At 65.9% G+C, this 114,958-nt stretch carries 96 protein-coding genes and 1 riboswitch (1 of these 97 cut by a window edge); of the genes, 33 read left to right on the forward strand and 63 right to left on the reverse strand.

Translation table 11 applies throughout. The features are described 5' to 3' along the window. Positions 1–66: 66 nt before the first annotated feature. The gene (locus tag ST3T6A_RS19445) at positions 67–2,229 is read right to left on the reverse strand and encodes a peptidase domain-containing ABC transporter (RefSeq protein WP_019832044.1); all 2,163 of its coding nucleotides are present in this window, start codon (positions 2,227–2,229) and stop codon (positions 67–69) included. An 835-nt stretch (positions 2,230–3,064) separates the two neighbouring features. Next, positions 3,065–4,096, reverse strand: coding sequence for a hypothetical protein (locus ST3T6A_RS21410; protein WP_162140511.1), 1,032 nt, complete (start codon positions 4,094–4,096; stop codon positions 3,065–3,067). A 189-nt stretch (positions 4,097–4,285) separates the two neighbouring features. Between ST3T6A_RS21410 and ST3T6A_RS0106235 the strand changes: the two genes are divergently transcribed. From ST3T6A_RS0106235 to ST3T6A_RS0106240, 4 genes are all read left to right on the forward strand, one after another. After that, a complete protein-coding gene (locus ST3T6A_RS0106235; RefSeq protein WP_019832045.1) occupies positions 4,286–4,471 on the forward strand; it encodes a hypothetical protein in 186 nt (61 codons plus the stop codon). A 201-nt stretch (positions 4,472–4,672) separates the two neighbouring features. Further along, positions 4,673–5,026 carry a hypothetical protein gene (locus tag ST3T6A_RS21415; protein WP_157602507.1) on the forward strand — a complete coding sequence of 118 codons (354 nt, stop codon included), beginning with the start codon at positions 4,673–4,675 and terminating at the stop codon, positions 5,024–5,026. Positions 5,027–5,145: 119 nt separating this feature from the next. Next, positions 5,146–5,850: a Fic family protein gene (locus ST3T6A_RS21070; protein WP_162140512.1), complete on the forward strand. Its 705-nt coding sequence runs from the start codon at positions 5,146–5,148 to the stop codon at positions 5,848–5,850. 111 nt (positions 5,851–5,961) lie between these two features. Next, on the forward strand, positions 5,962–8,637 hold the full coding sequence (locus tag ST3T6A_RS0106240) for a TonB-dependent receptor (RefSeq protein WP_026359478.1): 2,676 nt from the start codon (positions 5,962–5,964) through the stop codon (positions 8,635–8,637). Between the two features lie 7 nt (positions 8,638–8,644). On the opposite strand, the gene ST3T6A_RS21420 is transcribed toward ST3T6A_RS0106240, so the two are convergent. Continuing rightward, on the reverse strand, positions 8,645–9,457 hold the full coding sequence (locus tag ST3T6A_RS21420) for a hypothetical protein (RefSeq protein ID WP_157602510.1): 813 nt from the start codon (positions 9,455–9,457) through the stop codon (positions 8,645–8,647). Positions 9,458–10,498: 1,041 nt separating this feature from the next. Here ST3T6A_RS21420 and ST3T6A_RS21075 point away from each other — a divergent pair. Then, positions 10,499–10,882, forward strand: a complete 384-nt coding sequence (locus tag ST3T6A_RS21075; RefSeq protein WP_083937373.1) for a GFA family protein — start codon at positions 10,499–10,501, stop codon at positions 10,880–10,882. A 239-nt stretch (positions 10,883–11,121) separates the two neighbouring features. On the opposite strand, the gene ST3T6A_RS19455 is transcribed toward ST3T6A_RS21075, so the two are convergent. Then, entirely contained in the window at positions 11,122–11,508 is a 387-nt protein-coding gene (locus ST3T6A_RS19455) for a hypothetical protein (RefSeq protein WP_019832048.1), read from the reverse strand. Between the two features lie 246 nt (positions 11,509–11,754). Between ST3T6A_RS19455 and ST3T6A_RS0106255 the strand changes: the two genes are divergently transcribed. Genes ST3T6A_RS0106255 through ST3T6A_RS0106265 form a run of 3 tightly spaced genes read left to right on the forward strand, consistent with a single transcriptional unit; the run spans position 11,755 to position 12,970 of the window. Continuing rightward, positions 11,755–12,555 carry an SDR family NAD(P)-dependent oxidoreductase gene (locus tag ST3T6A_RS0106255; RefSeq protein WP_019832049.1) on the forward strand — a complete coding sequence of 267 codons (801 nt, stop codon included), beginning with the start codon at positions 11,755–11,757 and terminating at the stop codon, positions 12,553–12,555. A gap of 36 nt (positions 12,556–12,591) precedes the next feature. Continuing rightward, a complete protein-coding gene (locus ST3T6A_RS21425; RefSeq protein WP_019832050.1) occupies positions 12,592–12,765 on the forward strand; it encodes a hypothetical protein in 174 nt (57 codons plus the stop codon). Next, complete coding sequence (locus tag ST3T6A_RS0106265) at positions 12,749–12,970, forward strand: hypothetical protein (protein WP_019832051.1); 222 nt, start codon at positions 12,749–12,751, stop codon at positions 12,968–12,970. The genes ST3T6A_RS21425 and ST3T6A_RS0106265 overlap by 17 nt, the downstream gene beginning before the upstream one ends. Here ST3T6A_RS0106265 and ST3T6A_RS0106270 read toward each other — a convergent pair whose 3' ends face one another. Further along, positions 12,971–13,954 carry a LysR family transcriptional regulator gene (locus ST3T6A_RS0106270; RefSeq protein WP_235785740.1) on the reverse strand — a complete coding sequence of 328 codons (984 nt, stop codon included), beginning with the start codon at positions 13,952–13,954 and terminating at the stop codon, positions 12,971–12,973. A gap of 133 nt (positions 13,955–14,087) precedes the next feature. Beyond that, on the reverse strand, positions 14,088–15,413 hold the full coding sequence (locus ST3T6A_RS0106275; protein WP_019832053.1) for an epoxide hydrolase family protein: 1,326 nt from the start codon (positions 15,411–15,413) through the stop codon (positions 14,088–14,090). 255 nt (positions 15,414–15,668) lie between these two features. Between ST3T6A_RS0106275 and ST3T6A_RS0106280 the strand changes: the two genes are divergently transcribed. Beyond that, on the forward strand, positions 15,669–16,076 hold the full coding sequence (locus tag ST3T6A_RS0106280; protein WP_019832054.1) for a hypothetical protein: 408 nt from the start codon (positions 15,669–15,671) through the stop codon (positions 16,074–16,076). Positions 16,077–16,278: 202 nt separating this feature from the next. On the opposite strand, the gene ST3T6A_RS0106285 is transcribed toward ST3T6A_RS0106280, so the two are convergent. After that, on the reverse strand, positions 16,279–17,652 hold the full coding sequence (locus tag ST3T6A_RS0106285) for a carbohydrate porin (protein WP_235785741.1): 1,374 nt from the start codon (positions 17,650–17,652) through the stop codon (positions 16,279–16,281). Between the two features lie 248 nt (positions 17,653–17,900). After that, positions 17,901–18,254: a PAS domain-containing protein gene (locus ST3T6A_RS0106290; protein WP_037537883.1), complete on the reverse strand. Its 354-nt coding sequence runs from the start codon at positions 18,252–18,254 to the stop codon at positions 17,901–17,903. 284 nt (positions 18,255–18,538) lie between these two features. Here ST3T6A_RS0106290 and ST3T6A_RS0106295 point away from each other — a divergent pair, with 284 nt between their 5' ends. Next, on the forward strand, positions 18,539–19,228 hold the full coding sequence (locus tag ST3T6A_RS0106295) for a type 1 glutamine amidotransferase domain-containing protein (protein ID WP_026359480.1): 690 nt from the start codon (positions 18,539–18,541) through the stop codon (positions 19,226–19,228). A gap of 172 nt (positions 19,229–19,400) precedes the next feature. On the opposite strand, the gene ST3T6A_RS0106300 is transcribed toward ST3T6A_RS0106295, so the two are convergent. The 3 genes from ST3T6A_RS0106300 to ST3T6A_RS0106310 form a co-directional block, all read right to left on the reverse strand. Continuing rightward, positions 19,401–21,431 (reverse strand): amidohydrolase family protein, encoded by a 2,031-nt coding sequence (locus ST3T6A_RS0106300; RefSeq protein ID WP_235785742.1) that lies wholly within the window; start codon positions 21,429–21,431, stop codon positions 19,401–19,403. A gap of 230 nt (positions 21,432–21,661) precedes the next feature. Next, entirely contained in the window at positions 21,662–22,411 is a 750-nt protein-coding gene (locus tag ST3T6A_RS0106305; RefSeq protein ID WP_019832059.1) for an isocitrate lyase/PEP mutase family protein, read from the reverse strand. 2 nt (positions 22,412–22,413) lie between these two features. Beyond that, positions 22,414–22,752 (reverse strand): NIPSNAP family protein, encoded by a 339-nt coding sequence (locus ST3T6A_RS0106310; protein WP_019832060.1) that lies wholly within the window; start codon positions 22,750–22,752, stop codon positions 22,414–22,416. A 101-nt stretch (positions 22,753–22,853) separates the two neighbouring features. On the opposite strand from ST3T6A_RS0106310, the gene ST3T6A_RS0106315 reads away from it, so the two are divergent. Next, positions 22,854–23,600 carry an ArsR/SmtB family transcription factor gene (locus tag ST3T6A_RS0106315; protein WP_019832061.1) on the forward strand — a complete coding sequence of 249 codons (747 nt, stop codon included), beginning with the start codon at positions 22,854–22,856 and terminating at the stop codon, positions 23,598–23,600. Positions 23,601–23,636: 36 nt separating this feature from the next. Here the strand turns inward: ST3T6A_RS0106315 and ST3T6A_RS0106320 are convergent, their stop codons facing one another. Both ST3T6A_RS0106320 and ST3T6A_RS0106325 read right to left on the reverse strand, forming a co-directional pair. Further along, positions 23,637–26,036 (reverse strand): TonB-dependent receptor, encoded by a 2,400-nt coding sequence (locus tag ST3T6A_RS0106320; RefSeq protein WP_019832062.1) that lies wholly within the window; start codon positions 26,034–26,036, stop codon positions 23,637–23,639. Positions 26,037–26,157: 121 nt separating this feature from the next. Beyond that, complete coding sequence (locus ST3T6A_RS0106325) at positions 26,158–28,188, reverse strand: TonB-dependent receptor (protein WP_235785743.1); 2,031 nt, start codon at positions 28,186–28,188, stop codon at positions 26,158–26,160. A gap of 727 nt (positions 28,189–28,915) precedes the next feature. Here ST3T6A_RS0106325 and fucP point away from each other — a divergent pair. Continuing rightward, positions 28,916–30,202 (forward strand): L-fucose:H+ symporter permease, encoded by a 1,287-nt coding sequence (gene fucP / locus ST3T6A_RS0106330; protein WP_019832064.1) that lies wholly within the window; start codon positions 28,916–28,918, stop codon positions 30,200–30,202. A gap of 22 nt (positions 30,203–30,224) precedes the next feature. Continuing rightward, on the forward strand, positions 30,225–31,328 hold the full coding sequence (locus ST3T6A_RS0106335) for a mandelate racemase/muconate lactonizing enzyme family protein (protein WP_026359483.1): 1,104 nt from the start codon (positions 30,225–30,227) through the stop codon (positions 31,326–31,328). 105 nt (positions 31,329–31,433) lie between these two features. On the opposite strand, the gene ST3T6A_RS0106340 is transcribed toward ST3T6A_RS0106335, so the two are convergent. Further along, entirely contained in the window at positions 31,434–32,246 is an 813-nt protein-coding gene (locus ST3T6A_RS0106340) for an IclR family transcriptional regulator (protein WP_019832066.1), read from the reverse strand. 215 nt (positions 32,247–32,461) lie between these two features. Between ST3T6A_RS0106340 and ST3T6A_RS19465 the strand changes: the two genes are divergently transcribed. Continuing rightward, entirely contained in the window at positions 32,462–34,864 is a 2,403-nt protein-coding gene (locus tag ST3T6A_RS19465; protein WP_202804571.1) for a glycoside hydrolase family 95 protein, read from the forward strand. 21 nt (positions 34,865–34,885) lie between these two features. Here ST3T6A_RS19465 and ST3T6A_RS0106350 read toward each other — a convergent pair whose 3' ends face one another. From ST3T6A_RS0106350 to ST3T6A_RS0106370, 5 genes are all read right to left on the reverse strand, one after another. Then, positions 34,886–36,085, reverse strand: a complete 1,200-nt coding sequence (locus tag ST3T6A_RS0106350) for an SGNH/GDSL hydrolase family protein (RefSeq protein ID WP_235785744.1) — start codon at positions 36,083–36,085, stop codon at positions 34,886–34,888. Positions 36,086–36,218: 133 nt separating this feature from the next. Further along, a complete protein-coding gene (locus tag ST3T6A_RS0106355) occupies positions 36,219–39,044 on the reverse strand; it encodes a TonB-dependent receptor (protein ID WP_162140514.1) in 2,826 nt (941 codons plus the stop codon). Positions 39,045–39,598: 554 nt separating this feature from the next. Then, positions 39,599–40,423 (reverse strand): NTP transferase domain-containing protein, encoded by an 825-nt coding sequence (locus ST3T6A_RS0106360; protein WP_019832070.1) that lies wholly within the window; start codon positions 40,421–40,423, stop codon positions 39,599–39,601. Then, positions 40,413–41,438: a D-alanine--D-alanine ligase family protein gene (locus ST3T6A_RS0106365; RefSeq protein ID WP_019832071.1), complete on the reverse strand. Its 1,026-nt coding sequence runs from the start codon at positions 41,436–41,438 to the stop codon at positions 40,413–40,415. The genes ST3T6A_RS0106360 and ST3T6A_RS0106365 overlap by 11 nt, the downstream gene beginning before the upstream one ends. Before the next feature lie 96 nt (positions 41,439–41,534). After that, entirely contained in the window at positions 41,535–42,698 is a 1,164-nt protein-coding gene (locus tag ST3T6A_RS0106370; RefSeq protein WP_019832072.1) for a sugar-transfer associated ATP-grasp domain-containing protein, read from the reverse strand. 193 nt (positions 42,699–42,891) lie between these two features. On the opposite strand from ST3T6A_RS0106370, the gene ST3T6A_RS0106380 reads away from it, so the two are divergent. Beyond that, positions 42,892–44,184: a lipopolysaccharide biosynthesis protein gene (locus tag ST3T6A_RS0106380; RefSeq protein ID WP_019832074.1), complete on the forward strand. Its 1,293-nt coding sequence runs from the start codon at positions 42,892–42,894 to the stop codon at positions 44,182–44,184. 9 nt (positions 44,185–44,193) lie between these two features. On the opposite strand, the gene ST3T6A_RS0106385 is transcribed toward ST3T6A_RS0106380, so the two are convergent. The 13 genes from ST3T6A_RS0106385 to ST3T6A_RS0106440 all read right to left on the reverse strand — a co-directional run bounded on the left by ST3T6A_RS0106385 (position 44,194) and on the right by ST3T6A_RS0106440 (position 59,037). After that, entirely contained in the window at positions 44,194–47,208 is a 3,015-nt protein-coding gene (locus ST3T6A_RS0106385) for an efflux RND transporter permease subunit (protein WP_019832075.1), read from the reverse strand. Further along, the gene (locus tag ST3T6A_RS0106390) at positions 47,208–48,230 is read right to left on the reverse strand and encodes an efflux RND transporter periplasmic adaptor subunit (RefSeq protein ID WP_019832076.1); all 1,023 of its coding nucleotides are present in this window, start codon (positions 48,228–48,230) and stop codon (positions 47,208–47,210) included. The genes ST3T6A_RS0106385 and ST3T6A_RS0106390 overlap by 1 nt, the downstream gene beginning before the upstream one ends. After that, a complete protein-coding gene (locus ST3T6A_RS0106395; RefSeq protein WP_019832077.1) occupies positions 48,227–49,528 on the reverse strand; it encodes a TolC family protein in 1,302 nt (433 codons plus the stop codon). Before ST3T6A_RS0106395 ends, ST3T6A_RS0106390 begins: the two co-directional genes overlap by 4 nt. Beyond that, the gene (locus ST3T6A_RS0106400; protein ID WP_019832078.1) at positions 49,525–50,847 is read right to left on the reverse strand and encodes a sensor histidine kinase; all 1,323 of its coding nucleotides are present in this window, start codon (positions 50,845–50,847) and stop codon (positions 49,525–49,527) included. Before ST3T6A_RS0106400 ends, ST3T6A_RS0106395 begins: the two co-directional genes overlap by 4 nt. A gap of 2 nt (positions 50,848–50,849) precedes the next feature. Beyond that, positions 50,850–51,527, reverse strand: a complete 678-nt coding sequence (locus ST3T6A_RS0106405) for a response regulator transcription factor (RefSeq protein WP_019832079.1) — start codon at positions 51,525–51,527, stop codon at positions 50,850–50,852. 94 nt (positions 51,528–51,621) lie between these two features. Next, positions 51,622–52,134, reverse strand: a complete 513-nt coding sequence (locus tag ST3T6A_RS0106410; protein WP_019832080.1) for a DUF2141 domain-containing protein — start codon at positions 52,132–52,134, stop codon at positions 51,622–51,624. Continuing rightward, a complete protein-coding gene (locus ST3T6A_RS20770; protein WP_019832081.1) occupies positions 52,131–52,700 on the reverse strand; it encodes a hypothetical protein in 570 nt (189 codons plus the stop codon). Before ST3T6A_RS20770 ends, ST3T6A_RS0106410 begins: the two co-directional genes overlap by 4 nt. Beyond that, the gene (locus ST3T6A_RS20775) at positions 52,701–53,063 is read right to left on the reverse strand and encodes a hypothetical protein (RefSeq protein ID WP_019832082.1); all 363 of its coding nucleotides are present in this window, start codon (positions 53,061–53,063) and stop codon (positions 52,701–52,703) included. It abuts the gene before it with no gap. Between the two features lie 12 nt (positions 53,064–53,075). Beyond that, positions 53,076–54,239: a glycosyltransferase gene (locus tag ST3T6A_RS19475; protein WP_019832083.1), complete on the reverse strand. Its 1,164-nt coding sequence runs from the start codon at positions 54,237–54,239 to the stop codon at positions 53,076–53,078. A 104-nt stretch (positions 54,240–54,343) separates the two neighbouring features. Next, positions 54,344–56,674, reverse strand: a complete 2,331-nt coding sequence (locus ST3T6A_RS0106425) for a TonB-dependent receptor (protein WP_026359496.1) — start codon at positions 56,672–56,674, stop codon at positions 54,344–54,346. Further along, on the reverse strand, positions 56,671–57,633 hold the full coding sequence (locus ST3T6A_RS19480; RefSeq protein ID WP_019832085.1) for a FecR family protein: 963 nt from the start codon (positions 57,631–57,633) through the stop codon (positions 56,671–56,673). The genes ST3T6A_RS0106425 and ST3T6A_RS19480 overlap by 4 nt, the downstream gene beginning before the upstream one ends. Beyond that, positions 57,620–58,264 (reverse strand): RNA polymerase sigma factor, encoded by a 645-nt coding sequence (locus tag ST3T6A_RS19485; RefSeq protein ID WP_235785745.1) that lies wholly within the window; start codon positions 58,262–58,264, stop codon positions 57,620–57,622. Before ST3T6A_RS19485 ends, ST3T6A_RS19480 begins: the two co-directional genes overlap by 14 nt. Continuing rightward, the gene (locus tag ST3T6A_RS0106440; protein ID WP_019832087.1) at positions 58,264–59,037 is read right to left on the reverse strand and encodes a hypothetical protein; all 774 of its coding nucleotides are present in this window, start codon (positions 59,035–59,037) and stop codon (positions 58,264–58,266) included. Before ST3T6A_RS0106440 ends, ST3T6A_RS19485 begins: the two co-directional genes overlap by 1 nt. Before the next feature lie 261 nt (positions 59,038–59,298). Here ST3T6A_RS0106440 and ST3T6A_RS22125 point away from each other — a divergent pair, with 261 nt between their 5' ends. After that, entirely contained in the window at positions 59,299–59,430 is a 132-nt protein-coding gene (locus tag ST3T6A_RS22125) for a hypothetical protein (protein WP_019832089.1), read from the forward strand. Positions 59,431–59,443: 13 nt separating this feature from the next. On the opposite strand, the gene ST3T6A_RS0106455 is transcribed toward ST3T6A_RS22125, so the two are convergent. The 4 genes from ST3T6A_RS0106455 to ST3T6A_RS0106470 form a co-directional block, all read right to left on the reverse strand. Continuing rightward, the gene (locus ST3T6A_RS0106455; protein ID WP_019832090.1) at positions 59,444–60,754 is read right to left on the reverse strand and encodes a cation:proton antiporter; all 1,311 of its coding nucleotides are present in this window, start codon (positions 60,752–60,754) and stop codon (positions 59,444–59,446) included. 227 nt (positions 60,755–60,981) lie between these two features. Then, positions 60,982–61,938, reverse strand: coding sequence for an ornithine cyclodeaminase family protein (locus tag ST3T6A_RS0106460; protein WP_019832091.1), 957 nt, complete (start codon positions 61,936–61,938; stop codon positions 60,982–60,984). Positions 61,939–61,942: 4 nt separating this feature from the next. Further along, positions 61,943–63,076 carry a dipeptidase gene (locus ST3T6A_RS0106465; protein ID WP_026359485.1) on the reverse strand — a complete coding sequence of 378 codons (1,134 nt, stop codon included), beginning with the start codon at positions 63,074–63,076 and terminating at the stop codon, positions 61,943–61,945. Then, complete coding sequence (locus ST3T6A_RS0106470) at positions 63,066–64,394, reverse strand: amidohydrolase family protein (protein WP_019832093.1); 1,329 nt, start codon at positions 64,392–64,394, stop codon at positions 63,066–63,068. The genes ST3T6A_RS0106465 and ST3T6A_RS0106470 overlap by 11 nt, the downstream gene beginning before the upstream one ends. A 437-nt stretch (positions 64,395–64,831) precedes the next feature. Here ST3T6A_RS0106470 and ST3T6A_RS0106475 point away from each other — a divergent pair, with 437 nt between their 5' ends. Together ST3T6A_RS0106475 and ST3T6A_RS0106480 are read left to right on the forward strand one after the other, a co-directional pair. Next, a complete protein-coding gene (locus tag ST3T6A_RS0106475) occupies positions 64,832–65,644 on the forward strand; it encodes a phytanoyl-CoA dioxygenase family protein (RefSeq protein ID WP_019832094.1) in 813 nt (270 codons plus the stop codon). A gap of 369 nt (positions 65,645–66,013) precedes the next feature. Further along, on the forward strand, positions 66,014–67,063 hold the full coding sequence (locus ST3T6A_RS0106480; protein ID WP_051103402.1) for a class I SAM-dependent methyltransferase: 1,050 nt from the start codon (positions 66,014–66,016) through the stop codon (positions 67,061–67,063). 12 nt (positions 67,064–67,075) lie between these two features. Here ST3T6A_RS0106480 and ST3T6A_RS0106485 read toward each other — a convergent pair whose 3' ends face one another. The 4 genes from ST3T6A_RS0106485 to ST3T6A_RS0106500 all read right to left on the reverse strand — a co-directional run bounded on the left by ST3T6A_RS0106485 (position 67,076) and on the right by ST3T6A_RS0106500 (position 73,992). Then, positions 67,076–68,206 carry an FUSC family protein gene (locus ST3T6A_RS0106485; RefSeq protein WP_019832096.1) on the reverse strand — a complete coding sequence of 377 codons (1,131 nt, stop codon included), beginning with the start codon at positions 68,204–68,206 and terminating at the stop codon, positions 67,076–67,078. Positions 68,207–68,288: 82 nt separating this feature from the next. Then, positions 68,289–70,073 (reverse strand): glycosyl hydrolase, encoded by a 1,785-nt coding sequence (locus tag ST3T6A_RS20780; RefSeq protein WP_019832097.1) that lies wholly within the window; start codon positions 70,071–70,073, stop codon positions 68,289–68,291. 303 nt (positions 70,074–70,376) lie between these two features. Next, positions 70,377–71,795 carry a PepSY domain-containing protein gene (locus tag ST3T6A_RS0106495; protein WP_019832098.1) on the reverse strand — a complete coding sequence of 473 codons (1,419 nt, stop codon included), beginning with the start codon at positions 71,793–71,795 and terminating at the stop codon, positions 70,377–70,379. A 31-nt stretch (positions 71,796–71,826) separates the two neighbouring features. Beyond that, entirely contained in the window at positions 71,827–73,992 is a 2,166-nt protein-coding gene (locus tag ST3T6A_RS0106500) for a TonB-dependent receptor (protein WP_019832099.1), read from the reverse strand. A gap of 172 nt (positions 73,993–74,164) precedes the next feature. Further along, positions 74,165–74,404: riboswitch (cobalamin riboswitch) on the reverse strand. Positions 74,405–74,545: 141 nt separating this feature from the next. Here ST3T6A_RS0106500 and ST3T6A_RS0106505 point away from each other — a divergent pair. Beyond that, positions 74,546–75,607: a class I SAM-dependent methyltransferase gene (locus ST3T6A_RS0106505; protein ID WP_019832100.1), complete on the forward strand. Its 1,062-nt coding sequence runs from the start codon at positions 74,546–74,548 to the stop codon at positions 75,605–75,607. 7 nt (positions 75,608–75,614) lie between these two features. On the opposite strand, the gene ST3T6A_RS0106510 is transcribed toward ST3T6A_RS0106505, so the two are convergent. From ST3T6A_RS0106510 to ST3T6A_RS0106545, 8 genes are all read right to left on the reverse strand, one after another. Continuing rightward, the gene (locus tag ST3T6A_RS0106510; protein WP_019832101.1) at positions 75,615–76,004 is read right to left on the reverse strand and encodes a nuclear transport factor 2 family protein; all 390 of its coding nucleotides are present in this window, start codon (positions 76,002–76,004) and stop codon (positions 75,615–75,617) included. Between the two features lie 71 nt (positions 76,005–76,075). Further along, positions 76,076–76,648 carry a hypothetical protein gene (locus ST3T6A_RS0106515; protein ID WP_019832102.1) on the reverse strand — a complete coding sequence of 191 codons (573 nt, stop codon included), beginning with the start codon at positions 76,646–76,648 and terminating at the stop codon, positions 76,076–76,078. Between the two features lie 10 nt (positions 76,649–76,658). Then, positions 76,659–77,831 carry a M48 family metallopeptidase gene (locus tag ST3T6A_RS0106520; protein WP_026359486.1) on the reverse strand — a complete coding sequence of 391 codons (1,173 nt, stop codon included), beginning with the start codon at positions 77,829–77,831 and terminating at the stop codon, positions 76,659–76,661. Next, a complete protein-coding gene (locus tag ST3T6A_RS0106525) occupies positions 77,828–78,574 on the reverse strand; it encodes a hypothetical protein (RefSeq protein ID WP_019832104.1) in 747 nt (248 codons plus the stop codon). Before ST3T6A_RS0106525 ends, ST3T6A_RS0106520 begins: the two co-directional genes overlap by 4 nt. A 103-nt stretch (positions 78,575–78,677) precedes the next feature. Next, positions 78,678–79,169: a DUF421 domain-containing protein gene (locus tag ST3T6A_RS0106530; protein WP_019832105.1), complete on the reverse strand. Its 492-nt coding sequence runs from the start codon at positions 79,167–79,169 to the stop codon at positions 78,678–78,680. A 31-nt stretch (positions 79,170–79,200) separates the two neighbouring features. Further along, complete coding sequence (locus tag ST3T6A_RS0106535; RefSeq protein ID WP_019832106.1) at positions 79,201–80,733, reverse strand: tryptophan halogenase family protein; 1,533 nt, start codon at positions 80,731–80,733, stop codon at positions 79,201–79,203. Positions 80,734–80,736: 3 nt separating this feature from the next. Further along, positions 80,737–81,234, reverse strand: coding sequence for a PIN domain-containing protein (locus ST3T6A_RS0106540; RefSeq protein WP_019832107.1), 498 nt, complete (start codon positions 81,232–81,234; stop codon positions 80,737–80,739). Beyond that, on the reverse strand, positions 81,234–81,488 hold the full coding sequence (locus ST3T6A_RS0106545) for a type II toxin-antitoxin system Phd/YefM family antitoxin (protein WP_019832108.1): 255 nt from the start codon (positions 81,486–81,488) through the stop codon (positions 81,234–81,236). The genes ST3T6A_RS0106540 and ST3T6A_RS0106545 overlap by 1 nt, the downstream gene beginning before the upstream one ends. A 146-nt stretch (positions 81,489–81,634) precedes the next feature. On the opposite strand from ST3T6A_RS0106545, the gene ST3T6A_RS19500 reads away from it, so the two are divergent. Then, positions 81,635–82,321 (forward strand): cell wall hydrolase, encoded by a 687-nt coding sequence (locus ST3T6A_RS19500; RefSeq protein WP_019832109.1) that lies wholly within the window; start codon positions 81,635–81,637, stop codon positions 82,319–82,321. Here the strand turns inward: ST3T6A_RS19500 and ST3T6A_RS0106555 are convergent. Further along, complete coding sequence (locus tag ST3T6A_RS0106555; RefSeq protein WP_019832110.1) at positions 82,315–84,114, reverse strand: gamma-glutamyltransferase family protein; 1,800 nt, start codon at positions 84,112–84,114, stop codon at positions 82,315–82,317. The two genes, ST3T6A_RS19500 and ST3T6A_RS0106555, sit on opposite strands and share 7 nt — an antisense overlap. Positions 84,115–84,220: 106 nt before the next feature. Between ST3T6A_RS0106555 and ST3T6A_RS0106560 the strand changes: the two genes are divergently transcribed. After that, complete coding sequence (locus ST3T6A_RS0106560) at positions 84,221–85,606, forward strand: RNB domain-containing ribonuclease (RefSeq protein WP_019832111.1); 1,386 nt, start codon at positions 84,221–84,223, stop codon at positions 85,604–85,606. A gap of 6 nt (positions 85,607–85,612) precedes the next feature. Here ST3T6A_RS0106560 and ST3T6A_RS0106565 read toward each other — a convergent pair whose 3' ends face one another. The 5 genes from ST3T6A_RS0106565 to ST3T6A_RS0106585 all read right to left on the reverse strand — a co-directional run bounded on the left by ST3T6A_RS0106565 (position 85,613) and on the right by ST3T6A_RS0106585 (position 89,842). Continuing rightward, positions 85,613–87,196 carry an ABC-F family ATP-binding cassette domain-containing protein gene (locus tag ST3T6A_RS0106565; RefSeq protein WP_019832112.1) on the reverse strand — a complete coding sequence of 528 codons (1,584 nt, stop codon included), beginning with the start codon at positions 87,194–87,196 and terminating at the stop codon, positions 85,613–85,615. A 116-nt stretch (positions 87,197–87,312) separates the two neighbouring features. Further along, positions 87,313–88,350 carry an alpha/beta fold hydrolase gene (locus ST3T6A_RS0106570; RefSeq protein ID WP_019832113.1) on the reverse strand — a complete coding sequence of 346 codons (1,038 nt, stop codon included), beginning with the start codon at positions 88,348–88,350 and terminating at the stop codon, positions 87,313–87,315. Positions 88,351–88,371: 21 nt separating this feature from the next. After that, a complete protein-coding gene (locus ST3T6A_RS0106575) occupies positions 88,372–88,845 on the reverse strand; it encodes a DUF6130 family protein (RefSeq protein WP_019832114.1) in 474 nt (157 codons plus the stop codon). Between the two features lie 15 nt (positions 88,846–88,860). Continuing rightward, a complete protein-coding gene (locus tag ST3T6A_RS0106580) occupies positions 88,861–89,367 on the reverse strand; it encodes a DUF1097 domain-containing protein (RefSeq protein ID WP_019832115.1) in 507 nt (168 codons plus the stop codon). 64 nt (positions 89,368–89,431) lie between these two features. Further along, on the reverse strand, positions 89,432–89,842 hold the full coding sequence (locus tag ST3T6A_RS0106585) for an organic hydroperoxide resistance protein (protein ID WP_019832116.1): 411 nt from the start codon (positions 89,840–89,842) through the stop codon (positions 89,432–89,434). A gap of 207 nt (positions 89,843–90,049) precedes the next feature. On the opposite strand from ST3T6A_RS0106585, the gene ST3T6A_RS0106590 reads away from it, so the two are divergent. Further along, positions 90,050–91,066, forward strand: coding sequence for an alcohol dehydrogenase (locus tag ST3T6A_RS0106590; protein ID WP_019832117.1), 1,017 nt, complete (start codon positions 90,050–90,052; stop codon positions 91,064–91,066). Positions 91,067–91,070: 4 nt separating this feature from the next. Here ST3T6A_RS0106590 and ST3T6A_RS0106595 read toward each other — a convergent pair whose 3' ends face one another. The 5 genes from ST3T6A_RS0106595 to ST3T6A_RS0106615 are packed head-to-tail and all read right to left on the reverse strand — an operon-like array spanning position 91,071 to position 96,430. Beyond that, positions 91,071–91,811 (reverse strand): SDR family NAD(P)-dependent oxidoreductase, encoded by a 741-nt coding sequence (locus ST3T6A_RS0106595; RefSeq protein WP_019832118.1) that lies wholly within the window; start codon positions 91,809–91,811, stop codon positions 91,071–91,073. Then, complete coding sequence (dgoD, locus tag ST3T6A_RS0106600; RefSeq protein ID WP_019832119.1) at positions 91,805–92,950, reverse strand: galactonate dehydratase; 1,146 nt, start codon at positions 92,948–92,950, stop codon at positions 91,805–91,807. Before dgoD ends, ST3T6A_RS0106595 begins: the two co-directional genes overlap by 7 nt. Continuing rightward, the gene (araH, locus tag ST3T6A_RS0106605; protein ID WP_019832120.1) at positions 92,947–93,945 is read right to left on the reverse strand and encodes an L-arabinose ABC transporter permease AraH; all 999 of its coding nucleotides are present in this window, start codon (positions 93,943–93,945) and stop codon (positions 92,947–92,949) included. Before araH ends, dgoD begins: the two co-directional genes overlap by 4 nt. Further along, positions 93,942–95,441 (reverse strand): L-arabinose ABC transporter ATP-binding protein AraG, encoded by a 1,500-nt coding sequence (gene araG, locus ST3T6A_RS0106610; protein WP_019832121.1) that lies wholly within the window; start codon positions 95,439–95,441, stop codon positions 93,942–93,944. Before araG ends, araH begins: the two co-directional genes overlap by 4 nt. Continuing rightward, the gene (locus ST3T6A_RS0106615; protein WP_202804572.1) at positions 95,438–96,430 is read right to left on the reverse strand and encodes a substrate-binding domain-containing protein; all 993 of its coding nucleotides are present in this window, start codon (positions 96,428–96,430) and stop codon (positions 95,438–95,440) included. The genes araG and ST3T6A_RS0106615 overlap by 4 nt, the downstream gene beginning before the upstream one ends. Before the next feature lie 220 nt (positions 96,431–96,650). On the opposite strand from ST3T6A_RS0106615, the gene ST3T6A_RS0106620 reads away from it, so the two are divergent. Next, positions 96,651–97,388: a FadR/GntR family transcriptional regulator gene (locus tag ST3T6A_RS0106620; RefSeq protein WP_019832123.1), complete on the forward strand. Its 738-nt coding sequence runs from the start codon at positions 96,651–96,653 to the stop codon at positions 97,386–97,388. Here the strand turns inward: ST3T6A_RS0106620 and ST3T6A_RS0106625 are convergent, their stop codons facing one another. Together ST3T6A_RS0106625 and ST3T6A_RS0106630 are read right to left on the reverse strand one after the other, a co-directional pair. Continuing rightward, entirely contained in the window at positions 97,389–98,444 is a 1,056-nt protein-coding gene (locus tag ST3T6A_RS0106625; RefSeq protein ID WP_019832124.1) for an aldose epimerase family protein, read from the reverse strand. 64 nt (positions 98,445–98,508) lie between these two features. After that, entirely contained in the window at positions 98,509–101,259 is a 2,751-nt protein-coding gene (locus ST3T6A_RS0106630; RefSeq protein ID WP_019832125.1) for a TonB-dependent receptor, read from the reverse strand. 197 nt (positions 101,260–101,456) lie between these two features. Between ST3T6A_RS0106630 and ST3T6A_RS0106635 the strand changes: the two genes are divergently transcribed. The 7 genes from ST3T6A_RS0106635 (at position 101,457) to ST3T6A_RS0106665 (ending at position 110,445) form a co-directional block, all read left to right on the forward strand. After that, positions 101,457–103,673 (forward strand): alpha-galactosidase, encoded by a 2,217-nt coding sequence (locus ST3T6A_RS0106635; protein ID WP_019832126.1) that lies wholly within the window; start codon positions 101,457–101,459, stop codon positions 103,671–103,673. Between the two features lie 72 nt (positions 103,674–103,745). Continuing rightward, complete coding sequence (locus ST3T6A_RS19505) at positions 103,746–104,831, forward strand: MBL fold metallo-hydrolase (RefSeq protein WP_019832127.1); 1,086 nt, start codon at positions 103,746–103,748, stop codon at positions 104,829–104,831. Between the two features lie 260 nt (positions 104,832–105,091). Next, positions 105,092–106,009 carry a ubiquinol oxidase subunit II gene (cyoA, locus tag ST3T6A_RS19510; RefSeq protein ID WP_202804573.1) on the forward strand — a complete coding sequence of 306 codons (918 nt, stop codon included), beginning with the start codon at positions 105,092–105,094 and terminating at the stop codon, positions 106,007–106,009. A 7-nt stretch (positions 106,010–106,016) separates the two neighbouring features. After that, positions 106,017–107,993, forward strand: coding sequence for a cytochrome o ubiquinol oxidase subunit I (gene cyoB, locus ST3T6A_RS0106650; RefSeq protein ID WP_019832129.1), 1,977 nt, complete (start codon positions 106,017–106,019; stop codon positions 107,991–107,993). Position 107,994: 1 nt separating this feature from the next. Then, positions 107,995–108,609, forward strand: a complete 615-nt coding sequence (cyoC, locus tag ST3T6A_RS0106655; protein ID WP_019832130.1) for a cytochrome o ubiquinol oxidase subunit III — start codon at positions 107,995–107,997, stop codon at positions 108,607–108,609. Beyond that, positions 108,609–108,980, forward strand: a complete 372-nt coding sequence (gene cyoD / locus ST3T6A_RS0106660) for a cytochrome o ubiquinol oxidase subunit IV (protein ID WP_019832131.1) — start codon at positions 108,609–108,611, stop codon at positions 108,978–108,980. The genes cyoC and cyoD overlap by 1 nt, the downstream gene beginning before the upstream one ends. Before the next feature lie 76 nt (positions 108,981–109,056). Further along, positions 109,057–110,445 carry an aminotransferase-like domain-containing protein gene (locus tag ST3T6A_RS0106665; RefSeq protein WP_026359491.1) on the forward strand — a complete coding sequence of 463 codons (1,389 nt, stop codon included), beginning with the start codon at positions 109,057–109,059 and terminating at the stop codon, positions 110,443–110,445. On the opposite strand, the gene ST3T6A_RS0106670 is transcribed toward ST3T6A_RS0106665, so the two are convergent. After that, positions 110,442–111,431: an LLM class flavin-dependent oxidoreductase gene (locus tag ST3T6A_RS0106670; protein WP_019832133.1), complete on the reverse strand. Its 990-nt coding sequence runs from the start codon at positions 111,429–111,431 to the stop codon at positions 110,442–110,444. The two genes, ST3T6A_RS0106665 and ST3T6A_RS0106670, sit on opposite strands and share 4 nt — an antisense overlap. An 85-nt stretch (positions 111,432–111,516) precedes the next feature. Next, complete coding sequence (locus ST3T6A_RS0106675) at positions 111,517–112,404, reverse strand: metallophosphoesterase (protein ID WP_019832134.1); 888 nt, start codon at positions 112,402–112,404, stop codon at positions 111,517–111,519. Positions 112,405–112,600: 196 nt separating this feature from the next. Between ST3T6A_RS0106675 and ST3T6A_RS21680 the strand changes: the two genes are divergently transcribed. The 3 genes from ST3T6A_RS21680 to ST3T6A_RS0106690 form a co-directional block, all read left to right on the forward strand. Then, on the forward strand, positions 112,601–113,134 hold the full coding sequence (locus ST3T6A_RS21680) for an RNA polymerase sigma factor (RefSeq protein ID WP_026359493.1): 534 nt from the start codon (positions 112,601–112,603) through the stop codon (positions 113,132–113,134). Continuing rightward, positions 113,131–114,000 (forward strand): FecR family protein, encoded by an 870-nt coding sequence (locus ST3T6A_RS19515; protein ID WP_019832136.1) that lies wholly within the window; start codon positions 113,131–113,133, stop codon positions 113,998–114,000. The genes ST3T6A_RS21680 and ST3T6A_RS19515 overlap by 4 nt, the downstream gene beginning before the upstream one ends. Positions 114,001–114,146: 146 nt before the next feature. After that, a protein-coding gene (locus tag ST3T6A_RS0106690) for a TonB-dependent receptor (protein WP_157602519.1) crosses the window boundary here: on the forward strand, positions 114,147–114,958 show its beginning. The gene runs 2,170 nt beyond the window's last position; the window shows 812 of its 2,982 coding nt (coding positions 1–812); the start codon lies at positions 114,147–114,149; its stop codon lies beyond the right edge, outside the window.

A 114,958-nucleotide genomic window follows, 5' to 3' on the forward strand; every position in this document is an offset into this window, starting at 1 on the left:
GTAATAATGCTAATTATACCTAACTAACCAACGGTTTAGAACGCTCGTCAAAAAGGTATTGACGAGTCATATCTCGGTGTAACATATAGAATTCGATGAAACTTGACGAGACTCAAGAGAAAATCGTCTAGAACCGCGACTCTTATAATTTTCTGTTACATCATGAAGACGACCGGACTGTAGCAAATAGATAGTTTTGGCTGCCATCACCGTCTCTGTCCGGTGCGCAATGACAATTCTGGTGATGCCCATGGCGGAAATCGCTTCGTTGATCCGGCGCTCATTGTTCGTATCCAGGCTAGCAGTGCCTTCGTCGAGAATGAGGGCTTTCGGTCGCTGGTAAAGCGCCCTGGCAAGGAAAAGCCGCTGCTTCTGGCCGCCTGACAGGAAGGTTCCCATATCACCTGTGTGCGTCTCGTACCCCATAGGCATGCTCATAATCTCATTATGGATAAGAGCGATCTTCGCGACTTCTATCACACGGTCTGATGAGACGTTATCATCGAACATCGAGATATTATCGACTACCGATCCTGAGAAGAGTTGATCATCCTGCAATACCGCGCCGACTGCGCCGTAGAATTGAGACGCTGTAAGCGATGCCATGTCGGCACCCCCTAGTCGAAAAGTCCCGCCAGACAATGGTATCAGACCAAGCATAATTTTAACCAAAGTCGACTTGCCGCAGCCAGATGCGCCAGTGATAGCAATGTGGTCGCCATCACGGACTTCCAGATTCAGGTTATTAAGAACTGCCGGCAATCCATCGCCATATCGATAGACAACGTTGTTCATTGAAAATGACCCGTCCACTGGGCCCGCCCCACTCATGCCATTCTGTTGAAAATAGGAATTTGGCTTGGATAACACGATGTCAGAAATTCTTTCCAGATGGAAATCGGTCATGCGGTAAGACATCATCTGATCTAAGAATGAAGATGCTCTTTGAATGAATTGTGCACGATAGGCCGCATATGCAAAAACCATCCCAAGGGTAAAACTACCGGAGATAACTAACCTAGCCGACAGCCAGATCGATAGGATTGCCTCTAGGCTATATATGAGGGTTACTTGATTGCCCAAGATGGCTGTTCGACGATTATATCGTGCCAACGTATCGACTGATTCGGAAAGTAAGGTCTGCCAGATATTGTGGCGTGACATTTCTTTATTGAATATTTTTATAGTCGTCATTCCCCGGAGTGACTCAATCATATGCGATTGTTCTCGCGCCGATGCTCCTAGCGACGCATCCTGTGCGGAACGCACACGTCGTAGCGAGATTGCCCTCGTCACCCACGCAGCAAGAAAACCCGTGACGGTTATCGCACCGAGCTTAGGACTATATAGGAAAAGCAACGCGATTGTAACCAATGCTAGCGCACCATCAAATGCAGCGGTAATCGCGCCTTCCGTCAAAAGCTGCCGTATCGGCGCAATCGATTGGAAACGTGCTAGCACTTCGCCGATATGGCGCCTGAAAAACCAATCGCCGTCGAGTTTGAACATGTGCCGAACGATATTTGTAGACAGACCGAAGCCGAGCTGACTTCCCGAAGACGTCGCGAGACCGGTGCGAATTGAAGCAGCGAGGAAATTGATTATCGCAAGCCCGCCGAACCCCAGCGCGATGAGGGTTAGGGCGTCGAGGTCGGCGAGCGGGATCACGCGATCCGTGACGATCTGAAGATAATAGGGGGCAGCCAGTTGCGCCCCTTGGAGCACGATCGTCATCATGGCCATATGGCACAACGAGCCTAACAGCCCGCGGACGCCGGTCCAGAGTTGGTGTATCCGCAGGCGGCCTCGGAACCTACCTGTCTGGAAATTGATAGACCTGCTCATCTCCAGCGCGACGCCGGTGAAATGTGGCGAAATCGATGCGGCAGAAAGCCAGAGTGATTTGCCGGCAGGATCGTGTACCAGGTATCGTCCTAGCCGCTTGCGTTCCAGAACCACGAAATGGTTCATATTCCAATGCAGGATGGCGGGGAGCGCGAGCCGGTCCATGTCCGGAAGGTCGAGGGAGACCGGCCGGCAGCTCAGACCGACGCTATCGGCAATGGAGACGACATCTTTCAGCGTCGCGCCCGTTCTGGCGGATTGACCAGCCGATCTTAGGATCGAGAGGTCTATATGGAGGCCGAAATATCCGGCCACCATTGCAACGCAGGTCACCCCACACTCCGCCGTCTCCACCTGCTTAATTCTCTTGATACGCGATCGCATAGAAGGCCGGCTCCTGTTCGATTTCAATGGGACGTGAGTTTCGCTTCACGCAGCCAACTGAAGAACGTCTCGCGCTCACCCGAAATAACTATCCTCGAGCCAGTTACGAAGTGCGCGCGGTTACTCGACCGTGGAGCAAACAGATGGGGCAACATCTCGAGAGTGACGACGCGATCCGTCCCAGAGCGACGGTTGCCATTAGACGCGGCCGGTAGAATCGCTTCCAACGAAACGACCCGGAGGTCAGGGGTTTCGGTATCGATTCGATAGGTTCCTAGAGGCTTCGCTTGGACGATCTGCCCAAGATGCAGATTGGGGACGGTTTCATGCCGATTGGGAAGCCGTACCAGGATCAGCGTCGCGTCTCTTGGTGTCCTGTCTCGCAGACCTACAACGACACCAACGAGAGGCTCGCGGAAGCCCGAAGCGTGGACAGTCACGAAAATCCCGAGTACGGCGATGGAAGCGATGAGCAACCCCGAAAGTCGGTAAAGCGTCTGCGGAGCACCTCCGAAGACTTCCCCGTAAATCCTAACGGAGCGGCTCCGAATGGCCTCTTCTCGGAAGAGGCCGAGCGCCTTGGGTTCCATCGCATCTCTTCTATCGCAGTTGACAGGTCGGACGAAGATTCGGCCACCGCACGAGAGAGTTTTACGGAAGTCTCCGCGCCGTTCGGGCACGTGCGTGGTATGCCAGCCCAGCCGCTACGGAATGTCGCCCATAGGCGGAAAACCCTTCCGATCCCTGCTTTCAAAAGAGCAGGTTCGGGCATCTAAATTTTTCTGCAAAGGCCTGCACTGCTTGCGAGGTTGTGAATTCAAACGAACCGCTGACGTCATGCCCGCGACCCCCTATCCAACATGGAAGCCATGTTACGGGCGAACATCCTCGAGATTGCCCCCTCAGTCGGACCGTCAAGAATTGCCCACTGCCCCGACGGGTTGCATTCGAGGAACACGATCTTACCCTCTTTCGTTACAACAAAATCAAATACACCGGAATCCAACTTAAGATCAGCAAGATACTTCTTGATTGCAGAAGAAGTACACATGTCTAACTCAGTCTGAGTGATCGCAAGACGCGGATCTTTCTCCGCCCTGCGCCAATCCAGTCTTGCATTTTCGACGTTCTGTGACTGTATCTTGTATGCAATGATGTCATCGTGAAAGCAAACGACCCTTAATTCATGGATTTTATCTAAGCGCTCCTGAACAATCATAGGGGCTGATAAAAATTGGTCCGCTAGCGCAGCTTGAACTTCTGAACCTGTAATCTCATTCGTCATAATAAAAATTGACCGCTGTCCCTCATCACTCCCCTCGGCCGGAAATCCCGGCGCTCCGGCTATATCTAAAGGCTTCACGATGCAGGCCCCGTTATATCGAATAAATTCAGCGATGTCGTCCCGACTACTGCTGACGATTGTCGATGGGATATTGAAACCGCACGTCCGGGCCGCTGCAAGCTGATTTATCTTCCTGTTAAGGACCACCCTGTGCTGGCCACCGTTTATAACCCTCAACATGAATGATTCAACTAGACCACTTACATAGGCCTCTCTCGTCGCCACCTCAAAATGCTTCCGCTGGTCATCCTCGCAGGCAACCGTGCTCGAATGGAATTTATTTCGGAACCACCAGTTAAAATCTCTAATTGGGCCACTGACGAAACCGCCTCCATATTGTGGCAGGATGATCTGCTCTGAGATCGATGCATTACTCAATGTTAGGGAAACGGGATCGGGTGAGGATCGATAGTCAGAAATTGGCGTATATATACCGACCTTGACGCCCATGGCCGCCAAACATCCGCACACCCGGCGTACATGTGGATCAGACGGATTACCGAAAACTGCCCAGTGCTTCATGAGCCTCCGCATATCACCGAACGCCGATAAAACTGATGTCGAGGCTGAAATATAGTTACAAACGTGAAACTATAATCATTAAAACTTGGACATGTTCATTTTGGCGGTCAATATACATTGACTCCTATACTTCCATCACAATCCTTATCGACTCGCGCAATGTGCGCGAATAAGTGATGGAGGCGTTAAGTGGGGCATTTCCTTTTCTCGAAGAACGAGGCTTCTCAGAATCAACCGCTTGCCGAGCTGAGTGACGATCAGCTAATGTTGGTCGCGGGCGGCGCCGGTACCACCGACGACGGTGACGACTGGAATGATTGCGGCTGCATCACCGATTGCGGTGATGGATGCCGCGAGATCCAATACGACTGCTAAGTCGTTCTGCTAGCGGCCTTCGTCATCCGACCAAGTTGGGTGACGAAGTGCTAGCAAAGATCGTCATTCTCCCAAGGCCGCCGAGGAGTTCCTAAGCCACTTGCCACGGGTTGAAGACGGCCAACGGTCTAAATTGGAATCGTAAAGTCTTCGCGAATAGTTTGTTCACACCGTGACCGCCTAACCTAGAAGGTTCTGCAAATGCCTGTCGAGATTTTACCACAGTTCGATGGTATAGGATTGGCGTCAGGAGGAGATGGTCTATCTGTCATTCTATTTGCGAAAGCTCACTGCGAGCCATGCAAAGGAGCGTTCGACCTTATTGGTGAGCTTGAGAAAATCGACTCAGGGAGATGGAATTTTTATTATGCCTTCCTATCGAAGCAGAGCCATCGGGAACTCACTGCTTTGGGCGAGGCGATCGAATTTTTCCCATCCGTATCGGTGCGAAGAGCAGGAGCCGTGGTGGCTCACCGATACGGTTTCCCACGGCCGGCCGACACAAAGCTTATTGATGAATATAGCCAGTGGATTCAGGATGCTCTGAAGCATTGACCACACATCCCATAGATTCTCGCTAGCGAAGGCAAAATATGGCTAGACTTTTGGAGATACGTGTCCCTGGAGATCCATCGGTCGAATGCGGATTGTTACGCGATCTGGAACTCGAGGCGATGACCATAGCTGCGCAGGGTGCGTATGACTTCAATAACATACTTGATGATCTTGCATATAGCTTCGCGTCTGATCCGGCAATGTTCAGCGCACTTGAAGATCCCTTGTCGAGCTATCTTCCACGCAGCGAAACACACTGCGCTCTCCAAAACCGGACCTTGGGGGAAAGGGGCTCGTTAAGGGCCTTAGATGGCGTTGCGCTAAGCGATGTCTTGCGCTCTGATAAATCTTTTCTGGACGCCCTTCTAGCTGTCCAATCACTCTCGCTGAGCGAGTTGGCTCATGTTCGGCCTGGAAATATATTTTCGACCGCCGACGATATGGGAACAAGGAAGCTTTTTCCGCCATCCGATCAGATCCTCCCGTTGTTCGCAAAAGTCGTGAGAACGGCGCGCGAGCTGGGCGAAAGTTCGCAGCTCTTGGCAGCGATATATATCTACAACATGATCTTGGTCATTCACCCATTCCGTGACGGTAACGGCCGCGTAGGCCGGATAATGCTAAATTGGCAGTTTCGGATGATCGTCCCTGGCTTTGATTACCTGCCTCTTTATGAGACTCGTCAATATTCCATGGGCGGGTGGTTATTGGCTCTGCGTCGGGTGGAACGTCAGGACGATTGGCAAGCGCTAATCCGATACATTCAAAATGTGTCGGCTGTTTGGCGCATTGTTCTGGAAAGAAAGGCGCAACGACGGATTTGAGGCAGACCTCTGTCGTATAGTACGTTTGTCATCTTGGCGGCTTTGACGGATTCCAATGCGCCTGCGCAGACCAATTGAGCGTGGCTGTGCTGTTTATGACGGGGGTTGTGATTGCGTTTCGTTCTGATAGCGGGAAGTTACCTGATCGGCGTGGCAGAGGTGGCTGCTAGTCTTGCTGCGCCCTTGGCCGCGCAACCGGCGCCGGCGCCTCCATTCTCACGTGGTTCTATAGCCGCAGACCCTTCCGATCCGGACGGTGCTGACATCTTGGTTCGTGGCAAGCGTCCGGTTGGTGCCGTCGCGGGAGGCGTTCCCGCCGAATTGGAATATAGTTCGGCCGACATCCGAGCACTCGGTATCAGTTCGGTGTCCGACATCTTAGATGAGCTTGCACCCCAAATCCGAAGCGATCGGGGCCGTGGCGGCGAATCCCCAATCCTTCTGCTCAACGGCAAACGCATTTCGAGCTTCACCGAGATCAGGGATATCCCCGCCGAGGCTATATTGCGGGTTGATGTACTCCCCGAGGAAGTCGCTCTCAAGTACGGCTATGCCGCTGATCAGCGTGTAGTAAATTTCGTGCTTCGCCGGCGCTTCCGTGCCACGACAGGAGAAGGCAGCGGCACCCTTACTACGGAGGGCGGCGGTGGAAGCGGAACGGCCAGCCTCGATTTTCTACGCATTCGTGGTGACACGCGGCTCAATTTCGACGCGAAGCTTGCCGAGACAGGACACCTTACGGAGCACCAGCGTGGCATCGGATCTTTCGCCGGTGACCGCCCCTATGACTTTACGGGGAACATCATCGGCCTGCTACCCAGCGGTGAGATCGACCCTGCGTTGAGCTTGGAAGCAGGCAGAACCGTCACTGCGGCTGGTGTTCCCGCATCTGCGGCGAATGGGACGCCCGAATTGGACGATTTCGTGCCGCTTGCCAGTCGGCTGAATGCCAGCAACGTCTCATCGTATCGCACGCTGGTGCCGGCGAGCCGTACGCTTTCGCTCAACTCGATTTTCGCGACGCCCATTACTGACCGGATCAGCGGCACGATGAACGGCACGCTCGATCTGTCCGAGAGCGATTCGTTGCGTGGTCTGCCCGGTTCGCGGCTCGTGTTGCCATCGACCGATCCCTTTTCGCCTTTCACCGACGACGTCGAACTCGACCGCTATCTCGACCCGCAACCACTCAGGCAGACGGTGACGACGCTTAGTAGCCACCTCGGCGTCAGCCTTGATGGTGACATAGCGAGATGGCGCCTCTCCTTCACCGGCACCTACGACTATAGTAACACCCTCACTCTCGCCCAAACCGGGGTAGATAGCACCGCTCTACAAGGCGCATTTGAAGACGGTGATCCCACCCGAAATCCGTTCGGGAAAATCCCGGCGGCCTGGCTTGGGGATGTTGCGACGTCACGGGCGCGGGCGATCTCCAGTAGCGGCAATTTCCAGTTCGTCGGCAGCGGTCCGATCCTACAACTGCCGGCCGGCGCGCTTGCTGCTACGGCGAAGATCGGTGTAACGGCGAGCGACTTTGGCTCGAATTCGTTACGGGGCGGGGTAAAGCAGTATGCTTCGCTTTTCCGAAGCGACATCAGTAGCCAAATTAGTTTGGATATTCCGCTTACTAGCCGCGGCAACCATGTACTTGGTGCGATTGGAAGTCTTTCTACCAATGCGAACTTTGCCGTAGATCAGCTCTCGCATTTCGATACGTTGACTTCGACGGGCTACGGATTCAGCTGGGGGCCGATCGATGGGATCGAAATCATCGGTTCGACCACTTACGACGAGAGCGCGCCTAGCGTCCAGCAGCTTGGCAACCCCTTAGTAGTGACCCCAGACGTGCCCATTTTTGATTATTACACAGGCCGAACGCTCGATGTTACGGAATCGGCTGGCGGTAATCCGGACTTACGTTCAGATCATAGACATGTCGAAAAACTTGGATTGACGATCAAGCCGTTGAGAAAAACCGACTTCACTATCACTGTCAACTACATTCACAGCAGTATCCGTGACGCGATCGCCTCCTTCCCCTCAACAACTGCGGCGATCGAGGCGGCTTTCCCGAACCGCTTCACTCGTGATGCGGAAGGTGATCTCCTAGAAATCGACGAGCGTCCGGTCAATTTCGCTCGAGAAATGCGGCAGGAGTTGCGGTGGGGCTTCAACTTAACCGAGAGGCTCGCGTCGTCGACCAAGATCGTCAATGCCTATCGTGCCTTACAATCGGCGGCTGGGCCCCTCGTTCAACGCCCTGCGCAGGGTAGTGAGAAGCGTGTTCAGGACGGCAGACTTCAATTCGGCTTCTACCACACGTGGTTTTTCCGGGATGACATCCTGATCCGCCAAGGTGGGCCAAAACTGGATCTGCTTGACGGGGGCACAACCGGCTCGGGTGGAGGGCAGGCTCAGCACGAGTTGGAATGGCAACTCGGCTATTCAAACAACGGCATCGGCGCAAGACTGACCGGCCAGTGGAAAAGCGCTACTACTGTTAAAGACGGTGCTGATTCGCCGACTGGGAACATCCATTTCTCTTCGTTAGCTACAGCAAATTTTCGATTGTTCATCAACTTTGGTCAGCGGGCTTCGCTGGTAAGTCAGTATTGGGCGCGAGGTCTGCGACTTATTTTATCAGTAAACAACATTCTCGACAGTCGCCAGCATGTCCATGATGCGAACGGCGATACACCACTTGGCTATCAACCGGCCTATCTCGATCCGCTAGGACGCACGATCAAAATCAGCATACGTAAGTTATTCTTATCCAAGGGATGATCTGCATCTATTGCTTATAGGGAGCTGATGCTGTGACTTGTCCACCGATGAACAGTCGCCCATCAAAACCGTTTATAGTATTGGCATAAAGTGACCACAAGGTTTGACCTCCGCCAAACACCGGGACCTTATGAGGCCCACCAAGGCCCCAAGCCGTTCCGCCCTTTGATTCGAAGTGTATGGATATAACTTGATCTTTTGGAAGTCTATCCGCCGCAGGATCGATCATCTTCGGAGGAAGAGTATTTCGTGGATCAGGAACTTCTTGCTTCGTTGCATGCAGACTGCCCATCAAGGCGACGACTAATCGGCCCTTCGCTGAAATCGCTTCTAGTTGACCCGCTATTCCAGCCTCAAAATCGTTCTGGTCTCCAGGGACCGAGGGAATGAAAGCAGTAACCTCGATATCACGCCCGGCGAGCCGGAGGCGGCGCAATAATTGCAAGAGCCGTAATGTCGCCGCGCTCGACCGCCCATCGGTCGAGCCTTTATCCCAAACGGGGAGTGCCAGAAGAGCATCATCCGCGTTCGGCTGTGCATCTGAAATATAGTTTGAGAACGTCTGTGAATATTCAGTCGGCCAATCAAGGGCGATCGTCAAAGCTCTGGTGCGGCTCAGATCGCAAATAACATTGCCGAATTGCTGAGGAAACTCGGTTGTCCCATTGTATTGTCCGAAAAGCAGGTATTTTGCCCCCGGATCAATATCGCCAGCGCTAAATCCAGGGACAGAGGAGCAGCCGTCTACGCCGTTAAGCGCGGAGCGAGCCTCTACAATGATTGTCTGTTGAACTTGGGAATCTGGAACGTACATGACCACGCTAATTCTCCAACGCGAAACAAAGCATTATGATGCCAATATACGACTTCAGCATGGGAAGCGCCATGCATGACAGCATCGTAAGCAGAAACGGCAGCGCCCGAACCGACATCCGCATTGTTTCCATTTTAGCCTAAGCGGATTTATGCGTTGCTGTCCTCAGCGGAAACAGTGGAAAACGGGCATTGCCAATTTTTCATGAAAGTACGGAAGGTGATCGGGGATACCGAAAGCGCGCGAAAGAAACAGATCGGCGATTTCAACCCGGCGCGTTAAGCACCGGCCTGAGCACCTTCCGACATCCATAGCTCGACGATCAACTGATTTAGAAATGCGGTCAGTCTGGATTCGGGCGTATGACAAAGCGCTCGGACTGGCTGAGATGGAGGGCGCTTGCTGTCCGGCAGCTTTGATTCCGTCTGCGCGCACGAGGAGTCGCTCATCTCATCGCGGCTTAGGAGCGTCTCATCGCATCTTGCGGTGAGAAGGGGTATCGGCTGGGGTGCCGGTGATGGGCCTATTGAAATTCATAAGACGTATCAGGCTGTTAGGTGGCGCCGCCGGCATGGGTCGACTGCTGTCCCCGCAACCAAAACCCAACATATAGAACACCCGCCCGAGCCCACGCCCGGGCGGGTGTTGTCGTTTGTGGCATACGCCGCCAAACCCACGACATCCGCGACCACCTCCACCTCCGGGCCACGCTCGCCGGACGGATAGATCGTCACGCTCTCGATGAGACGCGACAGAATCCGAGAGGCCTCCGGCCGAATGGTCTCAGCATCACACTCTTCCAACATGCGCACTAGAGTTGGGCAAGGCGTCTGATTTTCTCGACGAGAATCCCCACATGCTATTGGCTTGCGATCATCTTTGGGATTTTCGGAACGGCGTCTGCACTTGCAATAGCGGCGACTGGCGTCGCTGCGATTGTTCTGGCAGCGGACGTCCTCAACGGTCATTCGTGCTACTGCCGCCGATGCCCAATTTCAGACCCGGTTACGGCTAGCATCATCGGGTTGAACGGTTGAGGAGCCAGATATGCACCATGGTTCGTGTTTATGCCGCGCTGTCACATTCACCGTTTCAGGCGATCTGTCGCCTCCCGAGGCATGTCATTGTTCGCAGTGCCGGAAGCATTCGGGGCACTATTTTGCTTCAACCGACGTGCTGAAACCGACCTTGCACGTGTCTGGTCGTGAGCATGTCTCCTGGTTTCAGTCATCGGACGATATCCGACGCGGGTTTTGCTCCCAATGCGGATCATCCCTGTTTTGGGAGCCGATACATCGCGACTGGGTTTCCGTCGCCATGGGCGCCTTTGATGATCCCACGGCCACCAAACTCAGGATGCACATCTTCGTGGGAGACAAGGGAGATTATTACGAGATCGCTGACGGTCTGCCTCAAAAACAGAGAAGGTGAGCAGGAGCTATCGAGATCGGTCGTCCCGAAAGCTGCCTTCCGGGAGCATCTATCAAGCTGCGGAACGGCAAGGTTTGGAGGAATGGATTATGTGGCTGAACGCCTGCGATTGGTCGGCAGCAGACCAGCGTTAGTGGCCAGGTCCAGTTCAGCAGCTATGCCGACCCGATTGCGAGCTTGTGCTGGGCCTTCAGCTTTGCGAGAGGGCCCATGACCGACAAGCATCAGGCGAGACTGACCTATCTCAACAAGGTTCGAGTTGCGATGGTGAAGCCTTGGGCGACCCCTGAGAGGGGCCTGCGCAAGCTCATAGGATTGCAATAGCGGGGGTCGTGAGAAACCTCGCGGCCGATCCACTCCGGCGGCGTCACACACTGGTCGTCGCTGGCAAGCTCAACCTCTGCGATCACGATGCCGTCCGCGTTGCCACCGAAAACGTCAATCTCCCAGACAACATCCGGGTGCCTTATACAAAATAGCGTCTTCTCGACGAGGGCCGCAGAGAAAAGCCAGCACTCCGCCGCGTCATTGACGGGAATCTCATATTCGAACTCTGCGTGGATGATCCCGGCACGAGGTCTCTTCACGGTGATATAGGCCCCGTCATCCGTACGCTTGACATGCACGCTGTCTGACTGCCTCGGGCAAGATGTCCCTAGCCGAGCCGCCGACCGCCGACGAGTTCGCGCCAGTCATCTTTCCGCGATCACCCGCTTCAAGCTGGCGCGGAAGCCCAACGCCGACAATCCGGCCCCGGCGAGAGGCAGCCTTTCAATTTGGGCAACTGCCGCCCGTGATCGCCCAAGTCTAAATCATCCGCATCACGAGGCGTCGTCCAAGCCGTCGCGCCTCGCAGTCCAAGAGGAGTTGCGATGATGACACATGTAAAAGGCGTTGCCGTCGTCACCGGCGCTTCGAGCGGGATCGGCGCGATATATGCCGATCGCCTTGCCGAGCGCGGGTATGATCTCGTCCTGGTCGCACGTAACGCTGACAGGATGGCCGAGATCGCCGACCGGATTCGCGCAAAAACCGGCCGAGCGGTCGATCTGCTTCCCGCCGATCTCGCGGACGCATCGGATCTCGCGCGCGTTGAGGCCTTCCTGAGGACGACGCCGGACATCTCGATGCTCGTCAACAATGCCGGCCTTGGCGGCACTCAGACGCTCATTGAATCCGACGTTGATCAGATGGAGGCCATGATCGCGCTCAACGTCACGGCACTCACTCGCCTGACCTATGCCGTAGTACCCCAGCTCGTCGCCTGCGGCAGCGGGACGATCATCAACATAGGCTCAGTCGTGGCGATCAATCCCGAGCTTCTCAACGGAGTCTATGGCGGGACCAAGGCCTTCGTCCTGGCGTTCAGCCAGAGCCTGCAACACGAGCTCTCGGGAGCGGGCATCCGGGTGCAGGTCGTCCTGCCGGGCGCCACCGCCACCGATTTCTGGGCCATCGCCGGTCGGCCCGTTGAACTGCTGCCGAGCGCCATCGTGATGCGTGGCGAGGCTCTCGTCGATGCTGCACTCGTCGGCCTCGATAGCGGCGAGTTCGCGACCATTCCCTCCCTGCAGGATGGCGGTCTCTTCGACACCTATGAGGCGGCGCGCCAGGCTATGTTCGGTAAGCTGTCCACCACGACGCCGGCACCCCGCTATCGTGCCGGCGCCTGACATCCTCTTCCACTCACGACAGACAGGAGAGGCACCATGATCATTTATGCCGCCCGGCTCGACGCGGTCATTCCCGGCATCGCGGACGAGATTGCAACCCATCTGGTCGAAGCCGGGCACGAGACGTGTCCTTATTCGAAGATGGTCCGGGGCGGGATCGAGACCAGCGTCGCCCTGCACCCGTGCGCCCTCGATGCGGCGCTCGCTTGAAATCCGTGCGTCGGCGGAAGGCGACGCACCCTTCCCGAAAGGACATACGATGCGAAACGCCATCCAGGAAAAACGGACGGACGACCGCGCGCTCGAAGCCGGCATCGAATGGATCGTTGCCCGTCAGCTGGCGCCGCTGCAGGACGAACTGATGAAGTTACGGACCTATGTCGAGGCGCTGCGCCAGGTCGTCGAACCGCGATAATCAGTCCCGCTCCAGCCGGATCGCCCTGTCACGAGCCGCGATGCGGACCGGCTCCGCAACCACCAGCGGGGCCGGCGTCTCCGCAGCGGGGAGGCGTGCCCGGAGGTCGAGCAGTTCCACCATGGCCGAGCGCATCCGTGGGGTCATCCAGTCGATGAAGGCCCGGACCTTGGCGGGTAGCAATCCTTGTCGGGCATAGACCAGATGCACGGGCTTCGGTGCCAGATTATAGGCGTCCAGCACCGACACGAGTTCGCCCGACCATATCTTGGGCGCGACCTGATAGCTCGCCGCGCGCACAAGGCCCATGCCCTGGACCGCTGCTCTGACGGAGGTGGTGCTCGTCGACGTGCAGACGCGAATTCTGGGTGCCGCTTCGATCCTGCGACCATTCTGCTGGTAAGTCCATACGTTCGGCAAATGATCGTATACGACGCCATCATGCTGCGTGAGATCGTCCGGGCTCAAAGGGACGCCCTTGCGCTCCAGATAGGCCGGGCTGGCACAGGTGACCCAGGAGAAATCGCCGAGCTTGGTCGCGTAGAGAGAACTGTCCGCCAGTTCGCCCAGCCGGAAACCCACGTCGATACGCTCTTCCAGCAGCTGCACCGGCCGATCGACGGACAGGCACCGAAGGTTGATCTCGGGATAGTCGTTCAGAAATTCATAGGCGAGTGGCAGCACCACCTCGCGGCCGAATGCCATCGGAGTTGTGATCGACAGCTCGCCTCTCGGTACCTCATATTCGCCGGACGCACGCAACTCCGCTTCGTTGAGCTGCGCGATGATCTGGCGGGTCGCCTCGATGAAGTCCCGACCCGCATCGGTGAGTTGGATGTTTCGGCTTGTCCGGATCAGCAGCCGCGTTCCGAGATGGCGCTCGAGATCCGCAACCTTCCGGCTGACGCTCGGCAATGGGGCATTGAGTTTACGGGCTCCAGCCGACAGGCTGCCGGCGTCGACGACAGCCAGCAACACCTGCATCGCATCGAGACGATCCACGAGGTCCCCTTCGTTCGCGCCCCGCGATGATAATCCTTTGGTTCACCACCGGCTAGGGTGCTGACGAACAGGGGCGGCGATCGCCGTCGTCCCCTATCCATCAGCACCTCCTCGTTCAGCGCAACGGGCGGAAGCTGGCCCGAAGCTCCTGGGCGAAGGACTGCGGTTGCTCCCAAGCCGCGAAATGGCCGCCCTTCGGCAGGCGGTTATAGTAGATTAGCTTGGGATAGGCTTTCTCGGCCCAGCTTCGCGGCGTTTGATAGATTTCGTCGGGATAGGCGCTGATCGCGGTCGGGAGCTGCACACCCTTCGGCGCGAAGAAGGCGAGCTTGCTCTCCCAGTAAAGCCGCGCCGACGAGACCGCCGTGTCGGTCAGCCAATAGAGCGTGATGTTGTCGAGGATGTCATCTCGGCTCAGTCCCTCCGTCTGGCCGTTGAACACGCGGTCGATGAGCGCCTGGCTGGCCGCGTCATGATCGATCATCCAGGCGGCGAGACCGATCGGGGAATCCTCGAGGCCATAGAGCGTCTGCGGGCGGCCGGCCATTTCCTGCGCGTAGCCGAGGCCATGTTTGTAGAAGGTATCGAGTTGATCCCACGCGCGCTGCTCGTCGGGGGAAAGATTGGCCGGCTTCTGGCCCGAATGTAGCGCCGCCTCGATTTCGGGCGGAACGGCCGCCGGCATGTTGGTGTGGATTCCGATCAGCCCTGTGGGCCGTTGCAGCGCCATCTGCTCGGTCACGGCATTGCCCCAGTCACCGCCCTGCGCAACGTAACGGGTATAGCCCAGGCGCTTCATCAGGATCGCCCAGGCGCGCGCGATGTGCTGCGGGTCCCAACCCGTCGTCGTCGGCTTGCCCGAGAAGCCATAGCCGGGAAGTGAAGGGATCACGACGTCGAAGGCATCCGAAGCCTTGCCGCCGTAAGCGGTCGGGTCGGTCAGTGGACCGATGACCTTGGTCTGCTCGATGATCGAACCGGGCCAACCATGGGTGATGATCACCGGCAGCGCGTTCTTTTGCTTCGAGCGTACATGGATGAAGTGAATCTCGACGCCGTCGATGGTCGTGACGAACTGTGGCAGCGCGTCGAGCCGTGTCTCGGCCTTGCGCCAGTCATATCGGGTGGCCCAATAGTCGGCGACCTTGCGCATCGTCTCGAGCTTCACGCCCTGGCTGTAATCGCCGACCGTCTCCTGGTCCGGCCAGCGCGTCGCGGCGATGCGCCGACGCAGATCGGCAAGTTGCGCGTCCGTGGCGTAGAAATGGAAGGGCCGGATGGCCGTGTCGCCGCCCTCGTCAGTGGTCGCAGCAACGGTGGCGACCGACAGCCCGCTGGGCTTAGTCGCGGTAGCGCCCGACAGCGGGATGAAAGCGATCGCACTGGTAAGGGCGATCGCCGTGAGAATGCGCCCGTTAGCGGACGAGGATAGGCGAATCATGCTTCGTCTCCACTGGATGGAAGGTGGGCGAAGCAAGTAGGCGGAGGCTCGGGGACGCGGCAGGCAGCCAAATCGGTAAGCTGCCTCTCAAGTCATGATAGCCGTGACGTCTTTAATAACGGTGTCCCATGTTGGGCAGCCGAAATACAAGCGCCAACTGCCGGGAGGCTGGTTCTCGTTTTGGAGGGCTGCTCGACAAAGCCAAACCTGCCTAGCTCTCTATCTATGATGAGCTCACAGAGCAGGAGAGTGTCCATGCATCCGCTTCGCAAATTGAGAGAATCCGGCAGCGCCACCGCTGTGCAGGTTCGCGAGTTGCTCGCCGGGGACATCGTCTTCAACAGTCCGATCCTGGCACAATCGATCAGGGGGCGCGATGCGATCGCGGCCATTTTCGCCCAATCAAGCTCGACGCGCGGTCCCGGCGCCTACACGGCCGAATTCAGGCTCGACGAGTGCACGACCTTCCTGCGCTGGGAGGGCACGATGGACGGCCACAAGATCGAAAGCTTCGAAATCATCGTCGACGACGATCAAGGTCTGATCGTGGAGCGCACGATTGCGCTGCGACCATTTCCGGCGGTGAAGCTGTTCCGCGATGCCATGTATGCTTCACTTAAGGACAAGCTGCCACCCGACGTCTGGGATTACCCGAAGGACTGAGCAGCGGAGTCGGCGAAGCCCGGCTTCGGCTCAAGTTCGTGAAGCCGAGCCGCCATTGTTGAAGGCGACCACCTTCGCTTTCCGATCGGCATCACATGGACATGTCAGCACTGCGCTCACGCAAGGCTTCGCGCTGGAGATGCACGATGGCGTTCCGATGATCGTGCTGGCATGGAACCATGCGTCTCCTCCCGTGATGGGATCAGAGCGTGAGCGCCGTCTTGAGGCCGATTACGCCGACTTCACGCACATTCCGATAGCCGCCCGCATGGTGGGCCCATTGCAGGTTAGGCCTCAACTCCAGCCAGTTGCGCGGATGGAAGCCGTAATAAAGCTCGGCGGCATATTCGGAATGCTGCACCGCTTCGCCGGCCAGCCGTTCGGCCTGCGCGATCCTGCCGTTGACGTGGGTGCGTGCGAAGGCCAGCCCCAGCACATCCTCGGTGAACCAGGGGAAGAGCCCCTTCTCAAACAGGCCGACCGCGATCTGGTTGTCGATGGTGGACGTGCGCCGGTCCGCCTGCGTGACGTTCAGGAAGACGGTGAGACCGGATATGCTCTTGCCCTGCGCCGAGCGGCCGGTCACCTGCTGCTGGATATTCACCCACAGGCCATAGGCGGATGAGCGCTCGAGCGGGGGCAGGTCGGTCAGCACGATGGGGCGGCGGTCGACGTCGAGGAAGACATCCGCCGCGTTGGCGGTGCTCACCCAGCCGCCGAGCTTGTAGGAGCCGACCGGCCGTCCATCCTCGCCGCCGCGCGCGACGCCCAGTTCCACTGGTATGAGCACGCCGGTCGCGCCGCTGAAATGGCCGATAGCGAACACCGGATCGAGGTTGCGGGGGTTTTCCTCGTAGAAGGCGATCTGGGCGTAGACCTTGCCACGCTTTGCGCGGAAGCGGCCGCCCCATTGACTGACTGGCCAGTTATACCAGTAATTGCCGACGAGATTGCCCGGCTGCGATCCGCAGAAGCTCAGATTCTGGAAGGAGCAGGAGAAGGCCGCGAAATCCTCGCCCGGTGAGGTTCGGCCCAGCTTCATGTCGATACCGCCATGGAGGATGGTCTGCTCATACCAGAACTGGGTGAGCATCCATGTCTGCCCACGGCCGTAGATCTCCTGCACCTCCTGCAAGGTTCCGAGGCCGGCCCGCTGATCGAGCTGATGGCCGCGCCGATAAGTGATGGTCGCCTGGAACGTGCCGTCGATGCCAGCGAGTTTGCGCATGTCGAGCAGCAGGCCGATGTCGAGCTGGCCCGCCTCGGTGATGTCGCGGCGGCGGCCGCCCGTATAGTTCCATGCGGCCTCGGAAACATAGCGGCCGGTCAGCCCGATGCCGGCATCGGCGAAGCGTGGCTTCAGACCGAACCAGTCGCCGGCGAAGCCGGGCGGCGGGGGACGTTGCGTGTCGGCCTGCTCATTGGCGGGCGAAAGGTCTCCGCTGTGCCGCCGGAGCACCTTGTCGAGCAGGCTGGGCTCGGGGGAGGGTGGCTTCTCGGGAGGCGGAGTGTCGGCAGCCTGCTGTGCCGGAGGCGTGGCCGATTGCGCGCAAGCCGCGGCAGGGATGATCGTCACGGAGGCGGTCAGCGCGATCGCGAGGACGATATTCTTCCTGCAAGCCAAAAGGCTGTCCCCTTTGCGATGCGCTGCCCGTCCATCACGGACAGGCGCGGCCATTGTGGGTCCTTCGCGCCGGACCACTATTGCACGTTGGTATATACATATTTTCGCGTCGGTAGCCGGTGATGGGGTGGGCTGGGAACACCGACACCAAAGCACTATGGCGCCTTCCGCCGATTGCCTGCATCCGCATCGAGGCCGAGCTAGCACCAGTGGCGGCCGCCACCAGCGTCCGGCAGCGGGGAAGGGCGCAGCAGGAACCAGCGATATTCGCCGTCGGCGCGCCGTAATCGCGCTTCCATGTCCCGGCCGATGCCGGATTGCGCCATGGCGTCCAGGCCCTCGACCAGAATGCGCAGATCATCGGGATGGAGCGCCGCCTGCCATCCATGGCCCAGCGCCTCCTCATCGTTGAGGCCGGTATAGCCGCACCAGCGGCGATTGCTGAAGTCGCACCGTCCGTCCGGCGTCGTCGTCCAGACGAGTGCGGGGAGCGCGTCCACCACGTCGTCCAGCTCGATCTTCCTCCTGGATTCCTTGTCGCCAGCTACGGCCATCGAGCTTCTCCGAGACAGGAACACGACATAATCGGATGCCGGCTTCGAAGCATAGGCCTGTCTCCGGCCATAAAGATTCATGCGGGGGCGCAGCCTGCATCGGTAGACCGAATTCGATCATCATTCGGAATGGTGTCTACCGCCCAATGGGCATTCATTCGATTTCGGGTTGGGCTTAGAAAAGGTGTCGTCGCAGGGCGCCACTGCGCTTCGTGCGGCGCGCGCGACCGAGATCACGGAGATTTCCGCCGACCTTTGAGCATCCGGAAATGAAGGAGGTAATGATGAAAATCCTGATGGTCCTCACCTCTCACGACACGCTCGGAAATACTGGCCGAAAGACCGGTTTCTGGCTGGAGGAGTTGGCCGCGCCCTATTTCATCTTCAAGGATGCCGGCCACGAGATCGTGCTCGCCTCGCCCAAAGGCGGCCAGCCGCCGCTCGATCCCAAGAGCAATGAACCCGATTTCCAGACCGATTTGACGCATCGCTTCGAAGCGGACGAAGATGCGAAGGCGCAGCTCGCCTCGACCGTGCGGCTCGACAGCGTCTCGGCCGATGATTTCGACACGGTATTCTATCCCGGTGGGCATGGCCCGATGTGGGATCTGTCCGAGGATCGGAATTCGGTGAGCCTGATCGAGGCATTCGTCGCGGCGGAAAAGCCGGTGGCGTTCGTCTGCCATGCGCCGGGCGTGCTTCGTGACGTCAAGGCGCCCGATGGCGCGCCGTTGGTGCGGGGCAGGAAGGTGACGGGCTTCACCAACACCGAGGAAGAGGCTGTTGGCCTCACCAAGGTCGTGCCCTTCCTCGTCGAGGATATGTTGCGGGAGAAGGGCGGCCTCTATTCCAAGGGCGACGACTGGCGGCCTTATGTGCTGACCGACGGACTACTGATCACCGGACAGAACCCGGCTTCGTCCGGTCCCGGCGCGAAGGCTCTGCTTGAGCTGATGGCCGAAACGGTTGGCTAAACCTGCACGGGCTTCCGCCATTCCGGCACAATCACGCCGCGATGGTGTGGTTGTGCCGGAAGGACGGTGATGGTCTTGGTCGAAACTGCATGAGTTGGATGCTTGGTTGCTGCAGCCGAGGCGATGCGCTCATACTCCCCTGCACGTCCTCAGGGCTCCGAACTCGCGCTCATTACTTCGGCATCCCATTGAGACCGCTGGCTTCACGAAGGGCCTCTCCATCCAGACGGTAGCCGTCCAGGAACACCGTCTCGACATGGCGGAGATTGGCCAGGTCGTTGGAGACGTCGCCCTTCACGAGGATGATGTCCGCGGTCTTGCCGGGCGCGATCGATCCTGTGCGGTCGGCCATGCCGGTCATCCTCGCCGGGATGATCGTGGCGGTCTGGAGCGCTTCGGCATTGCTAAGCCCGGCCAACCGATAGAGTTCGAGTTCGCGCACCAGTTCAAGTCCATAGCCATCGGTGCCGGCGACGATCGGGACGCCCGCCTGATGCAGCTTGCCGACAAGGCCCACCATCTTGTCGAAGCTCTGGCGGAAATCTGCGCGCGTCAGGCCCCCGAACAGCGGATAGCCGCCGATCTTCCAGCTGCGCACGATCGAGGGAGGCGCGATGTCAGCGAACGGCGCATATTCGGGCGAGATCGCGCTTCCATCGGAGGTCATCAGCGGCTCCCACACGGTGAGCGTGGGGTCGATGATGGTGTGCCGGCTCGCAAGCTCCGCGTAGAAGGCTTTCATGGCCGGGGAGTCGAGGTCGACATCCTTGCCGTACTTGGCCGGCCCTTCGAGCCGTGCGGCGGTATTGGCCTTGTCGACGACGTCCTGCGGCATCGCCTGCATCATGATGAAATTGATGTGCGTGACTTCGTCATATCCCGCACGGACGGCGTCGAGCGGGCGCATGCCCGCGGGCACATGGCCATGCACATGGAGGCCCAGCCTGTGCGCCTCGGCGGCGGCCGGGGCGATCCAGGCCGGGTCCATCGAGGTGTAGAATTTGGCGCCCCACAGGCCCGCCGCCTTGATCTTGTCGACCGCGGCAACGGCTTCCGCCGCCGACGAGACGGTGAGCGCCCCCTGAGCCGCCAGCGGGTCCTTGCGATCGATGATGACCGAGATCTTACCATCGGGGGCCAGCAGATCGCCCGCGGCGCGACGCTTGTAGATGCTGTGGGCATCCTCGATCATCGATCCGGGGCTGCGATAGTTGGTCATGCCTGTCGCGACGTTCTGGAGCAGGTTCCAGTCATCCCCGACATGCTGATGCGAATCCCACAAGCCCGGCGTCAATGTCTTGCCGCGCCCGTCGATCACGGTGGCCCCTGCCGGAGCCTTGATGGTTCCCGCCGCGCCGACGGTGGCGACTTTCCCATCGGCGATCAGCACGGCGCGGTCCGGCAGATAGCGGCCGGCCACCGAGTCAAACATCAGCACATGATCGACGAGCGTCGGCGTGCGATGGGCGGGGCTGAGAAAGCGGTGGGCGATGTTGCGCACCATGGCGGCGGTCGCCTTGTCCTGAATGTCCTTCAGTCTGGGACCGACGCTTTCATAGCCCTCCGGCAGCAGCGAGATGACGCCGGCATTGCCGAAGAAGCGGTTGTTGCTGTCCAGCCACATGGGAGAGGGTGAGAAGCCATATCCCTTGATGAAGGCGAGCTTGATGGTCTTGGGCCCCTGAGGCCCCGTGATCTGCACCGATTGCCCGATGGTGATGCTGGCATGGCCGCTCGGCAGCAGGTCGATGCCCTTTTTGCCCGCCGCGACCAGCGCGTTGACATCCTGCTCGAGGGCGAGCCACGGGCCGCCATAGCTGTTGTAGCGCTTGTCGCCGAAGGGTGCGGAGCCGGAGTCGACGACCGTCTTCCAGTGGGCGTTCCCCTGGGCATCGACGTTGAAGTCCTCTGTCGCATCGCCCTGATCGGTATAGCCACGGATCGCGATTGCGGTCGGCCGCCGGTCGGGGCCCAGCGTCATCACTTCATCGTCTTCGGTGACCCAGCCACGCAAGGACATCGACATGCGATAGGCGAGGCGGCCGTCCGGCATCGTCCACGACCAGATATCGCCATGCTTACCGGCCGTCGAACTGATGGTGTAATGGCGGGCGCTTGCGGGCGGCGCCAGCAACTGCTCCTTCGGGGTTGGAGCGGCAACGGCCATCGAGGAAGTCGCGGCGAGCAGTGTCGCAAGCATCATTCGGCGCATAGTTCTTAAGCCCCCAAAGAATATGGGGAGACTGGCAACACATCCCTCATTAAGCAACAGCCGTTGGCGAAAGTCGGCTTCAGCTTGCGGCGTCGAACAGAAGCCGGGTGTTGTGCATCGTATCGTCGTGGCGCTCGCCGCCTTCGATATGATCCACGCCAAGAAGACCCCAAAGCAGGCTTCGGGGCCTTCACGGATAGTCTCGGGCGTGCGCTGCGAGCCTATGGTTCCGCGCGTCTAAGAGCCGTGGCCGCCTCGTCGAACGAAGCCCAGACCCGGCCGGCAAGGCTGGCTCCCACGCTGCATCGGCGGACGCCCAGATCGGCAAATGCACGGATCGTCTCATCATAGTCGTGGACGACAACATTCACGGGTTTCGGCGCGACGGCCGCCACCAGTTCAGCGACGGCTCCCTGATCGAGGAGGAAGGGAACGAACAGGCAGTCGGCGCCCGCGTTCGCATAGGCGATCGCCCGGTCGATGCTTTCCCGCACCGGCATGTCCTTCACCCGGAAATTCTCGTTGCGGCCGATCAGCATCACGGCCGGATCGATCGCGTCGATCGCCGCGCGCGCGGCCGCGATCCGATCGACGGCAAGGCTGACCTCATACATGGCGGTGCCCGACCAGTCTTCGATCGAAAGGCCCGCCACGCCCGTCTCGACCGCCATCGCGACGTTCGCGGCGACATCCGAGGGATCGTCCGCAAAGCCGTTCTCGAAATCGGCGTTGACCGGCAGGGGCGTGGCGTCGGCAAGCGTCCGGAGGTGCGCCAGCACCTCGTCGCGGCTCATCTGGCCATCCTCCTTGCCGACGGCCCATGCCGCTCCGGCACTGGTGGAGGCGATGGCCTTGAAGCCGAGCCTCGTGAGCCGAACGGCACTGCCCACATCCCAGGCATTGGGGATGATGAAGAAGCCGCTCTCATGCAGCCTGCGGAATTCGGCGCGTTTCTCTGACGTGGTCGGCATGGCTATCTCCCGCTTTCCGATACCATCGTTGCTCGGCTGTTTGACACCAGCGTGAAGAATTGTCGGTCCTCCTGCCGGATGAACCGCTCGCGCCGGCTCAATGCAAGGTTTTCGCGTCCAAGCGGGTCGGCCTTGAGCCGGGCGCGATAGGCTTCGTAGGCGGCGAGATTCTCGATCGTATATATCCCGTAGGCGGTCGTCGCCGTGCCCTCGTGGGGCGCGAAATAGCCGATCAGGTCGGCTCCGCACCGGGGGATCACGCGCCCCCAATTGCGGGCATATTCCTCGAAAGCGTCATGCTTGTAGGGATCGATCTCGTAGCGGATGATGCAGGTGATCATGATGGCTCCTTTCCCGAGGAGGCGAAGATACCGCGCTCGTCCCGGCGGATGTTTCGGCCGCCGCCAAAGCATCGGCCGTCCGATCGCGCTATGCTGGTGCCATGAGCAGCATCATTCCCCTCGCCGAGATCGGCGCTCTGGTGGGTGAGCCGGCCCGAACCGCGATGCTCGTCACGCTCATGGATGGGCGGGCGCTGACAGCAGGCGAGCTGGCCCATGCGTCCGGAGTCACGCCCGCGACGGCCAGCGGCCATCTCGCGCGGCTCGTGGATGGCGGCCTCCTCGCCATGGTCCCGCAAGGGCGGCATCGCTATTTCCGGCTGGCGACGCCTGCCGTTGCTCGCATGATCGAGACCATGATGGGCGTGGCGGGCGTGGCCGACGCCGCCCGCCGATCACGGCCTGTCAGTTCCGGGCCCGCCGATCGTGCCATGCGACGGGCACGCCGGTGCTACGATCATCTCGCAGGCGATGTCGCCGTTCGGATCGCCGACTTTCTGGTGGAGGCGGGGCATCTGGAATGGACGCCGGAGGCCGCGGTGCTGACTGCTTCGGGCGTCGAGTTCGCCCGGCGCCTGGGCCTCGACCTTGACGATCGATCGTCCCCGGAAATGCCTGTCAGGCGGCAGAGGGCGTTCTGCCGGCCATGCATGGACTGGAGCGAGCGCCGGCCCCATGTGGCGGGCGCGCTCGGCCGGGGGCTGCTCCGGCTGTTTCTGGACGAACAGTGGCTGCGCCAGATGCCCGACAGCCGCACCATCACGATCACGGCGACGGGAGCGAAGGCCCTCGAACGGCATTTCGGGATTCAGTCGCCGGCCGATGATCGGGGCAGGGTCGCCGGTTGAGGCCTTCCGGCCGGCGACGACCCTGCTCCGTGACGGTCAGAAGTGCTTGCTGAACGTCATACCGATGGTGCGCGGCTGGTTGACATCGAAGGCGAGGCGGGCGCGGCCGCCCCGCTCGCGATCGAAGGAAAGCAGCGCCTGCTTGTTCAGCAGATTGTTGACATAAATGGATATCTCCATCTGGCCCGGGAAGCGCAGCCCGGTGCTGAGATTGACGATCTCATATTTCGGCAGCCTCAGATTGAGCACGGTCGCGTCCAGACCGCTCGCGCCTCCGAACGGCAGGTTCGACACGAAGCTCTGCGGATTGCCCTCCTGATCGGCCGGCTGCGTGTAGCGGCTGCCGATATATTGGTAGGAGGCCGAGATGAAGGCATCGATCCCCTTCTCGCGATTGACCGGCTGGGTGTAGGTGCCGCCGGCCGACAGCTGGAAATTGGGCACCGTCGGCAAGCGGTTGCCATCGCGGATGCCCGCCACCGGCGTTCCGCTCGGCCCTTCGATCGTGGAATCGAAGACCGAATGGGTGTAGGTGCCCGACAGGTTCAGATCGAGCCCGCGGACCGGCGTGTAGGCGAACTCCCACTCGGCGCCCTCGGCATGGGCCTTGGGCACGTTGAAGATCACGCGCGAGGAGCAGGAGCCGGCATCCGCCGTGACCTGCAGGTTCTGGATACGGTTGTAGAAGAATGCGGCATTGACCCGAAGCGGGCCGAAATGCGCCTTCACGCCGCCCTCATAATCCCACAGCGTCTCGTCCTTGTAATTGGGATGGCCGCCGAAGGTTTGCGCGTCCGGTCCGTTGGGAACGCCGCCGTCGCACAGCGGCAGGTTGAGCGGATCGTTGACGCCGCCCAGACGGAAGCCCTTGGAGGCCTGCGCGTTGACCTTGATGTTCGGCGTCGCATCCCAGCTCACCAGAAAGCGCGGGGTGAACCCGTTGGACTTGGTCTGATCCGTGCGGTTGTCGCCGTTGGCGTAGAGGCCGCCCGACACGAAACGGCGTTTTTCCTTATAGTCATAATAGCGCCCGCCGGCAGTGACATGCAGCACCGGCAGCACATCGTAGGTTGCTTCCGCGAAGGCGGCGAGTTCGCGCAATTTGTACGGAATTTCCGAGGCATAGGGCGTATCGGCCGGGAAGCCGTTGGCGACCGCCGCCGACGTTCCGGCACCGAGCGCCGCATCGACATAAGCGTCGTAGCCGGGCTCGACCGAGCGTTGCGAATAGTCTCTCGTATTGTGGAGGTAGAAACCGCCGACGACCCATTGGAACGGCCCGTCATTGTCGGAAGCCAGACGTACCTCCTGGGTGAACTGCTTGAGCCGCGTCCGGTCGATAAGGCTCGAAGGCAGCAGCACGGCGGCGTCCGGAAGCCCGAGATCGACCGACACGCTGCCGTCGAGCGTGCTGTCGTCGCGATCGACGAAGAGCTTGCGGTGGGTATAGGTCGAGACCGACGTCAGCGCGACCCCGCCCAGCTTGATCGTGGCCGTGTTGTCCGCGATGAACAGCTTGTCGTCGAAGGCCTCGGGGTGCAGCAGGAGCTGCTCGTTCTTGCCGAGATGGACGGGCGGATCGGTGAACGGATTGCCGTAGAGGTTGAAGACGTCGCGCCGGTTGAAACCGTCCGCGTGGAGATGTTGGAACAGCACGCGCGGCGTGATCGTGATGTCATCCGTCGGCTTCCAGGCGAAGGCGAGACGGCCGCCCGTGCGGAAGCCCTCGTTGACGTTCTTCTGGACGGTGCCGTTCAGATAGCGCGCATCGATGAAGCCCGGATAGAAGGTGTAATAGCCGACCGCGCGCACCGCCAGATCCGGGGTCAGCGGCACGTTGACCATGCCCTTGGCCGAGCCCCCCATGCTGCCGCCGTCGATCGCGTTGAAATTGCCTTCGATCGAGGCCTCGGTCTTCGACGTGGTGGGCTGATTGGTGATGTAGCGGATCGTTCCGCCTTCCGATCCGGCGCCGAACAGCGTGCCCTGGGGGCCGCGCAGCGTCTCGACGCGATTGAGGTCGTAGAGGTCGAGGTCGGGCGTGAAGAGCGACATCGAGATCACGGATTCGTCGAGATAGACGCCGACCTGCTCCTGCACGCCGGGCTGGTCGCGCGCGATCTGGCCCGACGACACGCCGCGGATGGCGACCTGGCTCTGGCCCGGCCCGAGATTCTGGATCGTGAGGCCGGCGATGTTGCGCGACAGATCCTCAAGCGTGGTCGCGTGGGCCCGCTGGATGTCCTGCGCCGTTTGCGCGTTGATCGAGAAGGGCACGTTCTGGAGCAGTACCGAACGCTTGGTGGCGGTGACGATGATATCCTGGTTGGCGCTCGACGTCGGTGCGGACTGCGCGTGGAGCGGTGCCGCCAACGCCAGGACGGACGTCGACGCGAGCGAAAGCAGTGCAAACCTAGCCCCGATATGATGGCTCATGGTTCTATCCTCCCCTGAATATTCTATTATGGTCTCGTTGGATCAGTTCCGTTGGCTGGTTCGTCTTCCTCCCTCTGTTGCGACCGCATGGTGCAGAGCGCGTCGATGGCCGGCTTTCGACCTAGAAGGTCTTGCGCAGCCGAACGCCGAACTCGCTGCGGTCGTTGCTTCGGATGATCTCGGTGAAGCCGGCGTCGAACTGGTCGACGCGCGACACGTCGTAGACCTTGTTGAAGATGTTGGTGCCGAACGCCGAGAGCGTGAGCTGCTTCGCCTTGATCTCATAGGAGATGTCGAAATTGGTCAGCGAGCGTGAGGCGATGCGGTTGAAGGCGTTGTTGGCCGACTGGCCGAACATGGCGCTCCGATAGGATTCATCGATGCGCGCCGTCACGACATTGCCCGATGCGAGCGGCAGCCGGAGCTGCAGGCCGCCCGCGACCGTCCATTTGGGCGTGAGCTGCGGCACGTCGCCCTTGGCTACGCCGATCACGCCCGGATCGACCTTGGTCACCCTGGCATTGTTATAGCCCACGGTGGCGTTGAGGCTGAGGATCGGACTGAGCTTCAGGTCGCCCTCAAATTCCGCGCCCCAGGTGCGCGAGCGGCCGGCGTTCGAGGTGATGGTGACGAAACCGCTGTCCGTGATCTGGCTGAACTGGAGCGCCAGGTCCTTGTATTGGGTGTAGAAGACGGCCGTCGAAAAGCGCAGGAAATCGCCAAGGGGCCCCTTGATGCCGCCTTCATAGTTGGTCGCGTAGGTCGGGTTATAGGGGATGAAGGTCGCGGCGCCGCCGAAGGGGCGAGGAGGGTAGCCACCGCTCTCATAGCCACGCTGCACCGTCGCATAGGCGGTGATGAGCGGCGTGATCTTGTAGTTGACCGCGCCATCCCACGTGACGGCGTTCCAGCCGTCGCGGCGGGTGACGCCTGGATTGAGGCAGCAGCCGATATACGCGAAGGCGCGCTTGTGATCGTCGGTGTAGCGCAGGCCGCCCGAAACGGTCAGCCTGTCCGTGATGTCGAAGCCGGCATGGGCATAGAGCGCCCAGCTCCGTGTCGTCTGGTCGACGAAGAACTGGTCCTGCTCCCCGGCGAAGATATAGTCGGGTTGATCGGCGTTTCCCTTCTCGTGGAAATAATAGGCGCCGGTCACGAAGTTGAAGCGCCCATATTCGCCGTTGAGCGTCGCCTCGCCGGTCCATTGCCGTGCGTAGCCGGTCTCCGGGAACTCCGAATAAGGAAGAGGGGAATCGTCGTCGTCGAGGCCGCCCTTATAGTGGCTGTAGCGCTCCGATCCGATCAGCTTGAAGGTCAGATGGTCGTCGAGCTTGAAGGTCGGCGTCAGCGAGAAGCCCAGATCCTTCGAACGCGTATTGGGAATCTCCGGATTGGTCGTGCCATTGTCATTCTCATTCTTCGGCAGATCGGCCTGGGTGAGCCCGGACGAGCCGGCCGGATTGATGATGACATTCTTCATCGGGCTGAGCCCGTAATGGCCGGTCGATCCGTCGATCGCGAAGAGGACCGAGACGCGCGGAGAGGGCGTCCATTTCGCCGCGAACCGCCCGCCGCCCTTGTCGAATTCGCCGACCTTGGTGTCCTCGCCCGGCAGATTGATGAAGCGTCCGATCCCGTTTCTGTGCTCGAACTGGCCCGTCAGCGAGATGGCCAGCGTGTCGGTGATGGGCGTGTTGCCATAGAAGCCGACGGCGGCGTGGAGACGGGTCGCGATCGAGCCGGTGAATTCGTAATGCTCCTCCTGACCGGGCTCCCGGGTGACGATGTTGACCGCGCCGCCCAGCGTGTTGCGGCCCGACAACGTCCCCTGCGGCCCGCGCAGAACCTCGACATGATCGACATTCATGAGGCTCATGTTCGCGCCCATGGCACGGCCGAGATAGACGCCGTCGAGATAGACCCCGACGCCCGGATCGGTCAGGATCAGATGGTCCGCCGTGCCGATGCCCCGGATGAAGACGGTCGCGTCCGAGATGTTGCCGGCGCCGAAGTTGGTGATGGTGAGGCTCGGCGAGATGGTATCGAGCTGGTGCAATGTGGGCACGCCGCGATCGGCCAGAGCCTCGCCTCGATAGGCCGAGATCGAAAGCGGCGTGTCGGTGAGCGTCTCCTGGCGCTTTCGCGCGGTCACGACGATGTCGCCCGGAATCACCGCATCCGGATTTTGCGAGGCCGCAGCCGCGCTGGAACCTCCGGAAGGCGTGGTTTGCGCCTGAGCCGATCCAGCCCAGCCCGCAATCGCGATGGCGACCACGGACCCACGAATAAAAAACGCCGACATGTACTATCCCCCAACAGTGTGTGAGCCATTCCCACCCGCATTATTGTCGGTTCGGGTGGCCCATCCCTGTCATTCGACTGTAAGAAAAGTCCGCGCTCCCTCGCAACGAAGGACTCTCTTTAACCCGATCGATTGCGCCGAGGCGAGGGTTATGGAAGACAGCCCGAAATCCACCGGAATGAAGCATTTGAGCTGTTGTGGGTTTTACTCAGACATGCGGGTCGCCGTTTGCGAACAGTTGCCGTCGCGTCATCAATGACTTAGGCGCACCATGTATAAATATAGCATGATATATATCGACGCATATTCACGCACCGTCCGTTTCCAGGAAAGGCGACTCCACCGCACCGCCGTGGATGGCTCCCGTCGTACGGCTTGGATCGCCACGCTTTGCTGATCGATTTTTCAGATGCAAAACACTTTTCATACAAGAATGAATGGGCTAGCTATGAGCCCCTGAGAACGGGCAGAGCCGCCAATTTGGGGGGCGATGCCAGGCCGGAGAGGGGCTGACGCAATTGGCACGTGCTATCGGTTCGACGTCTGGTGCCCGTGCGATGCGCGCCGAGAGCACGACATGAAGATGATCGTCACCGCGCAGCGGAACAAGGCTCGTCTCGCGCTGGTCCTCACCATCTGCCTCTATGCTCTCTGGGGGATGGCGCACAATCTGAACGACATCCTGATCACGCAGTTCAAGAAAGCATTCTTGCTCAGCGATCTTCAGTCGAGCCTCGTCCAGTCCTGCTTCTACGTCGCTTATCTGGTCATGCCGATCCCGGTGGCGCTTTTCATGCAGCGCTTTAGCTACAAGCGGGGCGTGATTGCCGGCCTGTGCCTCTATGGGGTGGGGGCGCTCTTATTCTGGCCGGCGGCGGCGATGGTGACCTATCCCGCGTTTCTGGGCGCGCTGTTCGTGATCGCGTGCGGTCTCACCTTCCTCGAAACGGCTGGCACCGGCATCATCGTGGTGCTGGGCCGGCCGGAGCGGGCCGAATGGCGGATCAATGTCGCCCAGGCCTTCAATCCATTGGGCGCGATCAGCGGCGTGCTGGTGGGGCGCCAGTTCATCTTCTCCGCCCGGGAAAGCGCGCAGGCACACGAGGCGGCCGCCAGCCCGGCGGCGCTTGCGGCCTATCACGCGGCCGAAGCGCAGGCCGTGCAGATGCCCTATCTCGTGATCGGGCTGCTGGTCCTCACCATCGCCCTTCTTGTCGCTGTCACGCGGTTCCCGGCGGCCGCCGAGGAGGCGCAGCAGGGCTCGCCTTTCGAAGGCTTCCGTCATCTGAGGAAGTCGTCGATCTTCCTGTTCGGGGTGCTTGCCCAATTCTTCTACGTCGGCACGCAGATCGGAGTCTGGAGCTTTACGATCCGCTATGCCCAGCACGCCGTCCCCGGGACGCCGGAACGGCTGGCGGCGCTCTATCTCACCGTATCGCTGGTCTGTTTCCTGCTCGGGCGCTTCGCGTCGCTGCTGTTGCTCCGCCGTTATTCGTCGGCCCAGATTGCCATGGTCTTTGCCGCCGCCGCCGCGCTGCTCACGATGGTCGCGATCCTGGCACCGGGGCCGATCGGCATCTTGTCGCTGATCGCCGTCAGCTTCTTCATGTCGGTGATGTTCCCGGCGATCTATGCGATCGGGCTGCACGGCCATGCCGAATATTCGAAGCCGGCCTCCGCCCTGATGATCATGTCGATCACGGGCGGCGCGGTTCTGGCTGCTCTGATGGGAGCCATATCCGATCATGCGACGATCGCGGTGGCCTATGTCGTGCCGCTGAGCGGCTTCCTGGTCGTCTTCACCTATTGCACCGCCGCTGTGAGGGCCGGGCGCACCGGGGCTGCCGTCACCGCCGCGCATTGAAATGACATGATGGAGGGAAGGCTTGGCGAAGATTGTACGCGTTGAGTGGATGATGGTCGATCTCCAGCCCAAGACGAAGCGGGTTGACGCGATCCAGAGCTTCGTCAGCCAGGAGACGCCCATCGTCCGGATCACCGACAGCGATGGTGCTGTCGGTACGGGGTACAGCTATACGATCGGCACCGGCGGCCCCTCGGTCATGCGGTTGATCGAGCGTACGCTTGCGCCGGCCCTTCTGGGGCGCGAGGCGGGGCATATCGAGCGTATCTGGCGTGATCTGCTCTATCTTACGCATGCGACGACGATTGGGCCGCTGACCGCGATCGCCCTGGCGGCCATCGATACCGCGCTATGGGATCTGCGTTCCCGGCGGGCAGGGGTGCCGCTCCACGAGCTGGCGGGCGGCGCGCGCGACGCCGTGCCTCTCTACACGACCGAGGGCGGCTGGCTGCATCTGGAGAAGACGGCTCTCGTCGAGGATGCGCTGCGGGCGCGCGAAGCCGGCTTCGCCGGCGCCAAGATCAAGGTCGGCCGTCCGCCTCAGGAGGACGTCTCAAGGCTTGCGGCCGTTCGCGAGGCGGTGGGCGACGCGTTCGAGATCTTCACCGACGCCAATCAGGCTTTCGCGATCGACGAGGCGATCCGGCGCGCGCATCTCTATTCCGCGCTCGATATCGGCTGGCTCGAAGAACCGCTGCCGGCGGGCGATCTCGAAGGCCATGCGCGCCTCGCCCGTTCGACCCCGATCCCGATCGCCGTCGGTGAAAGCCTCTACAGCCCGCTCCACTTCCGCGAATATCTTCAGCGCGGGGCCTGCTCGGTCGTGCAGGTCGATGTCGGGCGCATCGGCGGCATCACGCCCTGGCTCAAGGTCGCCCACATGGCGGAATGCTTCAACGTGATGGTGGCGCCGCATTTCCTCATGGAACTCCACGTCGCGCTTTGCGCCGCCGTGCCCAATGCCCGCTGGGTGGAATATATTCCCCAGCTCGACGGCATCACCACCCAGGGCATGCGGATCAGGGACGGGAAGGCCATGCCGAGCGAGGAGCCGGGCCTCGGCATCGCCTGGGATTTCGCCGAGATCGAACGGCAAAAACTGGAGGCGGGGGCGGTCGCGCTATGAACGCGCCGGGTTGGTGGTCGGCGTGATTCCGGGGGTGGCGCCGAAGATCATTTGGTGGATGCCGCGAACCGGCAGAGTGGCATGACCGGTCGGCGGCACGTTCGTTCAGATGCGATTGTCGCCGGGCATCAGCTCACCGGTGATCGTACGGGCGGCCTCGCGCAGCAACTTGATCACCTCGTCCTTCGCAACCGTTGCGAGCTTCGAATGGACAAAAGGCACCGATATCGCCGCGGCCGCCTGATTGCCGCGCAGGATCGGAGCGGACAGGTCGGTGATGCCGTCGATGAAGCCGCTCGGCAGTTCGGCATAGCCTTGCCGGTGGATGGTGTCGCAGGTCGTGCGGAACTGGAGGAGTTCGGCACGCTTGGGCGCGGGCTTGAACAGCGTCTCCCACTGCGCACGCACATCGTCGGGCTGGAAGGCATAGAGCGTGGCGCCCGAGGTCGTCGTGTAGAGAGGCTTGCGATAGCCCACGCGCACCGTGAAGCCGAGCTGCTCGCGCGCTTCCATCCGGGCCACCACCACCGTTTCGCCTTCCGAATGGAAGGAGAGCAGGCAGGACTGGCCGCTTTCATTCGAGAGGCGCCGCATCACCGGCAGCGCAATCTCGATCAGATTGCGGATCGGGGGGCGTTCGAGCCCCATCTCGAACAGCCGGCTGGTGAGGCTATAGCCCTGGCTGTCCTGCGAAACGAAGCCTCGCCGCTCCAGCACCTGGATCATTCGGAACAGTTCGCCGGTCGAGCGGCCGAGCTTCTGAACGATCGCGCTGGCGGTCAAAGGATATTCCTCGCGCGCCAGCAGCTCCAGGATGTCGAGCCCCTTTTCGAGCGCAGGCGCGGTATACACCAGCTTCGTCTCGGTCGTGCCGGCGCCGTCCTTGCGGCGCCCTCGCGCGGCGGGTTTGTCGTTCATAAGGCCCTTTCTCTACGGCAGTTCCTGCCGTCGCCGCGCTATCCGTCAATACAATTTAGCATCAGCGATTCCGGTTTCATCTGTAAACATTGTGGCCCACCATGGCGAAATTTCCATCCTTGTGAGGCGGCCCGGTTCGAAAGGCCCGTGGCCGCCGGTCTCGCCGTCAGCAGGGATCGCATCGCGAACAATAATCATCGGGAAGGGTGCCTATCGTGACGAGTACGCGCAGGGAGTTCATCGTGGGCGGAACGGCCCTGTCTCTGATGCCGGGCGCGCCAGCCCGTGCGACGGCGGGCGGGGGGGCTCTATCGCTCTGGTATGAACGCCCGGCGGAACGCTGGTTGCAGGCTCTGCCGGTGGGCAATGGCCGGCTGGCGGCGATGATGTTCGGCGGCATCCGTCAGGAGAGGCTGGATCTTTCGGAAAGCACGCTTTGGTCGGGTGCGCCCAGCACCGCCAATCTCAATGAGGATGCGCTGTCCCACCTCGCGCATATCCGGACGCTCATGTTCGACGGGCGTTATGATGAGGCGGACGCCCTTTGCGCGGAGCATCTTCTGGGCCGGATGGATCAGTTCGGCACCGCGCTTCCGATGGCCCGGCTCCGGATCGACATGGCGCATGCCGATGCGGCCGGCCATTATCGGCGCTGGCTCGATCTTGAACAGGGTATCGCGGGCGTCGAATATCGGATCGGGCGCGAGACCTATCGCCGCACGCTGTTCGCATCCAACCCCGATGGCCTGATCGTGCTGAAAATCGAAACCGACCGGCGGGGCGGACTGGACGCCCATATCGGTTTCGCGGACCTGCATCCGTCGTATCGCATCGAGGCAACGAGCGAAGGCCTGTTCCTGCGTGGCCAGGCGCTTGAATCGTTGCACAGCGACGGCCGGCACGGGGCCCATTTCGAATGTCGCCTCCATGCGGCGGTGGACACGGGTTCGGTCGAGCCCGCCGGTGAAGGGTTCCGCGTTCGCGGCGCACGATCCCTCACTTTGTTGATCGCGGCTTCCACCGATTACGCGGGCAATGTTCCCGCGACGCACAACGAGCATCGGATCGAGAATGCCCGGCGGCGATCCTACGAGACCCTCCGCTCCACGCATGTCGCCGATCATGGCCGCCTGTTCAACCGGGTGACATTGCGGCTGGGGGAAGGAGGCGCGGCTTCCGCGCTTCCCACCGACGAACGGCGTCGGCGCATCGCCACGGGAAAAGCCGCCGATCCCGATCTTGCGGCATTGTTCTTCCACTATGGCCGCTATCTCACTATTGCCGGCTCGCGCGAGGATTCCCCTTTGCCGCTGGCGCTTCAGGGTATCTGGAACGATGGCCGGGCGGCCGCCATGGGGTGGGCCGACGACTTCCATCTCGATATCAACACCCAGCAGAATTATTGGGCTTGCGAGGTAGCGAACCTTCCCGAGTGCCATGCCCCGCTATGGCGCTATCTGGAGACCCTGCGCCATGATGGTGCGGATACGGCGCGACGGATGTATGGTGCGAACGGCTGGGTCGCCCATGTCTACAGCAATCCCTGGGGATTTACCGCGCCCGGGTCCGGGAATGGCTGGGGGCTGTTCGTCACGGGCGGCCTGTGGCTCGCGCTCGACGTCTGGGACCATTATCGCTTCCGCCCCGACCGGCGCTTCCTGAAGCAAACCGCCTGGCCCCTGCTGCGTGACGCGGCGGCCTTCTATCTCGACTATATGGTAGAGCATCCGCGCCACGGCTGGCTGGTCACCGGGCCGTCCATTTCGCCGGAAAATGCCTTCAAATCCCCCACGACCGGCAAGCCCATCAACAACAGCATGGGCCCGACCTGCGATATGGTGCTGGTCGGCACGCTGTTCGATGCCTGCCTGGAAGCTATCTCGGCGCTCGGCGACGACGCCGCGCTGCACGCGAGAATAGCGGCCGCGCGGGACCGGCTGCCGCCTCTCCGGATCGGCCGCTACGGGCAGTTGCAGGAGTGGCTGGAAGATTTCGAGGAGGCGCAGCCCAACCATCGGCATACATCCCACCTGGTGGCGCTCTATCCTTATGGCCGGATCGATCCCCGTCGCGACCCCGCGCTTGCCGGGGCGGCTCGCGTCGTCCTTGAGCGGCGCCTTTCGCAGCCCGATTGGGAGGACACCGAATGGACCCGCGCCAATCTGGTGAACTATTATGCCCGGCTGCTCGACGGCGAGGCGGCAGAGCGGCATCTGAACGGTCTCCTCGTCGAGGATGCGGACGATGCGCTGCTGACCTTCTCGCGCGGCGGCATCGCCGGGGCTGACGAGAATATTTTCGCGATCGACGGCAATACTGCCGGCGCGGCGGGCATCGCCGAGATGTTGCTGCAATCCTATCGCGGCGAAATTGAGCTGTTGCCGGCTCTGCCCCAGGCGTGGGCGTCCGGCGAGGTCAAGGGCTTGCGAGCGCGCGGTGATGTCGAGGTTGCGATGCGCTGGCAGGGGGGCACGCTGCAAGCGGCCTCTCTTCGGGCAGGGCTAACCGGGGCCGGGCGCCATATCTTGCGGCATCGCGGCCGTACGCTGGCAGTCGATCTCGTGGCCGGCCGACCTCTGGTCCTGAACGCGGAGCAATTGAGAGCGCTCGTCACCTGAACCGCGCGGCCGCTCTTCGAGTTACCGCAAGGGCGCCGTCAGCAGTTCGAGCGGGATGGCGTCGGCCATGGCCTGATAGCCGGCGACCGAAGGATGGATATGATCGCCGCTGTCGTAGGCGGGCAGCAGACGGTCGGGGTGCGCAGGATCGCGCACCGCGCCATCGAAATCGATCATGCCGTCGAAATGGCCAGGGGCTCTGATCCAGGCGTTGACAGCCTGCCGGTCCGCTTCGTTGGCCGCATCGGGATGATAATAGCTTGAGCCCCCATAGGGCATGATCGTCCCGCCGATCACCTTCATGCCGTGGCGATGGGCCTGATCGATGATGAGGCGGTAGGCGGCGATCAGCTTTCCGACAAATTGACGATGCTCCTCCGCTGAAACCGGGTGATCGTGCGTCAGAGCGCCCAGATCGTTCACCCCTTCGAGCAGGATCACGGTGCTCGCGCCGGGAAGCGAGAAGAGATCGCGGTCAAGCCGGTCGAGCAGGCGTGGCCCGACGATATCGGTGAGCACGCGATTGCCCCCAAGGCCCTCGTTCAGCACCGACCAGGCGCCCAGATCCTTCCGATCATGGAGCCGCCGGGCCAGCAGATCGGGCCAGCGATCATTGCCGTCGACGCTCGACATATAGCTGTCGGTGATGGAATCGCCGAGCGTCACGATCGCCCGCGCTTGCGGCGCCCCGTCCGCGGCGATGGCGGAAAGCTGGAACCAGTGGCCGATGCCGGTCGCATTCCGGAGGGTGGGAAGATCGACCTGATCGCCCTGCGCCACGAAATTGGTGGATCTGGCATCCCCGTGCCCGGTCTCGCCATCGAGGGCCGTCGGGAAATGGAGGCTGATCGCGAGATCGCCGAAGGCTTTGGTCTCCATGTCGACCGGATCGGACCAGACCTCCCGGCCGGGCGCGATCGTGACCGAGGGGCTGCCCGAAAAAGTGAGCCGGTGCCGGCTTGCGGCCACGATGTCCGCCTCTCCGGGGGCCTCGGCGCGTGCGATCCCCGCTGCATCGATGACGAGCGGCTTGCGGCCGAAAGCGTTGGACAGGCGGATGCGCAGGCGCCGGCCAGCAGCGCTGACCCGCACGATGTTGCGCACCGTCTTATCCCCCAATGGCTCGGGATCGAGCAGATGTTGCGGCTCTGCCGGGACCTGCGCGGAGGCCCACAGGCCGATGCCGGGCGGCCCTCCCGCGGCGGCGGAAGGGCTCGCCACAAGGTAGCCGATGGCGAGGATCAGCCCTGATATGTGCGCTGGCCCTGCCCGGCGCGGACGACCGGGAGAAGAGATTTTCCCTGGCCGTCCGCCCCCCTTGCCGGTTTCGATCGGGTTCTGATCCATGGACCTCTTAGAACTTCCCTCTGATGCCGAGCGTGAAGCGCCGGCCCGTGAGGAGATATTGGCGCGCAAGCCCGAAATTGTTGACCTGCTTCTGGACGCTGTTCGTCAGATTCTCAAAGTCGAGCGAGAAGCTGACATGCGGCGTGACGTCGTAGCTGACCGATCCATCAAGCTGGCCATAGGGCTTCTGGAACTCCCGATCGCCAAAATAATCTTCCGTTCCGGTGTCATATTTGCTACGCCAGTTGTAGTAAGCGCGCGCTCCGATGCCCCATTTCTCGAAATAGAGGCCGGCATTGTAGCTGAACTTGGAGACACCCGGTAGGGTGGTGGGCAGCGCATTTTCCTGCGCAGGAACCTTCGGCGCGTCGATGTAGGTCGCATTGCCGAAAATGCCAAAGCCGTCGATCGGCTTGGGAAGGAAATAAAGCGGCACCTGAGCACCGAACTCGATGCCCTTGACCTTCACGCGTTCGAGGTTGATCGGTTCGGACCGGCGGAAGGTCAGCGTCACCTGACTCCCATCGGAGCGCGTCGCGGTACGGGTATCGAGCGTCTCGCCGTTGATGATGAAATTCTTCACGTCCTTGTAGAAGAAGGCCAGCGAGATCAGTCCCGAATGGGGCATGTAATATTCGAACGAAAGATCGAGCTGGTTGGCGAGATAGGGCTTCAGGTCGGGGTTGTTGGCGCTGATCGACAACACGTTGGCGTTGACGTTCAGTCCCACGCCGAGCAGGCCGAATTCCGGCCGGGCGAGCACGCGCGCGGCTGCAAAGCGTGCGGCAAGCGTCGGCGTAATGTCGAATTTGACGTTCAGACTGGGCAGAAAATAGGAATAATCGTTCTTGGCCCGAAGCGGTCCGCCGGGGGGAACGATGGTCTGCACGCCGCCGGGGGCGATCTGCAGGTTGTTGAGATCCGCGCCGAAGCCATCGGAGGTCAACGCCGTGTGGATGAAACGGCCGCCGATATTGCCCGACAGACGGTCGGCGAACCCGCCGAAATCGGCCATCACATAACCCGCTATGGTCTTCTCATGGACGTCGACGCCCGAACCGAGCTGCTCGGTGAGAGGAGATGCCTGTTCGAGCTTGTCCTGCGGGATGATCGAGAAGAACTTGTTGAAATCGAACGCCAGGAATGAAGGGAGGAAGAAAGGAATGCCGGTCGAGTAAGAGGCAACCGACAGGACCGGTGCCGCATTGACGCTGCCCTGCTCCACATCGGGCTGATAGACCAGCGCCCCGTTCGACAGGGCCGCCAGCATCTGGGCGCTGGTCTGTGCCGAGAAGCTGCGATAGGTGAAGCGGCGATCCGAATAGAGCGCACCGGCGCGCAACGTCCGGAGAAAGCCGCTGCCGACATCGAAGGAGAGGTCGATCTTGCCTTCGGCGAGGCGATCCTTGTTGTAGTTCTTGCCTTCATACATCGTGTTGAAGGCGAAACCGGTCGGGTCGAGCGGATCGTAGCCGCGATCGAACTGGACATCGGGGCCGCCCCCGATGCCGTTGGGGTGCGTGATCTCCGCCGAGCCGCGCCCGATGACGGAGGGAAGGAAGGCCTGGTTGAGCGCCTTGCCCAGCGAGTAGTCGCCTTCCAGATTGACGTGGAAGCGGCCGTAATTGAGCTTGGTTCCGGCGGTGCCCGAATAGACGCGGTTGCGATTCAGCGACGGCTGCGCGTCGGCGCGCACGTCCAGCCCGTCGGCGTCCACGCTGGTCAGGAAACCCTGCGATCCAGAAGACAGGAGATTGACGAAGCTCGTGTCGATCGTGCTGCCGCGGATGCCGTAATTGCCGCCCGGCGTGGCGGGCGCGATATTGGTGTAGCGCGTGGCGGCGTCCAGCGCATCATCGCGATCGCGATAATAGGCATACATGCCGTTCGCATAGAATTCGACATGGTCCGATGGCTTGAATTGCATATCGCTGACCACCGAGAAGCGAACACGGTCGTTATACCGGATATAATAGGATTGGGCGTGGTCGTAGCTGTAGGTGTCCTTGAGATCGCCATCGCCATTATAATCGACGGGCGGCGATTTGCCGGACACGAAGGGATTGTTCGCTTCTGAAGATTCCGCAGCCGTTTCCGCGCCATAGCCTAGAAGGTCATAGGCGAGGAGCTTCCGCTTCTCGTATCCGACGCCAAGATTGACGCCGAATGTGCCCGAATCGTTGACGTAGGTGCCGATCGTCGAGGCGCGCGGGCCGGATTGACGACGGTTCTCGTTGTAGATCGTCTCCAGCCGCGCCGCGACCGTGGAGCGACTGGAATCCAATGGCTGCGGCGTATGGATGTTGACCGTGCCGGAAAGGCCGCCATCCTCCTGCGCCGCGGTCGGGGTTTTCTGTACCTCGATCGCGCTTACGAAGTCGGGGGACAGGTCGAGGGAGTTGAATGCGCGACCCTGGCCGCTGACGATCTGGTGACCATTGACTTCGGTCTGGACGAAGGAGGGGCTCAGGCCCCGGATACTGACCGAACTACCTTCGCCGCGGAAACGCGTGATCTGCACGCCCGTCACGCGTTGGAGGGATTCGGCGATATTCTCGTCCGGATATTTTCCGATGTCTTCGGATGCGATCACGTCGCTGATGATCGACGATTGTTGCTTGAGCTGCCTGGCCTTGTCGAGCGAACGGCGAAAGCCGGTAACCACGATCGTATTCTGCGCGTCGTCCTGGCTGCTCTGATCGGTCGCCGTGCTTGTCGTGGCGGCCGGCGCTGCCGGAACGGGAGCCTCTCCTGCCCATGCTTCGCTGCCAGCGGCCAGCGTGACCGCCATCGCCACCAGGGACGCCCCGCGCCCCATACGGACATGTCTCATCAACTCTCCCCTTATTTTCATATGGTTGGAGCCCTTCGCCCTGGCGAATGCATGCAGGCGGAGAGGAGGGATTGGCGCGCGCGGACGGTTTCTTCCGACCCGGATCGCGCTTCTCGACTAGCGCATCTCTCTCCCTCCCTCGCAGGGCCTTGGCGGTCCCCATTTATATGATCTGATATCATCGTTTATTCGCATGTAAAATAGTTTTTGCATATGAGTGCTCGGATCGAGCGGATGGCCGCTATGCGCGCAGACGTCCGTGACTGGATTTGATCGAGCCGGCGCCGGCATCGTGGGCGACGGTATCCACAGCAAAGTCGGGTGCGAGCGGGCTGATCGCCGGCGCTCGAAGCTCTTGCTTGGATGCTGTTCCGATCATCACGGCCGGTGGTGCCGTAAAGGCAGGAGCGGAGCGCTCCCTGATGCGGGACGAGCGGGGCCCGCGGGCGCCTCTTCCGCGAATCGCCGATGCAGCGGCCCACATGAGCGGGCCGGGTATTCAGGATCGGGCCGGTTTTCCGTTCATCCGGCCGATATGCGGACGGTAGCGCAGGCTAGGCGATGGCCGCGACAACCCGCTCGCCATGCCGGGCGTCCAGAAGTTGCGATGCGACGTTGAACGTCCGTTCGTTGTCGACATCGATGGCGTGGGCGCCGTCCGGCAGCACGACCGCCCGGATCTGCATACGGAAGCGGCGCGACAATCGCTTCATGGCGCTGCTCAGGGAAAGCCGGCCCATCAGGAACAACAGCACGTTGATCGGCCCGATGGCCGCCACCAGGCGCATCGGCTTCTTGGCGAACTGGCCTCCGCCCCGGAAGCTCTCCGCTGCCCGGAAGGCGTTTGCTCCCGCGAAGGCATAGAGGTTGCAGTTCGAATATTCATCGTCGGTGAAACGATAGAAGCGGCGCTGCCCATCCGGGTGGGCCGACAGCACGGAGGCCCTGGCCGCCATCGCGATCCCCACCTGCGCACCGCTGCGCAGCGTTCCCAGCATGGCTTCGATCGCACCCGGCGTCAGCAGCACATTGTCGGCCGTGGTGACGATCGTCGGCTGGTCGAGGTCGACTGCCGCGGCATGGACGCTGTCGGCGAGGTTCGAGGCCGCGGGGACATATTCGATGGCGACGGGGGCATCGGGCAGCTCCTCGCGGAGCGTTGCTGCCATCTCGGGTTCGACGACGATCTTCAGCCGCGCGAGCCCCGGCGTCGCCCGCAGGGCCTCGACGACATGGGCGATGAGCGGCTTGCCGGCGATCGGCACCACGCATTTGTGGGTGAGGCCCGCCTTCTCGGCGAGGGGATCGATCACGCCGCGGCGCTGCGCCGCGAGCACCACCGCGGCGAAGCCTGTGGAGGATATCTTCTCAGGCCGCAAGTTCGAGGCTCCTCTGGAGCAGCCCTTGCCGGGCCATGCTCTCGGCCAGGATGGTCTCGATGAGGGCGGCATGGCTCCAGCCGATCTGCGCGGCGGCGATGGCAATCGTCTTGCGCGACCAGAGATTGCAGTTGAGATTCACCTCCATGAACAGCAGCTCGCCGGTCGCGGCGTCCAGCCGGAACTCGTAGCGGCCATAGTCGAAGGGGGTGAACTCGGGCATGATCCTGAGCGCCAGCGTCTCCGCCGCGTGGCGGAGCGCGCCATCCTCCAGCGGGCGGATGCGATAGGCTTGCCGATCGGCGAGATCGCGCTTCTCGCCATAGGTGCGCAGCTCGCGCGGGTTTTCCTGCTCGACGATCTGGGTGGGCAGGACGAAGGGCGCGCCATCGAGCGTGATCGCGGACACCTCCACGTCGTGCCCGACGATGAAAGGCTCCACGATCGCGTCATGGCCTTCGGCGTGCAGTTGCTGAACGGCGTCGCGGACGCCGGCCCAGTCGGCCTGCGCGCTCACGCCCCAGCTCGCCGAGGAGGCGTTGGGCTTCACCACATAGCTGGCGGCCTCGAAAGGCGGGCGGGAGTCGATCGGCGCGCCACGGCGGCAGACCGTCCAGGGCGCTGTCGGTAGCCCGCGCGCGACGGCGGCCTGCTTGGTGAGATGCTTGTCGTCGGAGAGGCCGCGCAGGATCGGGCTCGCGCCGAGATAGCGCAGGCGGTGCCGCTCGCACAGCAGCGGCAGCAGCATCTCCGAATTGAGGAAGCCGCCACGATTGAGCAGCGGGAAGACGAAGTCCACCGGCGGCCGTTCGAACAGCGCGTCATATCCGTCCGCGATGGCGAGATCGACGCCGATCTCCTCCAGCACGAGACGCATCTCGCGGTGGTAGATGGCATGGCTCCCATCACTGGGATGGAGTTGCCCGTCCCAGCGGGCATGTTTGGCGATCAGCAGCACGCGCAGGGCGCGCTTCATCTCCGCCGGAAGCACACGCGGTGCGGCGGCATAGACCATTTGGACCCTCCTTCCGCGTCATGAGCACGATTTTCGTGCCCACCCCATGATCACGGTTGGTTCGATCGACGATAATCCCGTTGGATGAAGGTGCTGCTACCGCTTTGTTGCGGAAAGGGGGCGTGAATGTTTCAGGTGGTGGGCGAGAAGCTCGCCATAGCGCCCCTGCGCCAGCCCGGCCCGCGCCGCCCGCTGCGGCATCAGCACGCCCGGCTTGCCGTTGCCCTCGATCAGGATCGGTGCGTCCGGCGTCAGGGCGACGTCCCACCCGATCAGGACATATTCGGGGAAAGCGCCATGCGCGCGCGCGGCCAGTGCCTTGGCGGCCTCCCAGCCGGGCAGGTGCCGTCCCTCGATCGGCGCGCCCGTGACGGGGTGGATAGCGTAATCTCCGCCGCCATAGCCCTTGCAGGCCGCCCCAAGCCGGCCGCTCCCTAGATCGACGGCCATGATGAGCCCGCCGGCCTTCATATTGTCGATCCGCGCGTCGGGGGCGGTCGGGCAGCGGAAGGTGGCGCTGACGATCTCGGGCCTGCCTTCCTCGTCGAGCATGGTGACGATGCGGATGGTCGGCAGGGCCGACATGGCGAGATCGGCGAGGGCGGGGTGCGGGAAGGCCAGCGGCTGCACGAGCACTGGCGCCTTGCCGGGAAGATCGCGCAGCACGGCTTCCAGCGCGGTGCGATCCGTGACGGTGCCCAGCACCCGCACGCCGCCGCCGCCCTCTCCGTGGATCGGCTTGGCGAGCAGCGGCCGCCCGGCGGGATCGGCGAGGATGCGGATGCCGTCGGGCCCGGTCGCCGCGACCGTCTCCGGGTGCGGCAGGCCCCCCGCCAGGCAGCGCTCGGCGAACAGTCGCTTGTCGGCGAGCACGCAATCGCGCCGCCAGCCGGCCGGGTTGATTTGCTTGTTGAACGCGGCATCCTCGAAGCGGCGGATATAACGGCCGAACTCCTCCGGCCTTTCGATGCGGAAGAGCGCGATATCGTTGGGATCGGCGAACGCGACCCGCGCTATGCCGAGCGCGCGGCGATACCAGGAATGTTCAAGCCCGAAGCGCCTCCGCACCATCCGTGTTCGCCACGGCAGCCACAGATGGAAGAGCGTCCCGGCCACGGCATCGAGCAGGGCCCGCGCCGGTCCGCGCTCCGCCCGTCGCCGCGCATAATGCGGCGCGAGGATGTCGGCCGAGACAGGCCGCCATATCCCCGGGAACAGGGCATAGGCCTTCTTCCAGTAATAGAGGCGGTCATAGCCCATCGATGCGAACCCGGCTTGTGCAGGATCGTCACAAATGATGCCTAAGCATGACGGTTGGAAGCATGGCCCAGATCCTTCTCGATATTCACGACTTCCGGTCGAGCAGGGTGGTGCGCATTGCGCTGGCTTTGGCTGGGCGGCCGTTTCCGGTTGCGATCGCCAACCTGCCCTGATGGCCGGGACGTCCGCTCCCATGACGCCATCGGGCGAGTCCGCGGTGTTCGGCCGGATGCGCCGCAATCTGGGCTGGCTGCTCGGCGGACGCGGATTTCAGGCCGTTGCCAGCCTCTTCTATCTGGGCTTCGCGGCGCGGGCGCTGGGGCCGCAGGGGTTCGGCGAGTTCACCCTGTCGCTCGCTTATGGGCAGGCGATCGCCAATCTCGCGCAGTTCCAGTCGTGGCAGGGGGTCATCCGCTATGGCACGCTGCATCTCGCCCGCGCCAATCCGCGCCGCCTGTCCCGCCTGCTCGGCCTGACCGCGACGCTGGACTGGGCGAGCGCGATCATCGGCGCGCTGGTGGCGGTGGTGGCCCTGCCGTTTCTCGCGCCCTGGCTGCACTGGTCGGCTGACCAGCAGCATCGCGCCGCCCTTTTCAGCGTGGCGCTCCTCCTGTCGATCGGGGCGACGCCGACGGGCATGTTGCGCCTGTTCGATCGCTTCGACCTGATCGCCTATGCGCAGGCGGCGGGGCCGGTGGTGAGGCTGGGCGGCGTCGCGCTCGCCTGGGTGTGCCATGGCGATGTCGGCGCCTTCCTCGGGGTGTGGGCCATCGCGGCGCTGGCGCAAAGCCTCGCGACATGGGCGCTGGCGCTGCGGCATACGGATCAGGGGATCGGCCTCGGCGTGCGCCGGTTCCGGATAGCCCTGCGCGAGAATATCGGGATCTGGCGCTTCATGCTGGTGACCAACCTGTCCTCGACCCTCAGTCAGCTGACCGAGCAGGTGGGGACATTGGCCGTGGGCGGCGTCGCCGGTCCGGTGGCTGCCGGCGGCTATCGGATGGCCGCGAAGCTCGCCAAGGCGATGGCGCGGCCCGTGCAGATGATGGCGGTCACCCTCTTCCCCGAGCTGGCCCGTCTCGCGGCGCAGAAGGATGTGGCCGTGCTCGACCGCGTCATGGCGCGGACGCTGAGGTTTTCGGCGATGTTCGCCCTGCTCCTGATCCTGGTGGTGTTCCTGTGCGGGCCGCTGTTGCTGCGGTTGCTCTCGGGTCATGACTATGCCTTTGCCCGGCCCGTGTTCACGCTTCTCAGCATCGGCGCGGCGCTGGACCTCTCCGGTTTCGCGCTCGAACCGCTGCTCGTCGCGCATGGTCGCCCGCAGCGGGTGCTGAGGATCAAGGCAGGCGCCTCGATCGCTTATTTCCTCGTCCTGATCGTGCTGCTCCCGATGCTGGGATATATGGCAGCAGCCATCGCGACGGTGGGCGCCGCGCTCGTGACCCGCCTGCGCCTCGGCCATGCGGCGCGGACGCTGCATGGGTGACGAGGGTGGTCAGTAGGCGTCCGCCCAGCGCACCAATCCCGGCATGACCAGCAGGACGAGCGGATACTGGAGCAGCAGGCCGCCGATGATGGCGATGGCGAGCGGCTGCTGGATGCCCGACCCCTGCCCGATGGCGAGCGCCAGCGGCAGCAGCGTCAGGATGGCGGCGAGCGTCGTCATGGTGATCGGGCGCAGTCGGTTGCGGCTGGCCGTGCGGGCGGCTTCGGCGGCGGGCAGCGTGCCGCTCAACGCCTCATATTCGGAGATGTAGAAGATCGCCATCTCGGTGCCGATGCCGAGGATCATGGTCATGCCCATCAGCGCCGTGATGTTGAGCTCCACCCCTGTCAGCCATAGCGCGATGAACACCGCGAGGGTGGAGAAGAGCGAGCAGCCGATGATGATCGCGGGTGTCGCGAAGCGGCGATAGAGGAGCAGGAGCAGCACGAACTCCGCCATCAGCGCGGCGGCGAACACCCGGGCGAGCCCGGCAAAGGCGATCTGCTGCTGCTGATAGAGCCCGCCCAGCTCGTAGCGCACGCCGGGCGGCAGCACGCCGGGCTTGTCCAGCGCGGCCTTCACGTCGGCGATGGCGGAGCCGATGCCGCGTCCCTCGATCCGACCGGTGACGGCGACCAGCGGTTCCAGATTCTCCCGCGCGATCTGGGGTTGGCCGGTGACGCGCACGACCTCCGCGACGCGGCCAAGGGGAAGGACATGACCGTCGGCCGCACGGATCGGCAGGCGGGCCAATTCGTCCTCGGTGAGGCTCAGCGCGTCGGGGAGGCGGACGCGGACGTCGACCATCTTGTCCGCCTGCGGAAGCGAGGTGGCGACCGCGCCGGTCAGCGCGTCGTTGAGCGCGGTCTCGACATCCGCAGGTGTCACGCCCTCGAAGCCGGCCCGCACGGGATCGATCTTCACGTCGAGCGCGTCGCCCGCCAGTTGCAGGCCGCTCTTCACCTCGACCACGCCGTCGATCTTGCCGATGAGCGCGGCGACCTTCTCGGCCTCGGCGCGCAGGGGGGCGGGGTCGGCGGCGAAGAGCTTGACCTCGATCGGCTGCGGCACGGCGGTGAGATCGCCGATCAGATCCTCCATGAGTTGCGCCAGCTCGACGTCCACGCCGGGCACCTTCGCCGTCACCTCGGCCAGCACGTCGGACATGACCTCCTCGGTCGATCGCGAATGGCCGGGCCTGAGGCGGACGAAATAATCGCCGTGATAGCTCTGGCCGAGATCGCCGCCGAGGCCGGTGCCGAGCCTGCGCGAGAAGGTGGCGACATCCGGATCGGCTTTCAGGATGGCATCGACCTCCGCCATCTCCCGGCTGGTCTCGTCGAGCGACGTGCCGGGCCTGGTATAATAGTCCATGACGAAGCCGCTCTCGTCGACCTTGGGCATGAAGCCGGTCGGCACTTTCGACCAGGCGAGCGCGCCGAGCACCAGCAGCGCCAATGCCGCCACCGCGATCAGCCACGGCCTAGCCCCAAGCCGATCGAGCGCACGGGCATGGTGCCTGTCGAGCCAGCTCTCGCGATCGGCCGCCGGATCGTGCCAGGCGGCGAAATCGACGATCCGCCGGGCGAGCAGGGGCACGACGAAGGCGGTCATCGCCCAGCTGATCGCCAGCGCCGCCGCCATCGTCAGCGACAGGGCCTTGGAAAAGGCGCCCGTCACGCCGGTGAGGAAGGAGAGCGGCAGGAAGACGATCAGCGTCGCGAGGCTCGATCCGGTCAGCGGTTTCATGAACTCGCGCGCGGCGAGCAGCACGGCGTCCCGGCCGGCGGCAGCGGCGCGGCGGGCGATATGCTCGATCATGACGATCACGTCGTCGATCAGCAGCCCCACGGCGGCGGCGATGCCGCCCAGCGTCATGATGTTGAAGCTCATGCCGGCGAGGCTCAGCACCAGCACCGTGGCGGCCAGCGTCGCCGGCACGACGAGGAGCGCGATCAGCGTCACGCGCCAGCTCTTGAGGAACAGGAAGAGCACCAGCGCCGCCAGCACCAGCCCGATCAGGACGGCATCCCGCACGCTTGCCACTGACTGGGTGACGAGCTGGCTCTGATCGTACCAGCAGACGAGGCGGACGCCCGGCGGGAGCGGCAGCCCGGCCAGCCGCCGGGCGACGCTGTGGGCGATCTTCACGGCGTTGCCGTCGGGCTGTTCGAAGATGTTGAGCAGGACGGCGGGCTTGCCGTCCTCGACGATGCGCTGCCAGACGGGCACGACGCCGCGCTGGACGGTGGCGACATCCTTCACGCGCACCACGCCCTGCGGGGTGGTTTTGACGACGATGTCGCCGATCTGCCCCGCGCCGGTCAGGCTGCGATCGGCGATGACGAGCGAGAGGCGCCCGCGATCCTGCACCTGGCCGACCGCGCTCAGCACGTTGCCGCTGCGGATGGCGGCGGCGAGATCGGGCATGGCCAGACCGGCCGCCGCCAGCCGCTGCGGATCGGCCAGCACCTCCACCTCGGCCGTATCTCCGCCCTGAACATCCACGCGGGCGAGGCCGGGGATGGAGGAGAGGCGAGGGGTGATCTGATAGAGGCCGAAGTCCCGGAGCGTCACGGCATCGGGATGGTCCGACACCAGCGCATAGGAGATGATCGGGAAGACCGTCGGGTCCATGCGGCGGACATTATAGGCGGTGCCGGCGGGCAGGGTGGGGAGGGCGCGGGCGATGGCGCTGTCCACCATCAGCGTCTCGGCCACCATGTCGCGGCCCCAGCCGAAATCGATCGAGATCTGCGCCGATCCCCGCGTCGTCTCGGAGCGGACGTTGGCGACGCCGGGGATGGTGCGCAGCGCATCCTCGACCGGGCGGGTCACCAGCATCGCCGTCTGGTCGGCGGGGCGGCTGCCGGCGTCGAGGTCGACCACGACGCGCGGGAAGGAGACCTGCGGGAAAAGGCCGATCGGCAGCGACAGCGCCGCCGCGATCCCGGCGAGCGTCAACGCCAGCGCGATCACCAGCACGGCGCGCGACTGGCGCTCGATCAGGGCTTCGAAGCGCATCAGCGGGCCGCGCGGACGGCGCCGCCATCCTCGACCTGATAGGCGCCCTCCACGATCAGCGGCCGCTTGGGATCGAGCGGCCCCTGCACGACATCCTGCATGGCGGATGTCTGCACGATGGCGACCGGAACGGCCTTGGCGCGGCCCCCCGCGATCTGGAAGACGTGGGCGCCGTCATCATCCGTGACGACGGCTGCGTGGGGGACGGCCCAGCCCATGCTGGCGCCCGTTGCGATCTCGGCCTTCACCGCCTCGCCGGGGAGCAGGGCGCCGGCCGGGAAACCGAGATCGACATCGATCATGTGGGTGGCGGGATTGAGCTGCCCATCGATGCGCAGCACCCGCGCGGCGATGGCAGGGCCGCCGCTCAGGCGGGTGAGGCGCGCGGTCTGGCCGGGGCGGACATGGTCGCGTTCGGACGGATCGATGCCGGCGGTGGCGATCATCGCTCCTTCGCGCGCCACGGTCGCGAGCGCGGCGCCGGGCTGGGGGCGATCACCGGCTGCGACGGGAAGTGCGGTGACGATGCCGCCGAACGGCGCGCGCACGATCTGGATCGCCTGACCTGCGCCTTCGCGACGCTGGGCGTCGAGCGCGGCTCGCGCATCCGCCACGGCCTTGTCCGCCTGGCTGAGCTGGTCGCGCGTGGCGAGCTGCTGGGCGAGCAGGCGGGCGGTGGTGTCGCGCTGCCGGAGGGCGGCGGCGAGCGTGGTCGAGGCGGCCTCGTAGCCGGACAGGGCGGACGGTGCGACCGCGAAGCGGACGAGCGGCTGGCCGGCATGGACGTGCGCGCCCGCCGTCACCAGCAGGGCGGCGACCTGCCCCGGCTGGGGGATGCTCAGCGTCCGGGTGCCCGAGGAGGATGGGGTGGCGCTGCCATAGGCCGTCAGCCAGCGCGGCATGCTGCCCTGCCGGGGCGTGATGGTGGAGACGGCCACGCCGGCATCGGGCGCATGGCCCGGCTGCTCGGCTCCGCAACCGCTCAGGATGGCGATCATGGCGAGGGCCAGCGGCCGTTTCATCGGGCGGCCTCCGTCGCCGGGAGCGTATCCACGGTGGGCAGGCCGGCGCCGATCAACGTCTGCAAGGCGATCTGCCGGTCCATCAGCGCGGTTTCGAGCGCCATGACATCCTGTTCTCTGGTGAAGCGGGTGGCGATGAGATCGACATAGGCGGTCTCCTCGATGGCGGACCGGCCGCGGGCGGCTTGCGCGTGCTCCGCCGCCAGCCTCGCCGCGGGGAGTGCTGCGCGGGCGACGACGAGCTGGCGTTCAAGCTGCTCCATCTCGGCGAGCGCCGCGCCGGCTTCGCCCGTCGCGGTGGCGAGGCGGGCGGCATATTCGGCCTGAAGCAGGGCGCGGGTGGCACGGGCGGCGGCGATGGTGCCCTGTCCGCGATCGAAGATCGGCAGGCCGATGGTCGCTTCCGGGCCGACATTGACGACCTTGCTGGAATCACTGGTGGCCGAGCCGCCGAGCACCAGATCGGGGAACTGGGTGAGGATCGCCTGCCGCACGCCTTCCTCCTGCGCGGCATAGCCGAGACGAAGCGCCAGCAGATCGGGCCGCCGCTCCGGCAGCGTGGCGAGCGATGCCCGGATCGCCGCCGGATCGAAAGGTGGCAGCGCGACGGCCGGAACCAGCGGCAGCTCGATGTCGGGCGCGAAGCCGAGCAGCGCGTCGAGCTGATGCCGGAGCTGGAGCAGGCGCTGGTCGATCGTGTCGAGCGTGCCCCGCGCCGTCTGAAGAGCGGAGAAGCTGGGGGAGGCCGTGACCAGCGTGACGTCGCCCGCCGCGAGGGCCGTCCGCATCGCCTGATCGCGCGCGGAGAGGAGGCGGAAGGCCTCATCCGCCAACTGCTGTTGCCGTCGTGCCGCGATGAGATCGGCTGCGAGCTGGCGGGCCTGCCCCGCGACCAGCCACTCCTGCCACAGCAGATCGGCCGCGGCCTGCCCCGCCGTGTCGCGCGCCGCGCGCCGCCGGGAGCGATAGGTGACGAGCGCCTTGACGTCGGTCGACAGCCCGACGCTCCACGCCGAGGCCACGCCGACCCCGGACACCAGCGGCAGGAATGCGCCTGCCAGCGAGGGATTGGGCAGGATGCCGCTCTGGATCAGCGCGGCGTCGGCCACGCCCCGCTTCGCGCGCGCGGCCTTGAGATCGGGATTATTCTCCAGCGCGAGCCGTACCACCTCATCGATGCCGAGCGGATGTCCGGGGGCGATGTGCCCGATCAGCGGCGCGCGCGTCGCGAGCGGGGCCGGCGCATAATGCTGGCAGGCGCCCGCCAGCAGCAGGAGAGGGAGGACGGCACGCCTCACCGGCCGAACTCCAGCGCGACGATCAGGCCGGGGCGATTGTCGCCGATCACGAGCTTCGCGCCATGGATGCGCGCGATCGCGGCGACGAGGCTGAGCCCCAGCCCATGGCCCGGCCGGGACCGGCTCGCCTCGAGGCGCGCGAAACGCTGGGTGATGCGGCCGCGATCGGCCTCGGCCACGCCCGGTCCGTCGTCCGCCACTTCCAGCCGCACCCGATCCTCCCGGACCCGGAGCGAAAGCCGGATCGCCGTCCCCTCGGGCGTGTGGCGCTGGGCATTGTCGAGCAGGTTGATGAGCGCCTGCGCGATCAGCTCGCGGTCGCCGGTGACGCTGGCGGCGGGATCGATCCGGCAGATCAAGGTGCGGCCCTCATCCTCGACGGCGGGCGCATAGCTCTCGCCGATATCGGTCGCGAGCCGGCTGAGATCGACCGGACCGAACGTCTCGTTCAGCCGCCCGCTTTCGATCTCCGACAGGCGCAGCAGCGCGCCGAACAGGGCCAGCACCTCGTCGCTCTGTTCGATGGCGCGCTCGATCACCTCCGGTCCGGCATCGGGGCGACGGCCTTCCTCAAGCTGGTTGCGCAGGCGGGTGAGGGGGGTGCGCAGATCGTGCGCCACGTCGCTCGACACCTGCCGCAGATTGTCGAGAAGCTCGCCGATCCGGTCCAGCATGGCATTGAGCGCGGCCGACAGGCGATCGAACTCGTCGCCGCGCGGGCTCATCGCGACCCGGCGATGGAGGTCGCCCGCCATGATGCGCTCGGCCGCCGTGCTGATCGCCGAAAGCCGCCGCCGCAGATAGGCGCCGAGCAGCAGCGCGCCCGCCGTCCCGATCAGCAGCATCGCCACGAGGGCGAACCCGAGCAGCGAGAGGATCAGGCGCTCCGTGCCGGTCACCTCCTCCCAGTCGGCGGCGACGACCAGCCGTTCGCCATTGCGGAGATCGACGGCGAGCGCGCGGGCGGTGTCGTCGCCTTCGCCGGGATCGACGAAGGCGATGCTGCTCCAGCCGGTGTCGGGCCGCGCCGTGTCGAGCAGGCCGGCCACGCGCTTCCCGTCGGGCGCGAAGAGCGCATAGCCGAGATCGCCCGTGGCCCGCGCATTCTCGCGCCGGGCGATCACCATGCGCAGGCTGGCGGCGCCTTCGCCCCGATATTCGCTGATGAGCGAACTCATCTCCGCGGCGATGCGATCGTCGAGCTGGCGATGCAGCGCGACGTGCGCGGCCCAGTAGACGCCGCCGCCCAGCGCCATCGCCGCCGCGGCGAAGGCGGCCGAATAGACGATCGCGATCCGGTAGGCGGCGCTCCGAACCATCGTCAGTCCTCGACGCGCAGGCGATAGCCGGCGCCGCGCACCGTCTCGATGATGTCCCTGGCGCCGCCGAGCGCGAGCTTGGCACGCAGCCGGCTCATATGCGTCTCGACGAGGTTGGTCTGGGGATCGAAATGGAAGCCCCACACGGTTTCGAGCAGCATGGTGCGGGTGACGATCCGGCCGGCATGGCGCATCATCTCCTCCAGCAGCCGTATTTCGCGGGGCTGGAGCGGAATGGCGCGCCCGGCACAGGCCACCTCGCGATGGAGAAGGTCCATGGTCAGCGGGCCGGCGGAGAGGCTGGTCGGATCGTCGCCCGCGCTCTGCCGCCGCAGGATCGCGTTCAGCCGCGCCGCCAGCTCGGAGAGCGCGAAGGGCTTGACCAGATAGTCGTCGGCGCCGGCCTCCAGCCCGTCGACGCGATCCTCGATCCGGCCGAGGGCGGTCAGCATCAGGGCCGGGGTCCTGCACCCGTTCGCGCGGGCTTGTTGTAGGAGGCTCAGGCCGTCGATGCCGGGCAGCATCCGGTCCAGCACCGCCACGTCGTAGCTTTCGCCGCAAAGGCGCCGCAGCGCCTCGTCGCCGGTGGGGGCGATGGTGGTGACATGGCCGAGATCCTGAAGTCCGCGCGCCGTGAAGATGGCGGTGGCCTCGTCATCCTCGGCGATCAGAACCCGCATGGCGTGCCTTCTGCATGATCTTGGGTGCGGGAGGATTCTTAGCGGCGATCGTGGGGTTGCGGGCCTTACAATTTCCCAATGTCGGGGAGCGGCGTCAGCCGAGCGGCCCGAATCCGAGGATGCCCCGGCGATAGTTGAGGATGATGGCGGTTCGGGTGAGGCCGGGGCCGGCGAGGATTCGGGCCTCGGCGGCCGGGGGTGCGGCGTGGCCGATGCGGGGATTGCCCGGAAAGCCGATGCCGTCGCGCCAGAAATCGAACTTCGGCTTGCCGGCCCGGTCGTGAGTCAGCGCCAGCGTATAGGCGCCGGGCGAAGGAACGCGGATGCAGAGACGCACCGGCCCCTGTGCCGGCAGGGGGATGATCGCGCGGCGGAAGGTCTTGTGCGCGGCGACCAGCACATTGTCGTCGGCGAGGAAGCCGGCCTGATCGGGCGGGAAGAGTTCGGCGCGCAGCGTCCCTGTCCGGTCCTTGAGGCCGAGCGGGCTGATGAGGATGGCTGGCCCCGGCTCGTCCGGGCGGCAACGCCCTTCCGCAGTGCCGAGGCTTGGGCTCGACGCGATCGGCGCCGCCCCGACGAGCAGGAGAAGCGGGAGGACGCGGATCATCGCGCCGGTTCTGCTGGCGGCGTCAGCAGGTCGGCGAGCGCGAGGACGACGCCGAGGACGAGATGGGTGAGCAGGATGAGCGAGGCGGTGATCGCCACGACATCGGCGAGATCCCCGCGCGCACCGATCAGATAGGTGACGAGGCCGGCGAACACGATGTCCTTGTTGGGCATCAGCGGAAGCCGCGACAGGAGCTGGCGCAGCGCCGCGAGCACAACCCACCAGCTGAGCGTGACGGCGGGCAGGGCCTCGTGCCACGCCAGCGCCGAGAGCAGCAGCGATGCCGCGATCCTTGCGAGGTGCACGGCCGAAATCCGACTGAGTTCGGCGCGCGCGAGGGTGAACAGCCGTTGCCGGAACAGCATGGCCGGAAGCGACATCGCGACCACCACCATGGCGGAGAGGAGCAGCGCGCGCCCATGCTGGCCGAGCTGGAGTGTGCCGAGCGCCGGCCACGCCAGCCCCAGCATCGCCAGCGTGACGAGATTGCCGATCTGCGCCGACAGCACCGACACGTCCTTGATGACGCCGAAGGGCGCCGCGGACAGCCTCCGTCTCCGCCGCATCTAGGCGTAGAAATAGACCTCGCCCGAATAGCCGAGCAGGATTTCGTTGGAGATGCGCTTGCGCAGCAGCGGGATCAGCCCGGACAGCGGAAGAGACCACAGGCGGCGATAGATGAGCCATTCGCTGACCGGCAGCGCGAGATAGGCTCCGGCCAGCGCCAGCCAGAAGGCTGGGCGCACCGGCAGCATCGCCGACAGATGCCCGAGATCGAGCGTCCGCAATTGGGTCAGCGCCGCCAGCAGGACGCCCACGGAGATGACGGGCGACACCCAGCCGCGCCAGCCGATGGTCCGTTCGCGAAGTTCCTCGGGGTCCCATGCGATGGGGAAGGCGGGGGAGGTGATGGAAGTGCCGGTCTGCACGCTGTCTCCGGATCAGGCGGCTTCTATGTCGACGACGCCCTGCGTCGCGTAGGCGGGGCTGTCCTGCGGGCGGGTGGCGAGGCGGGCGAACAGGGCGAGATAAGCCGGCGCGCTCCGATGCGCGTCGTAGCGGGCCGCCCAGCGGGCGCTGTCGTCGCGGGGTTCGGGAAGGCGGGCGACCGCGATGGCCAGCGCCATGGCGCCGGGCCCGGCAGCGGAAACGAGGGTGCCGTGCCCGCCCAGCAGCTCCGCCATGCTGGCGCAGCAGTCGGTCGCGATGACGGGGAGGCCGGCGGCGATGCTCTCGACGACGATTCCCGGCACGCCCTCGTAGCGGGAGGAGAGGAGGAGGATGTCGCTCCGCCCGATTGCCTCCTCGACGCTGCCCAGCCCGGGTAGGGCAACGCGGTCGCCCAGCCCGAGCCTTCCCACCAGCGCTTCGAGCCGGTTGCGCTCGGGGCCGTCGCCGAGGATCGTTAGCCGGTCCTCGGGCGCGTGGGCCATGGCGAACGCCTCGATCAGCGTCGCAAAGTCCTTCTGCCGGACGAGGCGGCCGGCGGCGAGGAAGCGTCGCCCCACGCCGCGGGAGGCGCGCGCCGCTTCGCCCGCGCGCACCAGTCTGGCCAGCCTTGCGGCATCGAGCACGGGATTGGGAAGGATGCTGATCCGTGCGGAGGGGAGTTGCAGGATCGCCACCGCCTCGTCCCGCATCGCCGGGGAGAGCGCGATGAAATGATCGATCATGCGCCCCTGAAGGCGGCACCAGCGATGATAGAGAAGGCGCACCGGCCATGGCAGGTCGGACCGTTGGAGATCGTTGCTGATCTTGGCGACCACCGGCGGGCAGCGCCGGCCGAGCCACAGCTTCAGCGCAACCGCCACAACCGTGTAGCTGTTCCCCGGACAGAAGAGGATGTCCGGTTGCTTGTTACGGATGAGGGCCGGCAGCCAGAGCAGCATCCACAGCGTCTCGATCCAGCCGATCGCGAAGGGAGGCCTGGTCAGGAAGAGTGGCGGCATGTCCCGGAGATCCGCGTCGCCGTCGTCCCGGCCGAGCACGATCTGGACGTCCGCCCCGGCGTTGCGCCATGCGCGGCAGAGGCGGAGGGCGGTGCGTTCGACGCCCCCTTCTCCGGTCGTGTGCAGGAAGCAGAGGATGCGGGGCGTGCCGCTCATGCCGCGCCGCCCGCGATCGGAATCGTGCGGGACGGGAGCGGGCGGGATGCGGTTCGCATAACCGCATGACGCCGCCCGATCGATCGACCCGCAGTCGCCGCGTGTCAGAAGGAGAAGGCGGCTCCCAGCCGGATGGTGCGCGGACGCAGCGGCGTGACCTGCCGGCCGGCGGCGACGCCGAACGGATTGCCGAGCGCGAAGATGTTGCGCCGCGCATCGAGCAGGTTGGTCGCGTCGAGCGAGAGGGTGGTCCGGCCGACGGGGGCGGTCAGGCCGAGCGCGACATCGGCATAGCGCCCCTGGCGCAGATCGATCGCCGTCCCCGCGCCGAGCCGCGAGTGGCCGACATAACGGACCGAGGCGCTCGTTTCGATCCGCCGTCCCGCGATCATGAACGTATAGTGCGCGCCGGCCTGCAGGGTCACGTCGGCGATATTGGGGAGCGATGCGTCCTTCTCGGCCGCGAAGGCGGGGGCGGGGTGCGACAGGCTGCTGTCGCTGAGGAATGTCGCGCCTTCGAGGGTCAGGTGCGCGGTGGGCCTCCAATGCCCCTGAAATTCGAGGCCGATGATCCGGCCGGAGCCGATGTTGGCGGTGAACGGCAGGCCGGCCGCGTCGATCAGATCGGCCTGGATGTCCTCCCAATGGGCGTAGGAACCGGCCAGTGTCGCGCCGAAGCGGTCGGCGGCGCTGCCGGTGCGCACGCCCAGCTCCCAGGTGGCGAGGCTGTCCGCCTCGAAGCGCTGGGTGCCGCTCGCCTGCACCGACAGGCCGCCCTGCCGATAGCCTTCCTGATAGCGCCCATAGAAGGAGAGACGCGGGGCCGCCTTCCAGACGATGCCGACGGAAGGCAGCAGGGAGCGGTCATGGCGCCGCCGGTCGTTGTCCGCCTGCGCCGGCATGCGGTCGATCACGTCGCCGACCAGCCGCGTCAGCCCCAGCCGCGCGCCGCCGGTCACGAACCAGCGCCGCGCGAGGCGAAGCGTCGCCTCCCCGTAGAGCGAAGCCTGCTCCACCGTGTTGCTCGTGCCCGAGAGGCTGCCCTCGGCGCCGACCGGCCCGAGCGTGCGGGTCAGCCGATCGGTGCTGCGCAGCAGCTCGGCGCCGGCGACCCAGCCGCCGCCATTGCCGGCGCGATGAGACAGCCGCGTCTCGTTGGTGAGGAGGAAGATCGAATCATCCTCATGATAGCGCATCGGCTGCGCCGGGGAGGGGCTGGCGTCGTAGGTCGAGCCGACATCGTGGAACACCGCCGACGTCGCCGAGACGAAGGTCGTCGCCCCCGCCGTATGGCGGGCGACGAAGCTGACCAGCGAATAATCATTGTCGAAAGGCTGGGCGATGACGCTCCGGCGGGAGAGGGATGGGAGGTCCCGCTCGGTATATTGGCCGTCGAGGCTGTCGATATTCTGGAGGACGCCGCCGAGATCGAAGGTCCAGTCGGGGGCGGGCCGGAAACGGAGCGTGGCGCGGCCGCCGCGGGTCGTCGTCCGGTTGATGTCGGAGCGGCCGCGCGCGGGATCGTCGATATAGCCGCCGTCGACGCTGCCATAGCCTACGGCCCGGATACCCAGCCGGTCGGTCACCAGCGGCAGGTCGACGATGGTGGCTCCGTCGAACCCCGGTGCGCCGCGTGCGGTGATCGAGCCCCCCATCGCGATCGAGAGCAGGCCATGCGACAGATCCGGTGGCGTCGGCACCAGCCGCACCACGCCGCCGAGCGATCCGGCGCCGTAGAGCGTGCCCTGCGGCCCCTCCAGCACCTCCACCGAGGCGATGTCGTAGAGCGCGAGATCGGGATCGGGCGCGCTGTAGTTCAGGCGCACCTCGCCGAGATATTGCCCCACCGTGGCCTGTGTCGGCCCGTTGAAGCTCGAATCCGCCACGCCGCGGATGAAGAGCTTGTTGCGTCCCGGCCCGAGATGCGTCGAGGAGAGGATCGGCAACTGCTCGACGAGCGCATCCGATCCGCGCGCCAGCCGGCCGGGGCGCAGGTCGCCCGGATCGACGAGCGCGACGCTGCCGGCATAGTCGTCGATCGTCTCCGCCCGCTTGCTGCCGGTGACGACGATGGCGGGTTGCATGCCCGACGGGGGCAGGTGCTTCGGCGGGGCGGCGTGCTCGGGGCGGGCGGGGGGCGTTGCGCGCAGGATCTGGAAGGTCTGCGCGTCGATCTGGACGAAGCGCGCCGGCGTGTCCGCGAGCAGCCGGGAGAGCGCCTTCGCGATGCTCATCGTCCCGCGCACGCCCCGCACGGGGATCGAACCCAGCGCATTGTCGGTGAGGCCGATGGTGACGCCCGCCTGATCGCCGATCGCGACGATCGCCGAGCGCAGCGGGCCTGCGGGCACCGCAAAGGCGACGGGGCCGGCCGCCGCCGCGCCGGCGGGCACCGCCACCGCCCCGCACGCGGCGACCAGAACGGCGGGCCTCACCGGGCGGGCAGCGCCATCCGCCAACCGGCACCGTCCCGCAGGATCGCGATGCCCATCACCGCCGACAGCCGCTGGAACATGCGCGGGCGATCCCGATCGATCATGATGACCCCGCTGAAGCGGCGCTGACGGATCGCGCCGTCGACGCTCACGGGCTGGCCGATGCTGCGGGCGAGATCGGCGGCGACATCGGCGAGGACGGCGTCCCGATAGAGCAGCCTGCCCTGTCGCCAGCTTCCGATCGTCTGCGGGTCGGCGTTGCGCACGATCGCGCCGCCCGCCGCGATCCGAACCGACTGGCCGCCATCCAGGCGCAACGCCATGCCTGCCGGATCGACCATCACCGCCCCCTCGCGAACCGCCATCTCGGTGCTGTCGCCGGTGCGTATCACATCGAAGGCGGTGCCGACATCCCGGAAGGTCGTGTCGCCGGCCCGCACCTCGAAGGGATGGGCCGCATCGTGCACGACCGTGAAGAAGGCCTCCCCGCGCTCGACGATGGCGAGGCGGGGCTTCGCCTTGTCGAGACGGATCAGGCTGTCGCCGTTGAGCGCCACCTGCGTGCCGTCGCCGAGCGCCACGGTGCGATGCTCGCCCGGCGCGGTGGCGATCGCATAGGGTTGCCCGCCGCCCGGAAGCAGCGCCGGAATCGCGACGAGCCCCGCGATCGATGCGGCTGCTGCAAGGCCCAGCCCGGCGGTCCATCGCCGCCAGCCGACGGCCGGCGAAGGCGCCGTGGCATTGTCGTTGACCGGCATGGCCGGCGCGGGCGCGCGCGCCGGTTCGAGTCCCTCCGCCGCGTCCTCGATCAGCAGCGAGGCCGTATCGAAGGCCTCCGGATTGGCCGGATCGCTCTCCAGCCAGAGGGCATGGCCCTCCCAGTCCGCGAAGTCGGGGTCCTGGATGCGGCGCACCCAGTCGAGCGCCTGTTCGTGGCGCTGGCGCTCAGCGGGCGTCATCCTCTGCCTCCCTGTTGGCGGGATCGGCGGCGCTGTCCTCGACATAGCGCCGCTGTGCCGCCGCGACGGCGCGATAGGCGCGCTGGAGATGCTTTTCCACGGCGCTGACCGTGATGCCGAGTTCGTCCGCGATCTGGCGCTGGGGAATGCCCTCCACGCGATATCGCCTAAAGATGAAATCGGCGCGCGTGCCGAGCGCCGACAGCGCGAGGTCGACATGACGGAGCCTGTCGCGCGCGATCAGCGTGCGTTCGGCGCCCGGCGCGTCGTCGCTCATGCCGTCCGATCCGCGAATGGCCTCATGATAGACCTGCTCGCGGCCCTGCCGCCGTGCCGCGCTGCGCCGCCGATCGAGCATCAGGTTGTGCGCCATGCGATAGAGATAGGCGAGCTGATCCTGGATCGCGGCGCTCTCGCTCCCGGCATCCAGCTTGATCCACAATTCCTGAAGCAGATCGTCCGCCTCGTCGCCGGCACCCCGGGCACGCAGATAGCGCAGCAGGGCTGGGCGATGGATCATGAACATCTCGGCGAGCGGTCCTTCCGCCATGCCGCTCCTCCCGCCCGTACCCGACAGGCGCGCAGAATAGGCGCGGGTGGTGCCGGCGGTAAAGCGGGTGACCGTGGCCATCAGAAGCGGGTTCGCAGGAAGATCGACAGGCGATTGTCCTGCCGGCGGCCGCTGCCGATCCATGCCAGGTCGTCCTTCGCAATGGTTTCCGAGCGTGTCTCGATCCCGAGCATAGGCGCTTCGCCGGCATCGTCGCCGATCGGAAGCAGGGCCAGCGCGGCTCGCACGCCGCTTTCGTGCAGTGGCGCTCCATTGGCGAGTTCCGCCATCCGTTCGGCGCCGTTCGCGGCGTTCGTTCCGCTGGTCTGATGCCAGCCGAGGCTGAACCGCCAGCGATCGTCGTGCAGCCACGCCATCTCCATCGTGCTGGACGAGGTGGACAGATGCGACCGCGCGACGAGCCATGGCGGTTGTGCCTTCTTCGCGAAGGATTGCGCGAGCCCCACCGACAGGCTGTTTCCAACCGTCACCGGCCAGTCGAGATGGAGCCCGAACGCCCATAGCCTGGCGCTGGTGACGCCGTCCGTGGTCAGGCGCTCGTGGAGTCCGTCGATGGAGGCGGCGGCATCGCCGAGATCGAACGCGACGCTGCGCCGGCGCACATGAGAGCCGTCCCCGCCGATCATCGACCACGGATCGGCCATCGACGATGCATGGAGCGTCGCCCGGGCATCGGGCAGGGGCGTCCATCGCGGCTGGGCCGGCATGGGCAGCACGGCCTCCAGCGACCATCCGCTCGTCGACGCAGGCCATAGCGGCCCCTGCGCGCGGAGCGGAGTGGCGAAGGCGGTCATCATGATGAAGGCGGCAACCCAATGCTCGATCCTGCCCATGGCTGTTCCCCCGGTCGTCGCCAGCCTCTCGGCCGCCGACGGGGATAAGACGCCGGCTGCCCCCCGGACCCGCAGTCGGTTTGCGCCGATGCACCGGGCTGCGGATTCCGCGATCGGCCGACGTCTCGCTTTGCATCGGGTGAGGGTGACGGATGTCGATCGGGATCGGATATCGGATGAGTGTAGCAGCGATGCTGGCGGTCGCGCCGGTCCGCCCCGCCGGGCTGACCGTCGACTATCGACTCTCGCGGAGCCGCGCCAATGGGTGAGTATCTCCTGAAACGCCCGAAACGGCGTGTCCCGACCGCCTGTGGCTGGCCGGACGAGCAGCTCTGCCTTTATCGCATCGCGATCGCCAGATTGCTGATCTGGGCGATGCGCCGCAACGCGTAGGCGGCGCGCTCGCTCAGGCGGTCTGGATGGCGGAAGACGGTGTGAGCGCCACCTCGTCCTCCTCCTCGCTGAGCTGGCCGAGTTCCCCGCTGGCGCGCGCCTTCCGGCCGTAGACCACCTCGAACAGCGGCGATGTCATCAGCGTCGTCACGATCGCCATCACCACCAGCATCGAGAACAGCGCCGGCCCGATGACGCCCTTCTGAAGGCCGATATTGATGATGATCAGCTCCATCAGCCCGCGCGAGTTCATCAGCGCGCCGAGCGCCATCGCCGTCGGATTGTCCTGCCCGGTGAGGCGGGCGGCGCCCCAGCAAGCGACGCCCTTCGCGGCGACCGATCCGACGAGGATGACCGTGGCGATCGCGGCGAGGCTCCAGCTGTTGACCATGGTGAGCTGGGTGTTCAGCCCCGAAAAGGTGAAGAACATCGGCACCAGCAATCCGACGGCGAAAGGTTCGAGCTGCTTGCGGATTTCGCGGGTCAGCAGCCCGCGCGGCATGGCGACGCCGAGCAGGAAGCCGCCGAACACGGAGTGCAGGCCGGCGCCGTCCATCGCCCAGGCGCTCAGCATGAACAGCATGAGGACGATGGCGAGGATCGGCGGCGTGACCTTGCCCTCGCGCTCCGCCCGGCGGGCGAGCGGGGCGAGCAGCTTCGGCCCCAGGCCGATCATGAACAGCGCGAACAGCCCGCCGCCGGCAATCGCCTTCATGGCGACGCCGGGGCCGCCGCCGAAGCTCGCCAGCACGATCGCGAGCACCGTCCAGGCACCGGCATCGTCGATCGCGCCGGCGGACAGCGACAGCGAGCCGAGCGGCGTTCTGGCAAGGCCGCGCTCCTGGATGATCCGCGCCAGCACGGGGAAAGCGGTGATCGAGATCGCGGCGCCCATGAACAGCATCGCCTGAGGCGGGGTGATGCCGGCGCCGAACAGATGCAGGTTGAGGAGCCACGGGGTGAGCGCGATCGCCACCAGAAAGGGGGCGATCATGCCGGACAGTGAGACGGCCACCGCGCTCCGGGCATTCAGCCTGAAATGATCGGTGCGGAAGCCGAGGCCGACGAGGAACATGTACAGGCCGACGCCGAGCTGGGCGCAGACATAGAGCACCGGCCTCGTGTCTTTGGGGAAGACCATCTCCTGCACGCCGGGCGCCAGCAGGCCGAACAGCGACGGCCCCAGGATCACGCCGGCGATCATCTCGCCCATCACCTGCGGCTGATCGAACAGCCGCTTCATCGCCCAGCCCGTCGCGCGGCAGGCAGCGAGGATGACGAACATCTGCATGAAGAAAGCGACGCTCAATTGAGCCAAGGTCATGCCCCACTCCCGATATCGCCGCTTCCGGACAGCGCTGACATCGCTGGTCCAGCCGGGCGGATTTGTCGTCAGAGAGGCGAAACCGATCGGGGCCGGCAAGTCATTTCAGGCCGGAAAACCGCCTTGCCGGCACGATTTTTGACCGGAGACAGCGACCTGTTGCGGAGGGGGCACAAGGTAGTAACGTGCCTACATTAATGAATGCCGATCATGGCCCGTCCATGCGATCAGCGGGGGGCGGAGTCGGGCCTCGACTGGCGATAGAGATACGCGGCGCTGGCGAGATCCTGCACGATCGAGCCGAGGGATTTGTAGATCGTCACCTCCCCGGCATGGCGGCGGCCGGGTGCCGTGCCCGCGAAAACCGCGCCGATCTCGGGCAGGACATGCGCCTCGTCGATGAGGCCCGCCTCCTTCGCCTTCAGATATTCCGCACCCTGCGCCAGCACGCCCTCGCGATGATCGGGGAAGAAGCGGGCGCGCCGGACGAGCGCGCCGTCGATCTCCACGGGCCCTGCGCGGCTCGATCCCACGAGATTGATGTGGGTGCCGTCCGCCACCTCGTCGCTGTGCAGGATGGGCTCGCGCGCGGCGGTGGTGGTGCAGAGGATGTCGGCATCGCGCACCGCATCGGCCGGGCTGGAGGCGATGTCGACGGGGAGCGAGGTCGCCTCCGCGATCCGGGCCGCGAGCGCCTGCGCCTTCTCGGCCGAGCGTCCCCACAGCACGATCCCGTCGAGCGGGCGGACATGGCGGATCGCCAGCGCATGTTGCCAGGCCTGCTCGCCGGTGCCGAGGATGGCAAGGCGGCGGGCGTCGGCGCGCGCCAGCGCATCGGTCGCGGCGGCCGACGCGCAGGCGGTGCGGATCGCCGTCACCTCGCCCGCGTCGATGACGCAGACCGGCGCGCCCGTCTCCCGGTCGAACAGCAGGATCGCGCCCTGATGCGAACGGCCGTGTGCTGCGGCGGAGGGGAAGACGCTCACCACCTTGGCGCCGAAGCCGGCCCCCTCCATCGCGCCCGGCATCACGCCGAAGGCGTCGCCGCCGCCCAGATCGATGATCCCGCGCAGCAATTGCTGCGTGCGCCCCTCCGACAGGGCGATCATGGCATCCCGCATCAGCCCGATGCAGATGCGATGATCGAGCCTGCGCGCGACCTCTTCCGCTCCGATGACGATCATCCGTTCAGGCGCCCCATATGGTTTCGGCATAGCGCAGGAAGTTCTGCCCCATGATCTTCTCCACCCGGTGCGGCGGATAGCCCTTCGCCTCCAGCAGGCGCGCGAGCTTGCGGAACTGGTCCGGCCCGCGCAGGTCGACGACGAAGGGATAGGTGTCCGGCCGCTCGCCCGCCGCGCTGATCCCCGCCGCACGGCGTTTGGCGATCTCCTGGGCGAGCGCAGCTTCATAGGCGTGGAGGTCGTCGATCTGGGTGACGCTTCCGTCGGTGCCGATGCCGACATGATCCTCGCCGCAGACATTCACCGCATGATCGATATGCGCCACCACATCCTCTGCGCGGGCATGGCCGGAGGCGTTGAGGAACGGCATGAAATAGATGCCGACGAAGCCGCCCCGCTCCGCCACCAGCCGCAGTTCGGCGTCGGTCTTGTTGCGCGGCAGATCGACCAGCGCCCGGCAGCCGGTGTGGTTGATCGAGATCGGCGCGCGGGAGGCGCGGGCCGCCTCCAGGCACGTCCGCTCGCCGCTGTGCGAGAGGTCGACCATCACCCGCCGGTCGTTCGCCCTTGCGATCACCTCGTGGCCGAAGGGCGTCAGGCCCCGGTTCTCCGGCGCCATCGACCCGTCGCCGATCTGGTTGGCGGGGTTGTAGGTGAGCTGGAACACGCGCACGCCCAGATCGGCGAAGATGTCGACGCGGGTGGCGTCCTTCCCCATCATCGCGCCGTTCTGGAAACCGTAGAGCAGGCCGATCCTACCCTCCGCCTTGGCACGGCGGATGTCCGCGACGGTGAGGATCTTCGTCACGTCGCGGGCATGGTCGCGGATCAGCCGGTCGGTCGCGGCGATGTCGCGGACGCTCGCTTCGAAGGGATCGTCCGGCCCCGAGACATAGCCCAGCGTGACGTTGACCATGGTGAGGCCCGACGCATGGGCCTCGGCCAGCACGCGCGGGCCGAGATCGGGGACGAGGCTGTCCGACGGATGGTTGGGGTCGCCAAGCCCGCCCAGCGCATTCACGACGATCCAGTTCCTGATCGGAGCCTCTGCGGGAGAGGCGGCGACCGCCGCGGAAGCCGCCTCCAGCGCCATCGTCCCGGCGGCAAGCGTCATGAAATCGCGTCGGTCAATCGTCATCGCCATCCCCCATTTCCGTGCGCGTGGTCGGCCGGTAATCGCTGCGGGGATAGGCCCGCCCGCGCTTCACCACCCTGTCGATCTTGCGGATATTGCCGATGTCCGCCAGCGGATCGGCGGTGAGCACCACGAAATTGGCGAGCTTCCCCGGCTCGACCGAGCCCATGTCCCGATCCTGCCCGGCCGCGCGTGCGCCGATCAGAGTGGCGGAACGGATCACCTCAAGCGGCGGCATCCCGACATCGCGGGCGAGGAAGACGAGTTCGTCATCCACCTCGGGCCAGTCATGGTCGGGGCCATGGCTGTTGTCCGTGCCGGTGGAGATGGGCACGCCTGCCTTCCAGGCTTGTCGGGTGAGGCGGGTGGTCGTCGACCCGGTGCAGCGCAGGGGCTTGCGATCGGGGTGGGCCTTGCGCTCGGTATCGTGGCGCACGAACAGGCTGCCGGTGGCATCGAGAATGGTGCCATGCTCGCGCATCGCCTTGTACAGGCCCGCGATTACCGGATCGTCGCCCTTCGCCGCCAACAGGGCCTCATGGACGGGCGTGTGATCCTCATAGGAGGCGAGCATCACCGGCTCGACCTGATAGGCGAGATAGCAGACGTGGCTCACCGTATCGACGCCGGCTGCGATCACGTCGGCGGGGCGGGTGGGGAACACCGCGCTGTGCGCCCAGACCAGGATATGCTGGCGATGCGCTTCCTCGGTGATCCCCTTGACGAGGGAGGCGGGCAGGTCGGCGTAGATCTTGATCGCCGTCGCCGAGGTTCCGCGCGCGAGCGTCACGGCGGTGCGCAGGTCGGTCCGGTCGTCGATCGCCTGCATCCAGGGCGCGGCGCCCGGCTTCACGCCGAGGCTCGCCTGCTGGACGCGGGGGTCTTCGAAGAAGGGCGGGCCGGCCATCAGCGCGGCATAATAGATGTCGGGCGCGGGAATCTCGCCGGCCAGCGCCTCGCGCGCGAGTTCGCCTACGGAACGCAGATCGTCCGCCATGTCGCGCACGGCGGTGACGCCGCCATAGAGATTGCGCCGCAGCACCGCTTTGGCGCGCGCGGCATCGGGCGGCGTGGCGAGATGGACATGGCTGTCGATCAGGCCGGGGATGATGAAGCGTCCGGTCGCATCGACCCGCTGCGCAGAGCCGGCCCCGGCGATCGTCCCATGCGGTGCGACCGCGGCGATGCGCTGTCCGCGCACGAGAATGTCCTGATGCGGGCGCGGCGGTGCGCCCGTTCCGTCGATCACGGTGGCATCGCTGTAGAGCGTGGCGCCGTCCCCCGCCGCCGCGACGGCAGCCCCTGCGAACGTCAGACCCAATGCGCACAACGAGATGCCAGACAGCAGACGAAGAAAACCCCTTCCCGATATCCCCACGATATTCTCCCGCACGGTCCCCCAAGCCTGTTTGATAGTCATCGCGCCTGGATCGCAAGAGGCGCGGAGATTTCATGACGTCCGGGGAATAGGTCGGCCGGTGCCGGGTCGTGGATCATAGACGCCCGGAGCTTAAGCCGTGCCGAGGCAGAGCTTGCCGCTTGCTTCCCCATCTGCTCACTTCAACTTGACGGTGGATGAGCTGCGATGGAGCGATGACGGGCCTCGCCTCAGTGGCCATTCTTTCACGGCGAAAGGGCGATGTGAGCAGGGCGAAACTGGTCCTGCATTATGCACGGCGTGCCGCGACGGGCTGGTCACCGGTGAACGAGCCGGGTTAACCATGCCTCAGTGCGATGACGTTGGATAGCGTAACCCATATGGCTCCACGCCATGACTCGTCGCCCGGTGAGGCGCTGGCCTCGCTTTCCCGGAACGGTTTTGCCGTTGTCGAGGATATCTTCTCTCCGGATGATCTGCGCGAGGCGGAGGCTTTGCTGGACCAGCTGTTCCGGGAGTTCTCCAGCCTCCAGCAATCCCGGCGGCGCGGGCAACGCATCGTCGCGCGCGACATGGCGACCGCCGCGGGCGAGGGGATCGACCAGCCCGAGATTCTCTATGCCGCCTCGCTCAACCCGGCGCTGGAGCGCACCTCGCTATTCCGTAAATGTACCGCATTTGCACAGTCCATGACCGGACCGGTTACACGCGCCTTCGATCATGCGATCGTGAAAAGCCCTTTCAACATGTCGGTCACCCCCTGGCATCAGGATGCGGCGCTCACCCGTTTCCGCCATCTCCCGCGATTTCTTCGCGGGGACCGGCTGCATTTCTGGATACCCCTTCAGGACGCCACGCCGAGCAACGGCTGCATGGAGTTCGTGGCGGGCAGCCATCGGCAGCCGTTGCTCAAGCACGAATCCTTCATCCGTGCGCGTGGGGACAGCGGATGGGCCGCGAGCCCCGGACCGGACGCGCCGCGCGTCGCCTGTCCCGTGCGTGCCGGCGGGTTCACGATCCACACGCCGGGAACGCTCCATTATGCCGGCCGCAACGAGACGGCCGCGAGCCGCAAGGCGTGGATCATCCATTTCAGCCGCTTCGGCAGCCTGGAAATCGCACTCAAGCGCATGTTGAGCAGGGTTCCCGCACCCTTGCCGGGTTTGGCGGCGTCCGATCGGCGCGGTTATTGACGCGCGGGAATGAAAGCGGGAATCGCCATGTCGTGGCCGTGTGCCGCAAGATATCCGTCGGTTTGACGGGATCATCCTGTTGTCGAGTCCCTTGAAGCTCCACCGAGGGCCTGTCTCTCGCAATTCGACGTGCTTGAGCGATGTTGACGATTGATCGCGAAAAGTTCGTCCATTAATTCTGCGTTCAATCAGTGCAGGATTTCGTGAAGTTTGTAGGCGGCTTTTCTTGTATGGCTGTCTTTGCATCTATTCTGTGGGCAGCGATGTGAGCGGCGCTCAAGCGCTTGTCTCGGGCGCGGAGCCGTGCGAATGGCGATGCGTTGTGTCAAGTGAGGTATGATGAGGTTCCCCAACATCTTTCGGGGGCTGATGGGGAAGCCCAAGCCCCCGGAGCCGCCTGAGCCGAGCGAGCATGAGAAGCTCGAAATGCTGGTCGCGTTGCTGAACGACAAGTTGCAGCCGAACATCAATGCCCTCACCATGCTGACACGCAACATCGATCTGATGGCCCTCAACATCAAGACGATGGGCTATGACCTGGCGCGATCGATGTCGGCCGCGCTCCCGGTGCGCACCGAAACCAGCGCGCGCCATGTCGGGCTGTATTGCAAGCCGTCGACGCAGGCGGACATCGAGAGCGACTGGCTGGCGCACTGGTGCAGCGAACTCAAGATCCCCGTGCTGTTCCACCGGAAGCTCTGGGAACTCGCCTATGTCCTGCAGGCGGTCTACGAGAACGGGCATCTCCAGGCGGGCAAGCGGGGCCTCGGCTTCGGATGCGGGAGCGAGCCTTTCGCGAGCTATTTCGCGTCCCACGGCGTGGAGGTGATGACCACCGATCTGCCGGCGGACGACAGCCGCGCCATGGACTGGTCGAACACGCGCCAACATGCCGCGGAGAAGGAAGCGGCCTATCACCCGGCGCTGGTGGACCGGGAGAGCTTCGACCGCCTCGTCGATTTCCGTGCGGTCGACATGAATGCCATTCCGGACGACCTGGGCGGGTATGATTTCTGCTGGTCGATGTGCGCGTTCGAGCATCTGGGATCGATCCAGCAGGGGCTGGATTTCGTCCGCAATTCGCTGAAGACGCTGCGGCCCGGCGGCATGGCCGTGCACACCACCGAATTTAACATCAATCCCAACGGCCCGACCGTCGACAATTGGCCTTCCGTGCTGTTCCAGCGCCAGCATTTCGAGCAGTTGGCGGAGGAGCTTCGCGAGGAAGGGCACCAGGTCGCGCCCTTCGATTTCGACCCGGGCGACAAGCCGCTGGATCGCTTCATCGATCTGCCGCCCTGGCAGGACGGCGCGCTGGAGGCGATCAGCGTCGGCCTCGGCCAGCCCTATCATCTGAAGGTCGGCATGGACGGCTTCATAACCACCTGCTTCGGCCTGATTATCACCAAGGCCGGCTAGACCCCGAAGCCGTCAGGCGTCGAGCGAGCCCTGCCCGACGCCGGCATGGGCCTGCGGTTCGGGGCGGAGCAGGTGCCAGGCGAGCAGCACCGGCTCCAGCAGCGCCATGCCGATCAGGATGCCGGTCAGCCGGTCCCAGGCGGGGGCCGTCGCGGTGTGGAGATAGCTGTCGGGCACGAGCGTGACGAGGATCGCCAGCGTGAACTGGGTGCCGGTATAAGCGAGGCAGGTCTTCCCATTCTCGATATGGCGGCCGATCAGCACGCCGAGCGCGGTTCCGAGGATCAGCGCGGGCGGGCTGCCGTGCGCCACGATCACCATCGCCCCGGCGAGCGTTGCGCCCGCAAGGCAGCCCGCCATGCGCTGGAGGAGGCGGTGGCTGACCGTCGCGAAGCTCGCGGCGCCCATGTTGGAGATGGGGACCAGCATTACCGCCATGACCGTGATCGCGCTCTGCGCCAGCTCGGGGATGTGCAGCCACGCCCAGAGCCAGGGGATGAGCGCCAGCGTGAGCGCCGCCTGACCGGCATGGCGGGCGGCATTGGGGTGCCAGCCGCCGGCCATCTGCGGCGCCGGACTGGGCCCCGCCGGCCAGCGCCGCCGCGCCGTGACCTGGGAGATCAGATTGACGATCAGGCAGGCGACGGTGCCGGCCACCACCTCCAGCAGCCGCGTTTCCACGAATTCGCTGACCATCCGGCTATGATGCTCGATGCTGTCGAGCAGGATCATCTCGAAGGTGAGGCCGACGAACAGCCACGCATAAGCGCGCCGGTGGGTCAGCGCGCCATAGAGCGTGATCCCGCCGATCGACGCGGCCGCGATCGACGTCAGGATCGACGAATGCGCGACCATCGGCACCAGCAGCCATGCGATGCCCGCGCCCAGCCCCGTGCCGATGATGCGCAGCGCTCCGCGGACGAGGCTCTCCGACAGCCGGCTGCGCATCACCATATAGCCGGAGAAGGCCGCCCAACTCACGTTCCGTGCACCGATCAGATGCGCGAACAGGATGGCGAGCAGCACCGAGAGGATGCACTCCACCTCGTCGACCAGCCGCGGCCCCGGCGTCACGAGCGCACGCATCTCGGCGGCGAGGCGGCGGACGAGGGGTGGCGCGGACGGCATCACAAGCCCGGCCATAGGATGCCGCCGCGCGCCGGCCAATGGCGAATGCTATCGCAAAATCGGGCGCCGCTACCAGCCGCTCCGGATGTGCCAGCCCTCAGTGCACGCCGGCCGTCGCGAAATCCCCCGCCGAGATGGTCGCGGCGGAAACGCCGTCCAGCTTGATCGCGCCGTCCAGCGCAGTGCTGCCGGCCTGCTCGTAGAAGAGATAGGTGTCGGAGCCCACCTGCACCGCCGCGATGCCCGGAGTCGCGCCGTGGGCGGCCAGCAATTGCAGGGCCTCCGCGCCCGCCGCGTTGGCGGTGGAGGCCGTGCCGTGGGACACGTCGCTCACCGCGAAGGGCAGGGCGATGTGGTCGGTGCCGTGCGCGAAGTCGGTGATCTCCTGATAATAATGACCTCCGGCGACGGTCGCGATCGTCGCCGAGCCGAGGGCACTGAAGTCGAACAGGTCGGCCCCGTCGCCACCGGTCATGATCGTGACGTGATCTGCGCCCAGGCCGGCGACCAGCGTGTCGTCGCCGAGGTCGCCGCTGAGCATGTCATGGCCGTGGCCGGCGAGGATCTGATCGTTACCCTGTCCGCCGCGCAGCAGGTTGTTGCCGGTGGCCGCGTGGGCGTCGATCACGTCGTTGCCCAGATTGCCGTTGGCGCTGTTGGCGCCGGCGCCGTTCAGCACGATCTGGTCGTTGCCCTGTCCGCCCTGCACGCGGTTGCTTCCCGTGCTCCCGTCGAGGCCAACAGTGATGACGTCATTGCCGGCATTGCCGTTGATATAGTTGGAGCCCGCGCCGACCGTGATCGTGTCCGCGCCGTCCACCGTGCCCTGCGGGGCAGTGGGGGCGTTGCCGTAGATATGGTTGTTGCCGTCTCCCGCGACGAGATGGTCGTTGCCGCCACCGCCGAGCAGATAACTGGAGCCGGAGCCGACCGTCACAGTGTCGTCGGCGTCCGTGCCTTGCAGGAAGAAATCCTCCGCAGACGTCGAATGGTCGATGATCTGGCCTGGGATGACATCGGCAACGATGGTATCCGCGTGCCCGCCGCCGAAGAGCTGGATGAAGGTGGTCGACGCCGCGCCATAGCTGCCGTCGGTGATCAGGCCTTTGAAGTCGGCATTGGAATCCCAATAGATTTCATAGGCCGGGTTGTGGCTGTCGAACCACTGCTTCACCAGTTGCAGATACTGGCTGGCATCGGGCGAGTTGACGCCCCACTCGCTATAGGCGGTCTGCTTGCCGTGGTTGGCGGCGAAGTCTTCCAGCCATTGCAGGCCATAGCTGGTGTTCTTGTAGTAGTTGAACGCAGAAACCGGGTCTTTCGTGCTCCAGCTCTGGGTGGAATCCCAGTAGAAGTCCGTGCCGACATAATCGACATAATTGTCGCCCGGATAAGCCTTGGCGACATCGGTGCCGGTCTGGCCGTTCGCGACGTTCCACTCGAACTTGAAGTTCGGCGCGACCGAGCGGAAGGCGTCGACGAAATTGCGATAGGCCTGCGCGAAGTCCGCTTCCTGACCCTTGGCGGCCCAGGGGAACCAGTTTCCGTTGAACTCCTCGCCGGTGCGGACGACGATCGGGTTCTGCGTGCCATAGGCCGCGACCAGCGCCTTGGCGGCCTGCACATAATAGCTGTCATACTGGTGCGAGGCGGCGGCTGCGAGATTGCCGCCGTTGGCGAACATCGGGATCGACCAGCGCACGTCATGGCCGGCCGTCACGCCTGCCATGTTGCCGATTTCCCACTTGATGCTGCCGATCCAGTCGGACCAGCTCGCACGGCCTGTCTGGAGGGCCACCATGTCGACAGGGCCGCCAAGCGCCGTCTCCGCCGTCGTCAGGTCCGACGGCGTGTTGCCGATATACAGTCCTTTGAGATACATGTCCGTCCGCTCGAAAATTTGAGCTTTCTCTGCCGTCTGGACGGTGCAGACGTCCTTTCCATATATGGTTAATGTCGCATTAGGTACGGCGTTTTGCGGCGAGTTGAGTGGAGATTAGAAGAATAGGTCCGGTGATCTTCTGAAGATCGCGCATAAAATGTTACGCATCCGTTTTAATGTCATCGAATCACACTTTGAATGGATGTGAAGAAGTGGATCTTAACTTGTGTAAAGTCCCTGAATTTCTTGGGTTGTGTCGCGAGAATGCCTCGCGGCGGACGCCCGCCGCGAGGAGGAAAGGCGCTAGGAGCGACGCTTGAGGCGCCTCCAGCCGATCCAGACGCCGCTCACAGAGGTGACGAGACCGACGGCGGACAGGAGCCAGAGCAGCGCATCCCACAGCGGCCGATGGAGCGTCAGCAGATTCAGATCCCATTTGTGCAGGAGATCGAACAGCCAGCGATAGGCGCGGCCCCGCGCGTCGAGACGTTCGAGGATTTCCCCGGTCCCGGGATCGACATGGAGCCACGTCCGCGCCGGATCGTCGAAGCGGAGGCGCAGCACGGGCAGGCGCGGAAGACCGCCGACCTCGTACCAATAGGCATCGGGCGCGGTCAGGCGCTCCGCCCGGACCAGACGGCCTGCGGGGACGAGCGGACCGGCAGCCCGCTCGATCGCCGCTTCTTCCTGCGGGGCAGGCGCCAGCGTCGCGGCGTCCCGCACGTCGCGCGTGCCATCCGCACGGAAGATCGAGAGCCTCGGCAGGCCGGCCTCCGTCGTGACCTGCACCATCCGCGCGCCGGCTGCGACCGGGCGCAGCCGTTCCAGTGGAATGGCTGGCAACGGCACGCCGGCATAAAGACGCATCGCCGTGTCGGAGGTCTCGCTCTCGCGAAACAGCCGCCCGGGGTCGACCGACAGCCAGCCGCTGAAAATCCATGCCAGCAGGAACAGCCCGCCCACCATGCCCGCGACATGATGCCAGAGCATCCAGCCATGATAGGGCGTCATCCGTCCGTGCTGGAAGCGTCGTCGTCCGATCCGGGTGCGCAGGATACCGATCCATATCCCCGCCAGCGCCGCCGCGATGCAGGGGCCGGACACCCAGAGCACCACCTGCCGCCACGCCGCCCCGTCCTGGCGCAGCACGGTCGGGTAGAGCCAGTGCGGCACCGATCCCAGCCAGTTCCAGAACCGTTCCGACCGCGTCGTGGACTGCACCACGCCCCCGGTGGAGGAGGAGACGTACAGCTCCGTCCTCGCCCGGTTGTCGAGACGGGCCTTCCAGAGCGGCCGGTGGCGGTCGAAGCCGCCCGCGACGGTCCACTGATCGCGCTCGACCGTCTCGACGCCCGCCACCGGCGCATGGCCGAAACGACCCGCGACCCGCGCGGCCAGCGCCGCATCGACGGGTGCCAGCCGCGCGCCCTCCGTCGCGGCGACCGTTCGCCGCGTGCCGTCCAATTCGGTGACGCGCCAGACGGGCACGCCGTCGCGCATCTCGAGCGCGAGGCTCTCGGGCGGATGGGCGTGGTCGACGGGAGGCGGCACGGTCACCGCCTTCCAGTCGATCGGGTCCGCCCCCGCCAGCCTTTCGGCCGGCGAGAGCGAGGGGTAGGGGACGTAGATCATCACCAGCCCTGAGACGAACCACATCGCGAACAGCAGACAGCTCGCAATGCCGATCCAGCGGTGCGTCAGGTACAGCCAGCGCCGGGCCACGCGACCCGGCGACGGCCGCCTCCGCGCGGCCTCAGAAGCCGGCACGGAGCGTCACGTCCACCGAGCGCGGACGCCCGAGGATCCATTGCTGATCGTTATAGGTGGTGGTGGCGTAATCCTTGTCGAGCAGGTTGGTGACATGGACGTCGAGCGCCAGCCGCTGCGTCAGCGCATAGGAGAGGGTGGCGTCGACGGTGGCATAGCCGGGGATGCGGAACTGATCGGCGTTGTCCGAATAGGTCCGCCCGACATAACGAAGGCCAGCGCGCGCCTGGAGCTTGCGTGTGGCGTTCCAGCGCAGCCAGAGGTTGGCCGCCGTCTCGGGCACGTTGGGCGGCGTCTTGCCGTGATAGTCGATCCCGCCGGAGAGGAAGTCGTCGAACCGCGCGTCGAGGACGGTGCCGTTGGCGTCGATGCCGAAGCCTCGCGGCAGGTCGAGCGAGACGGCCGCTTCGATCCCCTTGGCCGAGCGCTGGCCGACCTGCTCGATCGGGCTGGTCAGCGTCTGCTGGGCGAGCAGATGCTTCTTCACGATGCGATAGGCGGCCAGCGTCGCCGTGCCGTGGCCATGGAGGAAGCTCGCCTTCGCGCCGACCTCCACCTGATCGCCGGTGGCGTTGCTGAACTGCACCTGCCCGGTGGAATAGGTGGTCAGCGTGCCGAGCGGGTCCACGCCGGTCGCATATTGGGCGTAGAGCGAGACGGTCGGGATCGGCTGGTAGACGCCGCCCACGCGCCACGTCGTGTTGTGGAGCCGCTTGTCGAGCACGAAGCTCTCGGTCCGGCCGTCGCCCGCCGGATAGTCGATGGTCCAGCGGCGGATCTGGTCATGCTCGTACCGCACGCCGCCGACCACCGAGAAATGCTCGCCGAACTTCAGCCGGTCCTCGGCGAAGAAGGCATATTCGTTGGTCCGGGTGCGATAGCGCGGCGCCATGCCCTGCGTGTCGAGGAACAGGCCCGGATCGAACTGGTGCGGATCAACCTCGCTCTCCTGCACGTCCGAGCCGAAATCGTTGGAGTAAGTGAGCTTGATCACGTTCACGTCGAAGCCCGCGACGAAATCGTTGCGGATGCCGTCCGCGATCGGCGTCTTAAGCGTGACGCTGCCCTGATCGCCCCACTGGGTCTGGTCATGACCGATGCCGAGATTGTCGGTGCGGAAGATGCTGCCCGGCGTCGCCGGATCGCCATTATAGCCGTTGGGGCAGAAGCCGTCCGCGCCGACCCAGCAATAGCTCTCCAGATCGCGCCACGCGCGCTTGCTGGTCAGGCGATAGGCCTGATTGGTGAGGCTGATCGTATCGGAGGGCGTCCAGTCCGCCTGAAGCGTGGTGCGATTGTCCTCGAAGCGGATATGCGCGTCGGCGACGTTGTAGTTGCGGTGGCGGATCGAGGTGTCGAGATGGCCGTCGATCAGCGGCGTGCCGAAATATTTCATCGGATGCTGATCGCCATAATCGTCGCGCGCGGTGAGCACGAGCGTGTCGGTCGGCGCCCAGCGCAGCGTGCCGGAGAGGGCGAGGCTGTGCGATCCGCCGCGATCGACATAGCCGTCCGACCGGCGATAGCTGGCGTCGACGCGGTAGGAGAGACGCTCGTCCACCGGCCCGCCGACGCCCGCCGCGACATGGAACGTGTTCTGCGAGCCGTAGCCGATCTCGCCCTCCGCCTCGGTGCGGCGGGTGTTGGGCTTGCGCATCAGCACATTGACCGCGCCGCCCAGCGCGCCCTGCCCGTAGAGCACGGAGGCAGGTCCGCTCAGCACGTCGATGCGATCGACCATCCACGGATCGGTCGGGAAGGTGATCGTCCCCGCCGCCGGGAACAGCCGCACCCCGTCGACGAGCTGGAGCACCGAGCCCTGCCCGTTGAACCCGCGCGCGGCAAGCGCGGTGCCGCCATTGCCGAGGTTCGCGACGCTGGTGATCCCCGGCGCGCGGCTCTCGGCCTCGACGATGGAGAGGTCGCCCCGCGCGCGGATCGTGTCGCCGTCGAGCACGGCGATGCTGGCGGGCGTTTCGAGCGGGGTGAGGTTGAGGCGACTGCCGGTGCTGTCCGGCGTGGTGAGCGCGGCCTGCTCGGACTGGCCGACGACGAGGATGCCGTCCGGCGCCGTCTCCGCATGGAGCGGCGTCGCGGCGAAGGGCAGCAGGAGGGTGGAGGAAAGCGCAAGGCGCGTATTGGCAAACGACATCGTTCAGGTCCCGGGCGTCAGGCGAACCGGCCGGGGCCAAACCGCGTGACGCGGCGGCGATCGCGCCCGCCGGACGCCATCGCGGCCGACACGACTGCCCATGCGGCCCCCACCGCACACGTCGTCGCTCGACGGAAAGACTACCGTGCCTCGGCCATCCCCTGGACCAGGCAAGAGCGACCAGACGCCGGCAGGTCTCCTGGCTCACGGGTCATCGCGTCGATGCATGGCCTTCCCAGGCCTCGCATGACTTAGCGTCCGGCCCAGTGGCTGCCCCTCGTCGGAGGAGGAGCGATATGCATCGCGCTCACCGCTTACAGTTGCAGGGACAGCCTCGGATTGGGGCGGCGAACCACCCGCACCGCGTTCCCTATTAAGCCCCTCCCGGGGCACCGGCGCGATCTTGCGGACCCGAAGGCCCGCGAGCCCGTCGTTATCGGGGCCGTATCGGCAGCGCAACCGTCTTCGCGAAATGTCCTCGCGGATTGGAGGCTCGCTTGATAGGATGCGCCGGCGTATCCGGAACCACCGAGTCCAGCGAAGGGGGCGCCCCATGGCCGCCGCACCGGACGATACGAAGCTGCACGCGTTCATCGGCAAGATGCTCACCGATCTGGGCGGCGGGATGAGCGTCCCGACCGTCCGCATCGGGCTCCGGCTGGGCCTGTTCGACGCGCTCGAACGCGAGCCCGCGACGGCCGGCGAACTCGCCGCGCGGGCGGGCGGGCTGCACGAGCGCTATGTCCGCGAATGGGCGCTGGCGCAGGCCGCCAACGGCTATCTCGACTATGACCCGGCGAGCGATCGCTTCAGCCTCTCGCCCGAGCAGGCGATGGTGTTCACCGTGCGCGACAGCCCGGTCTATCTCGCCGGCGCTTTCGACATAGTCGCGGCGATGATCGAGGCGGAGGGCAAGGTGGAGGAGTGCTTTCGCCATGGCACCGGGGTGCGCTGGGGCGATCATGCCGGTTGCCTGTTCTGCGCGACGGGCGCCTTCTTCCGGCCGGGCTATGTCAACAATATCGTCCAGAACTGGATACCGGCGCTGGCGGGTGTCGAGGCGAAGCTGCGCGGCGGCGCGCGCGTGGCGGACGTGGGCTGCGGCGTCGGCTTCTCGACGCTGCTGATGGCCGAGGCCTATCCCGAGAGCCGCTTCACCGGCTACGACTTCCACGAGCCCTCGATCGAGGAGGCGCGCCGTCACGCCGAGGCGCATGGCCTCGCCGATCGCGTCCGCTTCGAGGTCGCCAAGGCGAAGGAGATAGCCGAGGGCAATTACGACCTCGTCACCATGTATGATTGCCTGCACGACATGGGCGATCCGGCCGGATGCGCCTCCCATATGTGGGATATCCTCGCCGAGGACGGGACGTGGATGATCGTCGAGCCCATCGCTGGCGACACGCCGGGCCAGAATATGAACCCGGTCGGCCGCCTCTATTACAACGCCTCGACGATGATCTGCGTGCCGACCTCGCTCGATCAGGAGGTGGGCGCGGCGCTGGGCGCGCAGGCGGGCGAGGCACGGCTCGGTGCGCTGATCCGGGAGGCTGGGTTCGCAAGCGTGAGGCGGGCCACCGAAGGCCCGTTCAACATGGTGCTGGAGGCGCGCTGAGGGGCAGTCAGGCGAGGGTGAGGTAGATTTCCGCCTCGATCATCCATTCGCCGCCGATCTCGCGCCACTTCGCGCTGTAAGCGCCCGAGGCGAGCGGCTGGCCGGTCGCGGCGGCAACACCCTGCCACTGGCCTTGTTCGAGGGCGATCGGCTCGACGGGAGAGACGAGGATACTCTCGGGCGTGCGCGTATAGACCGGGCGCTCGGCGGCGGCGAACTCGCGCTTCCAGGCGAGGAGCTGCGCTTTGCGGCCGGAGAGGAGAGCGCTGTCCGTGCCCGCCACGAGGACGGCATTCGGCGCGAGCAGCGGGCCGATGGCGTTGAGGTCTCCCTCCGCCAGCGCGCGATTGAAGGCGGCGCGGCGCAAACGGATGGCGAGATCGGCGGGGGAGGCCATGGAGAGGCTTTCGGCAAAGGGACGTCCGCCGTTCCGATACCGTCCTGCCTGTCTCCGGTGAAGAGGCGCTGTCAGAGCGTGAGCGAGGCAGCCAATGCCCGGAACTTCGCCACGTCCTTGTCGAAATAATAGAGCGCCGGCGCCTCGTAGGTCGCCATATAGAGCTGCCCGCCTATGATCGCGCCGAAACCCTCGCCCTTGCGCTCCACCTCGTCGTCGGCGCGCGTGAGGCTGTAGGCGAAGTGGATGCCCTTGTGCCCGGCGACCAGCGCCGGCTCCTGCGCGTCGATCTGCATATGGTCCACCGCGAACTGGCTGCGATAGGTCGATTCCAGCAGCGCGGGGATGTCGGTGATGAGCATCGTCGTCGAGACATGGGGCAGCGGGGTCTGCCGCTTGTGGACCTCGCGCATCAGCGGCCGCCCCGATCCGATCGCGGCGAAGAAGGTGACCTTGTTGAGCGCGTCGCCGTCGATGGTCCAAATCTCGGTGTGCGTGCCGTCATTGCGACGAAGCTTGTTCCATTCGGTGACCGGCGTTGCCGACAGTTTCGATCGCGCGATCGCGCCGTGCGGGCCGGGCAAGACCAGCGTGTTGGCGAGCAGCACGGGGCTCAGCAGCGCAAGAGCGGCGATGGCTTTCATCGGAGGCACCTCAGTTGGCGATCAGGGCGGCGATGGCGCGCGCATCGGATGCGCCGGGCGATGCGGCGAGATAGGCGGAGAGCGCGGTGCGGCCCTCGTCGGTCTGTCCGTTGCGCAGCAGGGCGAGGCCGAGATTGCGGTCCAGTTCCGGCCCGGCATAGCCGGCGGCGCGCGCGTCCCGGTAAAGCCCGGACGCGACCTGAAGATCGCGCGGTTGGCCGCGCAGCCGGAACAGCTCCGCCCGCGCATAGAGCAGCTCCGCGCTCCATCCGCCGTCCGCCGTCGCGAGACTCGAGAGGATATAGTCGGACCCTCCGAAATCGTTGATCTTCACCTGCGCGGAGAGGAGCCGGGGCAGCAGCGGCGCGATCGCCTTGCGATAGGCGTCGGCCCGCGCATCGCCGCCCGCCGGCAGCCTGGCGGCCTCCTCGGCAAGCGCGGTGGCGCGGTGGAGGTTGGTCGGGTGGTCGTCGAGGAAGCCGGATGCATATTTCTGGCCGGGGCGCTGGCCATGACCGACGGCGCGGGCATCCTCCTCGGCCATCATCGACTGCCAGACCGCCGCCGCCGACCCCGCCGGATAGCCCGAGGCGGCGAGATAGCGCAGCCCCAGCAGATCGGCCTGCGTCTCCTGATCGCGATCATAGCGGTAGAGCGACCCGACGAGCGTGGTCTGCACGTCGCGGACCGAGGTGTTGGTGATCCCGCCCAGCACCTGGAGCCAGGCCATCGCATCGGTCGTCCCGCGTTTGGCCTTGAAGCCCCGCACGCCGTGACGCAGCTCGAAATGGGCGAACTCATGGCCGAGCACGGCGGCGAGCTGCCCCTCGTCATGGACGCGCAGGAACAGCCCGGACCAGACCTGCATCGCGCCGTTCGCCATCATCGAGGCATTGGTGGCGGGCACTTCCATCACATAGACGCGCACGCCCTGGCAGCGCTCCGCCCCGACCGCGCGGCACAGCACCGAGCGGACATAGGCCTCGATCCCGCCGTCCCGGATGCGCCGGGGGCTGTCGCGAAGCTCCCGCTCATATTCGTCGGCCATCATCCACTGACCGCGCTCGTCAACGGTCGTCGGCTCATAGGCGGCGGTGTAGGGCGGGAGCGTGGGAAGCGGCTCGGCAATGGCGGGCGCGCAGAGCCCGGCCATGAGCGCGAGGGGCGGGAGAAGCCGCCTCATGGCTTGCCGGCGCTGGCGATATCGACCGGCTTGCCGGGGAAGCCCGCCAGCAATTCGCGGACCCGTTTCGCCGCGCCCTCGGGCGTCCGCACATCGCCGCCCATCTGGCGATCGGCGTTGAGCCAGACCAGGTCGCCCGTCCGAAGGTCGACCAGCCCCGCATGGCCGATATGGACACCCGACGTGATCCCCACCCCGCCGAGCGCGCCGACGACCTGCAACATCTTGCGGCCGGTCGATCCATATTCGTCATGCGTGGTGATGAAGAGCGCGTAGTCCGCCCCTTCCAGGGATTTCAACCGGGCGATGCCGTCGCCGACGCCCCATTCGAAGCTGCCGGCGCGCTTCTTGGTCTCCAGCCGGTTGCCGACGAAGAACTGATATTCGATGACCGAATCCGCCACGGCGCTGAACAGGTGGGCATATTGCGTCACCAGCGGCCCTTCGCCGGTCGACCCCTCCGCATAGCCGATCACCTGGTTGCCGAGCTTCGACTGGGCTTCCGCGAGCGCGCTGGCGAGGTTGTCGCGGGCCTGCTGCGTCCAGTCGGCATTGGGTTCGTACAGACCGCCCGTCGATTGCGCGCCGACCTGGATGATCGGCCGCATGACCATGATGCGCACGGTGCCGGGCTTCAGGATGAAGCCCTCCTTCCTGCCCGTCTTCTCCTGCGCCAGCGACGGCGTGGAGACGAGCAGGATGAGCGCGAGCGCCACCGCCCGCCGGAATGATGTCAATGCCATGAGCCCCCCTCACGTCGCCCTCTCCTTATCCGGTTCCCGGCGCGGGCGAGGGGTTGTTGCCGTCAATCGTGGGGCATCTGGTTTCGCCTGACTTTAACGGCCCTCATGTCTTCCGTTTGACCACGCTGATCTTGCCGCCCCTCTCCAGCGTGGCGAGGGCGACGTTGGCGGGGGTCTCGACCTGTTCGAGCCGGAGGGCCTCCCGCAGGTCGCCGGGGCTGAGCTCGTGGCGGCGGAGCGCTTCCTCATCGACCCGGCCGTCGCGGACGAGAACGACCGGCTCGCCTTTGGTCAGCCGGCCGGGCAGCGACCAATGCTGGCCCAGCATCGCCAGCCCGCGATGGAGAAGCACGATCAGCAATGTGGCGATGATGCCGGCGGAGAAGCTCGCCTTGCCGGTCATCATGCGGCTGATGTTCGATCCGATCACGATCGCGACGATGATGTCGAGCGGGGCATATTGGGCGAAGGTCCGCCGCCCGGCGACCCGGATGCACAGCAGCCCGAACAGGAAGAGGATCAGGGTCCGGGCGCAGATCTGCGCGATCGAGCCGCCGCCGCCATCGGGGCCTATGACAAGATGAAGCATCTCCATCCGGCGCTGAACGCGGCGCGGGGCGGCTGGTTCATGAAACGGCCTGTCCGTTGATGCGGTCGATCAGTTGCCGGTGGGAGGGCAGGTCGTCCGCCGCGCGCTCGCCATAGCGCCGGATCTTGAGGAGCAGCTTCTCGGCCGCGCGCATGGCGGCGCGGTCCGTGGCTTCGGAGGGGAGATCGGTCGCGAACTCCATGCCGTAGAGGATGTATTGATAGTTGAAGAAGGCGAAGCTCTCGAGATCGAGGATGAAGTCATAGCGATTGGGCGGCCGGTGGCGCCACTGGTCGAGCAGCTCCTTCAGCCGGTCCGGGATGGAGGCGGGGTCGGCATTGTCGCGCCAGAAAGGCTCCTCGCGCCGGCTGAGGCAATAATGCAGCTTGAGGAAGCCGATGATATTGTCGAACCGCGCGGCCATCAGTGTGTTGAAGCGCTGGGCCGGCGCGTCGATCGGCCCGTGGTGGGGGAACAGCTCGGCGATCATCGCCACCGCCGCCTCGATCAGCACCACGCCGGTCGATTCCAGCGGCTCCAGAAAGCCCGCCGACAGCCCGACGGCAACGCAATTGCCCGCCCATTGCCGCTCGCGATAGCCGGGCTCGAACGACAGCAGCCGCGTCTCGACCTCGTCGATGCGGTCGCCCGCATAGGCGCTGAGCGTCGCGGCGGCGCGGGCGTCGTCCATATGGTCGCTCGAATAGACGCAGCCGAGGCCGCGCATCCCGGCGAGCGAGATGTCCCATGTCCAGCCCGCCTCGTGCGCGGCGGCGATGGTGAAGCTCGGCAGCGGCGCGTCGGGCCGGTCATAGGGCAGCTTGCAGGCGATCGCGCGATCGGTGAACAGATAGCGCCGCGCCGAGCGGAAGGGCACGCCCAGCGCCCGCCCGATCAGCTCCGCGCGGAAGCCCGAGCAATCGATGTAGAGGTCCGCCTTGAGCGCCCCATGCTCCCGGCTGACGACATGATCGATATGGCCCTCCGCATCGAGCACCACATCGTCGAGCCGGTCCTGCACATGCCGCACGCCCAGTTCCATGGCGCGCTCGGCGAGCAGGCGGCCGAGCTGCCCGGCGTCGAAATGGTAGGCGTAGCTGAGCGGCCCGGTGAAGGCTTCTTCATCCGGCCCCTTGGGCGCGCGCCGGGCCTCGGCGACGCGGTTCTGGATGGTCATCGCCTCGGCGAAGGGCGGGCGCGTCGCCTTGTCCTGCCGCAGCCAGTGGGGGACGAGCCCCGGCGCATCGGCATAAAGCGGCGCCTCGAAGGGGTGGAAATAGCGATGCCGCTGCCCGTCCTGCGGCGCGTGCAGCCAGTCGGTGAAGCAGACGCCCTGCTTGAAGGTGGCCGAGGTCTCGCGGATGAAGCGGGTCTCGTCGATGCCGAGGAAGCGCAGCGTGCTTCGCATCGTCGGGAAGGCGCCTTCGCCGACACCGATCGTGCCGATTTCGGGCGATTCGAGCAGCGTGATCTGGCGGTGCGGATGGTCGGCGAGGTCGAGGAAGCGGGCGAGATAGGCCGCCGTCAGCCAGCCCGCGGTGCCGCCGCCGACAATCAGGATCGAGCGCATGCCCTAAGCCCTCACGAACAGATTCTTGAGCCATGCCGGCCCGGTGCGTGCTGCCTGACGCCAGTCGTCGCCGTCATCCTCGTCCTCGGCGGAATAGCCGCGCGGATTGAGGAGCTTGATCCGCCCGCCCTTGAAGGCGGCGGTCTGGTGCGTGACGAGCGTCAGCTTGTGCTCGATCGCGGTGGCGGCGAGCAGGCCGTCGCGGGCGTCGGCATAGGCGAGCTGCCCGCTGCGGCGAACGACGGCTGCGTCGACGGGCAGGATGCGCCCCTCGAACGCGCGCATCACCTGCTCGTCGATCCACGGGCGGAGCGCGGCCCCGGCGGCCTTGCCCGGCTTGCGCGACGGGCGGGCGCCATTCTCCAGCTCCAGCAGGGTGAGCGCCGAGATGAACAATGTCTGCCGTGACACGCTGCCCGCCCAGGCTATGAGGCCGGGATCGGCCTTGCCCGCCTTGGCGCGCCCGAGATCGACCAGCACGGGGGTGTCCAGCAGATACATCAGTCGGCCGCCCCGCGCCGGCTCCACACGGTGGTCGAGCGCGGCGGGTCGTCCGGGCCGGCCTCCGCCGGAGCGGGCATGGCGAGCAGGTCGACGATGCTCTCGGTCTGGCCGCTCATCTGGCGATAGGCGTCGATGCTCATCAGCACATGGGTGGGCCGCCCGCGATCGGTGATGAACACCGGCTCGATCCGCGCCGCGCGCTTCGCCTGGCTCACATCCTGATTGAAATCGCGGCTGCTGACGATCTTCATCGCTTCCTGACCCGGCTCCTCCTGTAGGCACGTTACTACCCCATGGCGTGGCAGCAACAGAAATGCGCCAGCGTCGGGGCAGGCGATGGAGGCGCCCGGTCGTCTGGGGCCTTGGCGAGGCGTGGCCCACTCGATAATCGGGCGGCATGGCGACGCGCGCGAGACGGAAAGGGAGGAAGACGTCCCGCGCGAACCGCTGGACGCGTCTCGAAATCCTCGTGCTGTCCGCCTTCGCCATAGCGGTGGTGGGGGCGTGGCTGGCGACGCGCGACTGGCGGCCCGCTCCGCCGCCGGCACCGCCGCATCATCTCACCGCCGAGGAGGCGCGCGCCATCAACGCCGCCACGCCCTTCGCGGACGATCATCCCCACGCCGCCCGGCCCTTCCATTTCCGGGGCACCCCGGCGGCGCGCGAGCAGGCCATCCAGTGCCTCGCCACCGCCGCGATCTACGAGGCCGGCAGCGACGAGCGGGGCCGCAAGGCGGTGATGCAGGTGGTGCTCAACCGGCTTGCCTTGCCGCAATATCCCAAGACCGTGTGCGGCGTGGTCTATCAGGGCGCGTCACGCGTGACGGGGTGCCAGTTCTCCTTCACCTGCGACGGATCGCAGGCCCGCCGCCCCGAGCATGAGGGCTGGGAAGCGGCGCGGGAGGAGGCGAAGCGGGCGCTCGGCGGCGCCGTCTTCGCGCCCATCGGCACCGCGACCCATTATCATGCCAACTGGATCGTGCCCTATTGGAAGGGCTCGCTCGACAAGATCGCGCAGGTGCACAGCCACATCTTCTACCGGCCGCACCTGCGTTCCCCGATCCAGTACGGCCCGCCTCAATAGGCGAGCGCGCAGCCGTCCGCCCGCATCTCGGACGCGGCGGCGTAGACGAGCTGGCCTTGGTCGGGCTTGTACTCGACGCATTCGTAGCGGCCGAAGCCGCCATCCGATGCGCCGAGCGTCCAGCCCATATTGGCGAGCGCGGCCTTGGTCGCCTCCGGCACGCCGCTTTCGAGGCGGAGCAGGCCGTTGGCAGGCATTCCCGGCGAATCCTCGCCCATCGACTGCGACGAGCCTTCATGGTGCCAGCGGGGGGAGTCGCCGGCCGCCTGCACGTCGAGGCCGTAATCGGTGCGGTTGACAATGATCTGGGTCTGGCCCTGCGGCTGCATGTCGCCGCCCATTACGCCGAAGGCGAGCCACGGCGCGCCCTTCACGGTGGCGAAGCCGGGGATGATCGTCTGAAACGGCCGCTTGCCGGGCGCGTAGATGTTGGGATGGCCGTCCTTCAGGCTGAAGAGCTGGCCACGATCCTGGAACATGAAGCCCAGCCCGTCCGCCACCAGCCCCGATCCCATGCCGCGGAAGTTGGACTGGATCATCGATACCATCATGCCCGAACTGTCGGCGCAGGAGAAATAGGTGGTATCGCCATGGCTCGGCGCCTGCCCCGGATAGACGGGGGTGAGGATGCGGTCCGGCCGGATCAGCTTGGCGCGCTCGGCGGCGTACTCCTTGGAGATCAGCCACTCGACCGGCACCTTGGAGAAGTGCGGATCGGCATAGTAGCGGGCGCGGTCCTCATAGGCGAGGCGCTTGGCCTCGACCTGGAGATGGATCGACAGCGGCGACTGGAAGCCCGCGCCGCGCATATCGAAATGCTCCAGCATGTTGAGCATCTGGAGCGTGGCGACGCCCTGCGTGTTGGCGCCGAGCGCGTGGACGGTGACGCCGCGATAGTCGGTCTGGTGCGGCTCGACCCACTCGCCATGGTGGGCGGCCAAGTCCTCGTAACGCAGCCAGCCGCCGATCCGCTTGAAATAGGCGTCGATCGTCCTGGCGATCTCGCCCTTGTAGAAGACGTCGCGACCGCCTTCAGCGATCAGCTTGTAGGTGTGCGCGAGGTCGGGGTTGCGGAAGATCTGCCCCGTTTCCGGCCCGCCATGGCCGAGGCCGTAGGTCTTCACCGCATTCGCCGTCTCCTCGACGCCCGAGCCGGGGCGGAGGAAGGCCTTGAGGTTGCGCCGGATATAATAGGCGATGATCTCCGGCACCGGCACGCCTTCGCTGGCGTAACCGATGGCGGGCTCGAACAGCTCGGCCCACTTCAGCTTGCCGTAGCGCTGGTGGAGCATCCACCACGCATCGAGTGCGCCCGGCACCGACACCGCAATCGCGCCCAGCGCCGGCAGCGCGCCGTTCTTCGCGCGCGAGCGGGCGGTTTCGAGGCTCAAGCCGCGCGGCGAGCCGCCAGATCCGGCGAGGCCCATCACCTTCTTCGCCTTCGGGTCCCACAGCATCGCGAAGCAGTCGCCGCCGATGCCGGACGAGGTCGGCTCCAGCACGCCGAGGCAGGCGTTCATCGCGATCGCGGCGTCCACTGCCGAGCCGCCCTTCTTGAGGATGTCGATCGCGGCCAGCGTCGCCAGCGGCTGGGCCGAGCCCGCCGCGCCGTGCGTGCCGTAGACCGCGCTGCGCGAGGCGAAGCTGGCGCCGACCGGACGGTCGCCGGCATGGACGTCAGGACGGATGAAGCGTTCGGCGCCGGCGGGCTCGAACGTCGGCAGCGTCTCCGCGAGGAGAGGCGCGGCCATCGCGGCGGCCGGGAGCGAGGCGAGAAACTGTCTGCGGCGCAAGGTCGATCTCCATTTCCCCCCGGAGATGCCGCACGAGCTTTAGCGGCGATTGCCCGGCAGGCAAGCGGCCCTTCCCATTGCGTGGCGCAGGCGGCATGCAGGCTCCATGAAAACGATCGTCGATCCCGATCGCGCGCTGGCGGACGGACTGGCCGCGCTCCGCGCCGAGTTCCAGGTGCCAGCGGGCTTCCCGCCCGCCGTGCTCGCCGCCGCCGAGGCGGCCGCGTGCCGCCCCTTCACCGAGCATGCCGACCGCACCGCGATGCGCTTCGTCACGCTCGATCCGGCGTCCTCGACCGACCTCGATCAGGCCTTCGCGATCGAGCAGGCGGGGGGCGATATCCTGCTCCATTATGCCATCGCCGACGTGGCGTGGTTCGTCACCGACGGCGATGCGATCGACGCCGAGACATGGACGCGCGGCGAGACGCTCTACCTGCCCGACGGCAAGGCTGGCCTCCACCCGCCGATCCTCGGCGAGCAGGCCGCCAGCCTGCTGCCGAACGGGGACAGGGCGGCGGTGATCTTCACGGTGCGCGTCGGCGGTGACGGCAAGTCTGTGCTGGAGGGGGCGGAGCGCGCGGTGATCCGCTCGGCCGCCAAGCTCGCCTATGAGACGGTGACGCCCGAAGACCTGCCGCCCGATTTCGAGGAACTCGCCCGCCGCATCGACGCCGCTGAGACGGCGCGCGGCGCGGCCCGTGTCGATCCGCCGGAACAGGAGGTCGCGCGGGGCGACGACGGCCGGCTGAGGCTGGCTTTCCGGCCCCGTCGCATCTCGGAAGATCGCAACGCCGCGCTGTCGCTCGCGACCAACCTTGCGGTCGCCGACGCGCTTCAGGCGCACCGCACGGGGCTGTTCCGCGTGATGGCCGGGCCGAACCCCGGCGCGATCGCGCGGCTGCGCCACACCGCCGAGGCCTTCGGGCTCGATTGGCCCGCCGGGCAGTCGCTCGATCAGTTCTCGCAGGTGCTGAGCGCCAACGACCCCAGGCAGGCGGCCTTCATGCTGGCGATCCGTCGCGCGGGGAACGGCGCCTCCTACGCGCCCTATCGCGACGGCGTGACGCCCTGGCACACGGCGATGGCCGCGACCTATGCGCAGGCGACCGCTCCGCTCCGCAGGCTCGCCGACCGCTATGTGATCCGCGCCGCGCTGGCGGTCGCCAACGGCCAGCCCGTGCCCGATGCCGTGAGCGCCGCGTTCGAGCGGCTTCCTCCCGTGATGGCCCGCGCCGACGCCCGCTCCGGCCAGATCGAGCGCGCCGTGATCGATCTCGCCGAGACCGTGCTGCTCGCGGATCACGAAGGCGAGCTGTTCACCGCCACCGTGACCGACATCGACGATCGCGGCGCGCGCATCCAGCTCTGTGATCGCCCGGTCGTGGCGCGGGTGGCGACGGACGGGCTGCATCCCGGCGACACGATCCGCGTGAAGCTGGACGGTGTCGACATGGCGCGGCGGATGATCCGCTTCGAGGCGGCCGGCTAGGCTTCGTCACGGATCGAGCGAGAGCCGGCGCGTGACGCCGATATTCTCCAGGAACGCGGCGTCGTGGCTGACCACCAGCAGCGCGCCGTCATAGGCCCGCAGACCCGCCTCCACCGCCATCACGGATTCGATGTCGAGATGGTTGGTCGGCTCGTCGAGCATCAGGAGCGGCGGCGGCGTGGGGCTCCCCAGCACGCAGGCGAGCCCGGCGCGCAGCGTCTGCCCGCCGCTCAGCGTGCCGACGCGCCGGTCGCCGGCTTCGGCACGGAACCGGAAGCGGGCGAGCGCGGCCCAGCAGCCATTCTCGTCGACGCCCGGATTGAGGCGGGCGTAATTCTCCGCGATCGTCTCGTCGGGATCGAGCAGGCCGACCCGCTGATCGAGCAGGGCGGCAGGGACGTGGATCGCCACCCGGCCCGAGAAGGGCGCGAGATCGCCGGTGATGACGCGCAGCAGCGTCGATTTTCCGGAGCCGTTGGCCCCGACGACGGCGACCCGCTCCGGCCCGACGATCTTGAGCGACAGGTTGCGCAGGACCGGTTCGGCCGGATCATAGCCCGCCGTTACATCGTCGAGCGCCAGCACCTCGCGGGTTGGCGCAAGGCCGGTGGGGGCGAGCTGCACCGAGAAGGTTTCGACCCTCTCGACCTTCTCCTTCGCCCGATCGAGCGCGAGCGAGGCGTCGGCGCGCAGCCGGTCGGCGAGGCGGACATTGCCGCCGCCGCTGTTCTCGGCCCGCTCCTTGCGCGCGCCCAGCAGGATGCGTGGCATGCCTCCCTTCGCGGCCTGGCGGCTGCCGGTGGCGTCGCGGCGCTGCTGCCGTTCGGTCGTGATCCGGGCCTTGCGGGCCACCTCCGCGACGCGCCGCTCGGCCGAGGCGAGGTCCTGCTCCGCCGCCGCCAGCTCGATCGCCTTGCGCTCGCGATACCGGCTCCAGTTGCCGCCATAGCGCTGGGCGCCAAGCGTGGTCAGCTCGACGATGGCGTCCATCGTGTCGAGCAACTCGCGATCATGGCTGACGATGATCGCGCCCGCCCGCCAGTCCTGGAGGAGATCGTGCACCGCCTGCCGCCCGTCGCGGTCGAGATTGTTGGTCGGCTCGTCGAGCAGCAGGAAATCGGGCGCGGCGAAGATCGCTCCCGCCAGCGCCGCCCGCGTCCGCTGCCCGCCCGACAGACGGACGAGCGGCGCATCGAGCGGCAGATCGAGCCCGACCTGCGCCAGCGCCTCCATGGCGCGGGCTTCGAGCGTCCAGTCGGCCTCCTCCAGTTCGTCGAGGGTGGCGCCGCCCGCTTCGGCGCGGTGGAGGAGGGCGAGCCCGTCGGCGATGCCGAGCAGGTCGGCCAGCGTCTCCCGCGGCGAAAGCTGGACGATCTGGCGGAGCGTGCCGATCGTGCCCTGCACGCGAACCGTGCCTCGGGAAGGCTCCAGCTCGCGCGTCAGCAGGCGAAGCAGCGTCGACTTGCCGACGCCGTTGCGGCCGACGAGGCCGGCGCGTTCGCGGCCGAAATCGAGCGTGAGATCGTCGAGGACGGCCCGGCCGTCAGGCGTGGACCAGGCGAGATGCGAGACGGAAATGGAGGCGGGCATGGATGGAGATTCCCCTGGCGGCAATGCGGATCGGCGTTGCGGTCAGGGTGAGATCCATCTTCGGGCACTCCGTAAGCGAGGGCGGCAGACTAAGGCCGCCGCCCCCATGGGGCAAGTCAGGCGGGGTGGGCCAGCGCCAGCACCGCCTCGGCGAAGGCGGCGGGCGCCTCCTGCGGCAGGTTGTGGCCGATGCCGCCGCGGATCAGGCGATGTTCGTAGCGGCCGGTGAAGCGGGCGCGGTAGGCGGCCGGCTCCGGGTGGGGGGCGCCGTTGGCGTCGCCTTCCATGGTGATGGTCGGCACCACGATGGCGGGCGCCGTGGCGAGCTTCTGCTCATAGGCGTCATATTTCGCCTCGCCCTCGGCCAGCCCGAGGCGCCAGCGATAATTGTGGATCACGATCGCGACATGGTCCGGATTGGCGAAGGAGCGGGCGGTGCGCTCGTAGGTGGCATCGTCGAAATGCCATTGCGGGGAGGCGAGCTGCCAGATCAGCTTGTTGAAGTCGTGGCGGTTCTGCTCATAGCCGAGCTTGCCGCGCTCGGTGGCGAAGTAGAATTGATACCACCAGGCCAGCTCCGCCTTGGGGGGCAGCGGCGTGGCGTTGGCGTGCTGGCTGCCGATCAGATAGCCGCTCACCGACACGAGGCCCGCGCACCGCTCCGGCCAGAGCGCGGCGACGATGTCGGCGGTGCGCGCGCCCCAGTCGAAGCCGGCGAGCAGCGCCTTGGGGATCCTGAGCGCGTCCATCAGCGCGATCGCATCGAGCGCGAGCGCCGCCTGCTGTGCGTTACGCACCGTGTCGGCCGAGCGGAAGACCGTGCTGCCGGAGCCGCGCAGATAGGGGATGATGACCCGATGCCCCGCCTTCGCCAGCAGCGGCGCCACCTCGACGAAGGCATGGATGTCGTAGGGCCAGCCGTGGAAGAGGAGCACCGGCGCGCCGTCCGCCGGGCCCATGTCGACATAGCCGATGCTGAGCGGGCCGGCGTCGATCTGGCGGAGCGGGGGGAAGCCGGCCGGCGTGGCGGCGACGGTGGCGCGGGCCGCGCCCTCGATACCGCCAAGCTGGAGCGCCGCGACGCCTATCGCGGCCAGGCCGAAGAAGCTGCGGCGGCTCGGATCGGCGGGTTGGTCCGAAGGAAGGGTCGTCATGGCGGGTCTCCTGCGAAGCTCTTAGTGGGCGTCGTGCGGTTGGGTGCCGGTCTGCGGCACCGTGAAGCGGACGGTCTTGCGGTCTAGCGGTTGGTGGTTGGCATTGGCGAGGATCACTTCCACGCTGTGCGGGCCAGCGGGCAGGCCGACGAGGATCAGCGGTTCGCCGCTGGCGTCCGCCCAATGCCACGGCGCGCCGTCGACGGAGACGTGGATGTGGCCGATGCGCGGGGTGACGTCGAGCGCCTTGGGGCCGAACACCGGCTCGATGCGCAGATTCTCGGCGCGATACTGGATGAACACCATGCCCTCGGCGAGCGGACCGGCAAGCGGCGGATCGACGATGATGCGGGCCGGCGGCTGCGGCTCGGTGAGGGGAACGACCCCGGCCGGCCCGAGGACTTCGCCCGCCGTCTGAGCGCAGACCGCGCCCGTCGCCGGCAGCAGGAGGAGCGTAGCGAGCCCCAGCGTGCGGAGTGTCATGTTGCGTGCCATGGATGCTCTCCCTGTTCAGCCCTGCGCTTCGGTTTCGGCCTGCGGTTGGACGGCCGCCTGCAAGAGGGTGGCTGCGGCGCAGGAGGCCGCACCGATAACGGCCGCACATGCCAGAATGGCGTAAGTCGAGGCGACGGGCGCAAGGCCCGAATAAAAGAAGCTCGTCAGCCCGAGGAAATAGGCGATCGGATTGTTGAGCGGCGCCAGCGTCCGCAGGCTCAGCACGAGGACGACCACGCCCGAGACGGCCAGCGGCGTGGCGGCGTCGCCCAGCGTCGGCGTCAGGAGCCTGATCGCGATCGCCGTTCCGATCCCGAAGGCGAGGCCCAGCAGGAAACAGCCGAGATCGGCCAGATTGTCCCGCGCCGAGGCGCCGGCGAGGTTGTACGCCACCCAGCCGAGGAACATGGCGGAGGCGGGCAGCATCACCGCGAGCGTGCCGTATGTCGCAACGCCCGCGACGACGGCGACGACCAGCGAGACGGCGTGGAAGCGGATATCCTTGAGGGGGTGAGCCGGCATCGGGTTTCTCCGGGGAAAGGGGTGTGCGGGCCGGAGGGGGACGGCCCGCACGGGGGGAGGGATGTCAGTTCAGGGTGATCTCCACGGCGATGTTGCCGCGCGACAGCTTGGAATAGGGGCAGGTCTGGTGCGCCTGATCGACGATGGCGCGGGCGGTGCCGGCATCGATGCCGGGCAGGCTCACGTTCAGGCGGGCCTGGAGGAAGTAGCCATTGTCGCCCTTGCCCAGATCGACCTCGGCGTCGACCGCGGTGTCGGCCGGGAGCTTCACGCCCGCCGCCTGGGCGGCGAGGCCCATCGCGCCGATGAAGCAGGCGGACCAGCCGGCGGCGAAGAGCTGCTCGGGATTGGTGCCCTGACCCGCGCCGCCCGGAGGCGACAGACGGATGTCCAGCCAGCCGTCACTGCTCTTCGCGCTGCCGTCGCGGCCGCCGGTAGTGTGGGTGCGGCCGATGTAGAGGATCGTGTCAGTCATGTCCGTCACTCCTTAGTAAATCGTGTCCGATCAGATCGGATGCGATTTACTAAGCCTGGCCGATACGCTGCGTCAACCCTCAAAACAATCGCATGCGATTTATTTTCCGCCTTCCCGATCGGGAACGGCGTTCCTGCCCGGAATCGACGCTGCCGCGGGCGGGCAATCGCGCTATAGCCACCTCGCCCCTTCGCAGGAGATGACGCTATGTCGACGATGCGCGCGATGATCGTTCCGCAGGCCGGTGCTTCCCTGGAACTGGTGGAACGGGCCGTTCCCGAGCCGGGCCGCCACGAAGTCCGGATCAGGGTCCATGCCTGCGGCGTCTGCCACAGCGATTCGGTGACGGTGCAGGGGCTGTTCCCCGGCATCGAATATCCCCGCGTCCCCGGCCATGAAGTGATCGGCACGATCGAGGCGATCGGCGCGGACGTCGACGGATGGAGCACCGGCGAGCGCGTCGGCGTGGGCTGGTTTCCGGGCTCCTGCGGCTATTGCGGCCATTGCCGCCGCAACGAGGCCTTCGCCTGCGAGAATGTCCATGGCGCGACCGGCGTGTCGCGTGACGGCGGCTATGCGACGCACATGATCGCGGACGCCTCGGCGCTGGCGCGGGTGCCGGCGTCGCTCGACTCGGTCGAGTCCGCGCCGCTGCTGTGCGCGGGCATCACGACGTTCAACGCGATCCGCAATTCGGGCGCGCGGGCGGGCGATCTCGTCGCGGTGCAGGGCATCGGCGGGCTGGGCCATCTCGGCATCCAGTTCGCGGCGCGGCTGGGCTTCCGCACGGTCGCGGTCAATCGCGGGCGGGACAAGGAAGCGCTCGCCCGGAAGCTCGGCGCACACGACTATATCGACAGCGCGGCCGACGATCCCGCCGAGGCGCTTCAGAAGATGGGCGGCGCCAGGGCGATCATCGCCACCGTCACCAATGCGGATGCGATGCAGGCGATCGTCGGCGGGCTGGGCGCTGGCGGCACAATGGTGCTGATCGGCGCGACCGGCCCGATCAGCATCAACCCGATCGAGCTTCTGATGAAGAGCGCGGGCGTGAAGGGCTGGTATTCGGGCACGTCGGCGGATTCGGAGGATACGCTGCGCTTCAGCGAGCTGCACGCCATCGGCTCGATGAACGAAATCTATCCCTTCGCGGAGGCGCAGGCCGCCTATGATCACATGATGAGCGGCAAGGCGCGCTTCCGCGTCGTGCTGAAGATGGACTGAGCCTCTAGAGGCGCGCCAGCCGCCCTCCGTCGACCAGCAGCGAGGCGCCGGTGACGAACCGCGCCTCGTCCGACGCGAGGAACAGGATCGCGGCGGCGATCTCGGCGGGTGTGCCGATATCCTCCGGCGCGATCACCTCCAGCCCCGATGCGATGTTGGGACTGGAGCGCAGCATTTCCGTGTCCACCGCGCCCGGCAGCACGGCGTTGGCGCGGATGCCGCGCGCGGCGCCTTCGATGGCGGTCGAGCGGGTGAGGCTCTCCAGCGCCGCCTTGGCCGCCGCATAGGGTGCGACCAGCGGCGAGGTCTGGCGCGCATGGATCGAGGCGACGTTCACGATCGCGCCGCCCTCCGCCATGTGCCGCAATGCCGCCCCCGCAAGCAGCGCCGCGCCGAGGAAGTTGACGTCGAGCAGCCGCCGCCACTCCGCCCCGCCGATCTCGGCCAGCGGCTTGTAGATCATCATCCCCGCGACGTTGACGATGACATCCAGCCCGCCGAGTTCAACGAGCGTGCGCTCGACCAGCGCCGTCACCTGCGCCTCGTCGCCGATGTCGCAGGCGAAGGCGGAGATGTGCGGCGCGCCCAGCGCGTGGAGCCGCTCGATCAGCGCCTCGTCGGGCGAGCGGAGGTCCGCCAGCATCAGGCTCGCGCCTTCCGCCGCCAACCGCTCGGCGGTGGCGAGGCCGATGCCGCCTAGCCCGCCGGTGACGATCGCGCGCTTGCCTTCGAACCGTCTCACCATTCGCGCAGGCTCCCATCCGGCCCACGCCATACCGGATTGCGCCAGCGATGCGCATCCTTTGCGGCCTCGCGCACGCGCGCCTCGTCGATGGTCACGCCGAGGCCGGGCGCGGCCGGCACCGCGACGCTGCCCTCGTGGATATCGAAGACGCTGGCGTCGGTGAGATAAGTCAGCAGGTCGGCCGACGGCGTGTTGTAGTGGATGCCGAGCGACATCTCCTGGATCACGAAATTGGGCGTCGTGGCCGCGAGCTGGAGGCAGGAGGCCAGCGCCAGCGGCCCGAGCGGGCAATGCGGCGCGACCGCGACATCATAGGCCTCCGCCATCGAGGCGATGCGGCGTGCCTCCGAGATGCCGCCGGCATGGCTGAGGTCCGGCTGGATGATGTCGACCGCGCCCAGCTCGAACAGGCGCTTGAAGTCCATCCGCGTGTAGAGCCGCTCGCCGAGCGCGATGGGCGTGCTCGTCTGGGCAGCGAGCTGGGCGATCGCCTCGGGGTTCTCGGAGAGCAGGGGCTCCTCGATGAACAGCGGGCGCAACGGCTCGAGCGCGTGGGCGAGCTGGCGCGCCATCGGCTTGTGGACGCGGCCATGGAAGTCGACGCCGGCATCGATCCCCGTCTCGCGGACGAGCTGGAGGCGGCGGACGCTGTCGTCGAGCTTGGCCGGGCTGTCGAGCCAGCCCAGATCCTCGGTGCCGTTCATCTTCACTGCGCGGAAGCCCTGCGCCCAGCGGGCGGCGGCGGCTTCGGCGACGTCATGCGGCCGATCGCCGCCGATCCATGCATAGACGTCGATCCGCTCGCGCACCTGCCCGCCGAGCAACTGCCAGACAGGAACGCCGAGCCGCTTGCCCTTGATGTCCCACAGCGCCTGGTCGATGCCCGAGATGGCTGACATCAGCACGGGCCCGCCGCGATAGAAGCCGAGGCGATAGAGCGTCTGCCACGCATCCTCGATCCGGTCGGCGTCCGTGCCGATCAGCCGATCCCGCGCGCTTTCGAGCGCGCCGAGCACGGCCTCGCCATGGCCTTCGAGGCTGGCTTCGCCCCAGCCGACGAGGCCGTCGTCGGTCTCGACGCGGACGAACACCCAGCGGGGCGGCACGAGGAAGGCATCGATCTGGGCAATCCGGCTCATGAGGCAAGCCTGTCCTTTTGGGTAAAGCGGGTGAGGAGGGTGGGAAGCGAGAGGCCGCCGGTCTGGCGGAGGCGGTCGAAGATCACGGCCGCGAGCAGGATTCCGCCGCGCACGACATATTGGTAGAAAGTGGGCACATCGAGCAGGTTGAGCGCGTTCTGCGCCGCCCCCATGATGAACACGCCGATGATGACGCCCGCCATGGTGGCGACGCCGCCCGAGAGCGACACGCCGCCCAGCACGCAGGCGGAGATGACGGCAAGCTCCAGCCCCTGGCTGGTGTTGGGCTGGCCCGAGGTGATCCGCGCAGCGAGCACGATGCCGGCGAGCGCGGTCACGAGGCCCTGCAATACGAAGACGGCGATCCGCACGCGCTCGACCGGCACGCCGGCGAGGCGCGCGGCCTCCGGGTTGCCGCCGATTGCCAGCACATTGCGGCCGAAGGTGGTGCGGTTGAGCAGGAAGCCGAAGCCGATAAACGCCAGCAGCATCAGCCAGATCGGATAGTTGACGCCGAGCAGCGTCCCCGAGCCCAGCGCGTAGAAGCGCTCGGCCGGGATCGACACCGCCTGCCCGCCCGAGGCGAGGAAGGCGAGGCCGCGCACGATCTCCATCGTGGCCAGCGTCACGATCAGCGAATTGACCTTGAGCCGCGCGACCACCCAGCCGTTGAGGAAGCCCGCCGCCGCTCCCGCCGCGAGCCCGGCGAGGATGCCGGCGGCGACGCTGCCCGTCCGCCCGATCACCACGGCGGTCAGCACGCCCGACAGCGCGGTGATCGAGCCGACCGACAGGTCCACCTCGCGCAGCGCCAGCACCAGCATCATCGTCGTGGCGATCGTGCCGACCAGCGTTACCGAGAGCACGAGGCCACGCATGTTCCGGATGCCGAGGAAGTCCGGCACCAGCGCGCCGAGCAGCGCGAACAGCACCAGCAACAGCAGAAGCGGCCCGAGGGCGCCCAGCCGGCGGAGAAGGGGAGGGGATGCGCTCATGATTGTCCTGTGGAGGCGTCGGGCAAAGCGAGGCGGAGAAGGCGGTCCGGGGTGGCGTCGGCGCGCGGCAGGATGCCGGCGATGCGACCCTCGCGCATGACGATGATGCGGTCGGCGACGCCCATCACCTCGGGCATGTCGGAGGAGGCGAAGAGGATGGTCCGCCCCTCCTCGGCGAGGCGGTACATGTGGGCGTAGATCTCGCTGCGCGCGCCGACGTCGATGCCGCGGGTGGGCTCGTCCATCAGCAGGATGCGCGAGTCCGCCGCCAGCCAGCGGGCGATGATCGCCTTCTGCTGGTTGCCGCCCGAAAGCGTCGCGATGGCGGTGGCGGGCGAGGCGGTTTTGACCCGCATGAGCTGGATCAACTCGGCCGCGCGAGGCTTCTCGTCGCGCTCGTCGATCAGCATGCCACCGGTGAGGTTGCGGCGGGCCAGCGCGATATTCTCGGCGACGGCGGCGAGGGGAACGATGCCCTCGTCCTTGCGATCCTCCGGGCACAGCGCGAGGCCGGCCGCGATGGCGCGGCGAGGGTCGGCGGAGGCGAGGGGTTCGCCATGGATCGCCACCTCGCCCGCCGTCGAGGGCACCGCGCCGTAGATCAGCCGGAACAGCTCCGACCGTCCCGCGCCGACGAGGCCGAAGAAGCCGAGGATTTCGCCCGTGCGCGCTTCGAAGCTCAGCGGCGCGCGCAGGCCCGGCCCTTCGAGGCCATTCACCGCCACCGCAACCTCGCCCAGCGGCCGGGGGCGATAATCATAGATGTCGGTGATCGTGCGGCCCGCCATCGCCGTGATGAGCTGGTCCTGCGTGAGCGCCTTCATGTCCGGATAATCGGCGACATGGCGGCCGTCGCGCAGCACGGTCACGCTGTCGGAGATCTCGAACACCTCCTCCATGCGGTGGCTGACATAGAGGATCGCCCGGCCGTCGCGGCGCAGATCGTCGATGATCCGTATCAGCGTGCGCGTCTCACGGGCGGAGAGCGAGCTGGTCGGCTCGTCGAAGGCGATGATGCGCGCGTCGCGGGCGAGCGCCTTGCCGATCTCGATCATCTGCCGCTTGCCGATGGAGAGCGTGCGGACCTTGGCGTCGGGATCGATGTCCTCGCCGAGCCGGGAGAGGATGGCCTGTGCCCGTTCGCGCGCGGCGCGGCGGTCGATGATCCCCATCCGCGTCGGCATCATGCCGAGCAGCAGGTTCTCGGTGACGCTGAGGTCCGGCGCGAGGTGGAGTTCCTGATGGATGATCGCGATGCCCGCGGACTGGCTGTCGCGCGGGCTGGCGAAGGCGACGGGCTGGCCTTCGACGACGAGCCCGCCGCTATCCGGCCGATATTCGCCCGCGAGGATCTTGAGCAGCGTGGACTTGCCGGCGCCATTCTCCCCCATCAGCGCGCGGACCTCGCCGCCCGCGACCGAGAAGGACACGCCGTCCAGCGCCACGACGCCGGGGAAGACCTTGCCGACCCCGTTGTAGGCGATCAGCGCGCTCATGCCGCCTCCGCCGCGAGGAGAGCGCGATAGTTGGCACGGGTCAGGAGCTGGCCGGTGGTGTAGGTGACGGCCGGCGGGCGGATGTCGTGGACGATCCAGTCATAGACCATCGCGCTGCTGTCATAGCCGTGGCGGCGCGGGCTCAGCAGGACGGAGGCGTGGAAGCCGGTCGGCTCCGACTTGTCGAACTCCGCGCTGGCCGATCCCGATCCGCCGATGCCAACGCCGATCACCGCGTCCGCGCCGAGCCCCAGCCCCTCCGCCGCCCGCACCCCGCCCAGCACCGAGGCGTCGTTCAGGCCGAGGATGATCCAGTGCCGGATCGTCTGCTGCTGGGTGAGCACGGGGTCGGCGGCGGTGAAGCCGCCTTCGGTGTCGGTGGTCTTCTGCGGTGCGCTGAAGATGTGGGCGGGCGCGATGCCGTCCTCGATCGCGGCGCGGGCGCCGTTCTCGGTGCGCTCGCGGCCGGTGTCGAGGCTGTCGAAGGCAAGGCGCAGCACGCCCGTGTCGGCCAGCGACCAGCCGCGCCGCTTCGCCTCGGCCACCGCCTCGCGACCCGCCATCGCGCCAATCGCGCTCGCCGAGATGCCGAGATAGGGGGCCGACGTGATCGGCTGGTCGTCCGGCCCCAGCAGCCGGTCATCGACCGCGAGAAATTTGAGCCCGTTCGCCTCCGCCCGCAGCCGGATCGCGGTGCCGAGCTTCGGGTCCGGCGTGCAGATCACGAAGCCTTGCGCATAGCGGGCATAGAGATTGTCGATGGCGGAGAGCACGCGGTCGCCATCCTCGGCGCCGATGCGGATCAGCTCGAAGCCCTTGTCGCGCGCGGCCATCGCGGCGAAGCGCCATTCGTCCTGGAACCACTGCTCCTCGGGCTGCTTGACGAGGAAGCCGATGCGGATCTTCCCGTCCGGCCGCGCGCACCCGCCGAGCAGCGACATCGCGCCCGCGGCCGCCGTGCAGCCCAGAAAGTGCCGCCGTGAGATCAAGCCCCGCCTCCAGTCCGTGCGGCTCGCGCCGCGTCTCTTTTCGCCGCCCATTATGAGCGGCTTTCCCTCCGGGTCAAGATTAAGTAATATAAGTAAGCTCCAAAGAGCGCTTGTCCTCCCGGATGGAGCCGGCATCCTGCTGGCCCATGCCGGGAAGCAGTGTACTCTTGGGCGAAAGCATAGGCTTGCCATGCGGTCCGAGGCAGGCGAGGCAGGAACAATGAGCGAGAGTTTCACCCGATCCAGTCGCGAGGGCGGCAATCTCACCAGCGCCATCACGCAGGATCTCGGGCGCGCCATCGTCACGGGCAAGTTCAGCGACGGCGTGGTCTTCCCCTACGAGGCGGACCTCTGCAAGCAATATGGGGTGAGCCGCCCCGTGCTGCGCGAGGCGGTGAAGATGCTCACCGCCAAGGGCCTGCTCAAGGCGCGGCCCCGGCAGGGCACGTCGGTGCAGCCCGAGGACCAGTGGAATCTGTTCGATCCCGACGTGCTGCGCTGGATGATGGAGCGCAAGTTCACGATCGAGCTGATGGTGGAGTTCACGGAGGTGCGCCTCGCGATCGAGCCGCGCGCGGCGGCGCTCGCGGCGCGCCATGCGACGGATGCGCAGCGTACCCGCATCGCCGATGCGATCGAGCGGATGCGCGCGGCCGACGCGGGCGACGACGATGCGCTGACGGCGGACATCGCCTTCCATGTCTCGGTTCTGGAGGCGAGCAACAACCGCTTTTTCCGCCAGTTCACCGATCTCGCCGAGGCGACGCTGCGCTTCAGCATCCGCCGTACCAACGCCTATAAGGGCGTGCCGCGCGCAAGTGCCGAGGAGCATAAGGTGGTGGCGGACGCCATCATCGCTGGCGATGCGGCGCGCGCGTCGACCGAGATGTATGTGATGATCGAGAGCGCGCTGAACCTGCTGCTGGCGGCGGGTGGGCATCCCCAGCGGACCGACTGATCAGAAAGTGAGGAAACGCAGCCGCGTCTCGCTGCGATAGACCTCGCCGGGACGCAGCAGCGTCGGCGGGAAATCGGGGCGGTTCGGGCTGTCGGGGAAATGCTGCGCCTCCAGCGCCACCGCCTGGCGGCGGACGAAGGGACGCCCGGCCTCGTCGCGGAGCGAGCCGTCGAAGGCGTTGGCGCTGTAGACTTGCAGGCCGGGGGCGGTGGTCCGCGGCTCCATCGCGCGGCCGGTGGGTTCGTGGGTGAGGCGTGTCGCCACGGCCGCGTCGGCGTCGAGCGCGAAGCAATGGTTGAGGCCATCGCCGATGCGGAGCTGCTCGTCCTTGCTGGCCAGCACCTCGCTGAGCAGCCTCGGCTCCCGCAGGTCGAAAGGCGTGCCCGCGACAGACCGCCGTTCGCCGGTGGGAAGCGCGGCGGTATCGATCGGCAGGAAGCGAGAGGCGGCGACCGAGAGGCGATGATCCCCGATCGTCCGCGCGGCCCGTCCGGCGAGATTGAAATAGCCGTGGCTCGCGAGGCTGACATGGGTCGGCGCGTCGGTGGTGGCGCGATAGGCGATGAGCAGCGTGCCGGGCTCTTCGATCCGCATCTCCGCCTCGGCGTCGAGCGTGCCGGGGAAGCCCTCCTCGCCGTCGGGGCTGCGATAGTGCAGGCGGACGCCCGAGCCGTCTTCGAGCGCTTCCATCGTCCAGAGCCGCCGGTCGAAACCCCGCCGACCGCCATGATTCTGATTGGCGCCCTCATTGGCTGTGAGGCGATGCTCCCGCCCGTCGATGGCGAAACGTGCGCTGGCAATGCGATTGGCGGTGCGGCCGATGGTCGAACCGAAATAGGGCCAGCCCGCCTGCAAATCCGGGTCGAGATAGGAATCCAGCCGGTCGAAACCGAGCAGCACGTCCTCCATCCGCCCGTCGCGATCCGGCGTGCGGATCGACGTGAGCGTCGCGCCATAGCTCGCGACGCGCACCTCCAGCCCCTCGCCATCGGAGAGGGTGGCGAGCGTCACCGGCTCTCCGCCCGGCAGCCGGCCCCATTCGCTGAGATCGATCATCGCGGCTCCATACAGAGACGGGCGACCCCGGAAGGGCCGCCCGCCAGTCAGGGAGAACAGTCTATCAGAAGGTCGCGCGGACGCCGCCCGAGATCACGCGGCCCGTGTCGTAGAGGCCGGCGAACCGCTCCTTGAACGAGGAGTAGATGCGCTGGCGGGAGTCGGTGGCGTTGAGCACGTCGACGAACACCGAGAAGTTGCGCGTCACCTTCAGGCTGCCCGTGATGTCGAGCTGGCCATAGCTGTCGACATTGGTGGGCAGGCCGTTGTCGCCGAAGGTCGAGCGCAGGAAGGGCGCGCGCCAGTTGTAGGCGACGCGGACCTGCACGGGGCCCTTCTCGTAGAAGCCGACGACGTTGGCGCTGTCCGACAGGCCCTCCACGTTGAACACCTGCGTGGTGAGCGCCGGATCGAAGGTCGTCGAGCTTTCCACCTTCGTGTAGTTGGCCGAGAAGCCAAGCCCGTCGAACGGCGCAGGCAGCAGCTTGTCGAACGTGTACTGCACCGTCGCCTCGAAGCCGTAGACGGTCGACTTGTTGGCGTTGATCGGCGTGGTGACGAGGAACTGCTCGCCCAGGATCGTCTCGGGGAAGGTGCCGTCGGAGACGAAGTTGCTGATCCGCTTATAGAAGCCGGCAAGGCTGATATAGCTGGTGCGGCCCAGATAATAATCCACGCCCACGTCGAAGTTCCACGCCAGATAGGGCTTCAGCATCGGGTTGCCGACCGAGATGGTGCTCTGCGCCGGCGGACGGAAGGTGAAGCTCTGGCTCAGCGTGAGCTGGGTCAGCGTCGGGCGGGTCAGCGTCCGCGACACGGCGGCGCGGACGTCGAAGGCGTGGCTCCAGTTGAAGCGGAAGGTCGCCGACGGCAGGAAATAGCCGTAGTGATTCTTCGCCGTCACCGGCACCGGCGCGCTGAACGTCGCCACCGAGGCGGTGGGATCGCCCGGATTCTGGGAGATGTTGGTGATCTCCACCGAATTGCCGGTGGCGCGCTCGTCCGTATAGACGTAGCGGCCGCCGATCGCCGCGGTCCAGTTGTGGCTGCCGACATCGCCCTTCAGGTCGGCCTGAAGGTAGATCGCGCCGGTCAGTTCGCGCACCGCACCCGAGCCCTTGGGATCGTAGATCGGCGCCGTGCTGTTGCCGTCGGCGGCATAGACCGCGCGATAGGCCGCCTCGGCCGCCGGGTCGCCCTTCTGGTTGATCGCCGCGTCCGAGCCCTCATAGGTGACGAGCGCGTTGTGGTTGTAGTTGAGCCACGAGATCGCCGGTTCGCCGAGGATGCTGCCGGGGCTGAACTCGGTGAAGAGCGACGGATCGGCGCTCGCGTAGTAGCCGCAATAATAGCAGTCGAGCGGGCTCGGGGAGCCGACCGAGAGGATCGACTTCTTGCGCCGCGTGCCCAGCGCGCCGAACTTGATGTCGGCGAGGATGCCGCGGTTGAAGTCCTGCTTGCCGTCGATGTTCGCCTGCCACACGTCGTCCGTCACGCCGCTGCCACGCTCCGAGCAGCAGTGGAGATAGGCGCGGTTGGGGTCGAAGGTCGGCAGCAGGCCCGACATGGTGGGCACGCTGCCGGGGTTGAGATTGAAGGTCGGGTTCACGCCAGGATTGGTCTCGCCCACCACGTCGAAGATCGAGTCCACGCGATTGCGCGCGCGGGAGTGCGAGAGGTCGGTGACGATCGTGGTGCGATCGGTCGGCGTCCAGTGGGCGTTGAGGCCGATCTGGTAGGTGTGGGTGTTCTCCGGGCCGGTCGACAGGATGTTGTCGGTCTTCAGGCCGCCGTCTGCCTTGCGGACGAAGTTGGTGACGGTGCCGTTGGGATTGACCATCGCGTCCTGGATGTCGCCTGGATCGGTGTACCAGCCGACCTGGTTGGTGGTCGAATGGATCTTGAGCTGGGTGTAGAGGCCGTCGAGCTGGATCTTCAGCTTGTCCGAAGCGACCCAGTCGATCGCCAGCGTGCCGCCGATGCGCTCGCGCCGGTTGTCGGTGGAGGTGAAGTTCAGCGTGCGGGGCAGATAGGCGTTCACGCCCGCACCGGCGGTGATGCCGTGCAGATGATCCGGCGAGAGCCAGGGCGTGCCGTCCGAATTCTGGGTCGGCTGGGAAATCCAGCCGCTGGTGTCGACGTCCGTGAAGCGGCTGTCGCGCTTGTCATAGTCGACGCTGGCGAGGATGCCGAAGGTGTTGTCGTCGTTGGTGTCGCTGATCAGCGCCGAGCCGACCGGCGTGCCTTTGTTGCGCGTGCTGTCGAACTTGCCCGACAGGCTGGCCGAGGCGTGGAAGCCCGGATGGTCGAGCGGACGCGCGGTGCGCAGGTTGACGGTCGATCCGATGCCGCCGTCCTGCTGGTCCGCCGTGGACGACTTGTAGACGTCGGCGCCGCTGATGAGTTCGGAAGGCAGGATGTCGAAGCTGAACTCGCGGCCCGGATTCTCGGTGGCGAGCAGGCGGTTGTTGAGCAGCACCGTGTTGAACTGCGGGCCGAAGCCGCGGACGGTGATGGTGTGGCCTTCGCCGCCCGAACGGTCGATCGAGACGCCGGGGACGTGCTGGAGCGATTCCGCGACGTTCTGATCCGGGAACTTGCCGATATCCTCGGCCGAGATCGAATCGACGATGCCGATCGTGTTCCTCTTGACGTCCAGCGCGCGGTTAAGGCTGGCGCGCGTGCCGGTGACGATGATGTCCTGCGAGACGCCCGCGTCCTGCGACGCTACGGTGGCGGCCGGTGCGTTGTCCTCCGCGAAAGCGGCCGCGGGCAGCATCAGCGCGGCGACGCTCGCGCTGCCAAGAAGGAGCATAGGCGCGCGACGACAGGTAATCCCCTTCATTCTCAATCCTCTCTGAATGGCCGGATCTTATTTGAGGTCCGTTTCTTCACATATAAGTATGACATATATACTCTGGTGTCCAGCGCATTTGTCGCTATCGTGACGGGCGGTCGGAACAAGCGGCCCAAGGGCACGCAGAGGCGGGCATCGAAGAGAGGATGAGAAGCATGGGGCAGCGGCGTTGGCGGGGGAATATCGCGGTTGGCGGGGCGCTTTTGGGCGCCGTTTCGCTGGGGCTTCCGGCACAGGCGAAGGTGAGCGTCGATACGTCCGCGCGGCTGTTCCGGCTGGACGGCGGAAACAGCAGCTATGCCTTCGGCGTCACCAAGGACGGTCTTCTCAAGGCGCTCTACTGGGGGCCGCGCCTCGCCGATTCGGACCGGTTGGAGGCGAGGTCGCCGCATGAGCTTTCGAGCGTCGATCCCTCATCCTCGATCGACGCGCAGGAATATCCGGGCTGGGGCGGGGGGCTCTATACCGAGCCCGCGCTGAAGGTCGCTTATCCGGATGGCGTGCGCGATGTCGTGCTCCATTATGTCTCCGCGCGGGCGGAGGGCGATGCGATCCTCGTCGAGATGGCGGACATCGCGCGGCCGCTCCACGTCACGCTGCGCTACACCATCGACGAGGCGACGGGCATCGTCGGCCGCTCGGCGGTGATCCGCAATGCGGGCAAGGTGCCGGTCCGCATCGATCAGGCCTCGTCGGCGGCCTGGTCGCTGCCGGTGGGAGACGATTATCGCCTCCATTATCTCACCGGCCGCTGGGCGTCCGAATGGACGTTGCAGGAGCGGCCGGTGACGGCGGGCTCCACCGTCATCGAGAGCCGCCGGGGCTCGACCAGCCATCAGGCCAATCCGTGGTTCGCGATCGACCGTGCGGGCCTCTCCACCGAGGAGAACGGCCCCGTCTGGTTCGGCGCGCTGGCGTGGAGCGGATCGTGGCGGATCAGCGTGGACCGCGATCCGATCGGCGACGTGCGCGTGGTCGGCGGCTTCAACCCGTTCGACTTCGCCTATCGCCTGAAGCCCGGCGCATCGCTGGAGACGCCGGTGTTCTACGCGGGCTATTCGGATCATGGCATGGGCGGCGCCTCGCGCCTCATGCACCGCTTCCAGATCGCCAAGATCCTGCCCGAGGGGCCGACGCCGAAGCTCCGCCCCGTGCTCTACAATAGCTGGGAGGCGACCGAGTTCGCCGTCGACGAGAAGGGCCAGATGGCGCTCGCCGAGAAGGCCGCGAAGATCGGCGTCGAGCGCTTCGTGATGGACGACGGCTGGTTCGGCGCGCGCAACAGCGATCATGCGGGGCTCGGCGACTGGACGGTCAATCGCACCAAATTCCCCAACGGGTTGAAGCCGCTGATCGACAAGGTTCATTCGCTCGGCATGGAGTTCGGCCTGTGGGTCGAGCCCGAGATGGTAAACCCGGACAGCGATCTCTATCGCAAGCATCCCGACTGGGTGATCTCGATGCCCGGCCGCCCGCGCACCGAGCAACGCAACCAGCTCGTGCTCAACCTCGCCCGGCAGGATGTGCGCGACTATGTGCTGAAGGCCGTAGACGATCTGGTCAGCCAGAACGACATCGCCTTCCTGAAGTGGGATCATAACCGCAACTGGTCCGAGCCCGGCTGGCCGGGCGTCGATCCGCAGGATCAGCAGCAGCTTTATGTCACTTATGTCCGCAACCTCTACGGCATCTTCGCGGAGCTGCGGAAACGGCATCCCAAGCTGGAGATCGAGAGCTGCTCGGGCGGCGGCGGCCGGGTCGATCTCGGCATCATGGGGCTGACCGACGAGGTCTGGCCGTCGGACAACACCGATCCCTATGACCGGCTGACCATCCAGGACGGCTTCACCCACGCCTATGCGCCGGCGGTGATGATGGCCTGGGTGACGGACAGCCCCAACTGGGTGAACAACCGCAGCACCTCGCTCAAATATCGCTTCCTGTCCTCGATGCAGGGCGGGCTCGGCATCGGCGCCAACCTCAACAAATGGGCGGATGGCGATTTCGCGGAGGCGGCCAAGCTGGTCGCAGCCTACAAGCAGGTGCGCCAGACGGTGCAGCAGGGCGATCTCTATCGCCTGATCGGCCCGGAGAACGGATCGGAGCGTTCGGCCACCTTCTCCGTTTCGCGCGACAAGCGGCAGGCGGTGCTGTTCGCCTTCCTCCATTCGAGCACCAAGATCGACGTGCTGCCCAGGATCCATGTCGCGGGGCTGGACCCCGAGCGGCGCTACCGCGTCCGCCCGATCGACGCGGCGGCTTCGGCGGACGATCCCGTCCAGAGCGGCGCCTACTGGATGAGCGCGGGCATCGACGTGCCGATGAAGGGCGATTTCCAGGCCGAAGGGAGGGTCTTCGAGGCGGTCGACTGAGGCCCGGCGCCGGGCTTCAAATCCGGCGGACTTTTCTCCATCATGCGCCCTCCCTCTTGGATGGAGTGGCGCATGAGGAGTGTCCGGGGCCGGGGCCTTGTTCTGGCGGTCACGCTGGGCTCGCTGATCCTCGCCGGTTGCGTCCATCGCAAGCATACGCCGCCGTCGCGCGTCTATTATCGCGGGCCGGCGAGCGATCATTTCGACGGCCAGCGCTTCTTCAATCCCGATGGCGATTCCGGCACGGGCGGCACGCGCAACTATCACGCCTCCGATTTCGTCCGCATCGCCACGGGGCGTACGCACAAGCCCTTTTGGCCCAAGGTGTCCGTGCATCAGACGGTGCCGCCGAGACGCGTCGAGGGCATGGCGATGCGCGTCACCTGGGTCGGTCACGCGACGACGCTGCTCCAGACGCAGGGGCTCAACATCCTGATGGACCCGGTGTGGGCGTGGCGGGATTCGCCGGTGCAGCTCGTCGGGCCCAAGCGTGTGAGCAGGCCCGGTGTGCGGCTCAGCGACCTGCCGCCGATCGACCTGATCCTCATCAGCCACAATCATTACGACCATCTCGACATGCACGCGCTCGGCTATCTGGCGCGGCGCGACCATCCGACGATCCTGACCGGCCTCGGCAACGACAGGCTGATCGCGGAGCATCATATCGAGGCCAAGGCCGGCGACTGGGGCGCGAGCTTCCCCATCCGCCCCGGCATCACGGTGACGCTCACCCGCGCGCACCACTGGAGCGCGCGCTGGATCGACGACATGGACCGCGCGCTGTGGGTCGGCTTCCGCATCGGGCTGCCGGGCGGCGACGTCTATTATGCCGGCGACAGCGGGCCGGGCGACATGCGCTGGGCGGCCGAGGCGAAGGGCGCGGCGCCGATCCGCTTCGCGCTGCTGCCGATCGCGCCCTATCACATGACCGGCAGCCAGACCGGCAACCACATCATGCCCGAGCAGGCGGTGACCGTCTTCCGGCAGCTCGGCGCCGCTTATGCGCTGGGCGTTCACTGGGGGACGTTCGAGCTGGGCACCGAGCCGATCAACGATCCGCCCAAACGGCTGGGCGAGACGCTCGCCGCCGAACGCATCGACCCCGCCCGCTTCCGCACGCTCGATGCCGGACAGGATTGGCTGATCCCCGAATTGTAGGGGTCGCGCCAACGTATATGTCTATATTGTATGGATCGTCTACAGACGATGAGTGAGAAATTCGCCCTGATTCCGTGATTTTGTAGGGCGATTGCAATCGGCGTCTGGTCCTGATGTCGGGATTGCATCCAGACAATTATTGCAAATGTATGCTTGCATGGATAACGGCCCATGCAAAGGGCATCGCCCTCCCGTCGATTCGGCTTGTGGCGGCCCGGAGATGGGGGCGGCCATGTCGAATGCATCGAAGGATTGCCGTGGTGACATTCAAGACATCAGCCCGCGCGCGTCATGCGTGGCGCAAGCTGGCGCCGCTCGCCCTGCTGGCGCTGGGTGGCTGCAATTTCGAGCTGTTCAATCCGCAGGGCGCGATCGGCGAGCAGGAGAAGTCGCTGATCCTGATCGCGACCGGGCTGATGCTGCTGGTCGTGATCCCGGTGATCATCCTGACTTTGGTCTTCGCGTGGCACTATCGCGCGTCCAACACCCGCGCGAACTATCAGCCGAAATGGCATCACTCGACGGCGATCGAGTTGGTGGTCTGGTCGATTCCGTGCATGATCGTCGCCTTCCTCGGCGTGCTGATCTGGCGGACGTCCCACACGCTCGATCCCTATAAGCCGCTGGAATCCAGGGCCACGCCGATCAAGGTCGAGGTGGTGGCGCTCGATTGGAAGTGGCTGTTCATCTATCCCGATTACGGCGTCGCCTCGGTCAACCGGCTGGCGATCCCGGCGGGCCATCCGATCGATTTCAAGCTCACCTCGCAATCGATGATGAACAGCTTCTTCATCCCGGAGCTGGGCAGCCAGATCTACGCCATGGCGGGGATGCAGACGCAGCTCCACCTGATCGCCAACCGTCCGGGCACCTATCGCGGCCTGTCTTCTGCGTTCAGCGGCCCCGGCTTCTCGGACATGCATTTCGACACGATCGCCACCGATGAGCGCGGCTTCCAGCAATGGGTGAGCCAGGCCTCCGCTTCGCCGCTGACGCTCGACAAGACGACCTACACCACGCTCGCCAAGCCGAGCGAGAAGGACCCGGTCCGCATCTACGGCCGCGTCTCGCCGGGGCTCTTCGACGGGATCGTCAACCAGTACATGGCCGCCCCGAACCACGGGACGATGCCGATGAAGACCATGGCCATGCGCCACGACGCCACGGCCTCGGAGTAAAGATCACATGCTCGGAAAACTCACGCTCGATGCGGTCCCGTGGCACGAGCCCATCATCATGGGCACGGGCGCGGTGGTCGCGCTCGGTGGGCTGGCGGTGCTGGCCGCGCTCACATATTTCCGCCTGTGGGGGCCGCTGTGGCGGGACTGGATCACGTCGGTCGATCATAAGAAGATCGGCGTGATGTACATCGTCCTCGCGATCGTGATGCTGCTGCGCGGCTTTGCGGACGCGATCATGATGCGCCTGCAACAGGCCTTCGCCGCCAACGACGCTGCCGGCTTCCTGCCGCCGCATCATTACGACCAGATCTTCACGGCGCACGGCGTCATCATGATCTTCTTCGTGGCGACGCCGCTGATCCTCGGGCTGATGAACGTGATCGTGCCGCTCCAGATCGGCGCGCGCGACGTGGCCTTCCCCTTCGTCAACTCGCTGAGCTTCTGGCTCTCCGCGTTCGGGGCGGTGCTGGTGATGGCGTCGATGTGGATCGGCGACTTCGCGGCGACCGGCTGGGTGGCCTATCCGCCGCTCTCCGAGCTGGGATACAGCCCGACCACGGGTGTCGATTATTATATCTGGTCGCTCCAGATATCGGGCCTCGGCACGACGCTGACCGGCATCAACTTCATCGTGACGATCCTCAGGATGCGGACGCCCGGCATGAAGCTGATGCAGATGCCGGTGTTCACCTGGACGGCGCTCATCACCAACATCCTGATCGTCGGCGTCTTCCCGGTGCTGACCGCCACGCTCGCGCTGCTGACGGCGGACCGTTATCTCGGCATGCATTTCTTCACCAACGAGCTTGGTGGGAATGCGATGATGTACATCAACCTCATCTGGGTCTGGGGCCACCCGGAGGTGTATATCCTGATCCTGCCGGCGTTCGGCGCCTTCTCGGAGATCGTCGCCACCTTCTCGGGCAAGCCGCTGTTCGGCTACAAGTCGATGGTCTATGCCACTTCGTCGATCGGCGTGCTGAGCTTCTTCGTGTGGCTGCACCACTTCTTCACGATGGGATCGGGTGCGAACGTCAACGCCTTCTTCGGCATCATGACGAGCATCATCTCGATCCCGACCGGCGTGAAGCTGTTCAACTGGCTGTTCACGATGTTCCGCGGCCGCATCCGCTATCACAGCTCGGTGCTGTGGACGATCGGCTTCATGGTCACCTTTGCCGTGGGTGGCATGACCGGCGTGCTGCTGGCGGTGCCGGGCGCGGACTTCGTGCTGCACAACTCGCTGTTCCTCGTCGCCCACTTCCACAACGTCATCATCGGCGGCGTGGTGTTCGGCTGCCTCGCGGGCATCAGCTTCTGGTTCCCCAAGGTGTTCGGCTTCACCCTCAACGAGTTCTGGGGGAAGGTGTCCTTCTGGTGCTGGCTCGTCGGCTACTGGCTGGCGTTCACGCCGCTCTATCTGCTCGGCTTCAAGGGCATGACGCGGCGCATGAACCATTATGACCATGCCGACTGGCATCCCTATCTGATCGTCGCGCTGATCGGCGCGGTCATCATCGGGATGGGCATCCTGTCGCTGCTGATCCAGTTCGCCGTCAGCATCCGCGACCGCGAGCAGAATCGCGACCTGACGGGCGATCCGTGGGATGCGCGCAGCCTCGAATGGGGGACGGCCTCGCCCGCGCCCTTCTACAACTTCGCGGTGCTGCCCAAGATCAGCTCGGTCGAGCAGCATTGGGCGGACAAGGAGAGCGGCCGCAACCTCATCCAGCCGACCCATTATGAGGACATCCACATGCCGAAGAACACCGGCACGGGCTTCATCATCTCGGTGTTCGGCTTCGTGCTGTGCTTCGCGATGGTGTGGCACATGTGGGCGATCGCCGGGATCAGCCTGCTGGGCGTGATCGGCACCTTCCTGTTCCGCGCCTATGACCGCGATGTCGATTACTGGGTGCCCGCCGCCCAGGTCGAGGCGATCGAGCGCGCGCGCTACGCCCTCCTGAAGAAGGCCGCCTGACATGAGCAGCCCGGTAACCACCATCGACGCGGGCCATGGCGATCACGGCCATGGCCATGACGCCGGGGGCAACACCGTCCTCGGCTTCTGGATCTACCTGATGAGTGATTGCCTCATCTTCGCGATCCTGTTCGCCACCTTCGGCGTGCTGGCGTCCAGCTATGCCGGCGGCCCGACTGGCCAGGAGTTGTTCGACCTGCCCTATGTGGCCGGCGAGACGCTGATCCTGCTGGTCAGCAGCTTCACCTTCGGCGTGGCGATGCTGAACGTGGCGGCGCGCAAGACGGAGAATGTCATCAGTTGGCTGCTGGTGACCTTCCTGCTCGGCACCGGCTTCATCTGGATGGAGCTGCGCGAGTTCACCCACCTGATCGCGGAGCACGCCGGGCCGGATCGCAGCGCCTTCCTGTCCGCCTATTTCACGCTGGTCGGCACGCATGGACTGCACGTCACGATGGGCCTTCTGTGGCTGGTGACGATGATGCATCAGGTCGCGCGTTACGGGTTGGACGGCATCGTCCGCCGTCGCCTCGCCTGCCTCAGCCTGTTCTGGCACTTCCTCGATCTGGTGTGGATCTGCGTCTTCACCTTCGTCTATCTGCGCGGGGTATTGTGATGTCGAACGCCCATACTCACGGCCATGCGGACGAGGGCGCGCATGGCAGCCTGACCTCCTACACCATCGGCTTCCTGCTCTCGCTGGTGCTGACCGGTTTGTCCTTCGGGGCGGTGATGAGCGGGGCGGTGCCTCATGCGATGATCCTGCCCACCATCGTGGGCCTCGCGGTGGTGCAGCTTCTGGTGCAGCTCGTGCTGTTCCTGCATCTCGGCAGCGCGCCTTCGCAGCGCAGCAACAGCGTGATCTTCCTGCTCACCGCCGCGCTGATCGCGATCCTCGTCGCGGGCTCGCTGTGGGTCATGCACAATGCGAACGAGAACATGATGCCGATGCAGATGTCCGCCGAGCACGCCATGGCGCGGGAGTGACGCCCCGGACTTTGCGTGCCTCAGAATGGCGTGTTAGCCAGATTCCCATGCTGAAAAGCCCTGTGAGATAACGGCCATGTCATCCTGGCAACCGAGGCTCGTCGAGAATGCCCGGATGAAATATCTGGGCATCGTGGAGGCGCTGGAGGCGGACCTGCGCTCCGGGCGCGTGGCGCAGGGCGATCGCCTGCCCTCGCAACGCGCCATCGCCGAGGCGCTGAAGGTCGATCTCACCACCGTCACCCGAGCGTTCAACGAGGCGCGCCGGCGCGGGCTGGTTGACGCGCATGCCGGGCGCGGCACCTTCATCCGCGAGGATCTGGAGCAGGAGCCGGGCCGCTTCTTCGATGGCGCCCCCCGGCTCGATCTCAGCATGAACATCCCGCCCCAGCCGGTCGCGGCCCGGCTCGGCGCCTGCATCCCGGAGGGGATCGCCCAGCTCCTGTCGAGCCCGCGCGGGATGCTGCATCTCCATTATCAGGAAAGCACCGGAGCCGAGGCGGATCGCATGATGGCGGCCTCCTGGCTCAAGGCGCGGATGGAGGCGATGCCCGCCGGCCGCATCCTCGTGACCGGCGGCGCGCAGAGCGCGCTGTTCGCCCTGTGCGAGACGCTGTTCCGTGCCGGCGACCGCATTGCGGCGGGCGCGCTCACCTATCCGGGGCTCAAGGCGATCGCGGCGCAGACCGGGCTGATCCTGACGCCGCTCGCGATGGACGCGGAGGGAATCATCCCCGATGCCTTCGAGGAGGCCTGCCGCGCCACGCCACCGCACGCGCTCTACGTCATCCCCGCGATCGACAACCCCACCACCGCGACCATGCCGGAGGAGCGGCGGCGGCGGCTCGTCGCCATCGCGCGGCGCTTCGGGGTGGCGATCATCGAGGACGATCCCTATTCGCCGCTGCTCGACCAGCAGATCCCGTCCTTCGCGGATATCGCGGGGGACATCACCTGGCATGTCGCGACGCTGTCCAAATGCGCGACGCCGGCGCTGCGCATCGCCTATGTCGTGGCGCCGGGCGGCGCGCAGGCGCTCAGGCTGGCGGGCGTACTGCGCGCGACCAACCTGATGGCTTCGCCGCTGATGGCGGCGCTCGCCTCGCAATGGATCGCCGACGACCGGCTGCGCGCGATCACCGCCGCCATCCGCTCCGAGAACCGCGAGCGGCAGAGGCTCGCCGCCGCCATCCTCGCCGGGCAGGACATGGCGGCCGATCCGCGCGGCCACCATCTCTGGCTGCGCCTGCCCGCGCACTGGCAGGCGGCGGACTTCGCCGAACATGCCGACCGGCTGGGCGTCGGGATCGTGCCCAGCACGGCCTTCTCGGTGGGCCCGCCGCCGGTCGAGGCGGTGCGCGTCTCGCTCGGCGTCGCGCCGGACAGGGCCGCGCTGGAGGATGCGCTGACGGTGCTCTCCGGCCTGCTCGCCCAGCCCTCGCTCGGGGTGCGTGCGGTCGTCTAGCGCAGGTCCGGCATCAGCTCGGCGATCAGCTCGAAGGAGCGGAGCCGGGCGGCATGATCGTAGACATCCGATACGATGGTGAACTCGTCCGCGCCGGTTTCGAAGGCCAGCATCTCCAGCCCCTGACGCACTGTCTCCTTCGAGCCGACGATCGAGCGCGAGAGCATCCGCATCGCCTGCGCCTTCTCGATCGGGGACCAATAGGCCTCGATATCGTCGATCGGCGGCTGGCTCAGCCCGCGCGCGCCGCGGAAGAGATTGGCGAAGGACATCTTCTGCGTGGTGGCGAGGCGCTGGGCCTCCTCATCCGTGTCGGCGGCGATGACGTTGACGCCGACCGCCGCATAGGGCTTCGCGAGCTGCTTCGAGGGGCGGAACGTGTCGCGATAGATGCGCAGCGCGTCGTTCAGCATGTCCGGCGCGAAGTGCGAGGCGAAGCCGTAGGGCAACCCCAGATGCGCCGCGAGCTGCGCGCCGAACGTGCTGGAGCCGAGGATCCACAGTGGCACCTCGGTGCCCGCGCCGGGCGTCGCGCGGATGGTCTGGCCCTCCTCCGGTGGGGCGAGGAAGGCCTGAAGCTCCAGCACGTCCTGCGGGAAATGGTCGGCCGTGGTGGGCGAGCGGCGCAGCGCGCGCAGTGTCGCCTGATCCGTCCCCGGCGCGCGGCCGAGGCCGAGATCGATGCGGCCGGGGAAGAGGCTCGCCAGCGTGCCGAACTGCTCGGCGATGATCAGCGGTGCATGGTTGGGCAGCATGATCCCGCCCGAGCCGACGCGGATCGTCTTCGTCCCCGCCGCGATATGCTGGATCGTGAGCGCGGTGGCGGAACTGGCGATGCCGGGCATGTTGTGATGCTCGGCCACCCAGAAGCGGGTATAGCCCCACTGCTCGGCATGGGCGGCGAGATCGCGCGCCCGGTCGAGGGCTTCGCGCACGCCCCAATCCTGCCCGACGCGGACGAGATCGAGGATCGAAAACTGGGGCATCACCACGCTCCTGAAAGGCCGCCGGAACGAGCGTCCGGCGTGATATGGCCTCTCATGTAGGAAGGCGGATCGCGGCCGGTAGGGCTCAGCGCAGCTTCAGCGTCATGCTCGGCTGCCGCCCGATGCCGCGGACCTCCACCCGGTCGGCGAAGAAATCGAGGCGGGCATATGCCGTCTCGGGCGTGTCGAGCATCGCCTTGAGGTTGAGATAGTGGATGCCGTTGCGCACGCCGTAATTGCCCTCATGATTATGGCCGTCGAGCCAGATCTTCACCGAAGCGTGCCGGTCGAGCAGGGCGCGCACCTCGGCCGCGTTCCACAGATTGTGCGGGTTTTCCGGCCAGAGCGGGAAATGGCTGAACAGCATCACCTTCAGCCCGCGCCGGTCGGCTTCGGTGAGCTTCTGGTCGATCCAGCGCATCTGCGTCTCGTCGATGCCGCCGTCCCACAGCGGCGCGTCGGGATAGAGGCGGCTGTGCGCGTCCATGCTGTGGGCCAGCTCGGCGCTGCCCGCCGGCCAGCCATAGCTGGAGAGCCCGTTGCCGTCGGTGACGAGGAACATCCAGCCATGCTGCTCGAAGCTGTAGTAGCGCGCCGGCATCCCGAGCCGACCCGGCACCTGCGGCTTGTGCGCGTCGTCCACCGCGAAGTCGTGGTTGCCGAGCACGAAATGCCACGGATGGCGCAGCTTCCGCGTGATCGGCATCAGCGTGTCGAAGCTTGCCCAGTCGCGGTCGATGAAGTCGCCGAGGTGGACCACGAAAGAGAGCTTCTGCCGGTTGAAGTCCGCCACCGCCGCGTCGAGCTTGCCGGGCGCGGTGTCGTAGAGGCGGGGCGGGGCGTTGGGCTCGGCGGCGAACTGGCAGTCGGCGATCGCGCCGATGCTGAAGGCGGGTTTCGCCTCCTTCGCGAACGCGCCCGTGGCGAGCGTGGCGGCGGCGAGGGCGGCGATCAGCAGGGGGCGGAGGCGCATGGCATGTCCCGTCTTCGGTGTGGCAGGCGCGCCCGATGGCAGCGAAGTCGCGCCGCCGCCAGCCTCGCTGTCACGGGAGTTTCATGGAGCGGCCCTAGGTGCCCCGAATAATCGGCCAGAGAATCGATCCAGGGGGACGCTTCGCCATGATCAGGATGGCTGGCCGGCGGCCCGGCATGTGCCCGGCGGTGTCGGCATGAATGAGTATAGCTCTGTGGCGGCCGGCCGTTCGCTGGCGGTCGATGCCGCGCTGCACCCGGCGCTCCAGCGCTTCATCGAGGGCCGGCTGCGCGATCGTTCCGACAGCGAGGACATCGTGCAGGAAACCTTCCTGCGCCTCTATGACTACAGCCGGACGCGGACGGTGGCCGATGTCGGCGCCTTCTGCTTCGCGGTGGCGCGCAACCTGATCCGCGACCATGTCCGCCGCCGTCGCGCCGCGCCGCTGACCGAGGAGCCGACCGAGGCGATTGCCTGTCCGGCGCCGCGCGCCGACGAGATCCTCGCCTATCGCGAGCGGGTGGATGTGCTGCGGCAGGCGCTGCGCACGATGCCGCCGCTGCGTCGCGAGGTGTTCCTGCGCCGCCGCCTCGACGAGCAGGACAGCGCCACCGTCGCCGAGGCGCTCGGCATCGGGCGCTCGGCGGTGGAGAAGCATGTCTCGCGCGCGGTCGCCGATCTGCGCCGCGCGCTGGAGAAGCGCGGCCTCGCGCTGGGGGACGGGCGATGAGCGCGCGTCCCGCCACGCCGCGCGATGCGGCGGCCAAGGCGCTGCTGTCCGACCCGGCGCTGACAGAGGCGCTGGCCGATCCGATGGGTTTCGAGCGCCTGTCCGATGCGGATGTCCACGCCATGCGGGCGCGGCGGCGGCAGCGGATCGGCATGGCGGGCACGCTCGCGCTGGTCTTCGCGGTTGGCGGGGCGAGCTGGTGGGGGCTCCGGCCCGGCCCGGCGCCGATCCGCACCGAGCATTTCGCCACCGCGCGCGGCGAACATGCCACGGTCGAGCTGGCCGATGGATCGACGCTCACGCTCGACGGCGCGACTCGCGTCGACGTCACCCTCGCGCCCGACAAACGAACCGTCGCGCTGACGGCGGGCGAGGCCTATTTCGACGTTGCCCATGATCCGTCCCGGCCCTTCACGGTCGAGGCCGGGGGATCGAGCGCCCGCGTGCTCGGCACCGCCTTCGATCTCGACCTGACGCGCGGCCGTGTCGATCTGGCCGTCTATCGCGGCGCGGTGCGCTTCGGTCGGGCCTCGGACGATCCGTCCTCGCAGGTGGTCCGCGCGGGCTGGCGCTCCCGCTTCAGCGAGGGCGCAGCCTCGTCGCCCCGCCGCTTCGACGTGATGCGCGAGGGCTGGCGACAGGGCTGGCTCGATACCGACGGGATGCGCCTCGGCGATGTGGTGGAGGCGCTCAACCGGCAGGGCGGGCCGGTGGTGCTGCCCCCGCCCGCGTCGCTGGCCGACGTGTCCATCGCCGGCCGCTTCCGGCTCGATGACCCGGCCATGCTGCTCGATGCGATCGGCGACGCCTATGGCTTCCGGGTGGAGCGCGAGGCGCAGGGGCTGCGCCTCGAACCGCGCTCCTGACCGTAACGAAACTGACGTAAAAGCGACTGAAAAATCGCACAAAATTCTTTTGTCCGGGTTTCGGGGAGGCGTCCGTCTTCCGCTCGGGGCCGCTGAACGGCGGTCGAGCGGAGGACAGACCAATGCAACGCTTCAAGGGACTTTCGATGAGCAGCCTCGCGCTGGCGCTGGCGGTGGGCGGCATCGCCACGCCGGTGGCCGCGCAGGCGGCGGGCGGTGATCTCGGCCAGCCGGCGAATTTCAGCATCGCGCCGGGCGATCTGCGCAGCGGCCTCTCGGCCTATTCGCAGGCGACGGGCGTGCAGGTGGTGGTGCCGCCTTCGGCCGTCGAGGGGCGCCGCACGGCGGGCGTCAACGGCCAGCACAGCGCGCGCGAGGCGCTCTCGCTCCTGCTCGCGGGCACGGGGCTGACGCCGCATGTCTCGGGCAACATCGTGGTGCTCAAGCCGGGCCCTATGCCGCGCCGCGCGTCGGCCGAGCGCGTGGCGGCCACTGACACGGCGATCGAAACCGGCATCGAGCAGGGCAATGGCGATGCGCCGGCGACCCCTGACGAGATCATCGTGTCCGGCTATCGCGCCAGCCTCAAGATCGCGCAGGATTACAAGCGCATGGCGGTCGGCTCCGAGGACGATATCGTCGCGCAGGACATCGCGGCCTTCCCCGATCTCAACCTCGCGGAATCGCTCCAGCGCGTGCCCGGCGTCACCATCAGTCGTGACTCGGGCGAAGGCCGCCAGATCACGCTGCGCGGCCTCGGGCCGGACTTCACGCGGACTCAGCTCAACGGCATGGAAGTGCTCGGCAATACCGCGTCTGGCATGGACAATCGCGGCGCGGTGAGCCGCTCGCGCTCGTTCGACTTCAGCCTGTTCGCGTCCGAGCTGTTCAACCGCGTGTCGGTGCAGAAGTCCTACTCGGCCAATCAGGACGAGGGCGGCATCGCCGGCACCGTGCA

This window comes from Sphingomonas sp. PR090111-T3T-6A (assembly GCF_000383095.1).
Lineage (GTDB): Bacteria > Pseudomonadota > Alphaproteobacteria > Sphingomonadales > Sphingomonadaceae > Solisphingomonas.

Excerpts from the sequence above, each read along its gene's own strand:
- ST3T6A_RS19445 (WP_019832044.1), bottom strand. The coding sequence starts at position 2,229 with ATGCGATCGCGTATCAAGAGAATTAAGCAGGTGGAGACGGCGGAGTGT.
- ST3T6A_RS21410 (WP_162140511.1), bottom strand. The coding sequence starts at position 4,096 with ATGAAGCACTGGGCAGTTTTCGGTAATCCGTCTGATCCACATGTACGC.
- ST3T6A_RS21415 (WP_157602507.1), top strand. The coding sequence starts at position 4,673 with ATGCCTGTCGAGATTTTACCACAGTTCGATGGTATAGGATTGGCGTCA.
- ST3T6A_RS21070 (WP_162140512.1), top strand. The coding sequence starts at position 5,146 with ATGACCATAGCTGCGCAGGGTGCGTATGACTTCAATAACATACTTGAT.
- ST3T6A_RS21075 (WP_083937373.1), top strand. The coding sequence starts at position 10,499 with ATGCACCATGGTTCGTGTTTATGCCGCGCTGTCACATTCACCGTTTCA.
- ST3T6A_RS0106255 (WP_019832049.1), top strand. The coding sequence starts at position 11,755 with ATGATGACACATGTAAAAGGCGTTGCCGTCGTCACCGGCGCTTCGAGC.
- ST3T6A_RS21425 (WP_019832050.1), top strand. The coding sequence starts at position 12,592 with ATGATCATTTATGCCGCCCGGCTCGACGCGGTCATTCCCGGCATCGCG.
- ST3T6A_RS0106265 (WP_019832051.1), top strand. The coding sequence starts at position 12,749 with ATGCGGCGCTCGCTTGAAATCCGTGCGTCGGCGGAAGGCGACGCACCC.
- ST3T6A_RS0106270 (WP_235785740.1), bottom strand. The coding sequence starts at position 13,954 with ATGCAGGTGTTGCTGGCTGTCGTCGACGCCGGCAGCCTGTCGGCTGGA.
- ST3T6A_RS0106275 (WP_019832053.1), bottom strand. The coding sequence starts at position 15,413 with ATGATTCGCCTATCCTCGTCCGCTAACGGGCGCATTCTCACGGCGATC.
- ST3T6A_RS0106280 (WP_019832054.1), top strand. The coding sequence starts at position 15,669 with ATGCATCCGCTTCGCAAATTGAGAGAATCCGGCAGCGCCACCGCTGTG.
- ST3T6A_RS0106290 (WP_037537883.1), bottom strand. The coding sequence starts at position 18,254 with ATGGCCGTAGCTGGCGACAAGGAATCCAGGAGGAAGATCGAGCTGGAC.
- ST3T6A_RS0106295 (WP_026359480.1), top strand. The coding sequence starts at position 18,539 with ATGAAAATCCTGATGGTCCTCACCTCTCACGACACGCTCGGAAATACT.
- ST3T6A_RS0106300 (WP_235785742.1), bottom strand. The coding sequence starts at position 21,431 with ATGATGCTTGCGACACTGCTCGCCGCGACTTCCTCGATGGCCGTTGCC.
- ST3T6A_RS0106305 (WP_019832059.1), bottom strand. The coding sequence starts at position 22,411 with ATGCCGACCACGTCAGAGAAACGCGCCGAATTCCGCAGGCTGCATGAG.
- ST3T6A_RS0106310 (WP_019832060.1), bottom strand. The coding sequence starts at position 22,752 with ATGATCACCTGCATCATCCGCTACGAGATCGATCCCTACAAGCATGAC.
- ST3T6A_RS0106315 (WP_019832061.1), top strand. The coding sequence starts at position 22,854 with ATGAGCAGCATCATTCCCCTCGCCGAGATCGGCGCTCTGGTGGGTGAG.
- ST3T6A_RS0106320 (WP_019832062.1), bottom strand. The coding sequence starts at position 26,036 with ATGAGCCATCATATCGGGGCTAGGTTTGCACTGCTTTCGCTCGCGTCG.
- fucP (WP_019832064.1), top strand. The coding sequence starts at position 28,916 with ATGAAGATGATCGTCACCGCGCAGCGGAACAAGGCTCGTCTCGCGCTG.
- ST3T6A_RS0106340 (WP_019832066.1), bottom strand. The coding sequence starts at position 32,246 with ATGAACGACAAACCCGCCGCGCGAGGGCGCCGCAAGGACGGCGCCGGC.
- ST3T6A_RS0106355 (WP_162140514.1), bottom strand. The coding sequence starts at position 39,044 with ATGAGACATGTCCGTATGGGGCGCGGGGCGTCCCTGGTGGCGATGGCG.
- ST3T6A_RS0106365 (WP_019832071.1), bottom strand. The coding sequence starts at position 41,438 with ATGGTCTATGCCGCCGCACCGCGTGTGCTTCCGGCGGAGATGAAGCGC.
- ST3T6A_RS0106370 (WP_019832072.1), bottom strand. The coding sequence starts at position 42,698 with ATGGGCTATGACCGCCTCTATTACTGGAAGAAGGCCTATGCCCTGTTC.
- ST3T6A_RS0106380 (WP_019832074.1), top strand. The coding sequence starts at position 42,892 with ATGACGCCATCGGGCGAGTCCGCGGTGTTCGGCCGGATGCGCCGCAAT.
- ST3T6A_RS0106385 (WP_019832075.1), bottom strand. The coding sequence starts at position 47,208 with ATGCGCTTCGAAGCCCTGATCGAGCGCCAGTCGCGCGCCGTGCTGGTG.
- ST3T6A_RS0106390 (WP_019832076.1), bottom strand. The coding sequence starts at position 48,230 with ATGAAACGGCCGCTGGCCCTCGCCATGATCGCCATCCTGAGCGGTTGC.
- ST3T6A_RS0106400 (WP_019832078.1), bottom strand. The coding sequence starts at position 50,847 with ATGGTTCGGAGCGCCGCCTACCGGATCGCGATCGTCTATTCGGCCGCC.
- ST3T6A_RS0106405 (WP_019832079.1), bottom strand. The coding sequence starts at position 51,527 with ATGCGGGTTCTGATCGCCGAGGATGACGAGGCCACCGCCATCTTCACG.
- ST3T6A_RS0106410 (WP_019832080.1), bottom strand. The coding sequence starts at position 52,134 with ATGATCCGCGTCCTCCCGCTTCTCCTGCTCGTCGGGGCGGCGCCGATC.
- ST3T6A_RS20770 (WP_019832081.1), bottom strand. The coding sequence starts at position 52,700 with ATGCGGCGGAGACGGAGGCTGTCCGCGGCGCCCTTCGGCGTCATCAAG.
- ST3T6A_RS19475 (WP_019832083.1), bottom strand. The coding sequence starts at position 54,239 with ATGAGCGGCACGCCCCGCATCCTCTGCTTCCTGCACACGACCGGAGAA.
- ST3T6A_RS19480 (WP_019832085.1), bottom strand. The coding sequence starts at position 57,633 with ATGACGCCCGCTGAGCGCCAGCGCCACGAACAGGCGCTCGACTGGGTG.
- ST3T6A_RS19485 (WP_235785745.1), bottom strand. The coding sequence starts at position 58,264 with ATGGCCACGGTCACCCGCTTTACCGCCGGCACCACCCGCGCCTATTCT.
- ST3T6A_RS0106440 (WP_019832087.1), bottom strand. The coding sequence starts at position 59,037 with ATGGGCAGGATCGAGCATTGGGTTGCCGCCTTCATCATGATGACCGCC.
- ST3T6A_RS22125 (WP_019832089.1), top strand. The coding sequence starts at position 59,299 with ATGGGTGAGTATCTCCTGAAACGCCCGAAACGGCGTGTCCCGACCGCC.
- ST3T6A_RS0106455 (WP_019832090.1), bottom strand. The coding sequence starts at position 60,754 with ATGACCTTGGCTCAATTGAGCGTCGCTTTCTTCATGCAGATGTTCGTC.
- ST3T6A_RS0106460 (WP_019832091.1), bottom strand. The coding sequence starts at position 61,938 with ATGATCGTCATCGGAGCGGAAGAGGTCGCGCGCAGGCTCGATCATCGC.
- ST3T6A_RS0106465 (WP_026359485.1), bottom strand. The coding sequence starts at position 63,076 with ATGACGATTGACCGACGCGATTTCATGACGCTTGCCGCCGGGACGATG.
- ST3T6A_RS0106475 (WP_019832094.1), top strand. The coding sequence starts at position 64,832 with ATGGCTCCACGCCATGACTCGTCGCCCGGTGAGGCGCTGGCCTCGCTT.
- ST3T6A_RS0106480 (WP_051103402.1), top strand. The coding sequence starts at position 66,014 with ATGGGGAAGCCCAAGCCCCCGGAGCCGCCTGAGCCGAGCGAGCATGAG.
- ST3T6A_RS0106485 (WP_019832096.1), bottom strand. The coding sequence starts at position 68,206 with ATGGCCGGGCTTGTGATGCCGTCCGCGCCACCCCTCGTCCGCCGCCTC.
- ST3T6A_RS20780 (WP_019832097.1), bottom strand. The coding sequence starts at position 70,073 with ATGTATCTCAAAGGACTGTATATCGGCAACACGCCGTCGGACCTGACG.
- ST3T6A_RS0106500 (WP_019832099.1), bottom strand. The coding sequence starts at position 73,992 with ATGTCGTTTGCCAATACGCGCCTTGCGCTTTCCTCCACCCTCCTGCTG.
- ST3T6A_RS0106505 (WP_019832100.1), top strand. The coding sequence starts at position 74,546 with ATGGCCGCCGCACCGGACGATACGAAGCTGCACGCGTTCATCGGCAAG.
- ST3T6A_RS0106510 (WP_019832101.1), bottom strand. The coding sequence starts at position 76,004 with ATGGCCTCCCCCGCCGATCTCGCCATCCGTTTGCGCCGCGCCGCCTTC.
- ST3T6A_RS0106515 (WP_019832102.1), bottom strand. The coding sequence starts at position 76,648 with ATGAAAGCCATCGCCGCTCTTGCGCTGCTGAGCCCCGTGCTGCTCGCC.
- ST3T6A_RS0106520 (WP_026359486.1), bottom strand. The coding sequence starts at position 77,831 with ATGAGGCGGCTTCTCCCGCCCCTCGCGCTCATGGCCGGGCTCTGCGCG.
- ST3T6A_RS0106525 (WP_019832104.1), bottom strand. The coding sequence starts at position 78,574 with ATGGCATTGACATCATTCCGGCGGGCGGTGGCGCTCGCGCTCATCCTG.
- ST3T6A_RS0106530 (WP_019832105.1), bottom strand. The coding sequence starts at position 79,169 with ATGGAGATGCTTCATCTTGTCATAGGCCCCGATGGCGGCGGCGGCTCG.
- ST3T6A_RS0106535 (WP_019832106.1), bottom strand. The coding sequence starts at position 80,733 with ATGCGCTCGATCCTGATTGTCGGCGGCGGCACCGCGGGCTGGCTGACG.
- ST3T6A_RS0106540 (WP_019832107.1), bottom strand. The coding sequence starts at position 81,234 with ATGTATCTGCTGGACACCCCCGTGCTGGTCGATCTCGGGCGCGCCAAG.
- ST3T6A_RS0106545 (WP_019832108.1), bottom strand. The coding sequence starts at position 81,488 with ATGAAGATCGTCAGCAGCCGCGATTTCAATCAGGATGTGAGCCAGGCG.
- ST3T6A_RS19500 (WP_019832109.1), top strand. The coding sequence starts at position 81,635 with ATGGCGACGCGCGCGAGACGGAAAGGGAGGAAGACGTCCCGCGCGAAC.
- ST3T6A_RS0106560 (WP_019832111.1), top strand. The coding sequence starts at position 84,221 with ATGAAAACGATCGTCGATCCCGATCGCGCGCTGGCGGACGGACTGGCC.
- ST3T6A_RS0106565 (WP_019832112.1), bottom strand. The coding sequence starts at position 87,196 with ATGCCCGCCTCCATTTCCGTCTCGCATCTCGCCTGGTCCACGCCTGAC.
- ST3T6A_RS0106570 (WP_019832113.1), bottom strand. The coding sequence starts at position 88,350 with ATGACGACCCTTCCTTCGGACCAACCCGCCGATCCGAGCCGCCGCAGC.
- ST3T6A_RS0106575 (WP_019832114.1), bottom strand. The coding sequence starts at position 88,845 with ATGGCACGCAACATGACACTCCGCACGCTGGGGCTCGCTACGCTCCTC.
- ST3T6A_RS0106580 (WP_019832115.1), bottom strand. The coding sequence starts at position 89,367 with ATGCCGGCTCACCCCCTCAAGGATATCCGCTTCCACGCCGTCTCGCTG.
- ST3T6A_RS0106585 (WP_019832116.1), bottom strand. The coding sequence starts at position 89,842 with ATGACTGACACGATCCTCTACATCGGCCGCACCCACACTACCGGCGGC.
- ST3T6A_RS0106590 (WP_019832117.1), top strand. The coding sequence starts at position 90,050 with ATGTCGACGATGCGCGCGATGATCGTTCCGCAGGCCGGTGCTTCCCTG.
- ST3T6A_RS0106595 (WP_019832118.1), bottom strand. The coding sequence starts at position 91,811 with ATGGTGAGACGGTTCGAAGGCAAGCGCGCGATCGTCACCGGCGGGCTA.
- dgoD (WP_019832119.1), bottom strand. The coding sequence starts at position 92,950 with ATGAGCCGGATTGCCCAGATCGATGCCTTCCTCGTGCCGCCCCGCTGG.
- araH (WP_019832120.1), bottom strand. The coding sequence starts at position 93,945 with ATGAGCGCATCCCCTCCCCTTCTCCGCCGGCTGGGCGCCCTCGGGCCG.
- araG (WP_019832121.1), bottom strand. The coding sequence starts at position 95,441 with ATGAGCGCGCTGATCGCCTACAACGGGGTCGGCAAGGTCTTCCCCGGC.
- ST3T6A_RS0106620 (WP_019832123.1), top strand. The coding sequence starts at position 96,651 with ATGAGCGAGAGTTTCACCCGATCCAGTCGCGAGGGCGGCAATCTCACC.
- ST3T6A_RS0106625 (WP_019832124.1), bottom strand. The coding sequence starts at position 98,444 with ATGATCGATCTCAGCGAATGGGGCCGGCTGCCGGGCGGAGAGCCGGTG.
- ST3T6A_RS0106630 (WP_019832125.1), bottom strand. The coding sequence starts at position 101,259 with ATGCTCCTTCTTGGCAGCGCGAGCGTCGCCGCGCTGATGCTGCCCGCG.
- ST3T6A_RS0106635 (WP_019832126.1), top strand. The coding sequence starts at position 101,457 with ATGGGGCAGCGGCGTTGGCGGGGGAATATCGCGGTTGGCGGGGCGCTT.
- ST3T6A_RS19505 (WP_019832127.1), top strand. The coding sequence starts at position 103,746 with ATGAGGAGTGTCCGGGGCCGGGGCCTTGTTCTGGCGGTCACGCTGGGC.
- cyoB (WP_019832129.1), top strand. The coding sequence starts at position 106,017 with ATGCTCGGAAAACTCACGCTCGATGCGGTCCCGTGGCACGAGCCCATC.
- cyoC (WP_019832130.1), top strand. The coding sequence starts at position 107,995 with ATGAGCAGCCCGGTAACCACCATCGACGCGGGCCATGGCGATCACGGC.
- cyoD (WP_019832131.1), top strand. The coding sequence starts at position 108,609 with ATGTCGAACGCCCATACTCACGGCCATGCGGACGAGGGCGCGCATGGC.
- ST3T6A_RS0106665 (WP_026359491.1), top strand. The coding sequence starts at position 109,057 with ATGTCATCCTGGCAACCGAGGCTCGTCGAGAATGCCCGGATGAAATAT.
- ST3T6A_RS0106670 (WP_019832133.1), bottom strand. The coding sequence starts at position 111,431 with ATGCCCCAGTTTTCGATCCTCGATCTCGTCCGCGTCGGGCAGGATTGG.
- ST3T6A_RS0106675 (WP_019832134.1), bottom strand. The coding sequence starts at position 112,404 with ATGCGCCTCCGCCCCCTGCTGATCGCCGCCCTCGCCGCCGCCACGCTC.
- ST3T6A_RS21680 (WP_026359493.1), top strand. The coding sequence starts at position 112,601 with ATGAATGAGTATAGCTCTGTGGCGGCCGGCCGTTCGCTGGCGGTCGAT.
- ST3T6A_RS19515 (WP_019832136.1), top strand. The coding sequence starts at position 113,131 with ATGAGCGCGCGTCCCGCCACGCCGCGCGATGCGGCGGCCAAGGCGCTG.